Origin of the sequence: Litoreibacter arenae DSM 19593 (genome assembly GCF_000442275.2) — a bacterium.
Lineage (GTDB): Bacteria > Pseudomonadota > Alphaproteobacteria > Rhodobacterales > Rhodobacteraceae > Litoreibacter > Litoreibacter arenae.
Genome location: NZ_KE557311.1, coordinates 1 through 115,343, shown reverse-complemented (window position 1 = coordinate 115,343; position 115,343 = coordinate 1). Strand labels below are relative to the sequence as shown.

The 115,343-nt window shown below is 58.9% G+C and carries 104 protein-coding genes and 6 pseudogenes (1 of these 110 running past the window's edge); 59 read left to right on the top strand and 51 right to left on the bottom strand.

Annotated features, from left to right (window positions below):
* Positions 1-827: the 5' portion of a YcaO-like family protein gene (locus THALAR_RS10055; RefSeq protein WP_083483448.1), read on the bottom strand. It extends 394 nt beyond the left edge of the window; the window shows 827 of its 1,221 coding nt (coding positions 1-827); it begins with the start codon at positions 825-827; its stop codon lies off the left edge, out of view.
* A gap of 264 nt (positions 828-1,091) precedes the next feature.
* Here THALAR_RS10055 and THALAR_RS10045 point away from each other — a divergent pair.
* A protein-coding gene (locus THALAR_RS10045) for an IS3 family transposase (RefSeq protein ID WP_154666793.1) occupies positions 1,092-2,440 on the top strand; the annotation gives its coding sequence in 2 pieces (ribosomal slippage) (positions 1,092-1,425 and positions 1,425-2,440; 1,350 coding nt in all).
* A gap of 55 nt (positions 2,441-2,495) precedes the next feature.
* On the opposite strand, the gene THALAR_RS18575 is transcribed toward THALAR_RS10045, so the two are convergent.
* The 4 genes from THALAR_RS18575 to THALAR_RS10025 form a co-directional block, all read right to left on the bottom strand.
* Complete coding sequence (locus tag THALAR_RS18575) at positions 2,496-2,654, bottom strand: hypothetical protein (RefSeq protein ID WP_169788535.1); 159 nt, start codon at positions 2,652-2,654, stop codon at positions 2,496-2,498.
* Positions 2,655-2,813: 159 nt separating this feature from the next.
* Positions 2,814-3,464 carry a hypothetical protein gene (locus tag THALAR_RS10035; RefSeq protein ID WP_040818314.1) on the bottom strand — a complete coding sequence of 217 codons (651 nt, stop codon included), beginning with the start codon at positions 3,462-3,464 and terminating at the stop codon, positions 2,814-2,816.
* Between the two features lie 121 nt (positions 3,465-3,585).
* Positions 3,586-4,326 carry a tetratricopeptide repeat protein gene (locus tag THALAR_RS10030; protein WP_021101433.1) on the bottom strand — a complete coding sequence of 247 codons (741 nt, stop codon included), beginning with the start codon at positions 4,324-4,326 and terminating at the stop codon, positions 3,586-3,588.
* Positions 4,327-4,364: 38 nt separating this feature from the next.
* The gene (locus THALAR_RS10025) at positions 4,365-5,513 is read right to left on the bottom strand and encodes an AfsR/SARP family transcriptional regulator (protein ID WP_154666792.1); all 1,149 of its coding nucleotides are present in this window, start codon (positions 5,511-5,513) and stop codon (positions 4,365-4,367) included.
* 302 nt (positions 5,514-5,815) lie between these two features.
* On the opposite strand from THALAR_RS10025, the gene THALAR_RS10020 reads away from it, so the two are divergent.
* Entirely contained in the window at positions 5,816-6,265 is a 450-nt protein-coding gene (locus THALAR_RS10020; RefSeq protein ID WP_040818312.1) for a hypothetical protein, read from the top strand.
* A gap of 244 nt (positions 6,266-6,509) precedes the next feature.
* Positions 6,510-7,192, top strand: a pseudogene (locus THALAR_RS10015) (IS6 family transposase).
* 202 nt (positions 7,193-7,394) lie between these two features.
* On the opposite strand, the gene nagA reads toward THALAR_RS10015, so the two are convergent.
* The 8 genes from nagA to THALAR_RS09975 form a co-directional block, all read right to left on the bottom strand.
* Positions 7,395-8,594, bottom strand: coding sequence for an N-acetylglucosamine-6-phosphate deacetylase (gene nagA, locus THALAR_RS10010; RefSeq protein ID WP_021101430.1), 1,200 nt, complete (start codon positions 8,592-8,594; stop codon positions 7,395-7,397).
* A complete protein-coding gene (nagB, locus tag THALAR_RS10005) occupies positions 8,551-9,333 on the bottom strand; it encodes a glucosamine-6-phosphate deaminase (RefSeq protein WP_021101429.1) in 783 nt (260 codons plus the stop codon). Before nagB ends, nagA begins: the two co-directional genes overlap by 44 nt.
* Positions 9,330-10,238 carry an ROK family protein gene (locus tag THALAR_RS10000; RefSeq protein WP_021101428.1) on the bottom strand — a complete coding sequence of 303 codons (909 nt, stop codon included), beginning with the start codon at positions 10,236-10,238 and terminating at the stop codon, positions 9,330-9,332. Before THALAR_RS10000 ends, nagB begins: the two co-directional genes overlap by 4 nt.
* The gene (locus THALAR_RS09995; RefSeq protein ID WP_021101427.1) at positions 10,238-10,921 is read right to left on the bottom strand and encodes an N-acetylmannosamine-6-phosphate 2-epimerase; all 684 of its coding nucleotides are present in this window, start codon (positions 10,919-10,921) and stop codon (positions 10,238-10,240) included. The genes THALAR_RS10000 and THALAR_RS09995 overlap by 1 nt, the downstream gene beginning before the upstream one ends.
* A gap of 12 nt (positions 10,922-10,933) precedes the next feature.
* Entirely contained in the window at positions 10,934-12,208 is a 1,275-nt protein-coding gene (locus THALAR_RS09990) for a TRAP transporter large permease (RefSeq protein ID WP_021101426.1), read from the bottom strand.
* Positions 12,205-12,684 carry a TRAP transporter small permease gene (locus THALAR_RS09985; RefSeq protein ID WP_021101425.1) on the bottom strand — a complete coding sequence of 160 codons (480 nt, stop codon included), beginning with the start codon at positions 12,682-12,684 and terminating at the stop codon, positions 12,205-12,207. The genes THALAR_RS09990 and THALAR_RS09985 overlap by 4 nt, the downstream gene beginning before the upstream one ends.
* 61 nt (positions 12,685-12,745) lie before the next feature.
* Positions 12,746-13,708: a sialic acid TRAP transporter substrate-binding protein SiaP gene (locus THALAR_RS09980; RefSeq protein WP_021101424.1), complete on the bottom strand. Its 963-nt coding sequence runs from the start codon at positions 13,706-13,708 to the stop codon at positions 12,746-12,748.
* Between the two features lie 47 nt (positions 13,709-13,755).
* Positions 13,756-14,499 (bottom strand): FCD domain-containing protein, encoded by a 744-nt coding sequence (locus tag THALAR_RS09975; protein WP_021101423.1) that lies wholly within the window; start codon positions 14,497-14,499, stop codon positions 13,756-13,758.
* Positions 14,500-14,662: 163 nt separating this feature from the next.
* Between THALAR_RS09975 and THALAR_RS09970 the strand changes: the two genes are divergently transcribed.
* The 7 genes and pseudogenes from THALAR_RS09970 to THALAR_RS09935 all read left to right on the top strand — a co-directional run bounded on the left by THALAR_RS09970 (position 14,663) and on the right by THALAR_RS09935 (position 20,643).
* Positions 14,663-15,565, top strand: a complete 903-nt coding sequence (locus THALAR_RS09970) for a dihydrodipicolinate synthase family protein (RefSeq protein ID WP_021101422.1) — start codon at positions 14,663-14,665, stop codon at positions 15,563-15,565.
* Between the two features lie 68 nt (positions 15,566-15,633).
* Positions 15,634-16,794: an N-acetylneuraminate epimerase gene (locus THALAR_RS09965; protein WP_021101421.1), complete on the top strand. Its 1,161-nt coding sequence runs from the start codon at positions 15,634-15,636 to the stop codon at positions 16,792-16,794.
* 428 nt (positions 16,795-17,222) lie between these two features.
* Positions 17,223-17,932: pseudogene (locus THALAR_RS09960) on the top strand (IS6 family transposase).
* Positions 17,933-18,212: 280 nt separating this feature from the next.
* Positions 18,213-18,893, top strand: a pseudogene (locus THALAR_RS09950) (hydantoinase B/oxoprolinase family protein); the annotation flags it as partial.
* Positions 18,894-18,994: 101 nt separating this feature from the next.
* Positions 18,995-19,576 carry a hypothetical protein gene (locus THALAR_RS18430; protein ID WP_154666791.1) on the top strand — a complete coding sequence of 194 codons (582 nt, stop codon included), beginning with the start codon at positions 18,995-18,997 and terminating at the stop codon, positions 19,574-19,576.
* 8 nt (positions 19,577-19,584) lie between these two features.
* Positions 19,585-20,092, top strand: a pseudogene (locus THALAR_RS19060) (DDE-type integrase/transposase/recombinase).
* Between the two features lie 203 nt (positions 20,093-20,295).
* The gene (locus tag THALAR_RS09935; RefSeq protein WP_021101415.1) at positions 20,296-20,643 is read left to right on the top strand and encodes an MliC family protein; all 348 of its coding nucleotides are present in this window, start codon (positions 20,296-20,298) and stop codon (positions 20,641-20,643) included.
* 118 nt (positions 20,644-20,761) lie between these two features.
* Here the strand turns inward: THALAR_RS09935 and THALAR_RS09930 are convergent, their stop codons facing one another.
* Entirely contained in the window at positions 20,762-22,021 is a 1,260-nt protein-coding gene (locus THALAR_RS09930; RefSeq protein WP_021101414.1) for a D-amino acid dehydrogenase, read from the bottom strand.
* A gap of 663 nt (positions 22,022-22,684) precedes the next feature.
* Here THALAR_RS09930 and THALAR_RS09925 point away from each other — a divergent pair.
* The 3 genes from THALAR_RS09925 to THALAR_RS09915 all read left to right on the top strand — a co-directional run bounded on the left by THALAR_RS09925 (position 22,685) and on the right by THALAR_RS09915 (position 25,027).
* On the top strand, positions 22,685-23,002 hold the full coding sequence (locus THALAR_RS09925; protein ID WP_021101413.1) for a DUF1127 domain-containing protein: 318 nt from the start codon (positions 22,685-22,687) through the stop codon (positions 23,000-23,002).
* A gap of 173 nt (positions 23,003-23,175) precedes the next feature.
* On the top strand, positions 23,176-24,102 hold the full coding sequence (locus THALAR_RS09920) for a mechanosensitive ion channel family protein (protein WP_154666790.1): 927 nt from the start codon (positions 23,176-23,178) through the stop codon (positions 24,100-24,102).
* Between the two features lie 64 nt (positions 24,103-24,166).
* A complete protein-coding gene (locus THALAR_RS09915) occupies positions 24,167-25,027 on the top strand; it encodes a universal stress protein (RefSeq protein ID WP_021101411.1) in 861 nt (286 codons plus the stop codon).
* Positions 25,028-25,039: 12 nt separating this feature from the next.
* Here the strand turns inward: THALAR_RS09915 and THALAR_RS09910 are convergent, their stop codons facing one another.
* Positions 25,040-27,553 carry a cation:proton antiporter gene (locus THALAR_RS09910; protein WP_021101410.1) on the bottom strand — a complete coding sequence of 838 codons (2,514 nt, stop codon included), beginning with the start codon at positions 27,551-27,553 and terminating at the stop codon, positions 25,040-25,042.
* Positions 27,554-27,675: 122 nt separating this feature from the next.
* Between THALAR_RS09910 and THALAR_RS09905 the strand changes: the two genes are divergently transcribed.
* The 3 genes from THALAR_RS09905 to THALAR_RS09895 all read left to right on the top strand — a co-directional run bounded on the left by THALAR_RS09905 (position 27,676) and on the right by THALAR_RS09895 (position 31,225).
* Positions 27,676-29,334, top strand: coding sequence for an alpha/beta hydrolase (locus tag THALAR_RS09905; RefSeq protein WP_021101409.1), 1,659 nt, complete (start codon positions 27,676-27,678; stop codon positions 29,332-29,334).
* 73 nt (positions 29,335-29,407) lie between these two features.
* Positions 29,408-30,133, top strand: a complete 726-nt coding sequence (locus tag THALAR_RS09900; RefSeq protein WP_021101408.1) for a sulfite exporter TauE/SafE family protein — start codon at positions 29,408-29,410, stop codon at positions 30,131-30,133.
* A 48-nt stretch (positions 30,134-30,181) separates the two neighbouring features.
* Positions 30,182-31,225 (top strand): PLP-dependent cysteine synthase family protein, encoded by a 1,044-nt coding sequence (locus tag THALAR_RS09895; protein WP_021101407.1) that lies wholly within the window; start codon positions 30,182-30,184, stop codon positions 31,223-31,225.
* 172 nt (positions 31,226-31,397) lie between these two features.
* On the opposite strand, the gene THALAR_RS09890 is transcribed toward THALAR_RS09895, so the two are convergent.
* From THALAR_RS09890 to THALAR_RS09860, 7 genes are all read right to left on the bottom strand, one after another.
* Positions 31,398-31,652, bottom strand: a complete 255-nt coding sequence (locus THALAR_RS09890) for a hypothetical protein (RefSeq protein WP_021101406.1) — start codon at positions 31,650-31,652, stop codon at positions 31,398-31,400.
* A 62-nt stretch (positions 31,653-31,714) separates the two neighbouring features.
* Positions 31,715-32,164: a hypothetical protein gene (locus tag THALAR_RS09885; RefSeq protein ID WP_021101405.1), complete on the bottom strand. Its 450-nt coding sequence runs from the start codon at positions 32,162-32,164 to the stop codon at positions 31,715-31,717.
* Positions 32,148-32,444, bottom strand: a complete 297-nt coding sequence (locus THALAR_RS09880; RefSeq protein WP_154666789.1) for a hypothetical protein — start codon at positions 32,442-32,444, stop codon at positions 32,148-32,150. Before THALAR_RS09880 ends, THALAR_RS09885 begins: the two co-directional genes overlap by 17 nt.
* Before the next feature lie 291 nt (positions 32,445-32,735).
* Positions 32,736-33,671, bottom strand: a complete 936-nt coding sequence (locus tag THALAR_RS09875) for a S1 family peptidase (protein WP_083483447.1) — start codon at positions 33,669-33,671, stop codon at positions 32,736-32,738.
* 2 nt (positions 33,672-33,673) lie between these two features.
* Positions 33,674-35,539: a trypsin-like serine protease gene (locus THALAR_RS09870; protein ID WP_021101401.1), complete on the bottom strand. Its 1,866-nt coding sequence runs from the start codon at positions 35,537-35,539 to the stop codon at positions 33,674-33,676.
* 230 nt (positions 35,540-35,769) lie between these two features.
* Complete coding sequence (locus THALAR_RS09865) at positions 35,770-36,612, bottom strand: transporter substrate-binding domain-containing protein (protein WP_169788533.1); 843 nt, start codon at positions 36,610-36,612, stop codon at positions 35,770-35,772.
* Positions 36,613-36,769: 157 nt separating this feature from the next.
* Positions 36,770-39,004 (bottom strand): S1 family peptidase, encoded by a 2,235-nt coding sequence (locus tag THALAR_RS09860; RefSeq protein WP_211264797.1) that lies wholly within the window; start codon positions 39,002-39,004, stop codon positions 36,770-36,772.
* Between the two features lie 301 nt (positions 39,005-39,305).
* Here THALAR_RS09860 and THALAR_RS09855 point away from each other — a divergent pair, with 301 nt between their 5' ends.
* Positions 39,306-41,150 (top strand): PHA/PHB synthase family protein, encoded by a 1,845-nt coding sequence (locus THALAR_RS09855; protein WP_021101398.1) that lies wholly within the window; start codon positions 39,306-39,308, stop codon positions 41,148-41,150.
* A 123-nt stretch (positions 41,151-41,273) separates the two neighbouring features.
* Here the strand turns inward: THALAR_RS09855 and THALAR_RS09850 are convergent, their stop codons facing one another.
* Positions 41,274-41,561, bottom strand: a complete 288-nt coding sequence (locus THALAR_RS09850; RefSeq protein WP_021101397.1) for a sll1863 family stress response protein — start codon at positions 41,559-41,561, stop codon at positions 41,274-41,276.
* Positions 41,562-41,585: 24 nt separating this feature from the next.
* On the bottom strand, positions 41,586-42,017 hold the full coding sequence (locus THALAR_RS09845; RefSeq protein WP_021101396.1) for a hypothetical protein: 432 nt from the start codon (positions 42,015-42,017) through the stop codon (positions 41,586-41,588).
* Positions 42,018-42,219: 202 nt separating this feature from the next.
* Between THALAR_RS09845 and THALAR_RS09840 the strand changes: the two genes are divergently transcribed.
* The 16 genes from THALAR_RS09840 (at position 42,220) to THALAR_RS09765 (ending at position 55,248) form a co-directional block, all read left to right on the top strand.
* The gene (locus tag THALAR_RS09840; protein WP_021101395.1) at positions 42,220-43,662 is read left to right on the top strand and encodes a YfcC family protein; all 1,443 of its coding nucleotides are present in this window, start codon (positions 42,220-42,222) and stop codon (positions 43,660-43,662) included.
* Between the two features lie 16 nt (positions 43,663-43,678).
* Positions 43,679-44,908 (top strand): arginine deiminase, encoded by a 1,230-nt coding sequence (locus THALAR_RS09835; RefSeq protein WP_021101394.1) that lies wholly within the window; start codon positions 43,679-43,681, stop codon positions 44,906-44,908.
* A 14-nt stretch (positions 44,909-44,922) separates the two neighbouring features.
* A complete protein-coding gene (gene argF, locus THALAR_RS09830) occupies positions 44,923-45,924 on the top strand; it encodes an ornithine carbamoyltransferase (RefSeq protein WP_021101393.1) in 1,002 nt (333 codons plus the stop codon).
* Positions 45,925-45,927: 3 nt separating this feature from the next.
* Complete coding sequence (arcC, locus tag THALAR_RS09825) at positions 45,928-46,845, top strand: carbamate kinase (protein WP_021101392.1); 918 nt, start codon at positions 45,928-45,930, stop codon at positions 46,843-46,845.
* 14 nt (positions 46,846-46,859) lie between these two features.
* Positions 46,860-47,423, top strand: a complete 564-nt coding sequence (locus tag THALAR_RS09820; RefSeq protein WP_021101391.1) for an HdeD family acid-resistance protein — start codon at positions 46,860-46,862, stop codon at positions 47,421-47,423.
* A 21-nt stretch (positions 47,424-47,444) separates the two neighbouring features.
* Positions 47,445-48,215 (top strand): SDR family NAD(P)-dependent oxidoreductase, encoded by a 771-nt coding sequence (locus tag THALAR_RS09815; RefSeq protein ID WP_021101390.1) that lies wholly within the window; start codon positions 47,445-47,447, stop codon positions 48,213-48,215.
* A 19-nt stretch (positions 48,216-48,234) separates the two neighbouring features.
* Positions 48,235-49,617: a F0F1 ATP synthase subunit beta gene (atpD, locus tag THALAR_RS09810; RefSeq protein WP_021101389.1), complete on the top strand. Its 1,383-nt coding sequence runs from the start codon at positions 48,235-48,237 to the stop codon at positions 49,615-49,617.
* The gene (locus THALAR_RS09805; RefSeq protein WP_021101388.1) at positions 49,614-50,024 is read left to right on the top strand and encodes an ATP synthase epsilon chain; all 411 of its coding nucleotides are present in this window, start codon (positions 49,614-49,616) and stop codon (positions 50,022-50,024) included. Before atpD ends, THALAR_RS09805 begins: the two co-directional genes overlap by 4 nt.
* Positions 50,021-50,302 (top strand): AtpZ/AtpI family protein, encoded by a 282-nt coding sequence (locus THALAR_RS09800; RefSeq protein ID WP_021101387.1) that lies wholly within the window; start codon positions 50,021-50,023, stop codon positions 50,300-50,302. Before THALAR_RS09805 ends, THALAR_RS09800 begins: the two co-directional genes overlap by 4 nt.
* On the top strand, positions 50,299-50,601 hold the full coding sequence (locus THALAR_RS09795) for a F0F1 ATP synthase subunit A (protein ID WP_021101386.1): 303 nt from the start codon (positions 50,299-50,301) through the stop codon (positions 50,599-50,601). The genes THALAR_RS09800 and THALAR_RS09795 overlap by 4 nt, the downstream gene beginning before the upstream one ends.
* Complete coding sequence (locus tag THALAR_RS09790) at positions 50,592-51,296, top strand: F0F1 ATP synthase subunit A (protein ID WP_021101385.1); 705 nt, start codon at positions 50,592-50,594, stop codon at positions 51,294-51,296. Before THALAR_RS09795 ends, THALAR_RS09790 begins: the two co-directional genes overlap by 10 nt.
* A complete protein-coding gene (locus THALAR_RS09785) occupies positions 51,293-51,583 on the top strand; it encodes a F0F1 ATP synthase subunit C (protein WP_021101384.1) in 291 nt (96 codons plus the stop codon). Before THALAR_RS09790 ends, THALAR_RS09785 begins: the two co-directional genes overlap by 4 nt.
* 4 nt (positions 51,584-51,587) lie before the next feature.
* Positions 51,588-52,352 carry a F0F1 ATP synthase subunit B family protein gene (locus THALAR_RS09780; RefSeq protein WP_021101383.1) on the top strand — a complete coding sequence of 255 codons (765 nt, stop codon included), beginning with the start codon at positions 51,588-51,590 and terminating at the stop codon, positions 52,350-52,352.
* The gene (locus THALAR_RS09775; protein WP_021101382.1) at positions 52,342-53,871 is read left to right on the top strand and encodes a F0F1 ATP synthase subunit alpha; all 1,530 of its coding nucleotides are present in this window, start codon (positions 52,342-52,344) and stop codon (positions 53,869-53,871) included. Before THALAR_RS09780 ends, THALAR_RS09775 begins: the two co-directional genes overlap by 11 nt.
* Entirely contained in the window at positions 53,855-54,769 is a 915-nt protein-coding gene (locus tag THALAR_RS09770) for a F0F1 ATP synthase subunit gamma (RefSeq protein ID WP_021101381.1), read from the top strand. The genes THALAR_RS09775 and THALAR_RS09770 overlap by 17 nt, the downstream gene beginning before the upstream one ends.
* Before the next feature lie 68 nt (positions 54,770-54,837).
* On the top strand, positions 54,838-55,248 hold the full coding sequence (locus THALAR_RS09765; protein ID WP_021101380.1) for a CBS domain-containing protein: 411 nt from the start codon (positions 54,838-54,840) through the stop codon (positions 55,246-55,248).
* 2 nt (positions 55,249-55,250) lie between these two features.
* On the opposite strand, the gene THALAR_RS09760 is transcribed toward THALAR_RS09765, so the two are convergent.
* Positions 55,251-55,988 carry a Crp/Fnr family transcriptional regulator gene (locus THALAR_RS09760; RefSeq protein WP_021101379.1) on the bottom strand — a complete coding sequence of 246 codons (738 nt, stop codon included), beginning with the start codon at positions 55,986-55,988 and terminating at the stop codon, positions 55,251-55,253.
* 441 nt (positions 55,989-56,429) lie between these two features.
* On the opposite strand from THALAR_RS09760, the gene THALAR_RS18950 reads away from it, so the two are divergent.
* From THALAR_RS18950 to THALAR_RS18840, 3 genes and pseudogenes are all read left to right on the top strand, one after another.
* Positions 56,430-59,771, top strand: coding sequence for a M10 family metallopeptidase C-terminal domain-containing protein (locus tag THALAR_RS18950; RefSeq protein ID WP_021101378.1), 3,342 nt, complete (start codon positions 56,430-56,432; stop codon positions 59,769-59,771).
* A 91-nt stretch (positions 59,772-59,862) separates the two neighbouring features.
* Positions 59,863-60,249 carry a hypothetical protein gene (locus THALAR_RS09750; protein ID WP_021101377.1) on the top strand — a complete coding sequence of 129 codons (387 nt, stop codon included), beginning with the start codon at positions 59,863-59,865 and terminating at the stop codon, positions 60,247-60,249.
* Between the two features lie 75 nt (positions 60,250-60,324).
* Positions 60,325-60,471: pseudogene (locus THALAR_RS18840) on the top strand (helix-turn-helix domain-containing protein); the annotation flags it as partial.
* A gap of 288 nt (positions 60,472-60,759) precedes the next feature.
* On the opposite strand, the gene THALAR_RS18690 reads toward THALAR_RS18840, so the two are convergent.
* Positions 60,760-60,909, bottom strand: a complete 150-nt coding sequence (locus THALAR_RS18690; protein ID WP_021101375.1) for a hypothetical protein — start codon at positions 60,907-60,909, stop codon at positions 60,760-60,762.
* Positions 60,910-61,502: 593 nt separating this feature from the next.
* Between THALAR_RS18690 and THALAR_RS09745 the strand changes: the two genes are divergently transcribed.
* The gene (locus THALAR_RS09745) at positions 61,503-62,357 is read left to right on the top strand and encodes a DUF481 domain-containing protein (RefSeq protein ID WP_021101374.1); all 855 of its coding nucleotides are present in this window, start codon (positions 61,503-61,505) and stop codon (positions 62,355-62,357) included.
* Between the two features lie 43 nt (positions 62,358-62,400).
* Here the strand turns inward: THALAR_RS09745 and THALAR_RS18420 are convergent, their stop codons facing one another.
* The 6 genes from THALAR_RS18420 to THALAR_RS09720 all read right to left on the bottom strand — a co-directional run bounded on the left by THALAR_RS18420 (position 62,401) and on the right by THALAR_RS09720 (position 67,186).
* On the bottom strand, positions 62,401-62,547 hold the full coding sequence (locus tag THALAR_RS18420) for a hypothetical protein (protein ID WP_021101373.1): 147 nt from the start codon (positions 62,545-62,547) through the stop codon (positions 62,401-62,403).
* A 35-nt stretch (positions 62,548-62,582) separates the two neighbouring features.
* Positions 62,583-64,271 carry a cis-3-hydroxy-L-proline dehydratase gene (gene lhpI / locus THALAR_RS09740; protein WP_021101372.1) on the bottom strand — a complete coding sequence of 563 codons (1,689 nt, stop codon included), beginning with the start codon at positions 64,269-64,271 and terminating at the stop codon, positions 62,583-62,585.
* A 24-nt stretch (positions 64,272-64,295) separates the two neighbouring features.
* Positions 64,296-64,739 (bottom strand): hypothetical protein, encoded by a 444-nt coding sequence (locus THALAR_RS09735; RefSeq protein ID WP_040818300.1) that lies wholly within the window; start codon positions 64,737-64,739, stop codon positions 64,296-64,298.
* Positions 64,736-66,328, bottom strand: coding sequence for an ABC transporter substrate-binding protein (locus THALAR_RS09730; RefSeq protein ID WP_021101370.1), 1,593 nt, complete (start codon positions 66,326-66,328; stop codon positions 64,736-64,738). The genes THALAR_RS09735 and THALAR_RS09730 overlap by 4 nt, the downstream gene beginning before the upstream one ends.
* 189 nt (positions 66,329-66,517) lie before the next feature.
* On the bottom strand, positions 66,518-66,991 hold the full coding sequence (locus tag THALAR_RS09725; protein ID WP_021101368.1) for an SRPBCC domain-containing protein: 474 nt from the start codon (positions 66,989-66,991) through the stop codon (positions 66,518-66,520).
* Positions 66,992-67,000: 9 nt separating this feature from the next.
* Positions 67,001-67,186: a choline-sulfatase gene (locus tag THALAR_RS09720; protein ID WP_021101367.1), complete on the bottom strand. Its 186-nt coding sequence runs from the start codon at positions 67,184-67,186 to the stop codon at positions 67,001-67,003.
* 251 nt (positions 67,187-67,437) lie between these two features.
* Between THALAR_RS09720 and THALAR_RS09715 the strand changes: the two genes are divergently transcribed.
* Complete coding sequence (locus tag THALAR_RS09715; RefSeq protein ID WP_021101365.1) at positions 67,438-68,247, top strand: TRAP transporter large permease subunit; 810 nt, start codon at positions 67,438-67,440, stop codon at positions 68,245-68,247.
* A 224-nt stretch (positions 68,248-68,471) separates the two neighbouring features.
* Positions 68,472-70,094, top strand: coding sequence for a thiamine pyrophosphate-binding protein (locus THALAR_RS09710; protein WP_021101364.1), 1,623 nt, complete (start codon positions 68,472-68,474; stop codon positions 70,092-70,094).
* 50 nt (positions 70,095-70,144) lie between these two features.
* On the opposite strand, the gene fahA is transcribed toward THALAR_RS09710, so the two are convergent.
* The 10 genes from fahA to THALAR_RS09660 form a co-directional block, all read right to left on the bottom strand.
* Positions 70,145-71,395, bottom strand: a complete 1,251-nt coding sequence (gene fahA, locus THALAR_RS09705) for a fumarylacetoacetase (protein WP_021101363.1) — start codon at positions 71,393-71,395, stop codon at positions 70,145-70,147.
* 10 nt (positions 71,396-71,405) lie between these two features.
* Positions 71,406-72,041: a maleylacetoacetate isomerase gene (gene maiA / locus THALAR_RS09700; RefSeq protein ID WP_021101362.1), complete on the bottom strand. Its 636-nt coding sequence runs from the start codon at positions 72,039-72,041 to the stop codon at positions 71,406-71,408.
* 5 nt (positions 72,042-72,046) lie between these two features.
* Positions 72,047-73,402 carry a homogentisate 1,2-dioxygenase gene (gene hmgA, locus THALAR_RS09695; protein WP_021101361.1) on the bottom strand — a complete coding sequence of 452 codons (1,356 nt, stop codon included), beginning with the start codon at positions 73,400-73,402 and terminating at the stop codon, positions 72,047-72,049.
* Positions 73,403-73,465: 63 nt separating this feature from the next.
* Positions 73,466-74,011: a VOC family protein gene (locus THALAR_RS09690; protein ID WP_021101360.1), complete on the bottom strand. Its 546-nt coding sequence runs from the start codon at positions 74,009-74,011 to the stop codon at positions 73,466-73,468.
* A 66-nt stretch (positions 74,012-74,077) separates the two neighbouring features.
* Complete coding sequence (locus tag THALAR_RS09685; protein ID WP_021101359.1) at positions 74,078-75,394, bottom strand: TRAP transporter large permease; 1,317 nt, start codon at positions 75,392-75,394, stop codon at positions 74,078-74,080.
* The gene (locus tag THALAR_RS09680; protein WP_021101358.1) at positions 75,391-75,942 is read right to left on the bottom strand and encodes a TRAP transporter small permease; all 552 of its coding nucleotides are present in this window, start codon (positions 75,940-75,942) and stop codon (positions 75,391-75,393) included. The genes THALAR_RS09685 and THALAR_RS09680 overlap by 4 nt, the downstream gene beginning before the upstream one ends.
* Positions 75,943-75,945: 3 nt before the next feature.
* Entirely contained in the window at positions 75,946-76,977 is a 1,032-nt protein-coding gene (locus THALAR_RS09675) for a TRAP transporter substrate-binding protein (protein WP_021101357.1), read from the bottom strand.
* A gap of 26 nt (positions 76,978-77,003) precedes the next feature.
* A complete protein-coding gene (locus tag THALAR_RS09670; protein ID WP_021101356.1) occupies positions 77,004-77,192 on the bottom strand; it encodes a DUF2783 domain-containing protein in 189 nt (62 codons plus the stop codon).
* Between the two features lies 1 nt (position 77,193).
* Positions 77,194-78,822, bottom strand: coding sequence for an FAD-dependent oxidoreductase (locus tag THALAR_RS09665; protein ID WP_021101355.1), 1,629 nt, complete (start codon positions 78,820-78,822; stop codon positions 77,194-77,196).
* A gap of 26 nt (positions 78,823-78,848) precedes the next feature.
* Complete coding sequence (locus tag THALAR_RS09660; RefSeq protein WP_021101354.1) at positions 78,849-79,799, bottom strand: MBL fold metallo-hydrolase; 951 nt, start codon at positions 79,797-79,799, stop codon at positions 78,849-78,851.
* Positions 79,800-79,973: 174 nt separating this feature from the next.
* Here THALAR_RS09660 and THALAR_RS09655 point away from each other — a divergent pair, with 174 nt between their 5' ends.
* From THALAR_RS09655 to THALAR_RS18410, 3 genes and pseudogenes are all read left to right on the top strand, one after another.
* The gene (locus THALAR_RS09655; RefSeq protein WP_021101353.1) at positions 79,974-80,474 is read left to right on the top strand and encodes a MarR family winged helix-turn-helix transcriptional regulator; all 501 of its coding nucleotides are present in this window, start codon (positions 79,974-79,976) and stop codon (positions 80,472-80,474) included.
* Positions 80,475-80,540: 66 nt separating this feature from the next.
* Positions 80,541-80,648, top strand: a pseudogene (locus THALAR_RS18415) (3-hydroxybutyrate dehydrogenase); the annotation flags it as partial.
* Positions 80,649-80,665: 17 nt separating this feature from the next.
* Entirely contained in the window at positions 80,666-82,597 is a 1,932-nt protein-coding gene (locus THALAR_RS18410) for an acetyl-CoA--acetoacetyl-CoA transferase subunit alpha (RefSeq protein WP_021101351.1), read from the top strand.
* Positions 82,598-82,630: 33 nt separating this feature from the next.
* Here the strand turns inward: THALAR_RS18410 and THALAR_RS09645 are convergent, their stop codons facing one another.
* On the bottom strand, positions 82,631-83,434 hold the full coding sequence (locus tag THALAR_RS09645) for an IclR family transcriptional regulator (RefSeq protein WP_021101350.1): 804 nt from the start codon (positions 83,432-83,434) through the stop codon (positions 82,631-82,633).
* Between the two features lie 129 nt (positions 83,435-83,563).
* Between THALAR_RS09645 and THALAR_RS09640 the strand changes: the two genes are divergently transcribed.
* The 4 genes from THALAR_RS09640 to THALAR_RS09625 all read left to right on the top strand — a co-directional run bounded on the left by THALAR_RS09640 (position 83,564) and on the right by THALAR_RS09625 (position 90,014).
* Positions 83,564-85,423, top strand: coding sequence for a TRAP transporter permease (locus THALAR_RS09640; RefSeq protein ID WP_040818297.1), 1,860 nt, complete (start codon positions 83,564-83,566; stop codon positions 85,421-85,423).
* Between the two features lie 20 nt (positions 85,424-85,443).
* Complete coding sequence (locus THALAR_RS09635; RefSeq protein WP_040818296.1) at positions 85,444-86,475, top strand: TAXI family TRAP transporter solute-binding subunit; 1,032 nt, start codon at positions 85,444-85,446, stop codon at positions 86,473-86,475.
* Between the two features lie 87 nt (positions 86,476-86,562).
* Positions 86,563-88,167, top strand: a complete 1,605-nt coding sequence (locus THALAR_RS09630) for an alkaline phosphatase family protein (protein ID WP_245622409.1) — start codon at positions 86,563-86,565, stop codon at positions 88,165-88,167.
* A gap of 59 nt (positions 88,168-88,226) precedes the next feature.
* Positions 88,227-90,014, top strand: a complete 1,788-nt coding sequence (locus tag THALAR_RS09625; RefSeq protein WP_021101346.1) for a SulP family inorganic anion transporter — start codon at positions 88,227-88,229, stop codon at positions 90,012-90,014.
* A gap of 268 nt (positions 90,015-90,282) precedes the next feature.
* Here the strand turns inward: THALAR_RS09625 and THALAR_RS09620 are convergent, their stop codons facing one another.
* From THALAR_RS09620 to THALAR_RS09585, 8 genes are all read right to left on the bottom strand, one after another.
* Positions 90,283-91,248 (bottom strand): pirin family protein, encoded by a 966-nt coding sequence (locus THALAR_RS09620; protein ID WP_021101345.1) that lies wholly within the window; start codon positions 91,246-91,248, stop codon positions 90,283-90,285.
* Between the two features lie 48 nt (positions 91,249-91,296).
* Positions 91,297-92,889 carry an MFS transporter gene (locus THALAR_RS09615; RefSeq protein WP_021101344.1) on the bottom strand — a complete coding sequence of 531 codons (1,593 nt, stop codon included), beginning with the start codon at positions 92,887-92,889 and terminating at the stop codon, positions 91,297-91,299.
* Positions 92,873-93,172, bottom strand: coding sequence for a GNAT family N-acetyltransferase (locus THALAR_RS09610; RefSeq protein ID WP_021101343.1), 300 nt, complete (start codon positions 93,170-93,172; stop codon positions 92,873-92,875). Before THALAR_RS09610 ends, THALAR_RS09615 begins: the two co-directional genes overlap by 17 nt.
* Positions 93,173-93,189: 17 nt before the next feature.
* Positions 93,190-95,055 carry an amidohydrolase gene (locus THALAR_RS09605; protein ID WP_021101342.1) on the bottom strand — a complete coding sequence of 622 codons (1,866 nt, stop codon included), beginning with the start codon at positions 95,053-95,055 and terminating at the stop codon, positions 93,190-93,192.
* 74 nt (positions 95,056-95,129) lie between these two features.
* Entirely contained in the window at positions 95,130-95,819 is a 690-nt protein-coding gene (locus THALAR_RS09600; RefSeq protein ID WP_021101341.1) for a hydrolase, read from the bottom strand.
* 13 nt (positions 95,820-95,832) lie between these two features.
* Positions 95,833-96,534 carry a pirin family protein gene (locus THALAR_RS09595; RefSeq protein WP_021101340.1) on the bottom strand — a complete coding sequence of 234 codons (702 nt, stop codon included), beginning with the start codon at positions 96,532-96,534 and terminating at the stop codon, positions 95,833-95,835.
* Between the two features lie 27 nt (positions 96,535-96,561).
* On the bottom strand, positions 96,562-97,170 hold the full coding sequence (locus THALAR_RS09590) for an alpha/beta hydrolase (RefSeq protein WP_021101339.1): 609 nt from the start codon (positions 97,168-97,170) through the stop codon (positions 96,562-96,564).
* A 12-nt stretch (positions 97,171-97,182) separates the two neighbouring features.
* Positions 97,183-98,115 carry a VOC family protein gene (locus THALAR_RS09585; protein ID WP_021101338.1) on the bottom strand — a complete coding sequence of 311 codons (933 nt, stop codon included), beginning with the start codon at positions 98,113-98,115 and terminating at the stop codon, positions 97,183-97,185.
* Positions 98,116-98,229: 114 nt separating this feature from the next.
* On the opposite strand from THALAR_RS09585, the gene THALAR_RS09580 reads away from it, so the two are divergent.
* The 13 genes from THALAR_RS09580 to THALAR_RS09515 form a co-directional block, all read left to right on the top strand.
* The gene (locus THALAR_RS09580) at positions 98,230-99,129 is read left to right on the top strand and encodes a LysR family transcriptional regulator (protein WP_051153714.1); all 900 of its coding nucleotides are present in this window, start codon (positions 98,230-98,232) and stop codon (positions 99,127-99,129) included.
* A gap of 34 nt (positions 99,130-99,163) precedes the next feature.
* A complete protein-coding gene (locus tag THALAR_RS19020; RefSeq protein ID WP_051153712.1) occupies positions 99,164-99,367 on the top strand; it encodes a type 2 periplasmic-binding domain-containing protein in 204 nt (67 codons plus the stop codon).
* Positions 99,368-99,732: 365 nt separating this feature from the next.
* Positions 99,733-100,149 (top strand): DoxX family protein, encoded by a 417-nt coding sequence (locus tag THALAR_RS09570; protein WP_021101337.1) that lies wholly within the window; start codon positions 99,733-99,735, stop codon positions 100,147-100,149.
* Between the two features lie 93 nt (positions 100,150-100,242).
* Complete coding sequence (gene wrbA / locus THALAR_RS09565; RefSeq protein ID WP_021101336.1) at positions 100,243-100,833, top strand: NAD(P)H:quinone oxidoreductase type IV; 591 nt, start codon at positions 100,243-100,245, stop codon at positions 100,831-100,833.
* A 431-nt stretch (positions 100,834-101,264) separates the two neighbouring features.
* Positions 101,265-102,560, top strand: a complete 1,296-nt coding sequence (locus THALAR_RS09560) for a nucleotide sugar dehydrogenase (protein ID WP_040818295.1) — start codon at positions 101,265-101,267, stop codon at positions 102,558-102,560.
* Between the two features lie 78 nt (positions 102,561-102,638).
* Entirely contained in the window at positions 102,639-104,606 is a 1,968-nt protein-coding gene (locus tag THALAR_RS09555) for a hypothetical protein (protein WP_055688148.1), read from the top strand.
* 3 nt (positions 104,607-104,609) lie between these two features.
* The gene (locus tag THALAR_RS09550) at positions 104,610-106,562 is read left to right on the top strand and encodes a glycosyltransferase (protein WP_021101333.1); all 1,953 of its coding nucleotides are present in this window, start codon (positions 104,610-104,612) and stop codon (positions 106,560-106,562) included.
* Entirely contained in the window at positions 106,559-107,572 is a 1,014-nt protein-coding gene (locus THALAR_RS09545; RefSeq protein ID WP_021101332.1) for an SDR family NAD(P)-dependent oxidoreductase, read from the top strand. The genes THALAR_RS09550 and THALAR_RS09545 overlap by 4 nt, the downstream gene beginning before the upstream one ends.
* Before the next feature lie 3 nt (positions 107,573-107,575).
* A complete protein-coding gene (locus THALAR_RS09540; protein ID WP_021101331.1) occupies positions 107,576-108,370 on the top strand; it encodes an ABC transporter permease in 795 nt (264 codons plus the stop codon).
* Complete coding sequence (locus tag THALAR_RS09535; RefSeq protein WP_021101330.1) at positions 108,367-109,059, top strand: ATP-binding cassette domain-containing protein; 693 nt, start codon at positions 108,367-108,369, stop codon at positions 109,057-109,059. The genes THALAR_RS09540 and THALAR_RS09535 overlap by 4 nt, the downstream gene beginning before the upstream one ends.
* Positions 109,052-110,383, top strand: a complete 1,332-nt coding sequence (locus tag THALAR_RS09530) for a hypothetical protein (RefSeq protein ID WP_021101329.1) — start codon at positions 109,052-109,054, stop codon at positions 110,381-110,383. The genes THALAR_RS09535 and THALAR_RS09530 overlap by 8 nt, the downstream gene beginning before the upstream one ends.
* 307 nt (positions 110,384-110,690) lie before the next feature.
* Positions 110,691-112,694 (top strand): calcium-binding protein, encoded by a 2,004-nt coding sequence (locus tag THALAR_RS18945; protein ID WP_021101328.1) that lies wholly within the window; start codon positions 110,691-110,693, stop codon positions 112,692-112,694.
* Between the two features lie 1,460 nt (positions 112,695-114,154).
* Positions 114,155-115,343, top strand: a 1,189-nt coding sequence (locus tag THALAR_RS09515) for a hypothetical protein (RefSeq protein ID WP_211264795.1), incomplete at its 3' end; no start/stop codon positions are given.

The following is a 115,343-nucleotide window of genomic DNA, read 5'->3' as shown; positions in this document are numbered from 1 at the left end:
GGGCGGGTCTTGTCGGTTTCGTAAATCACCGCCCTGATGGTCGTGACCGCAAGTGCGTTCGTCAAATTGTGCAGGTCGAGTACCAGATCGGCATCGTGTATCATTTCAATCAGATCGCCCAGCACACTGCTATCCTTTGCCACCAGATCAGGGTCCAGCCGACACGCCGAGCGCGCCTGTTCATCAAGACGCTCGAACTCGGCGCGGCACGCGCGTTCGATGACTTCGGCCAATGCGGAAGACCGCGCCTCGCCCATCGTGTTGCCCCCGGCAAGCCCATTGGTATTGCGCAACAGCCATGGCGGATCGGCGGGACGGGTGAAATCAAGGTTGGCGCTGTCACGCGGCACCATAACCGAGGCCCCGGACACGAGATCCTTAGCCGGCGCCCAGTCGAGAGGTGCGTCGTCAGGATCAGCTTTGTGTTCAATATTACGCAAAAACTGCGGGTCGAGATAGGCTTCGGATTCAATTTCTGCCGATGTCGCGCGCGGACCCTCGAGCATCAGATTTTCGGCGTGCCAGATCTCCGTCGCCTCCATCATAGCCGACGCCTTGGCGGCCGCCAACGTGAGACCCTTGCCTTGACTGACCGTCAGGAGTTTTCCCATGGGCCGAACGGCTTGCGCTACGGGGATACCGATCCTGTCCAGTTCGGTCAGATCCGCAACGCGGGTGATGCCGGTGATATCCCTGATACGCTCCAGACGCTGTATCGTCTCTTCGGGCTCGACCGTCCGGTGCTGCCAGCGTTTTGATGCGCTGGCAGTTGTGTCCGGTTGTAAGGCTTTACCCAAAACCGTCGCCTCCTCCATCGGCGTTACCATCGGAATTGTCGCCAACTTCGTCTTTGGTTAACGTTACCGAAGAATAGACGGGTGTGAGGTCCGCGTCTCTGATCGTGCTATGGGGTATCATTGCTGCTTCCATCACACTTTTGGTAATCTCACCGGCGAGCCTTTTGCGGTATGCGTCAATCGCGTTTCGGTACTGGTCAAGCAGTTCGTGTCTGACTTCAGCGCTTATGGGCCAGTTTAGGGCTATTTGATAAGGGAGGGTTTCTGGCTCATCGTAACCACCAAGGAGTGGAGATGAGACAGACATCCGGACGAAAGAGCCACGGCGAGAAGATCGTTAAAGACATCCGCCGCGCTACCCGCAAACAGTATTCTGCCGAAGAGAAGATCAGGATCGTGCTGGACGGCTTGAAAGGCGAGGACAGTATTGCTGAACTGTGCCGTCGCGAAGGTATCGCCCAAAGCCTGTATTACAGTTGGTCCAAGGAGTTCCTTGAAGCTGGGAAGAAACGACTGGCCGGTGATACGGCCCGTGCCGCTTCGACGACTGAAGTGAAAGACCTTCGCCGTGAAGCCCAAGAGCTGAAGGAGGTCGTTGCCGAGCAAACCCTTGAAGTTCGCTTGCTCAAAAAAAGCATGCTCGGGGATGGGGGCGACCAAGAATGAGATATCCTGCATCTGAGAAGATCGAGATTATCCGGCTCGTTGAGCGGTCGCACCTGCCGGCCAAACGGACGCTGGACAAGCTGGGCATCCCCAAGACCACGTTCTATCGCTGGTGTGATCGGTATGAGTCCGGTGGCCCCGAGGCATTGGAAGACCGCAGCCCCAGGCCGTCGCGAGTTTGGAACCGCATTCCAGACAAAGTGCGCCAGCGGATCGTCGATCTGGCGCTGAACGAGAGCGAACTATCCCCGCGAGAACTGGCCGTGCGCTTTACGGACACGGAAAGGTATTTTGTGTCAGAGTCATCGGTGTATCGCCTTCTCAAGGAACACGATCTGATCACCAGCCCAGCGTATGTGGTTTTGAAAGCTGCCGACGAGTTCAAGGACAAGACGACAAAGCCCAACCAACTTTGGCAAACTGACTTCACCTATCTGAAGGTCATCGGCTGGGGTTGGTTCTATCTCAGCACGATATTGGATGATTACAGCCGCTACATCATCGCCTGGAAGCTCTGCACGACGATGAAAACGACCGACGTCACCGACACGCTGGACCTAGCCCTCGAAGCCTCAGGCTGCGATCAGGCAACCGTTCTGCACAAGCCACGCCTGCTCAGTGATAACGGTTCATCCTACATCTCCGGCGAGCTGGCTGATTGGCTGGAAGACCGTCAGATGGACCATGTGCGCGGTGCGCCGTATCACCCGCAGACCCAAGGCAAGATAGAGCGTTGGCATCAGACCTTAAAGAACCGCATCTTGCTGGAAAACTACTACCTGCCAGGTGACCTCACGCAGCAGATCGACGCCTTCGTCGACCACTACAACCATCAGCGCTATCACGAGAGCCTGCAGAACCTGACGCCTGCTGACGTCTACTTCGGACGCGGCCAAGCCATTCTGAAACAACGAGAAAGGATCAAACAAAAGACCATCGCAACGCGCCGCTTGCTTCACAATAAAACGGCCGCATAATCAAACAATCCAGATGAGCCAGATACTCTCTTAGATCAGGCCGCTCTGAAGACCATTATCTCTGAAGACGGACACGCAAAAGGTAGCTGTCGATAACGTTCTTCAGATAGACCACTGCGCCGAACCGTGCCCGTTGCAGGGGCGCCTTGCCATCAAGGCCAAGAGCCGAGCCAACCAGATCCGGCGTGCCGGGGTCCATGGTTGTGATCAACACCGCAAAACGATAGGGGTTTTCCGTCCATTGGTATGGTGCCAGTAACTCAAGTTCTGTCTCATCGGGGGCGTCCAGGTACTTTTCTGAGTATCCGTGGTCCCGATGTTCCCAGATAATTTTGACCCCGGTGCGCCAAAGCGCGCGACGCAAATGGCGACCTCAATGGCCCAACGCTCTACGGAGAATTGTCTCATATATATCTGCATTATCACCAACGATATGTATGAGGCTAAACAGAGACATTCGACGCAGCGACTCGTACTGCCGGTCGGCGGCATCAGATCGTGACCAATCGTCAAGTTTGACTGCGTTAGCGGCGTATTTGATAATTCGCAGTGCTGCTATCTGCGTGCCATCACTGCTCAGTCTGATCGCAAGGGCCATCTTGTTTTCGGGACCGTGGTCGCTGTAGAGATGCTGCGGCTTAAACACGTCGGCAATGGTGAGCAGGTCCCACCCCTCCCTTCGCCACTGGTTTTTGCTGAAACCGGGCGGATCCTTGCTAGTGAATATCGCTTCGCTAGCCCACGAAAAGGTCCAGTCTCGCCGCCGGATGTCTGCAAACATGTCGCCGGAAATCACTAAATTTTTTGGGTCAATTCTCAGACTTGCATAGATTCTGTTTTCGTGTGCCGTTTCGGCTTCAGGGTCGAAACCGGGGATCAATTCGGATGTCGGGTGCAGCCAGAATTCGTGACGACCTCCGACATCTTCGAACTTCTTAGAAATTTTTTTCTGCCTGAGGAGATGCTCGGTTGACCATTCGCGAGGCCCGAAAATCGCCCTGTCAGATATCAGCGCATGTTCCATGGGCGAGATCCTCAGATTTGAAAAACTCGATCAGGATGGGTGAAACCGGCTTCAAAGAACAAGCTGGACTTACGGAAAACTGCGCTCTGAACCGATGAAATTTGGCTTTTTCACGCAGCTTTCACGGAAAATTCTGTGCGGTGATCTTAACGCCGGCTTTATTGAACCCATCAACCAGAAGATCACGATGCGCTGTTCGGCGGTAGGGTTTCATATCGCACATCCATTGAATTCCGGCTTCCGCTTCGAAAGGTTTTGAGCCTTGCCAACGCTTACGCAAATCTTCGATCATGGTTTCGACATCCTGGCGGGCCTCCACCAGATAGCCCAATTGTGCAAGCGTCGGGGCACGCCAGAAGAGCGTGCGATAGGGTGTGCGGACTTCGGGCGTTTCAAGCCAGGATAACGCGCGTTCGAAGTCGTGTCTGAGATAGAACAGCTCGCCATAATCGGTTCTGACGAAATCCATATCGTGCAGCAGGCGTTCCTCGGCCATGCCGTAGTATTTCTCTGCTGCGTCCAGATCGCCCAAATAGACCAAGGCCGTGCCGAGTACGTTCAGGACGTAAGGGTCATATGACTTTAGCTCCATCGCCCGCTGTGCGGATCGCTCCGCAGAATGGAAGTTTCGTCTCCACAGCAGGCACGACGCCATCCGCACATGCGCGGTGGCGTATTGCGAATTCAGGAACAGCAGGCGTTGCGCAAGTTCATAGGCTTTCTCTCTTGGCTTGCGATGATCGGTGCCGGGACGGGACATGAAGCTGCCGGTGTTGTAGAATTTTACGAGCCGCTCGAGTGCGGGCAGAAAATCCGGGTCAAGTTCTATGGCGGTTTCAAGATGACCTAAAACTTTCTCCATGTATTCATCACCGGTGGGCGCGGTGAACAGGCGTTGTGCTACGACATAGTTTTCATAGGCGGTCTTTTCAGGTGACGGTAAATGTTCTCCTCTATGGCCGATATGATCTGTATGACGGATTTGTCGACTTGCGCTTCGATGTGTTCATCGGCAGGGTGGAGTGTGACCGGCGCGTGCGAGGCCCAGAAGGCCTCTCCATCGCCGGAGCTCAATCGCAAGACTATCCGAGTTTCGTCGTTTTTAACGCTCGGCAGCAGGCGCAAACTAAAGGCAGAATGTGAGAACGTGTCCGATGTGCCAAGCGCACGTACCCGCAGTTCAGGCATTTGAATCATACGCGAGACGAGCCTGTCGAAAAACTCCTCGGACAGGTCGAAGGTAGAGCTCTTGTTGTCATCGCCGACAGGCATCCCCACCTCGACCAGCGGCAGATCGGTCACTGTCTCCGGTTTGGGCTTCTTAGCCCGGAGCTCCGAGTGCGGTTTTACGTCGGTGGGGGCGGAAATAACGTTGTTATACAAGCTTTGCGTTTTCTCGGAGATATCAAGCCCGTCATCCTGAAGACGCTTTTGCAAGGCTTGAATAATTCTGTGCCCATGTCCAATCTCATCGCGCTTGGCATGGATTGAAATCGCCATCCGCGCCGCTGGCTCGTTGGTCGGGTCGAGTTTCAGAATGATCTTCGCGATATCAAGTGCTTCTTCTGGTGCCACATCCGGGTCACCGCCTGCTAAAAGTCTTTCTGCCCGGGATATTTGCCGGTTTCGCACGTCGCGTCGGGCATGCAGCAGCCAGTCGTCAAACACCGGTGAAATGAAGTCGAGATCTTCCAGCAATTCATCATGGACACTCTCGTGAATGCTACCATCCTCGCGCCATAGATCGTAGCTGATCTGATCGCGATCAAGCGCGATGTAGTTCCTGTCCGATATCAGGATTGTTGCGGATTGGTGGTGCAAAGCGTGGCGGATCACATAAATCGCCTGACGCAGACTGTCCTGTCCCTGCTTCTGGCCTCTATCAGACCAGAAGAGATCAACGAGCCGGTCTCGTGTGGTCTTCTTGCCCCGCCTATATGCAAGATAGGCTAGAAGGGCTGCGGGCTTTTTCCCCGGTGGGCGCAGGGATTTTCCCTCTGGTCCCTTGACCGCGAAAAAACCGCACATTCGTACCGTCAGCCTCGTCACGTCCGTCGTCCCTCCAACCCTGTGATTTAAATAATTACTAAAAAGTCCGAACGAGATTTTTGTCCCGAAAGTTCTCTAGCGTTTAATATCTTCTACCATTTCCTCTTAAGAAGCTTTGCGACAGCACCACGCGCCAAAACCAGTATGAGGCGGCTCGCAATTGTAACTATACGGTAAATTGCGTTTTCATGCGAGACTAGCGGGTCTTTGACGGAACTCTCACGGAGAAATAATGGCGACATGTTTTTGTCTCTCTACCGGCTGCACGCTCAAGTGCTCGGCGTATTTGAAAGGAAAGACACATGACACATGCTCTGATAAAGACCGCAAAAATTTGTGCGCTACTGACGTTGATCGGCACGGGCCAGACCATGGGCCAAGAGTCCGGCAAAAATGATTTGTATAATGACGGTGCAGCTGCCGCTCACGGAAGAGCTCTTCTTGAGCTTTGGCTCCGCAACCCTGCGACGCCCGGAAAGATCGCACGGGTTACACCGGGTAAGGAATATATGGCGAAGCGTCTCAAACTTGAACCGGGTGCGCATCCCCTTGCTGAGATGGCCCTTATAGCTGCGGCGGGGTCGGACAAATACGCTCGCAACGTAGTCATGATGCATCTTCGGGGTGAACGACCGATGCCACGTGAACACGCATCCCAAGGGGAGCGGAGCCTCGCCGCGGGTTTAGGGGTAGATGCCCGGGAATATTCCCTGAGCGAGCTTGCGAAAATGAAGTTCGATAAGGATTTCTGACACAAAAAGTCACGCAGTTTAACGAGTGATGGGCCGTTCTGTTCTGACCGCCCATGGTTAAAGAATACGCCAAGCTCCCACGGTGCTTGGCGTATTCTTTAACCATGGGGAGAGTTACTTTAAATGCCGGCGCTGGAAAACACTGTTGGGCCGCGGACCTTTCCATGGTTCTGTCGCAAACTTTGCTGGTTGACGCCCCAGGCCTGAAGGGCCGACGGTAGTTGTTTGGATCAACTTTGTTGGATTGAAGGCTACGATTTCGTTCAAGGGCGCTCAGTTTCCGAAGGAAGTAATCCTCTTCGCCGTCTTCTTCTATGTCCGCTACACCGTTTCGTATCGGGACTTGGAAGAGATCCTGGCCGAAAGGGACGTACGGGTAGATCATGCAACCTTGAACTGTTGGGTAGCCAAGTACTCGCCACTGATTGCCAGCAACGCTCGGCGGCGCAAGGCCTTGGTCAACCGTTCTTGGCGGATGGATGAGACCTACATCAACGTGAATGGACCCACCTCTAACGTGCCGTCGACAGGTTCGGGAAAACCCTTGATTTTATGCTCTCTAAGCGGCGCGATAAGGCAGCTGCGACGAAGTTCTTCGCCCGCGCATTAGAGGTAAACGGTCTGCCGCGCAGAATCGTGATCGACAAAAGCGGGGCCAACACGGCAGGCATCACCGCGATCAACCGCATGCTGAAGCGCCTCGGCTGCCCGATCGCGATAGAGATGGTGCGGATCAAGTATCCGAACAACATGGTCGAACAAGATCACCGTATCATCAAGAAGCGGATTCGAACGATGCTAGGGTTCAAGTCCTTCTTCTCCGCTTCGGCAACGCTCGAAGGGATTGAGGTCGCGAACATGATCCGTAAAGGCCAGATGACGCCTGGACTCTGCCCGTTTGCTCAGTTTGCCTCTCTCACGGCCTAACAGAAGAAGATCAGAGGCCTTTGCCAATCAATGCCGAAGTTTGCGACAGAACCGTCCCTGCTGTGCTCTTCCGAGCATGCCAGCTTCACGAGGCTGCAGATACCGGCCATATCTCGTTGAATGAAAGTCGAATGCAAAGCAGTCGTTGAGGGGGGCGACAGAAGGTTAGGCGCATCAATTTCATCAATGGTTTGAATTGGGATCAGCCGGGCGCGTGATACAGCAGCCCATCCGTGATGACGGCGGCCACATCGAAGCCTTGTGTAAGACAGGTGAATGACGCGCGGTATCCCGGGCGCACTGATCCGACCTCACCTTCCAGCCCAAGCGCGCGGGCGGGGTTTGCCGTTGCCAACCTCAGGGCATCGGGCAGGCCGAGGTATGCATAGTCCAGCATGTTCCGCACGCTTTCGATCATACTCACGTGAGCACCGGCCAGACGGCCGGTCTTGTTCGTCAACCGACTGCCGCGAAGCTCGATGGTTTCGCTGTGCAACTCAAACTCGGTCAGTTGGCCTGCGAGGGTCAGCATGGCATCGGTCACCAAGCACAAGCGATCCGGCAGTAGGCGCGCCGCCGTCGCCACGTTGCGCCAGTCGACATGGTGCCCGTCCGCGATGATCCCTGCAAAGAGGCCTTTTGAGGCCAGTGTTGCCCCGACCACCCCTGGTTCGCGCCCTGTCATCTGCGACATGGCATTGAAAAGATGAGTGACGCCGACAAGGCCATCAGCTTCCGCCTGTGCCATCTGGTCGGCAGTTGCCTCAGTATGGCCAGCGAAGACGCGGATACCCGCCGCTGTCAGGCGCTGTAATGCGCCCACAGGCAGGTTTTCAGGTGCCACGGTCAGCAGCAGCACACCGCCCCGCGCCGCCGTTAACCGGTCGAGATCCTCTGCATCCATGCTTCGGATCGCATCAGTATCGTGGATGCCGGGCCGCATGTGGGACAGAAACGGGCCTTCGAGATGCACCCCGAGAATGCCGGGCGCGCCTTGCGTGATCGCCGTTTGAACAGCCTCGAGTGCGCGGACATAGTCGCGCTGCGGCGCCGTAATGAATGTGGGCAGTATGTAGGCGGTGCCGCCTTCTCGCGCACCCGCAGCGATCCGACGGAGTGCCTCAGGAGTGGGGTCGAAGTTGAACTGAGTATCGGCCGCCCCGTTGATCTGGAGGTCAATGAATCCCGGCGTCACCAGATCAAACTCGGGCATAGCGTGGTCGCGGGCGTCATCCGCCGTCGCGGGACGGATGTCAGCAATCCGTCCGTCAGCAATGTCGATCACCTGATCGGCGCGCATGTGGGGGCTCATGCCATCGTAGAGTTGCCGTGCGAAGATGCGGTTCGGCTTCGCCGGTTCAGTCGAAGGCACTGTCACGTCCTCCCGGATGGACGGTCTCATAGTATTCCTTAAGGTGCAGCTCCCCGGCGGCAGCTTCGTCGAGTATGACCGTAACTCGCGCGTGAAGCTGCAATGCCGAGGCGGGGCAGGCCGCACTCACAGGCCCCTCAATCATGTCGACCACCGCGCGGGCTTTCGCCGTGCCGGTCGCAATCAGCAGACATTTGTGGGATGCCAGAATGGTGGCGACGCCGGTGGTTATGGCATAGCGCGGCGTCTCATCGAAGGAGTCGAAGTATTTCTGGTTGGCGCGTCGCGTGCTTTCGGTCAGCGTCTTGATGCGCGTGCGCGATCCAAGGCTGGCAGTTGGCTCGTTAAAGCCGATATGCCCGTTCTGCCCAATCCCAAGGAGTTGCAGGTCAATACCACCTGCCTTTTCGATCAGCGCCTCGTAGTCGTCCGAGGCGGCCTGCGGATCAGCGGCGTCGCCTTTGGGCAGATGGGTGCGTGCGGGGTCGATATCGACATGCCTGAAAAACGCCTCCTGCATATAGTGGTGGTAGGAGCAGGGGTGATCCGGCGTGAGGCCGATATATTCGTCCAAGTTGAAGCTTGTGACCTTGGCAAAGGACAACCCTTCATCCCGGTGACGCTGCGCAAGCGCATCATAGAGTGGCAGCATGGTGCCGCCTGTGGCGAGCCCGAGCACGCTGTCCGGGGTCGCGCTTACGGTGCGCGAAACGATGTCGGCGGCGCGGCGCGTGGCGGCCTGCGCGTCGGGAAGGATCAGAACCTTCATGGGGATTCCTTTCTCAGATGTGCGGCCAGCGCACCGACCAACGGCGCGTCATGGCCAAGTTCTGCGTGGATCAGGCGCGGGCGGAACAATTCCGGCTCCTCCTCAAGTGCGGTGCGGGTGCGTTCGATATAGCCGGGGGCAAGGCCGATGCTGCCCCCCATCGCCACCGTGTCGAGGCCCAGAATGGCCGTGAGGTCACCAATCAGTGCCGCCACTGCGGTGGCGGAGGTGGCGATGATCCTGTCGGCCCAGTCCTGACCATCTGCGGCGGCGGCAAACACCGCACGCGCGTCGGTGCCCTCGTGTTCGCCGGCGGTTGCGGCGGCGGCGATACCGCGCCCGCCAGCGATGCTTTCCACCGTTCCCATCCGTCCGCTGCCACAGGGGCCGTTGGCATGGCGGCTGGAAACAAAGCCGACATGACCAGCCAACCCGTTGGCGCTGGACAACAGACGGTTGCCGATCACCAGCCCGCCGCCCACGCCGGTGGACACGGTGAGATAGGCAAAGCTGTCGCTTTGGCTTCCCGCCCCAAACAGGCCTTCGGCAAAAGCGGCGGCGGCGGCATCGTTGAGGCAGGTCGCAGCGCCGAGGTCGCGCACCAGCGCGTGTTGCAGCGAAAACCCAAGGATTGCGGGCAGCGTGCCATGATTGACCGCGTGCCACGCACCCGCACTGTCAACCCGACCCGCGACGGCAACGCCAAGTGGAGCGCCGTTGCTGTGCCCAAGCCTGCCCAGCAGGGAACGAATGGCGGCGATTTGCGCCTCTGGATCGGCGGCGCAATCGGTCGGCGCCAGTAGCCGTTCGACGACCACGCCGCGCTCGATGCGGGCGACGGCGGTTTTGGTCCCGCCCAGATCGGCGGCAAACCCCGTCAGGGCGGTGCGTGGCAGTTTCTGCATTACCGGGCCTCGAACGCCCGTGCGACGGCGTCGTGAAACCAGCCGGTGACGTGTTCGAGCCGCGTCAGCGCCGTGCCAACTGTGACCGCATCCGCACCCGCAGCCATCGCAAGACCCGCAAGCTCGGGCGTGTTGACCCGACCCTCGGCCATGACGAAGCCACCCAAGTCGCGGAATGCGCCGATCAGAGCGGTATCGACGTCGTCGTTTTGACCTGCTGTTTCATCCGTGTAACCCGACAGGGTCGTGCCAAGGATCGCAGCCCCTTCGGCCAAAGCGCGCTGCCCGTCCGCAAGCTTCGAGCAGTCGGCCATCGCCAAGGCACCCCTCGCGTGGATCGCAGCAAGGATCGCCACCGTCGTTTCGGGCCGTGGCCTTTCGGTGGCGTCATAGGCGATGATGTCGGCACCCGCGTCGGCCAACGCCTGCACGTCGGCCAGATAGGGCGTGATACGCACGGGGCTGTCGGCAAGATCGCGTTTCAGGATGCCGATGATCGGAACGGACACCCGCGCCCTCACGGCGGCAAGGTTCGCGGCCCCTTCGATGCGCAGACCGGCGGCCCCGCCCGCCACGGCGGCGGCGGCCATGGCCGCGACGATTGCGGGGTCGTCCATAGGGCCATCATCGACCGGTTGGCAGGACACGACGAGACCGCCGCGCAGGGTATCGAGTAGGGTCATGGTGTCAGTCCATCAATCCATAAGGCTCGGGAGGCCGGTTGCAAGGATCGGAAAGGCGCAGACCAGAAACAGCACCACGAAGGGCGGGATCAACCAAGGCAGGATTGCCTTTGCAAGGTTCTGGTAAGGGATGCCACCGACCTGTGCCACGACGAACAGCGCCATGCCCATCGGCGGTGTCAGGATCGAGATCATCAGGTTCAGAACCGTGATGATGCCGAAATGCACCGGATCAATTCCGAAACCCATGGCGACGGGCACAAGAATGGGCACGACGACCAGCAAAATGACCAGCGCCTCGATGAAGCAGCCTAGAAAGAAGATCATCACGTTGACGGCGATCAGGAAGGTGATCGGGCTGTCGGCGATAGACAGGAAGAACGTCGCGATTTGCTGTGGTGCCTGCTCGCGCGCCATGATGAAGCTGAGCAAACCCACGCCCGCGACAATCGTGGCGATTGACGCCGACGTCGCAGTGGTTTCGTAGATTGCATCCCAGAGCCGCCGGAAGGTCAGCTCGCGGTAGAAGATCAGGTCGATCATGATCGCATAAAGCACGGTCACCGCTGCGGCCTCGGTGGGCGAGAAGAGGCCCGAGAAGATACCGCCGACGATGACCACGGGGGTCATGAGCGCTGGCAGGGACTTGACGAACAGCGTGCCTACCTCGCCCGCGCTGCGGCGCGGGTCGCGGGGATAGTTACGTTTGCGGGCGGTGAACCAGACCATGACCATCAGAGCGGCCGCGCAAAGGAACCCCGGGATAATGCCACCAAGGAACAGCTTGCCGATGGAGACGTTGGCGATAACGCCATAGAGCACCATGGTGATCGACGGAGGCACCAGCGGGCCGATCATCGAGGAGGCGGCGGTTACGGCACCTGCGAACTCGTCGTCATAGCCCGCCTTGCGCATTGCCTCGATTTCCATCTTGCCCAAGCCACCGGCGTCGGCCAGAGCCGACCCGGACATCCCGGAAAAGAACAGCGAGGCCAGCACATTGACGTGGCCCAGCCCGCCCGTGACGTGCCCGACCAGTGATCGCGCGAAACCGAAAAGGTGATTGGTGATCCCGGCAGAGTTCAGCACGCCCGCGGCGAGGATGAACAGCGGCACCGCCAGCAGCGGAAAGCTGTTGAGCCCGTCCGTCATACGCTGCATGGCGAAGCTGATGCCCATTCCTGTGTAATAGAAATAGCCCATCGACACGAAGATCATGGCGACCCCGATGGGGACGCCGATCAGCACGAAGATCAACCAGACGACACCGACAGTAGCGAGGATCATAGCGTGGGCTCCCGAGTGACGGTGACGTCGCGGCGGCCAATCAGGCGGCGGACGATCCGGTGAAGGATGAGAATCGCGGCAACAAAACCGGACGCATAAAGCACGGCATCAGTCGTTGGCAGGGTGACGGATACGTTGTCCCACGTGCGCAGGACGGTCTTGTATCCAATCCAGATAAGGTGGCACACGATGCCCAGATAGACGAGGTCGATGCCGGTGTAGAGGATGCGTCGGGCACCGTCAGGCAGAAGTTCGGCAATAAAGGCCATCTTGAGCTGGCCGTCCTGACGCTCGACCTCGGCGATACCGATGAAGGCCATCCAGACCCAGAGCCAGCGCGCGGCTTCCTCGGTCCAGACCGGACCGCGAAACAACGGCGTGCGGCCAAAGACCTGAATTAGCACGACTCCAATCAGAACGATGAAGATCACCGACGCGACGATGCCTTCGATGCTGTACTTGCGTGGATTGTCCATCGGCTTATCCCCTCGTTGCAGATGATCTCTGCGGGCACCCTGGCGCCCGCAGAGGGGTAGTTTACTCGCCGCGCACGCGGGCGATGGCACCTTCACCGAACTGCTCTTCGAGCGTGTCGTAGTAAGGTTTCATCGCTTCGCGGAAAGGTGCCAGATCGGGGCGGGTGATGGTCAGGCCGCGCTCTTCGAAAGTGGCAACCAGATCTTGTTCGGCTTGCTCGGTCAGGCTGTTGTTCAGCTCGCCACCTGCTTCGACGGCTTCGGCGATCCAGCCCTTTTCCTCGTCGCTGAAGCTGTCCCACAAGTCATTGGAGATTTGGACCGCAGCAGACGCGACGAAGTGGTTGGTCATCGCAACATGGCTTTGCACTTCGTAGAACTTCATTGCCTCGATGGTCGGCAGCGGGTTCTCTTCGGCGTCAACCTGATTGGTTTGAAGCGCCAGATAGACCTCTGCGAACGCAACCGGTGCGGGGGTGGCGCCGACGTTTTCGGCATAGGCAATCAGGAACGGCACGTTTGGCGTGCGCAGACGTAGACCGGCCATGTCGTCGATGGACTCAATCGCGCGGTTCGATGTGGTCTGACGGGTGCCATAATACCAAACATCAAGCAGATTGACGCCCTTTTCCTTGAATTTGGCTGACATCTCCTGACCCCATGGGCCAGCGATGATTTCCTTGAGGTGGGCGAAATCGTCCGCCACGTAAGGCGCTCCGATCAGGTTCAACTCGGGAATGATATAGCTCATGTCGGGATAGCCGGTGATGACCATGTCCAACTCGCCCGCCTGAAGCTGCGCGACCATCGCCTTGAAGTCGCCAAGGGTCGAGGACGGGAACAGGTTCACGGTCAGCTCACCACCCGAAAGCTCTTCCAGTTTGCTGGCGAACTCTTGTGCGCCCTTGTAGACGTTAGAGCTTTCGTTGTCTTGCAGACCGAAGGTCAGTTCGCGCTCGGCCAGGGCCGGGGCGGCCAGAGCAAGGGTCGCCGCACAGGCGAGTAGAGTGGTCTTAAGTTTCATCGTATCCTCCTTGATTTTCGATGAATGGCGGACAAGCCCGCCGGTTGTCAGTGTGTAATGCGTCCGCCATCTTTCGGCGTTTTTCGCGGTGCCTTGAGGCGCGCGCGGTAGGATCGGGTCAGGTGGCGGTCCATCACATCGGTCGCCGCTACGACATCGCCATCCAGCACCGCCTGATAGATCTCGCAATGTTCTTCATAGGCCATCATATCATAACGCAGCGCGTCGTCTGTTGGGGGGCGATGGGCGATCATCGTGCTGACGAACATGTCGTGCAGCGTCAGGATGACCGGGTTGCCGACCACCGAGACCAAAGCGCGGTGAAAGGCGATGTCGGTTTGCGCGAAATCGACGGTGCCGACAGTTTCAAAATTTTGCTCAAGCGCGGCGTGCAGCTTGGCCAGCTGCATATTATCGGCACGTTTCGCGGCTTCGCGTGCGGCACCTGTTTCGATGAACTGACGCATCTGTTCAAGATGTGCGCCGCTTTCGGCGTCTCCCAGAACCTCGCGGATCAGGTCACCGGTATCTTTGAGAACGCTTGTAATTGAGGGCATTGTCGCACGGGGGCGTTTGCCCGCGCCCGCGGTCACATAACCGCGCATCTGCATTTGGGCCAACGCCTCTCGCACCGTAGGTCGGGACGCGGAGAACCTCTCACAAAGGTCGCGCTCGGTCGGCAGCGGCGATTCAGGCTGGAAGGTGCCATCCCTGATCTCGGCGATCAGCGTGTCGGCGATCAGGTCCGGCGTGCGCCGTTGTTCGTGGATTTTATCAGTATGAGTGGTCACTGGCATCTCCTCTTGTCTCTTTTGGTATTACCAGAAAATTATCTTGTCAAACTAAAATCCGTTCGTATATTGCGAAAATGAATATTGAGCCGTGGTTTTGTTGGGCTGCCGGTTATCCGGTTTGTCGCGATTGCACGGCAGGGCAAAAAGGTAGAAACCACCGATGACCGAACGATTGACTGGAATGTACGCCGCGCTAATGACCGGCCTCGACGACGGTGGCGAGTTCGATGAAGCCCGCCAGCGCAACCTGACCGACTATGTGTTGAAGCAGGGACTGACAGGGCTTTATGTCGGCGGTAGCAGCGGTGAATCCGGTCTTTTGGGTGTCGGTGAACTGGCAGAGCAACAAGGCATCGTCGCCGATTGCGCCAAGGATAGCGGCGCGAAGCTGATCGCCCATGTCGGCATGCCGAACCTGCGCGACTCGATCCGCCTCGCGCAGCGCGCGTCGGATCTGGGCTATCACGGGCTGTCGGCCCTGCCGCCGCATTCCTACCCGTTCAGCGATGCTGAGATCGAAGGCTATTACCGCGATCTGGCAGCCGCCACCGACCTTCCGCTGATCGTCTACGAGGTGCCGATCCGTACCGGCCGCCCGATTCCACTGGAGTCGCTGGAGCGCATTCTGGACTTGCCGAACGTGACGGGGATCAAGTTCACGTCGACCGACCTGTTCAAGTTTTCGATGCTGCGTCGACGTCGCCCTGACAGCAGCTATTTCTTCGGCTTCGACGAAATCTATCTGACTGGTGGCGTATTGGGCGCGGATGGCGGCATCGGCACGACCTACAACATCCTTGGCAAGCTTTATGTCGCGCTTGATGCCGCGCTCCGCGCTGGTGATCTGGCCCGCGCACAGGAATTGCAGGATGTCTCACAAATCTTCGTCGAGGCGCTTCTGGATACCGGCGTGTTGCCCGGCATGAAGGCAGCGTTCCGCGTGCTTGGCATTGATTGCGGCCGGACGCGCCCCCCGATGATCCTGCGCATGTCCGACGACAAGGCCGAAGCGCATATGCGCGCCGTCCTTGAACGGCCCGAGGTCAAGACCTGGCTCGTCTGAGCCGCGCCTTGCCCGATCAAACTCCGGCTCCGGGCGTCGGAAACATCACTTCAGGAGGAGAATACGTAATGTCACTACGCACCCATATACTCGGTGGGGTGGGCGCACTTGCCCTCATCGCCGCGGCGACGACCGCCATGGCGGACGAATGGCCCGACCTGCCCGTCGGGGTGAAGAACGGTGTAGCCGAGCGCATTGGCGACAAGCTAATCGTCGGTCTGGGCAGTGCTGGCGCACAAGTCTTTGCACTGGATCTGAACGACACGGCTGCAGGTTGGCAGGCGTTGGCAGACTTCAACGGACCGGCCCCGTCACAGCCCGCGACCGCAGTCTCTGACGGCGCGCTTTATGTGTTCAGCGGCTCCGGCAAGGCAACGGAAGACGCGGCCTCGCCGATTATCTTCGACACTGTCAGCCGTTACGACCTTGAGGCAAACGCTTGGGAAACATTGGACACCACAACACCGGTCGGCCTGCTGGGGGCCAGCGCTGTAACTCTCGCCGATGGCCGCATTGCCATTCTGGGAGGATATAACAAAGAGCTTTTCGACACGTATCTTTCAGAGGTTCTGGCGATCGACAAAGACACCGATCCCGACGGCTGGAACGCTGTCGTGGACGCCTATATGGGCATGGAGCCAAAAGACTATCGCTGGAACGATCAGGTGCTGGTCTATGACGCCGCAGGAAATGCGTGGGGCGACCTTGGTTCGGTCCCGACACTTCCGAATACCGGCTCCGCCGTTGTCCAGACCGAACCCGGAACATTTCTGGTGATCAACGGCGAAATCAAACCCGGCCTGCGCACCGATGAAGTCAAGTCCGTCACCATTGGCGCGGAATCCGCTGAATGGTCCGAAGCCGCTCCGGTGCCAGCGCCTGAAGGCAGCGACGTGCAGGAGGGGCTCGCAGGGGCCTATGCCGGAATGTCAAATGGTGACGTCATAGTTGCGGGCGGTGCGAATTTCCAAGGCGCGCGCGCAGCGGCAGACGCTGGCAACTGGTACGCTCATAACGGTCTTTCCAAGCATTGGGCCTTGGAGATCTTTGCGATGCAGGACGGTCAGTGGGCACAAATAGGGCAACTGCCTGACGGGCTGGCCTATGGCGGTTCGTTCACGGTCGATGACGGGCTTCTCGTCGTAGGCGGTGAGGACAAGGAAAAAGCTGCACGCACCGACGTCTTTTTGGTGAAGTGGGACGGCGAGACAGTTTCCATCGTTGACTAACCCTAAACGGCAATCGGCGCATCACCGCGCCGATTGCCCTTGAATTCCATCCACATATTCAGACCCAGACTTGCTTCGGACTATTGGCGGCACCGCGGGATGATTTCAGTTGCAGTCAAAGAAAGAGCGAGCGAATTTCTAGGCTTGGGGCAGCTAACCGTATCTGACATCAGCACTTATGAGCCCAAATAGGGCGGTTTGATAAGTAAAGTGTTGTTGGCTCAGCATAACCACTGAGGAGTGGGAGGTGAGGCAGACTACTGGAACACGCAAAGCCTCGGCGACAAGATCGTTAAGGACATAAACGGGCCATCCGCAAACATTGTTCATCAGACGAGAAGAACTTCATCGTCCTGCTGGCCTTCGCGATTAAGGCAGCATGGTACTGCCAATTTGCTACCGCACCTTGGCACGGCTCGCGATTTGTCATGAGGATACCAGCTGAGATGCCGCGCCTGAAGCGCTATCGTTTCCCCCGTAAAGTCGTGGCTTATGCCGTATGGGCCTATCATCGCTTCGCGCTCAGTACGGCGGACAGTAGAGGATCTGCTCGCTGAACGCGGTGTAACCGTTAGTCGGGAAACCGTGCGCAAATGGTGAACCTATGTGGCTGGCATTTCGCCAATCGCATCAAGCGTGACCGTCCCACTGCTGCAGACAAATGGCATCTAGACGAAGTCGTCGTTCCGATCAACGGCGTGAAATATGGTCGCGGCGAGCAGTGGATGCGAACGGGGACGTGCTGGATGTCCTTGTGCAGCCGCGCCGAAACGCCAAAGCTGCCAAGCGTTTCCTTACGCGACCGATCGCCCGCTTTGGCAAACCGCGTGTCGTCGTGACGGACGAATTGCGCAGTTACATCAAACCGATCCGGACCGTTGCACCAGAAGCTGATCATCGGCCACACAAAGGGCTCAAAAACCGCATCAAGGGGTCGCATCGGCCGACCCGCAAACGAGAGAAAGACATGGGCCGGCTCAAATCAATCCGACAGACGCAGAGGTTCCTCGCGGCTCACGATCAAATCAACGCTATGTTCAGACCCCGCCGCTATCGCCTCTCCACCGTCTCATACCGCCACGCAAGGTCCGATGCCTTCGACTTGTGGCACGGTTATGCGCTCGAAATGACCGCCTGAGAAAATCACCCCTGGGGACCATTACAGGTCATTGCCGTTAAGTGGGCAATGCCGTCGTGCTGTACGTGTTTCGCAAAATGGTCGTCTCCAACATCCCGATNGCGGCTCACGATCAAATCAACGCTATGTTCAGACCCCGCCGCTATCGCCTCTCCACCGTCTCATACCGCCACGCAAGGTCCGATGCCTTCGACTTGTGGCACGGTTATGCGCTCGAAATGACCGCCTGAGAAAATCACCCCTGGGGACCATTACAGGTCATTGCCGTTAAGTGGGCAATGCCGTCGTGCTGTACGTGTTTCGCAAAATGGTCGTCTCCAACATCCCGATGAATGAAGGGTGTCTTAAGTCGTTGAACCTGATTGTCCCCCAAAAATCCATGATAAACCCGGCCCATCCCGCAGCCGTGATTTCGGGCAATACCGAAGTATCTCAGGCCATCGCCGACCCGCTCTACAGCGCACTTGGTGTAATCGCGGGCAGTCAGGGCACGATGAACGATTTCGTCTACGGCAGTGACACTTTCCAGAATTACGAGACCATCTGCAGTGGCACCGGCGCGGGCGATCAATTCGACGGCACCGGTGCCGTGCACAGCCACATGACCAACACGCGCATGACTGATCCGGAAGCCCTGGAGACGCGGATCCCGGTGCGGGTTGACGAGTTTTCTATTCGGCAGGGGTCCGGCGGTCAGGGCAGGTTCAAGGGCGGCAACGGCATCGTCCGAAAGCTACGCTTCCTTGAGCCGATGACTGTTACCGTTCTGACGTCGCATCGAAAAACTCCGCCGCATGGGGCAGCAGGTGGTGAGCGGGGCAAAACAGGCGAAAATTCCGTCATTCGCAGCACTGGTGAGACCGAAGCCCTCGAAGGCAACGATATAGCCGAAATGAACCTCGGTGACGTCTTTGTCATGAAGATACCGGGCGGCGGCGGATACGGAAGCAGACAAAGCTGAACCGTCTAACAGGAAAGCTAATCTATTCCAGGCCCCAAGGGAGGTCTTTTCGAGGCTGCATCAAATTCCAGGTTAAGCCCCATTAATCACCGGAGGAACTAATGAAGACCGATATTCCACAAGGCGCGCCCGCTCCGCGTTTCTGGGAGGCGATAATATCGTTCTTTTTCAATCATCGCAGGTATCGGCCTGTTGATTGTCGTCTATGGACTGGACGCTCACGTACCATGCTATTGGGCGTCATGGCGGCTACCATTGTCGCGCTGCGCTTCTTCTTGGTAGAACGTTTAGGGCGGCATGGTTCGGGGCATCACCAATGCAGCAATGCCCGCCACGATCATTCTGATAGTTATCGACATTTTGATCGGCGTCTGGGTTTTGGCGGGTGCAGTCGCGACATTGGTTTACTATGGACTTTCGATTCTTTCGCCGTCGATCTTCTTGCCTGCGACCGTGATCATTCGCGCGGTAACTTTCTTGGCAACGGGAAGCAGTTGGGTGCGATGGGCACAGTTGCTGTGGCGTTGATGGGTGTCGAGGCCGGGCTTGAATTCCCCTATCGCTTGTCGCTGGCGCGCGTCTCTGAGGGGTCTATTTCGGGGGCAAGATGTCACTGTTGTCTGATGCGACCAATATCGGACTGTTGGATTAACTGGGCCGTTTGGCCACGATCATGCTCTTGACGTCGAGCATGCCGTGGATATCCCTGTTCATGCGCCACCGCTTTCCACGTGACATCATCAATTGTGCGGTGCGGTGGTATCTGCGCCACCCGCTGTCCTATCAGGACGTGGTGGATCTGCCTGCAGAGCACGGGATCAAGGGCAGCAAAAGCCTTTATGAACAAGGCCATCGAACGCGTGAGGGTGCATCGCCCGGTCACCATCGTCACAGACAAAGCCTCCTGCTATCGGCGTGTCATCCACGAAATTAATCACTGCTGTGACACTCATTTCGACAGCATTCGGCACATCGGCAAGAAGTGACGCGAAAACCTCATCAAGGGCGATCACGCTGCCTTGAAACGCCTCTTTGACTCCCGTAAGAGCTTTCGCCCGCTACGATCAGCTAAAGCAACCCTAAGCGGAAGAGAGACAATTCGAACGATCAAGCGAGGCCATATCCATTACAAACAACCAAACGTCAGAGGCGAAATCCAGGTCATCGGTCAGCTTTTGCAGCCGCATGATCTAGCGTAGTAGAACCGCACAAACGCGGCATCAGCCGATTAGTGCAACAGTCCCATGCGAAAACGTGGACCAATTCGGTGAGGCCTTCCAGTGGCACCATGACAACAGGCGCTTGTGCGCAGATTCGAATTGTATGAAGTTGATGAGGTTGCCGCTGCAGGGTGAGGCCGCATCTTTCCATCCTCAATTCCTATCACCAAACAGGAGAAGCAATGAGACATCTAACGATCACCACGGTGGCCCTTCTTGTTGCTGCCACTACGGCGTTTGCCGATGCCCGTCTGTCGGTTACGCTCGACATCGACGAGGACAGCTCGCTTTCGTCAATCGGCTATACGTGTGAGGGCCGGGATGACATCACAGTTCAATACGTGAACTCGGGCGTCAATGCGCTGGCCATGATGGAAATCGACGACGACGACCGTATTTTTGTGAACGTGGTTTCGGCTTCGGGCGCCCGGTATGTGTCCGGCGAGTATGTCTGGTGGTCAAAGGGAGACATGGCGACCCTGGAGAACTCCCTGGAAAACGGGGCGATCATTCAGTGCAGCGAAAGGTGATTGCCGCAGGCAGCGTCGGGGCGGGAGGCTCTGCTCCGCACATTTCCTGAAGGCACACGCTTGAGAACCGGAAAGCCACCGGCTTCGGGCAGGTCCTCGGCCTGCCCACCCTGGGTGATTACCGCGCGTATCTGGCGGCCGTCAGCCCATCCATAGAAATCTCCGGCGTCTTGCCAAGCACCACATCGGCAACCGCACGCCCAGACCCGCAGGCCATGGTCCAGCCCAGAGTGCCGTGGCCCGTGTTGAGGAACAGATTGTCGTATTGGGTCGGCCCCAGAACCGGTGTTCCATCCGGGGTCATGGGCCGCAGTCCCGTCCAGCCCTCGGCGCGCGCAATATCCCCGCCCTTGGGGAACAGATCGCCGATCACATGCTTGACGGTATCGGTTGCGTGGGGGCCAAGGCGGTTGGAATAGCCCGCGATCTCCGCCTGCCCGGCCACACGGATGCGGTCGCCAAGCCGGGTGATTGCAACCTTGTGGGTCTCGTCCATGATGGTCGATTGCGGTGCCATCGCGTCGTCCGTGACCGGCAGCGTGACGGAATAGCCTTTGACCGGATAGACCGGCAGCCTGATCCCGATTGGGTTCAACACGCCGGTCGCGTAGCTGCCCATGGCGCAGACATAGGCGTCCCCGGTGATCCGCCCTGCGATTTCGGTGTCGACGCCCGCGATCCTGCCATTCTCCATGGCGATGGATTTGATCGACTGGCCGTATTGAAACTCGACCCCCATCTCGACGCATTTCTCGGTCAGCGCGATGGTGAACAACCGGCAGTCGCCGGTGCGGTCTGCCGTCAGGCGCAGCCCACCGACGAATTTGTCCCGTACGGCACCGAGCGCCGGTTCGACAGCGATACATCCGTCGCGGTCCAGCACCTCGTACGGAGAGTCGTATTCGGCCAGAATATCCTGATCCGCCTTGGAGGCCTTCACCTGCTTGTCCGTGCGGAACAGCTGCAAGGTGCCCTGCTGGCGACCATCGTATTTAATGCCCGTCTCCGCGATCAGTTCCGGCATGACGTCGCGCGAATAGCTCGATACGCGCACCATGCGCCCCTTGTTGATGCGATAGCTGTCCTCGTTGCAGTTGCGCAGCATCTGGGCGCACCATTTCCACATCGTCGGGCTGATCAGGGGCCAGATGAACAGCGGACGGCGCTTCATGAACATCCACTTGACCGCCTTGAGCGGAATGCCGGGAGCCGCCCAAGGCGACGTCATGCCATAGCTCAGCTGGCCCGCGTTGGCATAGCTGGTCTCCAGCCCGGGACCGATCTGACGGTCGATCACCACGACCTCGGCCCCCTGTTTGGCAAGGTAATAGGCTGTCGTGACCCCGATGACCCCTGCACCCATGACGATGATTTTCATAATGAATATCCTTTGATTGCGCGGCGGAACTTTATCCGCATCACGCCTGAACAGTAGCCGTTGTCAACATCTTCGGGCCAGGCCGGACACCTGCAAGATTGTGCTACCTTACGCTTTCCCCGTGCGATTGACATATCGTTCATGGCTCTATCGCGAACCTTCGTTTTGCTGGGGCGAAACGACGCGTCTGACTTCAGGATAACGGGGATGCGGGCGGTTCAGCAGGGGAATTCGAAACTGATCTACGTATTCCATCATACCGGCGTATTTGTGCACCCAGACCAGGTTCGCCAATCACCGCACCAAACCGGTCAATGACGCGTTTTCGTGGCTTAAATGGCCCATAAACGCCCTTTTCTGATAAAAAACATCAGACAAAACCGTGCCCTGTTGAAAGACGCGGCGCGATATCCCAGATGAGGGCCATGATGATGTTTAGTCTCCATAAGAGAACCTTGCTTTTTGCGGGTCAGACCCTGAACCGGCGGTAGCCCCGGGCGGGGCTGGCACTTGTGCCGCTCACGCCACGGGGTTTCGAATGGTCACCCGACCAGACCAAAGGGACGTCGACATCTTCGCCTGAAAATCTGATTTGCGTTCAGTAAAAACCATCAGCGCGAAAAGGCGGCGTCAGGACTTTTTCTCTTAACGATGGAGGATGACATGCATCCGATCTTGTTTCACTGTGAACTTCTGGCACTTCGCCCCATGGCCATCGCGGCAAATAGCAGTTCAACACCCAGACGTGGTGGGCCTGCAAAACGCTGGATGCGTTCCGCTTTCGAAAGCTGGCAACGGCGCAAAACCATCGCAGCACTACGTGCGCTGAACGATCATACCCTCCGGGACATTGGTGTTCATCGCAGCAATATTGAACGCTTCGTTGACGGGCTATGCGGGCGAGACTCCCGCATTGAAACCATGCCGGGAGAGATCGTTGAGCGGCACCACGGCCAAAGCAGATTGTTGCTTGCCGCATAGACCAAAATGACAACAATTCGGTTGCGCCATTGGAAGCAATTGGCGCAACCTTTAGACATTAGTCAGCCGGGAACCGATCTGGCGATTAGAATCTAGCGTTTTTTTTGCGTATGCTTTTCAAGAAACAATCCGGCTACCAAAATGTATCAGCTTCGGGCGCGTAAGGGAATTTCATGAGTATGTTGCAGCATCTGCGCCGACTTGTTTTACCGTTTGTCGCGTTAGCTGTTACGATTGGCTTCGTTCTGCACCAGTCGAAATTTCCCGAACCGTTAGCGGACGACGAAACCTTGACCTTTGTTGCCACCGCTGCGGCCTACTTTGCGGTAGCTTGGACTGCCAGCCGCATCATTGCAGTGCTACTTGACAAGATCGGTGGCCGACGTCCGCATCCTCGGCTACTCAAAGACCTGATATCAGCCTTCCTGTTCATGATGGCCTTCATCGCGACCACCGCGCTTTATCTGGGTCAGGGGGCGGTTGGTGCCCTTGCCGGATCCGGCATCATTCTTGCCCTGCTCGGGTTCGCAATCCGCAACGTCGTTGCCGATACCCTGTCAGGCGTCGCACTTGCTATCGAGGCGCCATTCCGCATCGGGGACTGGATTGATATCGAAAGCCTTGCGCGAGGTAAGGTAATCGAGATCGGATGGCGGACCACGCGCCTGCAAACGCTGGACGCCACCTATGTCATTCTGCCCAACAGCCAGATTTCGCGTCAACGCATCACCAACTACTCCGCCCCGAAACGCGAATTCAGAGCGCAGATCCAGATCACGCTCGATCATGTGCTGCCCATAGAAAAAGCGCGCGAAATCATCCTGCAAGCTCTGAGCGAGGCCAAGATGATCCAGCAGGAGCCCGCCGCCGATGTTCGGGTGCGATCTTATGAAGAGAGCGGCATCTGCTATACCGTGCGTTACTGGGTGCCAAGGTTCGAGCGCGCCATAGACTGCCGGGACGAGATTTTCAGCCTGATCGACGATGGGCTTCGCCGCGCTGGCAGCATCGCGCCCTACAGGCGGATACAACTGGTCAGTCCAATTGGAGATGGCAGTGTCCCGGAAGAGATAGCGACGAATTCGGCAGAGGAGCGCTGATGCGGCTGACGCCTGTCTGATACTGCTACTGCGCTCGTCAAACACACTTAACGGAGGTCTTTCCATGCCCAAATCAGTAATCCTCGCGGCAGTCGGTCGCCTTCCGCAAGACATGGCGGTCCTGAGACGCGCGATCGAGCTTGTGAAAAACCACGACGCCGATTTTTGGGTCGCGCATGTTCTCGATCTTCCGGGCGATCCGTCGGAGCTTGACGACGCCTCGACCTTTCTTGGCCAGGCGGCATTTGCTGCGCGCGACCGGATCGAGGCGGCGCTGCTCGAGTTGGGGGTGGAGAAATCCCAAGTGAGCATCCGCATCGAAGCAGGGGCACATGCCCTTACCTTGATCGACCTCTGCCGACAGGTGGATCCAGCCCTTGTCGTTATGCGCGCGCACCAGAAAAGAAAGATATCCGAAAGGCTTCTTGGATCAACGACAGAACGTGTGATTGCGGCTGCGTCGACCCCCGTCCTTGTTGTGAAAACGAAGGCCGAGGCCCCCTACGCGCGCGCAGTCGTGGCAACCAACGGGACGGATGAAGCGCTGGACCTGATGCGGTTTGTCTCGCAGCAACTGCCCGGCGTTAAATTGCGCTTGTTACAGGTCGTCCATATCCCCCGGCAACTGAAGGAAGCCATGCTGCGTACCGGCGCTGGCAAGGTGGCGTTTGCGGACCATCGGGAACAACTGATCCTTAAGGCGGAAGAACACCTCAGGCTTTTGGTGAGCAAAAGTGACGTGAGCATTCAGCCCGCCGTGGCCAAAGGCGACCCTGCCAAGACGCTGGTGGCGTATTGTCAGGATCAGAACATGGATTTGATCGCCATGGGTCAGGCACGCAAAAATCTGGTCAGCCGCGCGTTCATCGGCAGCGTCTCCCGCCGTGTCTTGCGGGATGCAGATTGTGACGTGCTGATATCGTGATCTGGATGGCGTTCAGGCGGTTTTCTGAACGTCGCCCAGCAAAATCTCCGGATCAATCCCGCGCTTCTCGCCACTTTCCCGCACGGCGTTCTGCAACCCCACACTTTTCTCCAGCAGCGCTCGAAAGCGCACAATATCCAGAACAAGCAGGGTCGTCGGCGTAATCGCACGCACTTCGGCACGACGCGCGTTTTTCGTCAGGATCGCGACCTGCCCAAACATCTCCCCGCGCCCTAAACGCCATGTCTGGCCTGCGCTCTCCAGCTCGACCGCACCCGACGCGATGAAATACACATTCCGGACCGGGGCTTCCTTGCGCACGATGATATCGTCAGGGCTGACATAGCGGAACTTCAGCGCGCGGTTGAGCCGACGGATTGCCGCTTCATCAAGCCCTTCGAACAGCGGAAACTGCTTGACCAACTCCAGCCGCTTGAGGCTGATGTCCAACGACGGCCGGTCTTCCAGCGCGCCCCTGCGCCGGGCGAGGTCCTGCATCAACGTTGTAAAGACTTCGGCACCGATCAAGCCGTCCTCCCGCATGGCGGCATATTCCCGTTCTTCCAGACGCAAGGCCGTGCGGCGGATAAAGCGGCGTTCCAGTTCTTCGGCATAGCCCGGATACTGCAGGCGCAGGCCATCGAGGCCGGTCTCCACCATCTCGATGCGGCGCGACAGCAATTCCTGCAACAGCTCGGCAACCCGCCTCCCGTGAATGCGGCGGATTCGCCCGTCGATGAAGGTGCCCAGATCGCGCAGGATGAGGCGCTGCGCCAGCAAGCGTTCAAACCGGTCCGCCGTCATCCGCACCAGCGGACCCGACAGCCCGAAGCGCGAATGAATTGCCACGGCCAGACGCAGTGTGCGGTGATAGGCGGCGGAGCGACGTGCTGCCCGCTGATAGCCACTGCGCCCGCCAACGCGCGCGCCTTCAATCAGCCGATCCGCATCCAGCAAGGTCTGCTCCGCCATCCGCGCGGAAATCGTGCGCTCGCGCACTTTTTGAAGGATCGTATCCCGCTCGAACCCGGCCAGCGCAATAAGTCCAAGGGTAATGCGATCCCTGTCGAGGATGTCCTCGCTTTCCTCTGCGGCTTTCACCGCGTCATCCAGCCTCTCACCGAATCTCAACGCCTCCGAGCGCACGACATCATGGGTCAGGGCGTAATCCTCATTTGTGCGGGCCACATCCTCGCGAACGGTTTGCAGGGCCACGGCAACGACCTGCCGCGACATAGCCTCGTCAATCGGGGATAACCGGTCGAGCTTGAGCCAGCCGATGACGGCGCGCAGCGTCGACCCCTGCACAAGCAGGGTGAAAAGCGTGAACCCGGTGGCCAGAATGCCGACGAGACGCTTCACCTCCAACGGGACGCGCGTGCTTTCCGTCACGGCCATCGCCAGTGCCAGCGTCACGGCACCGCGCAACCCGCCCCATAGAATTGCCGTGCGGTAGGGGCGCTCGATCAAGGGCGACAGTTTCAGCATCGTCAAAAGCGGCAAGAGCCCGAACAGCATAACCGCCCGCGCCGCAACCGCCGCGATGATGACGACACCGATCAAGATGAAATCACTTGCCCGCACGTCCTCCAGCAGCCGCGGGATCAGCAGGGCTGCGAGGATGAAGATCAGCGCACCCGCCCAATGCGCCAGCAGGTCCCAGATCTCGCGCAGGTTGACCCAGGACTCGGGTGGCAACCGCCCGGGTCCGGCAAGGTTCAGCGTCAGGCCCGCCGCAACGACGGCGATGACGCCGGACGCCCCCACCATCTGCTCCGCCCCGATATAGGCAAGGTAGGGTAGGGCGACAGAAACCGAAATCATCGCCAGTTCATGGGCGCTGAACAGGGCCATGATCCACAGACCGACACGCGCCGCCAACCATCCGGTCAGCGCCCCACCCCCGATTAGAACCGGGAATTGCGCCAACGCGCTGCCCAATTCGGGGTCGGGAACCCCGATCATCACATACCCCATGAAAAGCCCGAACAGCGCGATGGCCGCCGCGTCGTTCAGAAGGCTCTCCCCTTCGATGATCCGTGACAGGCGACGGGGTGCGGAAATCGAGCGGAAGATCGACACGACCGCCGACGGGTCCGTGGTCGAGATGATGGACCCGATCAGCAAACAGGCTGCAAGAGGCAGCGCACTGGCCCAGGACAGAGCATAACCGACACTGAGGGTGGCAACGATCACGGCGACGACGGCCAGAACGATGATCGGCACCCAGTCATCGAGCATCCGGCGCAGGTTCATGCCCAATGTAGCCTGAAACAGCAGTGTCGGCAGAAAGACATATAGAAACACGTTCGAGCGGATCGGCAGCGCCAGGATGGCTTCTGCGACCGGGTTGAGCGCATCGGTGATGTTGGTCCGCAGGAAGAATATCGCCGCTGACCCGATCAGCATTCCAAGTGCCGCGAGGATCACGGTAAACGGCAGCCGCAACCTGGCAGACAAGGGCTCAGCCGCGCCGATCACGAGGAACAGCGATGCAATAATCGTGGTTATGAGAATTATGTCCATTTGAAACGATTACCCTAGTTCTGGCGAAGCGTGAACGGCTGTGTGAGAGTGACAGGCTCGGGTGGCCCATCTGCGGGCATTGTATTATCCAAGATGGAACCCTTTTGAACTGGATAGGTCTCATGCGCATTCTGGCTCGAACAGGTCTCTACTTCCTTCCGCTCTGTCTGGGGCTGGTGTTTCTGGCCACCTCGCTCACACCGTCGCTGATCCCGCGGAGCTGGATCGTTCAGGGCGTTCTGGGCGGCACGGTGATGTCGCTGGGATACCTGATCGGGCGGGCCTGCATTGCAATCTGGCGGCTTCTGGACCTGCCTGAACCGCAGGGCCGGACCGGTCAGGTTGCGCGGGTCGTCGCGACTGTCCCGACGGCAATCATCCTTGTGCTGTGTCTGATGAACGCGCGGCAGTGGCAGAACGGCATCCGTGAACTTATGGGGATGGAGTTGTTGGAATCTGCCAACACAGTCCGCACGACGGCGCTGGCCCTTTTCGTGTTCGCGGTGGCGGTGCTGATCGGATACGTCTTGCAATGGCTGTTCGACCGGGTGCGGTTTCGCCTCTATCGCATCATGCCCGCGCGCACGGCGAACGTAGCCGGGTTCCTGATCGTCGCATTCGCTTTGATCCTCCTTGCCAGAGACGGCGTGCTGAACCGCGTCATCATCGGTCTCGACAACTCCGTGACGGTCGCGCAACGGCTCTTTGCCGATGCCCCGCCGCCACCGGCAGCACAGGGTCTGACCGGTGGACGGGACTCCCTGATCAACTGGGGTGCCTTGGGGCAGCCGGGCCGCGACTATGTCCTGACAGGGCCAACCGCCCGCGATATCGCCGCGTTCACCGGACGCGTCGCCCTGAACCCGATCCGCGTCTATGTCGGGCGCGCGCAGGCGGATACGCCACAGGAGCGGGCTGACGTGGCCTTGGCAGAACTGATCCGGCAGGGCGGCTTTGACCGCGAAATCCTGATTGTTGCGATGCCAACAGGCACCGGCTGGATGGATCCGGGCGCATTCGATACCGTCGAATACATGCATGGCGGCGACATCGCGACGGTGGCGGTGCAGTATTCCTACCTGCAATCGCCACTGGCCCTGATTCTGGAGACCCGCACCGGGCTGGATCAGGCGGAAGCCTTGATCAGCACCATTCACACTTATTGGCGTGACCTGCCCGAGGATGCACGCCCGCGCCTTTATGTCCACGGCCTCAGCCTTGGTGCCTGGTCGTTGATGCACGGCACGGACATGTTTACGCTGCTGGACAATCCGATCAACGGGGCGCTGTGGGTCGGCCCGCCCTTCCCGTCACTGCGCTGGCAGAACATCGTCGCGTCGCGCAACAAGGAGAGCCCCTACATTCTGCCGGAACTGGGCGAGAACCGGCTTGTCCGCTTTGCCTCGCACTATACCGACCCGGGCGGGCCGGACGGCTGGGGCAATATGCGGATCGTCTTTTTGCAATACTCCAGTGACCCCATCGTGTTCTTCACCTCCAGTTCGCTGTTTCGCAAACCGGAATGGATGCGCGAACCGCCCGGGCCTGACGTTTCACCTGCGATGCGATTCCTGCCGGTCGTCACACAGTTTCAACTCGCTGTGGACATGGCACTGGCCTCCACCGCGCCGGATGGCCACGGACATGCCTATTACGCCGCCGATTACATCCGTCCTTGGGTCGCGGTGACCAATCCGCGTGACTGGTCGGATGAGGACACCACGCGGCTGATTGCCCATTGCAGTGCCGGTTTCAAGAACGGCTGCGATCATGTAACGTGAACATCGCGCGACGGATCGGATTGTAAGCGGCATTGATCCCTTGTTCCTGTTCAACAAAAAGGCAAGGTGCCGGATGGAGCTCACACAAACGATCTCTTCACTCGTCGTCGCGAATGCCATTGTGATCTTCGGCTCTCTTGTTCAGACGTCTACCGGGATGGGGTTCGGCATGATTGCGGCGCCGCTTCTGGCGCTGATCAGTCTGGAGTATGTCCCCGGTCCGATGCTGTTCGTGAACCTGTTTTTGTCCTTGCTCATGCTGGGAGACAGCAGGACATATGTTGTTCACAAGGAAGTCGCACTGTTAATGCCCGCGATTGTAATCGGGACGGCTATCGCTGCTGTGGTTGTCACGATGATGCCCGCAAGAATGCTTGGAATCGTGTTTCCGTCGCTGATCCTGTGCGCTGTTGCGGTGACGATATTTGCCAGAGCATTGGTCCTGACCACCCGTAACCTGGTGATCTGCGGCGTAGCCGTGGGGCTGATGGGAACCGCAACCGGCATTCCCGGCGGGCCATTGGTGGTTCTTTATCAGAATGAGCCGCTGGAAAAGACCAGACCGACGATGGCGCTGGTGTTTACGTTCTCCTACATCACCTCGCTGGTCGCGCTCGCCCTTGCGGGTGTGTTTGATATGGGTCAGGCGCTGCTGGGGCTATTGATGCTGCCCGGTTTGATCCTGGGTTATGTCATCGGAAAGCGGGTGCGCGGCCATATGAGCAGGGCATTGGGCCGGTTTCTGATGCTCTCCATCGCGGCAAGCGGCGCTTTGTTATTGCTGATCAAATCCCTATGAAGGGGGTCACTACGCAAGATATCCACCACAGGAAGCCGGGGTAGAGCAATGAACAACTGGGTCGCAGAAGCAATTGGCAAGATCAACGCGGATGCGCACCGGTCGGCGGACACCCATCTGTTCAAATTGCCCCTGCCGCGGCTCGAAGGCGTCGACATCTATCTCAAGGATGAAAGCACCCACCCGACAGGCAGCCTCAAACACCGGTTAGCGCGATCATTGTTCCTCTATGCCCTGTGCAACGGTCAAATTGATGAGCATACCACCATTGTCGAAGCATCTTCTGGCAGCACCGCCGTCTCCGAGGCCTATTTCGCCCGCATGATCGGTGTGCCCTTCATCGCGGTGATGCCCAAAAGCACCGCGCGCAGCAAGATACGGCTCATCGAATTCTATTGCGGGCAGATCCACTTCGTCGACAGCGCGCCACAGATGCACGACGCCTCGGTCAAGCTTGCCCGCGACATCGGTGGCTATTTCATGGATCAATTCACCTATGCCGAGCGGGCAACGGACTGGCGCGGCAACAACAATATCGCCGAGAGTCTCTTCACTCAGATGGCGCATGAACCGCACCCGATCCCGGCGCATCTGGTGATGAGCGCAGGCACAGGCGGCACCTCCGCCACGCTGGGCCGCTATATCCGGTACAAGGGCTATGACACCGCGCTCACCGTGGTCGATCCGGAAAACTCGGTTTTCTATGACAGCTACATGTCGGGCGATCGCAGCCTGACGTCGGACGCCTCCAGCCGTATTGAGGGCATTGGTCGCCCCAAGGTCGAGAAGTCATTTCAGCCCGGCGTCATCGACCATATGATCCAGGTGCCGGACGCCGCCAGCATCGCCACGATGCTGTGGCTGGAAAAGCTGATCGGGCGCAAGACAGGCCCTTCAACGGGGACAAACCTTTGGGGAGCCTTGCAGATCGCGAAATCCATGAACGAGGCCGGGCGTAGGGGACCGCTCGTCACCCTGCTGTGCGATAGCGGGGACCGGTATCTGGATACCTATCACAACCCCGATTGGGTTAGGGAATGTATCGGTAATCACCAGACTTTTGGTGATGAGTTAGAGACAGATTTCAGCTGAATTGCGACATAGCCCGCTGACCATATGCTGAGACCAACGCCAGTGTCTATCGCCAGCCGATGACCAAGGGCCGGTGCAGTCCAGGACTGCGACGTTGAGAGAGCCCGAATTGACCTATGTATATCCGGCTTGGACACACGGTCAGTTGATTGACAACTTGCCCCTTCCGCAGTCAGCCGGAGCAAAGTTGCATCGCGGCCTTCGCGGCCAGATCATAGCGCCTTTCAAGATGCATGGACTCCCATGGCTCGTCATTGAACTTGGGGCGTACGGGTTCTATGAGAGGGCTGCTCCAGCTGTCATCCCCGACAGACGATTTTGCGAACACCGATCGCGGGAACAGGTATGTCTTGGGGACCGAGATGTCGATTTCCAGCATTGGCCGCGTGCGTTCGGCCGGCGCGTAATAGGCGGCTGACAGGCTCACTAAATGCCCGTCCCGGCCGCTCCCACCGCGACAGGATGATACGTGCTACAGTGCCGCCTTTTTCATCCGGAAGGGCCTCGAAGGCATCGGCCACAGTGCGGCCCCATGGGTCGGTCGGGATGGAGATTGTCTTGGGTGAAGTCCTTAACGTGCGCAAAGCCCGCGTCCAGCAGTCGCGCCTCGACGTCGGCATGGTTGGTCTGGTCCGTTGGGCAGAACAAATCCGCACGCACCAGAAGGCCATCCGAGAGGGCTATCCTGTACGCGCCGTCAGGGCAGGTGAGCAGCAGATTATCGTTGTTAAATGTAATATCAACACCGACCGCTGCGCCGCCGAAGCCGGGATGGACCTCGTCCGGAAGGAAGCCCAGATCAAGGCTGCTGCCTTGCTGCACCGCATGCATGTTGGCGTAGGGTGTAAGCTCCAGCGTCGGCTGTAGGGTCTGCGCCCCTGCCAGCCCGCCAAAAGCCAGCGCCACAGTGCCCGCTACAAATCTAAAACCCACGTGCATCCGCTGCCATCCTGCTGTGCTCTGCGCCCAAATAGCGCCTGTCGCCGCCTTCGAAATACAACTCGTCAAACCGCGAGACGACCTGCACCGTGTAGGGGTAGCCATCACCCGCCTCCGTCAGCCAGCCGGAGCTGACATAGGTCAGAATAATGCGGCCGGCAAGCTGCACGGAAACTCTGGCGACAGAGATCGGAGCCAACCATTTTGAGCGCATGCGACGGATCGACATAAGGTTGTACGGCTTGAGAATGCTTGGCTCAGCCTGGCTCGCGTCGCTCACATCGCGGGGCCAGTTTGAGACTTTCGCGCCTGCGGCAATTGATACCTCCACCAACTGTCGATTGTTGGGAACTCCCATTTTGTTGTGCGAAATTGACCGGGCTCTTCGAGAGCTTCCCAGTGACGTTCCCCAACATAGAAAGGTGATGGAGAGGACCCGTGAGATGTCGTAGGTCCTCGGTAGGAGACTTCTGAAAAAACGTTGCACCAGTACTGCCATTGTCGATGGATCCGACAGGGCAACGCCGCCCACAAGGGTGGCAGTGACGGTCGCGCGCTGGTAAGCGCGGCGCTAGTGGCTGTAGCGCACGCATTTGGCATAGGCACCGTGGCTTCCGCCATTGAAATTCTCGCCGTTCAGGACAAAGAAGCCTTCCTTGAGCAGAATCTCCACGGAGTCGCTGGGATCGTTGAATTCACCGAAAATACCCGCGAGAAAACAGAAACCTTCTGTCTCGTTGACCTTCAACTCCAGCGGCGCCTCCCCTGTCTCCCACCAGAGGTCCTCAACATCAATGTCTCCTGTGCCGAAAAGATCAATAAGGCGGTACTGGGAGTAGCAGGGTTTGGGGCTTGGCGTCAGATTGAACGTCGCCGCAAAGCTTGCCACTGGAAGAATGCCGTAATAGCTCACCGCGCCGTCGGCTGCGAATTGGGCGCCGCTGACGATACCGACAAGACCATTGAGGTTTTCCGAGAACACCGGCCCGCCGCTCATGCCGCCGACACTTTGACCATCCGTCTCGATGACGCCGGTGGAATTTAGCTCGGTCGTGGACAAAATACCCTCGCGATAGGATGGCGCGCCGGTTTCCGTCTTGCCGGGGAAGCCCGCGACAAAGATTTTTTTGCGTGCTGCTAGTTGCTCCATGGGGCAGAACTGCGCGAACTCATACTCATCCGAGCGCGCAAATTTCAATAGCTTGGCATCAAACCCGACCGCGTCCTGCGGCTGGATGTTGAGCCGTTGCAGATCGAACTCGTCCGCCACGCCGATTGAGCCCGCACAAATGCTGCCATCGGGCACGACATGACGCGCTGTCAAAACATGGCCTTGTGCGCTGACGACGACACCGCTGCCGTGGGAGGTCTTCCCATCTTTGGTGCACTGAATGTAGACGACCTTGTCCGTAAAGACGTCGGCATTTGCGGGCTGTCCGAGATGAGTGAAGCCAAGGGCAAAAGCCAATGCCGCTGCCCTTGAAAAGAGGTTTGAGGCATGTGGCATCTCTACCTCCCAGCCCAATTGATAATTTCGCTCATCCTGGTGGGCGTGATCCGCGTAAAGGCGTTGTTGCTGGCCCAGGGTTCTTCGCCATGCAAGCCATTGGTGTGGACGCCGACGATGTAATCCCCTGCGTCGCTCATCATCACAGGCGAGCCGCTGGTGCCGCCGAAAGTATCGTTTTGGTAGAACCCTTTCAGATCCCATAAAATTCTGAGCTTGTCGGTGCTGACCCATTGCCGTCCGGGGGGCGCTTTGTCTGCCGCATAGCCGTGGACGATGGTCGGTTTCTCGATCTGGTCGTCGTTCATAGTGGTCACACCCATCCATCCCGTTGTCAGCCCGATGTCGCAATCAAGTTTGATGGCACCGAGGTCGTAATACCGCGCCTCCAGTGAGGTCACGGAATTCACCCATCCGCTGAGCGTGTAGGCCGCAATCGCGCCGCAGCGGCCGAATGGGGCCGCACCCACGTTGCGACCGGGCACCAGCCTGTAGTTTGAATAGGGCCGCCCCGCCTGTGTGCCGCTGTGTATGCAATGACCTGCCGTGAGGACCGTGTCTTTCGAGATCATAGTCCCGGTACACAAGCTATCGGAGCGTCCGTTGTTGAAGAGGGTCTGCACTATCGCGCGCTCGGGGAATCCTCTTGTGTCGGTGATTGCGACCCGATCATCCTCGCCAATCACCGAGAAAGGCACGAAGGTTTCGGGTTCCACCGATGCAGCCCCCATTTCGTATTCGGCGTAGATACTGCGTGCGTCGATCAACGCTGCGCTCTCGTCGGCGGTGAGCTGGACGTTTTCTTCAACCTCGCCAGTGCCCATATCTGGCTCGATCGACATGAGTGCGCCGGATTCTGTAGCTGTCTCGGGGCGAAGGTTGAACTCCACGCCCTCTTCGGGATTGCGAGTTTCCGTCGGCGTCACGACCACCTCGGCGTCGCGGTATCTCCACTCAATCGGGTCAAGGAGCGCTTCTTGAGTTGCTTCGTCCAACTCGCCCGTTTCCGTCAAACCGCGCTCTGCCTGAAACTCGCGAAGTGCTTCGGCACGTTCGTCCTCAGAGCCGCTTTCGGTGGACGAAAAATCGTCGGGCACGAGACCGCTTTCGCGCATGATGTCGTCGAACAGCGCGACCTCATCTTCAACGATCCCCCCGGCCATTTCAAACGCGCCGGTTTCAAACCCTGCGCCTTCCTTGGCCTGAAAAACATTGGACCAAGCCTTGTTGAACCAGACCTTGGCCTGAGCGTAGCCATGGGCGGCTGGCCCGTTGACCAAAACCCGCACGCGATGCCGATCGTGGTCGTCGGCGGCGGCATTGATGTTGCGCGCGCTCCAATAAGCTAGTGCTGCGCGTAGGCCTGCGTCCGGTTGGCGTGCAAGTTCGGGATCATCAGCAATAGGCAGGTTGATTTCTACGCCGCGTTTACGGAAGTTGGACAGCCCCGTGAGCTGGATGTAGCCGGACCCGCGATAGTTCCAACCATCGTCTGTGTCACGCCCCCGATTGCCAAGCCGCGCGCCATACACCCAATTCGCAACCTCTCGTGGCTTTCGTGCGACCTCTGCGGCCTTTGCGCGGGAAATAGTCCTGCGACTGAACACCCGAATGAGGGTCGCCTCAGAGTAGTTCATATTCTCGTCAAGGCGCTTCAATCCGCCCGTTTCCGTCATCACCTGCGATAGAAAATGCGCCATTCTAAGCCGGGTCGTGATGCCATGCTCGGCGAACTGATCTTCGGCATCGGCAATAGCACGGGCGAGGGCGTCATCAGCTCTGGGTGAAATTTTTTTGATGTCGTCAAACGTCACCAGTTGTTCTGCCCGTGCGATACCCGGCGAAATTGCGACGCCGATTACAACCACGAACGATCCGAGCTTGGAAGCAAAATTCCTAGTCCAACATTTTTGCATCTTATTCTTCCTAGATAAAACCAGAGAAGACACTGTGCCAGTTGCGCACAAGGAGCTTAAATAGACGCCATGATTGACCTTAGGTCAAGTTCCTTGAAGTTGAGGCGTTGGCGTCCTCACAAAGCGCCTAGCGAAATTTTGTTACGACCCTTTGATTTCTTACAATTTTTTGATGTGTTCGATTATTTCGGGATCGACTGGATATCAAAAAGTGTTTCCAGAATTTCGTCCTGACTGCGGCTTGGGATATGTTCTTTCACTAAAGCGAGGGCGGTGCCGTTTCGAAAAAGTTCGGCGAGGGCACGGTCAACGTCAAACCTGAATTGGTCGTCACCCTTGCGGGCCATGGCCAAGGCATAGGGCTCGTACGATAATCCCACGCGGCTGATCCGATGGGTGTCATTCATCGCGGGGTTGTTGGCCATCATAGTCGTGAGAATGTCGCGATCTGCGACATAGCCTGCAAGCTCGCCGCCTAAAATGGCTTTGGCAGCCACTTGGTGGCTTTCAACAGATTTGAACTCGAAGGCCATCGTTTCCCCGCCTGTGACGCGACCTGTGTCGATATTGTCTTTGGTGGTTGTGTTGTCGAGATATCCGATCTGTAGCGTTTCCGCGTCTGAGGTGGTCTTGGGGAACATGAGTGCGGTGTCGGTGACAAAAGAGATCAAACTGAAGTTAAAGTCCTCGCGCCGCTTGATCGTCACTGTTGTGGCGCCGCACAAGAGGCTGCACTGCCCCTCTTTCAACGCCTCAAAGCGGTTCTCGACAGTTACTGGCACCAGTTCAGGTGGTGGATAGTTCAGAATGCGCGCCACATGGCGACATAAATCGACGGAGTACCCTGCCGGTTCGTTCGTTTCGTTAAGATATGAAAACGGCGGCGCATCCACGCGAAAGCAGATTGCCAATTCCTCCGCGTGCGCTTGTGACATTGCGAATAGCGCGGTGGTGAGAGCAGCGAACTTGCCTAGCACGTTGTGCATCCCGGGATCGCCTTGCAGCTTACGGCCCAGCCACAGCACGCGCCGCAACAACACCATTTCTCCTGCGCCTCATTTGCGGCAATCGTCAAAGCGCGTCGGTTCGCATCGCAAAGGAGTGTATCTCCGCCAACTGATGACACCCCCAGCAGGCCAAATATCAACATCATTGCCGCTGGTAAGCGCGTAAACATGCTTATCATCTCGGGCATCCTCCGTGATTATCCTCCGTTTGCATCTCAACCTCGGTGAAAAATAACGTCGCCAAAATAAGATGTGCGAAATGATTGGCGACGATTTCCTTATCCAGGCCCAAGCGCGTCATGCTAAACGAAAGGGCGGTCTCTTTCTTGAGCGCCGCTTTCAGGGTGTCGAGCCAGCCTTGGTATTCAAGATAATTGCAAATGCGTTCGATATAGCCATCTTTGACATAAATCCGCCCCTCGTGATCTATGCTGTTAAAGTTCTCGATAAACGCGTTTTCGACGGCCTTCATGTCAAGTCGGAGCGGGCTGTCGAAAACAGGGCTGAAATAGATATTGACCGCTTGGGCACGGAGAGGTTCCCGGTCATCGCCACAGAAAATCTCGAGGTCGATGTCTTGGAATAGCGGCACTTTTGACAAGGTTTGACTGCGCGACTCGCCGGCCGATGGCTGATACAAGCGGAAGCGATACCCAAGGTTCTGGTCGGGCTGGATGCGATCTGATGCAAGCTCTGCCGTTACGAGATCGCCAATGGCCACCGGGTCCTGTTGGTTCGCCGTATCAAAAGGCGACCGGGCAGGGCGAAGGTTCTGCCCACATCTTATGATATCGGTATAAAGGGGGTTAACGTCAGGCAGAAGACCCGAGAGTTTCTTGACGAGTTCTGTGGGGCTGGTGCGCACCTGAACCGTCCACAGCTTGTCAAACATCTGCTCGGCAATGCTTTCGGTAATGACCTTGATCTGTCGATAGCCCGCAGTTCGGACAGACGCCTCGGGCGGCGGCAGATAACAAAAACTGTAATCTACGGGGGCGCCATAAGCGGAGTTCTGGTGCAGGGCGTCTTGATCAAAGCGTTTATGGAATTCATATAGATAGGCCTTTTGAATGGCGCAGGCCGGATCGTCGTTCAAGGCTTGAGGCGCGCGATGTTTGAAGCGTCGGTGATAAATGCGAGGATCGTCGGCGAGCACCAAATCCTGATTTTCACGGAATGCGAGATACTCGGTGTAAGCCGCACTCAAAGCATCCGGGTCGGTGGTACGCAAATAGGAATCCCAGCCGGAAATGTAGGGCCATTTTCCGAAATTGCCTTTCGCTTTCAAATTCTCGCCGGGATCACAGCTCTTGTCGTCCCCCGGGCCACACACCTTGTACACCCCGTTGCCAAGAGCGAAGACATAGCCAATATCCGCTGTGATCGGGGCGACAGCCTGCCGGTCGATCAATACCATCAGGCCATATTCTGTTTTGAACATCGTCCACTCCACCTGATTGCCTGCATCATCGGCGATCGCGATGTCTTTGACGGGACGCAAAACCAGACCGACCGGAAAATAGAGAGAGTTGCGCAGGTTGCCTTCCTTGCAATCAAACCACTGCGCGGGGCCAGTCGTGATGGTGACCCAGAATTCCGCCTCTTGTGACAGAATGCTCATGCTTGGCTTGTTCTTGTCGCTGACAAGGCTCGGGATGAAATTCGGATACCGCGACGACAAGGCGCCGCGTAGCAACTCGTTGCATGTCCCTTCGCCAAGAAGATCAATCTCGATCTCGGCAAGGTCATCCTCGCGCCGATTGGCCCTGACGTCGTCCCGGACCCGGCGTACCTCGGTTTTGAAGGCTTCTGCGGCCAATAACGCATAGTTGGAAACCTGGCCGATTGCGTTGAACTGGGCACCGGCAACCAGACCCACCAAATGTCCGTTGGACAGGACCGGGCCACCACTCATGCCGGCGCTTGTGATTGTCAGTGATTGCATCATGCCATCACCGTCGCGCTCGGAATTTAGTACGGTGCCGGTCTGTACGGATGGTGACGCAGCTCCGCCCTCGGGATAGCCCCAAATATTGATGGCACGACCCTTCATATTGGTGGTGTTTGCAACTAACGGGACCGGTTCGAAAGTCTCCTCCCCAAGCCGTGAAAACTTCACGATTGCGAAGTCGTGCCCATTCGACGCGACCCCGACAGGGGTGAGGTCGCGAACCGGTGCAGGGTTCTGGCTGGCCCGTGCTCCTTTGCAGGTCAAATTTTCCTTGGCAACATGTGCGGCGGTCAAAACATGGCCTTCGGAACTGACAATAACACCGGTTCCGGCAGTTACCTTCTCCGCGCCGTCAAAACACTCCAGATACACAATTGACGTCGGCTCTATCTGCGCTGCAAATAGTTTTCCGACGCACAGAACAATCGCCATCCAGAAATAAAAAATAGAGCGCGTCATAAAGATGCCCCCAAACACAGTATAAACCATTTAGTTAATTGACCTGATTTTAGCGCAAATTCACGATTGAGTCCATCACTGCGAAATCGCGCTCTGGAGGGAACAGAAATTTCGCTCCTGATCTTTTGTTCGATGCAAATATTTTCAGCCCAGCTTTACGTTGTTTAACGCAGATCAAGTTGTCGAAAGGGTTATCTTGATATTATCGCGCAAGAGACTCGAGCAGCCCGCCAACGACTGCGCGGGGATTTGAGTTGGACGATCCGCCATGATGTTTAGCGGGCGGGCGATAGGATGAGAGATGAAGAAGTCAGCAACGGTCACCAAGATTACCAAACCCGACACACGCCGGACGACGACACCCGCCAATAAAACCGACCAGATTTCACATCAAATGGATCCGGTGCCGCCCGAGCTTGGCCCGCTCTGCGCGACCAATGCGCCCGACCGGTTTGCGGTCGAAAGCATGGACCGCGCGGTAAAAGCGCAGCTCGCGCGGCTGACACAGGGGATATCGCCTTTCGGGCTGGCCTCGACATTCTTCAACTGGGGGCTGCATCTGGCCTCCTCGCCCGGAAAACAGGTGCAACTGGCGGAGAAGGCCATGCGCAAGACGGCGCATCTGGGCATGACCGCGGGGCGGCTGATGTCGGGGCAGGGGACCGCGCCCTGTATCGACCCGCTGGGCCATGACGACCGGTTCGACGCGGCGGAATGGCAGCGCTGGCCTTACAACATGGTCTACCAGAATTTTTTGATGACCCAGCAATGGTGGTATAATGCCACCAACGACATTGACGGCATGTCGCGGCGCGATGAACAGGTGGCGTCTTTCGTGGTGCGGCAGATTCTGGACATGATGTCGCCCTCCAACAGTTTGTGGACCAACCCCGAAGTGATCGCCGAGACGACGCGAACCTTTGGCGCCAATCTGGTGCAGGGAACGCAGAACCTCATTGAGGATATCGACCGCACGATGGCCGGAAAGCCGCCTGTCGGTGCGGAGGACTACCTGCCGGGCCGCGAAGTGGCGGTGACGCCGGGCAAGGTGGTTTACCGCACGCACCTGTTCGAGCTGATCCAGTACGCGCCGCAGACCAAGACCGTCGCGCAGGAGCCGCTGCTGATCGTTCCGGCGTGGATTATGAAGTATTATATCCTCGATCTGTCACCACATAACTCTTTGGTGAAATATCTGGTGGAGCAGGGCTTCACCGTCTTCATGGTGTCGTGGCGCAACCCTGATGCCCAAGATCGTGATATCGGGATGGATAACTATCTGGACGCGGTGGGCGAGGCCTTGGACGAGATTGGCCAAATCATCCCCGACGCGCAGGTACATGGCGTCGGCTACTGCCTTGGCGGCACGTTGATGTCGGCGAAAGCCTCGCAGATGGCGCGTGACGGGGACAAGCGGTTGAAAACGCTGAGCCTGTTCGCCACTCAGGTCGATTTTGAGGACCCCGGCGAATTGCAGCTGTTCATCAGCGAAAGCCAGGTGTCTTTCCTTGAGCATATGATGTGGGACCAAGGTTATCTGGACACCAAGCAGATGGCGGGCGCGTTCCAGTTGCTGCGTTCGACCGACCTTATCTGGTCGCGCTATGTGCATGAATACCTGATGGGGCGGCGTCAGCCGATGTTCGACCTGATGGCGTGGAACTCGGACGCGACGCGGATGCCATACCGGATGCACAGTGAATATCTACGTCATATGTTTCTCAACAACGAGTTGGCTCAGGGGCAATACCGCATTGACGGCAAGCCGGTCGCGATCAGCGATATCACTGCGCCTATGTTCTGCGTCTCGACCACCGGCGACCATGTGGCGCCGTGGAAGTCAGTCTACAAGCTGCATCTGCTGACGGATACCGACGTCACCTTTGTGCTGACTTCTGGCGGACATAACGCGGGGATCGTCAGCAGACCCGGACACAAGGGGCGGACCTACCAGATAGATACCGCCACGGCGTCGGCGAAATACATAGCCCCCGACGACTGGCGCGCGGCGGTTCCGGTTCAAGACGGGTCATGGTGGCCGGAATTTACAAGCTGGCTGGACAAGCAGTCCTCGGCCAAGGGGCCGCCGCCGCCGATGGGAGCCGCCCTTGGCGACGCGCCCGGCACGTTTGTCTTGCAGCGCTAGGAAAGAAACAGGTTTGGCGGTGAAGGCTGGCTTGTCCAGCCGTGACCCCGCGCTTGTTCCAAGCGTAGGTGGCGCGAGGAAAGCGGCACCCTGACGGCACCGCTTCTCGTCATGTTCAAACTGTCAGGAAAACCGTTTACGTGCGCGTTTCATGGCTTCGCCCAGCTCGTCCCATGCGGATTCGACGCCAGCGGTCATATCTTTCCACGCCTCGCCTTGCGCGTCACGGAGCTTGTGCATCTGCGCCTCGGCCTGCTTTTGCTTGGCCTTAAGCTCCTCGACCTCTTCCATGTATTTCAACTGTGCGTCGGCTTGCGCCTTCTCTGCCTTGGCGCGCAGCTGGCTGATCTGGGCTTTCCATTCGTCCATCTGCGCGTAAAACTTGTCTTGATAAGCTTGTTTCTTATCCATCTTTAGGTCTCCTGAAGTTTCAACTCAGACCGGCGTGCCGGTATGGGATGTTGCCTTTTTGACTGCTTTGCGGGTCTCTTCCACCGCGTCCGTCTCGTTGCTTACCATACATTCCGCACAGGCGCTCAGCATTTCGGTGCAGTCTTTGGCGTCATCCGCGATACGTTCCATGGACTTGCGCTGCCAGTCGGACAGAGCCTCTATTGCAACGGCGGGATCGAATATGCCCCCGGTAAAGACGTGCTTGCTTAGCTCGATCGCCGAGCGGGTGGCATCATGGCGGCGCTTGAACCACGCGGCTGAGAATTTTTCGACCTCCTCCAGCATCCGGTCCTGCGCTTGCCAGAAATGAGTGGACTGAGGGCCGAAAGCAGGATTGGCAGTGAACAGAACCTGCGCCCTGTTGATGGCGTCCTCGGCAGCGTCTTCAAGAGGGAATCTGTGTAGTTTGGCCATTTGATCGTCCTTTCCGTGGGATAGGGCGGTTTGCCCACGTCACAGTCGTTCGAAAGACCGGGGCACACATTAATCTAGGTCAAGTTCTGATCAATAAACGCAGTGCGGTCCCTGATTGCCGCAGTTGACGGGGGTTAATGCGTGCTGCCGCAATCGGACGCATTCCATTGGTCCTGACGCTACCATTGGAAGGAGACGATCCATGACCGATGAGACGCAAGCCGCGCGTGACCCCGAGGACGACCTCGCCTCACGCTTCCCTACGGCCTACACCATTCTATTCCTGCTGATCATCCTCGTCGCGGTGCTGACCTGGATCATTCCGGCAGGTCAATACGACCGCATCATGAGCGAGGAGGTCGGGCGCGAAATCGCCGTGGCCGGCACCTACAAGCAGGTCGACGCCAACCCGCAGGGCTTCGTTGCGGTGATGCTGGCCCCGATTGCGGGGTTCTATGACCCGGACAGCTACGCGGCCAACGCCATCGACGTGGCGCTGTTCGTGCTGTTTCTGGGCGGGTTTCTGGGCGTGGTGAACGCCACCGGCTCGATCGACACCGGCATCCGCACCGCGATGACCCGCATGAAGGGACGCGAGATCTGGATGATCCCGATCATGATGTCGCTGTTTGCTTTGGGCGGCACGACCTACGGCATGGCCGAGGAAACGCTGGCCTTCTATGCCATCCTGATCCCCGTGATGATTGCCGCAGGCTATGACGCGGTGACGGGGGTGGCGATCATTCTGATCGGGGCGGGCATCGGCACGCTGGGCTCGACCATCAACCCGTTTGCGACTGTTATCGCCTCCGACGCGGCGGGTATTCCGTTCACCGACGGCATCATGTTGCGGGTGCTGATCCTGCTGGGCGGGCTGGCGATCTGTGCCGCGTACGTCATGCGCTACGCGCAGAAGGTGAAGAATGATCCCGCCCGCTCGGTCGTCTCCAAACAGGCCGACGCGCACCGCAAGCTGTTCCTTGCAGACGCAGATGACGACGAGGCGACCCTGACCCGCACGCAGCAGATTATTCTGGTGCTGTTCGCCGCGACCTTCGCCGTGATGATCTGGGGCGTGTCCACGCAGGACTGGTGGATGGCCCGCATGAGCGCGCTGTTCCTCGGGGCGGCAATCGTGGTCGGCGTGGTCGCCCGCATGGGCGAGAAGAAGCTGACCGGCGCCTTCGTGGACGGCGCACGCGACCTGCTGGGCGTGGCCCTTGTGGTCGGGCTGGCGCGGGGCATCGTGGTCATCATGGAGCAGGGGTTGATTGCCGATACGATCCTGTTCAGCGCCGAGCAGACGCTGGGCGGCCTGGGCGATCTGGCCTTCATCAACCTGATGTTCTGGATCGAGATCGGGATGAGCTTTTTCGTGCCGTCCTCCTCCGGTCTGGCGGTTCTGTCGATGCCAATTCTGGCCCCGCTGGCAGACTTCGCCGGCGTCGGGCGCGATCTTGTCGTGACGGCGTATCAATCCGCAAACGGGCTGGTGAACCTGATTAACCCGACCTTTGCCGTGGTGATCGGCGGGCTGGCCATCGGGCGCGTGTCCTATGACCGCTGGATCGTATTCATCTGGCCGCTGATGCTGATCTTGCTGGTGTTTATCTCCGCTGCACTCAGCGTTGGCGCGCTGCTCTGACCTGAAAGGAAACGACATGACTGACCACAACCTCGGGGTGTATTCCGAAACCGGCAAACTGCGGCAGGTGATCATCTGCCGCCCCGGTCTGGCCCATCGCCGCCTGACACCCGACAATTGCGAAGACCTGCTGTTCGACGATGTGTTCTGGGTCAAGCAGGCGCAGAAAGACCATGATGAATTTGGTGCTGCCATGACCAAAGAGGGCGTCGAGGTGCTGGAAACCGGCGCGCTGCTGGCCGAGACGCTGGACATCACAGAGGCCCGCAAATGGGTGCTGGACCACCGCATTGCGGCAATCCATGTCGGTGTCGGCATGGAGCGCGAGTTGCGCGCATGGATGAACGAGCTGCCCGGTGCGGACCTGTCCAGATTCCTGATCGGGGGGCTGACCGTCTCGGATGTGCCGTTTGACACGGAAAGCATGCTGGGCGCCTATCTCGGCCATCACGGCTTCATCCTGCCGCCCCTGCCGAACTTCCTGTTCACTCGCGACAACTCTGCGTGGGTTTACGGCGGCGTCACGCTGAACCCGATGTATTGGCAGGCCCGCCGCCCCGAGACGCTGCTGACGGCGGCGATCTACAAGTTCCACCCGAAATTCGCGGGCAAGGTCGAGGTGATCTGGGGCGACCCGCTGAAGGATTACGGCCTGGCCACGCTGGAGGGCGGCGACATGATGCCTGTGGGCAATGGCGTCGTGCTGGTCGGCATGGGGGAGCGGACCTCGCCGCAGGCCGTGGGACTTCTGGCCGAGGCACTGTTCGACGACGGACGCGCGACCCGTGTGGTCGCCTGCCAGATGCCAAAATCCCGCGCCGCGATGCACCTTGATACGGTGTTCACCTTCTGCGGCGGCGACGTGGTTACCAGCTTCAAGGAGGTCGCGGACGAGATGACCTGCTACGACCTGCATCCCGGCGAGGGCAGCAAGCCGCTGGACATGCGCCATGACCCCCGCCCGATGTTCGACGTCGTGGCTGATGTGATGGGGTTCAAAAAACTCAACGTCGTGCCCACCGGCGGCACTGACCCGTTCGAGCAGGCCCGCGAGCAGTGGAACGACGGCAACAACGTGCTGGCCCTGCGCCCCGGTCTGGTCATGGGCTACGACCGCAACGACGACACCAACGCGGCCCTGCGTGCGATGGGCATCGAGGTGATCGAGATGCCCGGTGCCGAGCTTGGACGCGGACGCGGTGGCAGCCGCTGCATGTCCTGCCCCACCATCCGCGACGCGGTGTAGAAGGAGACAATACCATGGCTTTCAACCTGAAAAACCGCCATTTCCTGACCTTGCGCGACTTCAGCCCGCAAGAAATCGGCTTCCTGCTGAAGCTGTCCGCCGACCTCAAGGCCGCGAAATACGCTGGCACCGAGGTGCCTTTGTTGAAGGGCCGCGAAATTGCGCTGATCTTCGAGAAGGACAGCACCCGCACCCGCGTGGGCTTCGAGGTGGCGGCCCATGATCAGGGCGCGACCGTCACCTATCTTGGGCCGTCGGGCAACCACATGGGGCACAAGGAAACCGTCAAGGACACCGCCCGCGTGCTGGGCCGCGTCTATGACGCGATCGAGTATCGCGGTTTCGGACAGGAGATTGTGCAGACGCTCGCCGACTGGTCCGGCGTGCCGGTCTATAACGGGCTGACGGACGAGTTCCACCCGACCCAGATCCTCGCTGATTTCCTGACGATGCAGGAGCACGCCGAGAAGCCGCTACGCGAGCTTTCCTTTTGTTTCATGGGCGACGCGGCAAACAACATGGGCTGTAGCCTGTTGCTGGGCGGTGCCAAGATGGGCATGGATGTGCGCTTGTGCGCGCCAAAAAGCCTGTGGCCCGACCAAGCCATCCGCGACGAGGCGCGGGCGATCGCGAGGGAAACCGGCGCACGGATCACCGTGACCGATGACGTGGACAGCGCGGTGGTGGACGTTGATTTCATCTATACCGACGTCTGGGTCTCTATGGGCGAAAGCAAGGACAAATGGGCCGAGCGGATCGAGCTGTTGAAACCCTACCAGGTCAACTCCGGCATGATGATCAGAAGCGGCAACCCGCGGGTGAAGTTCATGCATTGCCTGCCTGCTTTCCACAACACCGACACCACGGTGGGTCAGGAGATGAAGGACGAGTTCGGCCTCGACGCGATGGAGGTAACGGAAGAGGTGTTCGAGTCCCCCGCGTCCATCGTGTTCGATCAGGCAGAAAACCGGATGCACACGATCAAGGCGGTTCTGGTCGCCACGTTGGGGGCGTAGGCCATGCTTGTCGTTGCAGCCCTTGGGGGCAACGCGCTGTTGAAGCGCGGGGAGCCCCTGACCGCCGAAAACCAGCGGGCCAATGTCCGCACCGCGGCTGCCGCTTTGGCGCGGATCGTGCGGGCGGGGCACCGTCTGGTGGTCACCCATGGCAACGGCCCGCAGGTGGGTCTGCTGGCGCTGCAAGGCGCGGCCTACCGACCGGACGAGGCCTACCCGCTGGATGTGCTGGGGGCGGAGACCGGCGGCATGATCGGCTATATGATCGAGCAGGAGCTGGAGAACGCGCTGGACCATGAATACGCCGTGGCGACCTTGCTGACGCAGGTTCTGGTCGACGGCAGAGACCCCACCTTCCAGAAGCCCACCAAGTTCATCGGCCCCGTCTACGAGCGCGAGGAGGCCGAGGCCCGCGCCAAGGCCGCAGGCTGGACCATCGCGCAGGACGGCGAGAAATGGCGCCGCGTGGTGGCCTCTCCGGTGCCGCAGGAAATACCTGACATGCGGGTGCTGCAACTGCTGCTGGATCGGGGCGTGATCGTGATCTGCACCGGCGGCGGCGGCATTCCCGTATTGCGCCAGCGCGATGGCAGCCTGAGCGGTATCGAGGCGGTGATCGACAAGGACGCGGCCAGCGCCCTGCTGGCGCGGGAGTTGAAGGCAGATGCGCTGCTTTTGTTGACCGACGTTAATGCGGTCTACCGCAACTTCGGTAGTGATGATCAAGAGCGGATCGACACGCTGACGCCGGACGAGGCGCGCGCGCTCGAGCTGCCCGCAGGCTCCATGGGCCCGAAGATGGAAGCCGCCGCAGCCTTTGCTTCGCAAGGCGGGCTGGCGGGCATCGGGCGGTTGGATCAGGCGGTCGAGATACTGGAAAGACGGGCGGGCACCTGCGTGGTCCCGAATATACCCGATTGAGAAGGATGAAAGACATGAACGAGATGATTGATTATTTGCAACGCAGCTGGTGGATTTTCCTGCTGCGCGGCGTCGCCGCCATCGTACTGGGGATCATGGCCTTTGCGTGGCCCGCGCTGACGCTGGCCGTGCTGGTCACCCTGTTCGGTGCCTATGTGTTCGCCGACGGCATTTTCGGGCTGATCGACGCTATCCGCTACCGCGACAGGCTGAAACGGATCTGGCCGCTGGTGCTTGAATCGACCCTCGGGATCGTCGTCGGTGTGCTGACGCTGTTCTGGCCCGGCGTCACGGCGCTGGTTCTTCTGATGTTCATTGCGGCATGGGCCGTCGTGGGTGGGCTTCTGCGGATCGTGCTGGCCTTCCAGATCCGCAAGGAGATCACCGGCGAGTGGATTCTGATCCTGGGCGGCGTCATGTCGATCCTGTTCGGCGGCTTGCTTGTTGCAGTGCCGCAGGTCGGGCTGATCACGCTGGTCTGGATCATCGGCATCTACGCCATTCTGTTCGGCGTCCTGTTCATGGTGTTGGGCTTCCGCCTGCGCACGCTGGACGCGCAAGCCGGCACTTTTGCTTGAACTAACGAGAGGAAAATCGCCATGAAACGTTTGCAAGACAAAATCGCCCTGATCACCGGCGGCGCGGCGGGGATCGGTCTGGAGACCGCCCGCCTGTTCCTGAACGAAGGGGCCAAGGTCGCTTTGGTGGACCTGAAAGAGGACGATCTGGCTCAGGCCGCCAAGACGCTGGGGGGCCTTGGCGAGGTGTTGACCATCGCCGCCGATGTGTCCTCGGCCGACGATACGGCACGTTACGTGCGTGAGACCGTCGACAAGTTCGGCCGTATCGACGTGTTTTTCAACAACGCAGGCATCGAGGGCAAGGTCGCGCCGCTCGTGGACCAGAAGATCGAGGATTTCGATCGCGTGATCGCCGTCAACGTGCGCGGCGCGTTTCTGGGGCTTCAGCATGTCTTGCCCGTCATGACCAAGCAGAAATCCGGCAGCGTCATCAATATGTCGTCTATTGCGGGGCTGAAAGGCAGTCCCAACGTCGCGCCCTACATCACCTCCAAGCACGCGGTTGTCGGGCTGACCCGTGCGGCTGCGATCGAGGTCGGCTCAACCGGCGTGCGCGTCAACTCGGTCCACCCCTCGCCGGTGAACACGCGCATGATGCGCTCGCTGGAAGAGGGGTTCAATCCCGGCCACGGCGACGCGGTGAAGGATCAGCTGACAGCCGACATCCCGCTGGGCCGTTACGGCGAGTCCGCCGACATTGCGGCGCTGGTTCTGTTCCTCGCCTCGGATGAAGCGGCGTTCATTACGGGCGCCCAGTATCCGGTCGACGGCGGCATGGCGGCGGGATAGGCGCGAGGGGACCGGACCGATGACCGAAACCACCACCCAAGAGGGCACCGTCACCGCCATTCGTGGCGGCGTCGTAGACGTGGCGTTTGAGGGCAAAAGCCCGCGTATCCAGTCAAGCCTGGACGTGGGCGGCATCGCCATGGAAGTGGCATCTTTGGTGGGCGGCGGCGTGGTGCGGTGCATCGCGCTCGGCTCGGTGCGTGGTTTGGGGCTTGGGGCCAAAGTGACCGCCACCGGTGCGGGCATCGAGGTGCCGGTGGGCGAAAGCGTGCTGGGCCGGATGCTCAACGTCTTTGGCGAGCCGCTTGACGGATTGCCCGCCCCCGCCGCGTCAGAGCGGCGCGCGATCCACCAACCGCCGCCACCGCTGGCCGACCGCGTGCTGCGCGCCGAAGTACTGGAGACCGGCATCAAGGCCATCGACCTTCTGTCCCCCATCGAGCGCGGCGGCAAAACCGGCCTGTTCGGCGGCGCGGGCGTTGGCAAGACGGTGCTTTTGAGCGAACTGATCCACAACACGGTCGAACACCACCACGGCGTCAGCCTGTTTTGCGGCATCGGAGAGCGGTCCCGCGAGGCCGAGGAGTTGTGGCGCGAAATGGGCGAGGCGGGCGTGCGCGACCAGATGGTGATGCTGTTCGGCCAGATGAACGAAGCCCCCGGCGTGCGCTTTCTGGTCGGCGCATCGGCGCTGACCATGGCGGAGTATTTCCGCGACGACCGCGAGCAGGACGTGCTGCTGCTGATCGACAACATTTTCCGCTTCGTGCAGGCGGGCTCCGAGGTGTCCGGCCTTCTGGGCCGGATGCCGTCAAGGGTGGGCTACCAGCCGACCCTGGCCACGGAACTGGCCAGCCTTGAGGAGCGTATCGCGTCGACCCGCAAAGGCTCGATCACGTCCATTCAGGCGGTCTATGTGCCTGCCGACGACTTCACCGACCCCGCCGCCGCGCATATCTTTTCGCACCTGTCGGCCTCGGTCGTCCTGTCGCGCAAACGCGCCAGCGAAGGGTTGTATCCGGCTGTCGATCCGCTGGCGTCGACCTCTGTGATGCTGACGCCCGCGGTGGTCGGGCAGCGCCATTACGACATCGCCCGCGCGGTGCGTCGCACTTTGGCGGAATACGAAGACCTGCGCGACATCATCGCCATGCTGGGCATTGAAGAGCTGTCCGCCCATGACCGCGCCGTGGTCGCCCGCGCGCGCAGGCTGGAGCGGTTCCTGACCCAGCCGTTCTTTACGGTCGGCGCGGCGGCGGGGACTACTGGCAAGCTGGTGCCAATCGCCGAGACGCTCGACGGCTGCGAAGCGATCCTGTCGCAAACCACATTCGATCTGCCCGAAAGCGCCTATTACATGATCGGCAGCCTGCCCGATCTGAAGCAGGAGGACGCAGCATGAGCACCGCGTCCGAGATGCAGGTCTCGCTGCGATTGCCGTCCGAGGTGTTGTTCGACGGTCCCGCGACCCGCCTGACGGGCGAGGCGGCGGATGGTGGCTTCGGCATCCTGCCCAACCACGTTGATTTTGTCACCGCGCTGGTGCCCTCCGTCCTGCTGGTCACGCAACCCGACGGGCGGGAGAGAATTTTTGGCATCGACGAGGGGCTGCTCGTCAAGAAGGGCCACAGGGTCGAGTTGGCCGTGCGGCGCGGCGTCGAGGGTGATGACCTGGACAGCCTCAGCGACACTGTCGGCGACAGCTTCGCCGGTCTCGAAGACGAAGAGAAAAGCGCCCGCGCCGCCCTGTCCCGCCTTGAGGCGGACATGGTGCGCCGCTTCGCCAGCCTGAGAAAGCCGCATATATGACCCGCGACGACGACAAAACCACCAAGGAGATCGGCCAACGCGCCCGCCGCAAGAAGGACGCGCGTGACGATCCCGGCCCAAGCCCGCTGCGCGGTATCGGCACCTTCGGGATGATCGGCTGGTCAATCGCCGTGCCGACTTTGATCGGCATCTTTCTGGGACTTTGGCTGGACGGGCTGGCCCCGCAGAACTTCTCCTGGACCATCGCGCTGCTTCTGGGTGGCGTGGTTCTGGGGGCGTTCATCGCGTGGGGTTGGATCGGGAAGGAAGGGGAATGAGCATGATTGCGATTGACTGGACCCTGTTCGGGTTTGGCGCTTTGGCGGGCACATTTGCCGCCGCGCTGTTCTTTGCGGGCCTTGCGTTCGGGATGCGGCTGGCGCTGCGCACCGCCCGCCCCACATCCGTGTTGCTACTGAGCGCGGCGCTGCGGATCGCGGCACTTCTGGGGCTTGTGTGGTGGATGACCACGCAGGGTCTGGCGGCGCTTGCAGGCTTCGCGCTGGCCTTTCTGGTTACCCGTTTCGTCGTGCTGGCCTTCGCCCGCCCCCCGAAGGAGGCCGCGCCGTGGAGCTGACCCCCGACACCACGACCGTTTTCTCGTTGGGCGGCATCGCCATCAACGCCACCATCTTCAACACATGGCTGATCATGCTGGTGCTGACCGGCGTGTCCGCGCTGATCACCTGGAACCTGCGCCCTGACGTCCCGCCCAACAGGTGGCGCACGACGCTGGAGGTCATCGTGGGCCTGATCGTCGGCCAGATCGCCGAGATCACCGGACGCCGCGACCGCCGCCTGCTGTATTTCACCGGCACGCTGTTCCTGTTCATCGTCACCGCCAACCTGCTGACCGTGGTGCCCGGGTTCGACACGCCCACCGCGTCGCTTTCGACGACAGCCGCGCTGGCGCTGTCGGTGCTGATCGCGGTGCCGATGTTCGGCGTCAGCAGTCGCGGGATCGGCGGCTACCTCAAGACCTATATCGAGCCGTCGGTCATCATGCTGCCCTTCAACATCATCAGCGAAATCTCCCGTAGCCTGTCGCTGGCGATCCGCCTGTATGGCAACATCATGAGCGGGGCGGTCATTGCCGCCATCCTGCTTGGCGTCGCGCCGTTCTTCTTTCCGGTGCTGATGGACATGCTGGGTCTGCTGACCGGCGTGATCCAGGCCTATATCTTCGCCATTCTGGCCACCGTTTATATCTCGTCGGCGACCGCAGACGCGCCATCGCCCGACACGACCGAAGCTGCAAAGGACATCCCATGACCGACCTCTCCATCATCGCCGCCATCTCTATCTTTACGGCGGGCCTGACCGTGTCGTTCGGCGCACTTGGCCCTGCACTGGGCGAGGGACGCGCGGCGTCGACTGCCCTTAGCGCCATTGCGCAACAACCCGATGCGGCCTCGACCCTGTCGCGGACCCTGTTCGTCAGCCTCGCCATGATCGAATCCACCGCCATCTATTGCTTCGTGGTCGCCATGATCCTGCTGTTCGCCAACCCGTTCTGGAACGTCGCCCTTGAGGCTGCGCAGCAAGGTGCGGGGGGCTGAACCCATGTCGATTGACTGGATTACGGTCGGGGCCCAGATCGTCAACTTTCTGGTTCTGATCTGGCTGCTGAAACGGTTTCTCTACCGGCCTATTCTGGACGGCATCGACGCGCGGGAGGAAGAGATCTCCACCCGCATGGGCGAAGCGCAGGCAATCCGCACCGAGGCGCAGCAGACCGAGGCGAAATACAAGGCCGAGATTGCCGACCTGCGGGCCAGCAAGTCCGAGATGCTGGAAAAAGTGCGCCACACCGCCGAGGCGGAACGCGACGCGCTGCTGGCCGAGGCCCGCGCGCGTCTGGCTGACGAGCAGGCGGAGCGCGAAAAGCACCGCGCGGAGGAGGCGCGCGCCTACTCCGCCCAGCTGCATCAAACTGGCGCATCCGCGCTTGTGGCGTTGACGGGCAAGGCGTTGTCCGATCTGGCCGACACGACGCTGGAGCAGCAAATCGTGGCCCATGCCGCAGCCCGCCTGAAGGATCAGGCCGGAAGTCTGCGCGATGCGGCGGGCGATGCGCGCGAGGCCGTGGCGCTGACCCGCGATCCGTTGCCTGATGCGGAGCAAGCCCGCCTGCGCGACGCGCTTGCGGCGATCCTGCCGGAGGTCACCTTGCGGTTTGACACCGACGACACCCTGTCGCCCGGCCTGAGCCTGCGACTGGGTGGCGCGCAGGTGGCGTGGACCATCGACAGCTATCTCGACGGGTTGGACGAGATGCTGGAAGACCGCGGTGGGCAGGCGATGAAAGGTCTCAGCGATGCCGCATGACGTCATGGCCGCCCCTACGACAGCTGATCTGGTTCAGGCTTTGCTCGACAGCCCGCCGCCCGCGCCTCAGGTCAGTGAAATTGGCCGCGTGACCGAGGTGGGTGACGGCATTGCCATCGTCTCGGGCCTTGCCCGTGCCTTGGCGGACGAGCTGTTGGAATTCGCCTCCGGCGTGCGCGGCATCGTGTTCGATCTGGAGCCGGGGCGGCTTGGCGTGGTGCTGCTTGGCCCGTCCGAGCAGGTCTCGCCGGGCGAGGATGTGCGCCGCACGGGGCGGGTGGTCAGTGTGCCTGTGGGCCCTGCGCTTCTGGGCCGCGTGGTCGACGCAATGGGCCACCCGCTTGACGAACAGGGGCCCGTGGACACTGCGACCCTTGCCCCGATCGAGGCCGAGGCCCCCGACATCCTGCACCGCACCGCCGTGGCGCGACCCCTTGCGACGGGGCTGAAGGCGGTGGACGCGGCTGTGCCTGTGGGGTTGGGCCAGCGGGAGCTGATCATCGGCGACCGCCAGACCGGCAAGACCTCCATTGCGGTCGACACGATCCTGAACCAGAAAGACACTGGCGTGATCTGCATATACTGCGCCATAGGCCAGCGCGGGGACGCGGTCGCCAAGGTCATCGGCGCGCTCCGCGACGGGGATATGATGGGGCAATCAGTGATCATTTCCGCAGGCGACGAGGACGCGCCGGGGCTGGCCTACATTGCCCCTTACGCCGCCATGTCCGTGGCGGAGAGTTTCGCCGCCAGAGGCCGCGATGTGCTGGTGATCATGGACGATCTGACCCACCACGCCCATGCCTACCGCGAATTGTCGCTGCTGTTGCGCCGCCCGCCGGGCCGCGAGGCGTTCCCCGGTGACATTTTCTACGTCCACGCCCGCCTGCTGGAGCGGGCGGGGCAGTTCACCGAAGGCCACGGCTCGATCACCGCGCTGCCGGTGGTGGAGACGCAGGCCGAGAACCTGTCGGCCTACATTCCCACCAACCTGATTTCGATCACCGACGGGCAGATTTACCTGTCGCCGCGCTTGGTGCGCACGAACCAGTTTCCCGCCGTCGATCTGGGCGTCTCGGTTAGCCGTGTGGGTGGCAAGGCGCAAAGCCGGGCCTTCCGCGAGGTCGCGGGCAACCTGCGCGTGACCCTGTCGCAATTCGAGGAGCTGGAGGAGTTCGCCCGTTTTGGTACGCGGCTGGATGACGACACACGTGCAAGGCTCGCCCGTGGCGCGGCAGTGCGCACCGCCCTGCGCCAGCCGGAGCGTGACCCGATGCCTGCCAATGAACAACTGGCGGTGCTGGTGGCGGCAATGGAAGGGTTGCTCGACGGTATGAATGAGGGGCAAGCGGTGGCCGCCATGACCGCAATCCGCGCAGGAGTGCGTGCGGATGATCGCGGCATTGCGGCGCTGATTGCCGAGGATGAAAAGCTGACGGATGAGGGCCGCGCGGACATCGTGACCGCCGCGCGTGAGGCCATTTCGCAGATGGAAAAAGCCGATGGCCCAGACGCTTGAGCTGCTGACACACCGCACGGACACGATGAAAAGCATTCGCGGCATCGTGCGGACGATGAAGACTATGTCGGCCATCAACTCGCTGCCCTATGAGCAGGCGGCCCAAGCCATGGAGGCCTACCGCGACACGGTGCTGGACGGCTTCCACGCATTTGTCCAAAGTCATGGCCCGCTGCCGATTGAGACGGATACTGACGCGGTGCGGATCGTGATCGTCTTCGGGTCCGACCACGGGTTATGCGGCAACTATAACGAGATCGTGGCGGAGGAAGCGCTGCGCCTTCACGGTGCCGATGCGCGGGTAATTTGTGTGGGTGCGCAGATGGAAGACGCGCTGGCGGGGCAGGGGCTGACGCCCGAAACCACCCTTTTGCCACCCGCAACCGCCGACGGGCTGGCGCGGCTGGCGGGGCGTCTGATCACCCTGTTGGACGGGGTGCGCCAAAGCGGGGCGGACGACATTGCCGTCTCGCTCGTCTTCATGCAACGCGCCGAGCATGGCCAGCAACGCCCCGTGTCGCAGCGCCTGTTGCCGCTGGACCCCGACATGACGCGCGGTTTTGCGGATCGGCCTTGGGCCTCCCGCAGCCTGCCGCAGTTCCGGCTTGCCCCCGACCGCCTGCTGGCCGCCCTGATTCGCAGCTACCTGTTCGCCGAGATGTTCCGCGCCGCCGCCGAGGCGCTGGTCACCGAGAACGCCGCCCGTTTGGCGCGGATGCAGCAGGCAGAGCATTCGGTAGATGAACAACTGGAGGCGTTGACCGGAGAGATGCGCGCGGTCCGCCAAAGCGACATCACCACGGAGCTTCTGGACGTCATTATCGGCTTCGAGGCGCTGAAGGATCGCGACAAAAGAAAAGCCCGCGAAGCCACGGAGCAGAAACTTGCCCAAAGTTAATTCGGGCACTCCTGATACGGGGTAGCTTCGGGGAAGAGAGTGTCTTGATGCGATCCGGAGGTCCCGAAATGTTGGTAAGCCGTATCATGCGCCAGCCTGTGATGACTGTCTCTATGGACACATCCATCCGGGCAGCTGCGGCCTTGATGAAGGGGTTTGATATCGGTGTGTTGCCCGTGTGCGATGATGAGAACCTTGTCGGCATCATAACGGATCGTGATATCGTGCTGCGTTGGGTGCCTCATTTGACCGACGACAATCCGGTCAAGACGATCATGACGCGCCATGTCGTAACCTGCCGCACCGCCCATACGATTGAACAGGCTGCGCGCTTCATGGCGGATATGCAAATTCGCCAACTCGTGGTTAAGGATGAAGCGGGCCGTATCGCGGGAATCGTGACGTTGGGCGACATCGCAAACGACGCGAGCGAGGAAATCGCGGGTCAGATTTTGGGCGAAATCGTCGAAAAACGATGACTCTATTTACGCCGCCTGATAATGATTTCTTCCCGGAAGCTCTCCAGATCAATCTCGGCTATGTCGCAAAGCGCGTCCATATCCGTCAACTCGATCCTCGTCGGGGTCGGGTGCGAGATGATCCCGTCGCGCTCTAGGCGTCGCAGGGTCCGGCATACGTGAACATTGCTCAAGCCGGTAAACTCCCCGAATTTTTGTTGCGTTATCGGAAAGACGTAAGATCTGTCCTGCGTGCGCCCGACATCCTCAAGGCGGACGAAGAATTCCAGCAGCGCATATGCGATGCGGTTGGCGGCGTTACCCTTGCCTATCCGTAGCATTAGCTCGGCCGTTCGGGCTTGTGTGGTGACGATCTCTGCGGCCATCATCTCGCGCACATGCTGCATCACCTTGCTTGGTCCATTGGCGTGGTGCGGTCGAATATTGATGAAGCGCACATCGCTCAGAGCTTCGATCGAGCAGGCGGCCTTGTTCGCATAATGCGCGCCGACCAGCGCGAAATCCCCGGGGAGAAGTATGTCGATAATTTGCGTCTCGCCGTCCGGCAGCATCTTGGATAGGCCGATCCAGCCTTCCAGCAACAACATGGAATGGTCGACAAAGTCCCCCTCCTGAACGATCATCTTGCCTTTGGACTCGGCAATGATTGCGGCGGGCGGTTGGAGGTTCAAGTATTCCTCAACAAGCGCATGGTCAATAAAGCCAAAGCTCATGGGTACGACGGCGCTGGATGTTGACATGCTGTACCCCTTGAATGGAATTCTATAATGAACCTTTAATCGGTTAGGAGTGGAAGTGGAAATTAATACACACTCCGGGTAGGCGGTTCATTGCATCTACGGCAGTCGCTGGAAGGGGACCGTTGTATGAAACGAGCTATTGGCCGAGCGTGGGGCAGGGTTGATCGACGACTGCGTGTCGCCGGGTTCAGAAGTCCGGCCCGGAATTGACCAAGACAGAACCAGCGCAAAACTGAAATTTTCGGGGGTGAGTCCGCATAGCAGCATTGACCCAATTTCGCAAGTACTCGTCGGCTTAATAGACGCGACAGGGACATTATTAAATGATCGGGAAAGGGGAAGAATCCTAACAGATTTTGCGTGCCGTTCGTGCCGGGAATTGGCAGCAGCGAAACCACACAGCCGTTCTTGACCACGGGTGTGAGACCGGGAGCCTCTGAAATGCCAGATTCAAATCAAAACAGCGATCAATGGTGGGTGAACGACCAAACGCCGGATAACCCCTATGGAAAAAGCGAAGATTATGAAGCCTATCTCGACTATCTCGGCGCGCTGAATCGCAGCCTGACGCCCGAGATCGCGGCGGAGCCGCTGCGGATCAACGTCGAAGAACTCAGCAACCACCCCGAATATCAGGCGGCGGCAGTCGGTGCCTTGCAGATGTGGGCCTCTGTCACGCCGCTTGAGTTTGAAATCGTCGACGACACGCCCTGGGACAGCACGACCGACTGGATGCGGGTTGTCAGCCCCGAGCTGGGCGAGCCAAATGATGGCAGCGCCTTCTCCGCCAACCGCTATGTCAGCGTGGGTCAACGGTTCCATGACACCGAGCCCAACCTGACGGATATCGGCGGCTATGTGTTCGATTCCTTCATTCATGAATTCGGGCATGAGTTCGGCCTGAACCACCCCGGCCTTTACAACTACAGTGGCCCCGGTGGCATACAGATCAACTACCTCAACAATGCGACATGGACCTATGACCGCCAGCAATACAGCGTCATGTCCTATTTCGACGGGATAGATGTCGGCGAGGACACCCGTTGGTCGGCGTCAACGCCGCTTATGGCTGACATCGAAGCTGTGATCCGCCGCTTTTTCTCGACAGTCGACGAGGACGGCGTGCGGACCTACGAGACCATTGACCTGATGACGGGCGACAACGTCTACGGCTTTGGCAGCACCGAATATGGCTACGAGCTGACCTCGTCAGGCATGACGCGCGATATCGGCTTCGTCATCCATGACACCGGCGGCACGGACACGATCAACTTCTCCGGCTCGACCGCAGGCACCATCCTAGACCTGCGCGCAGGGCAGTTTTCCAGCGTCAACGGACACAACAACAACGTGTCGATTTTTGCGGGGCACAATGCTGACGGGACCGAGTATTACATCGAGAACGGCATCGGCAGCGCCCATGACGACATCCTGATCGGCAATGACGGCAATAACGTTCTGGACGGTCGTGGCGGCGCGGACCGCATGGCGGGCTATGATGGCGACGATACCTACTTTGTCGACTCCCTCGACGACATCGTGCGCGAAGAGGAAGACGGCGGCAACGACACCGTTATCGTGCTGTCGACCGATCTGGATATCGGAAGCATCGATAACGTCGAAACCATCATCTACGTCGACCAATCGACCGCGCCGCCAGTTGTCGGTGGCAGCGGAACCCCGCCCAGCGTTGGCGACAACACGCTGACCAGCATCATATTCGGCGACGCCGGAAATAATGTGCTCGATGGTGGTGCGGGAAGCGACACGATCTTTGGGCTGGGGGGCGATGATCTCATCATCGGCGGTCGTGATACGCTTGCCAGCCGCGATATCAACAACACGATCCCCGTCGCGCAGCTTGACGACCAGACGGAGAGCGACGACGGCGACGACTCGCTCTATGGCGGCGATGGCAACGACACGATCCTTGGGGGTGCCGGCAACGATATCCTCGATGGCGGTGACGGCGACGACATACTGAGCGGTCAGGCCGGGATTGATATCTTCAGGGGCGGCGCGGGTGTCGACACGGTCGACTACAGCAGGGAGAGCCCCTTCCAACTGCTCGTCAATCTGGAACAGAACATTGCCAGCGGTGGCACCGCGTCGGGCGACACGTTCTACGACATCGAGAACCTGATCGGCTCCGATGACCGCATCGACCGGTTTATCGGCACCTCGGATGCCAACCACTTCTGGGGCCGCGGCGGCGGCGACGTCTTCAATGGCCGTGATGGCGATGACATTTTGGACGGCGGTGCTGACGGCGATATCCTTTACGGCGAAGGAGGCAACGACACGATTATCGGCGGCGGCGGTCAGGACTACATGAACGGCGGCGAGGGCATTGACACGGTGGTCTACGCGGGCAGCTCCGACGGGGTGACGGTTGATCTCGCGGCTGGCACGGCCCGTGGTGGCGACGCGGATGGCCCGGTGCAGATCGTGGGACGTGGCACGGTTATCCGGCATGATTTCGTGGTGGATTTCGAAAACGCTGTCGGCTCGTTCCATGATGACCACCTGATAGGCACCGACGGGGCGAACGAACTCTCCGGCGGGTCAGGCGACGATATTCTGACAGGTGGTGACGGCGCGGACATTCTGAATGGCGGCGCAGGTAGCGACACGGCGGACTACGCCGACGCGACAGGCAGGGTCAGGCTTGACCTGCGCAGGGACGGATCGGAGGGGGACACCTATAATTCGATCGAAAACCTCTCCGGCTCCGGCTTCAACGACCGGATCAGGGGCGACAACGGTGCCAATGTGCTGACCGGCCAAGGCGGTGACGACAACATTCGCGGCGGCGCGGGCGACGACATCCTGCTCGGCGACTACGCCTATCAGGGCGAGCCGTTACCCGAACCGGGCTTGGGCACGGGCTATGCCACGCTCGGGCCGGATGCGACGAACAACTCCATCGCGACCGCCTTCGATATCTCGGACAACTTCTCTTTGGAGGAAGACCCGAACATCTTCGACTCGACGACCGTCCTTCATACGACCGTCAACGCGACCGGAAACGGGCTGGCGGGATACTACAGCATCGAGCTGGCCGCTGGCACGTCCATCTCCATCGACATCGACGGGATTGCCGACCCCAACGTCCATGACAGTTGGGTCCGGCTGCTGGACAGCAATGGCAATATCGTCGCCGAGAATGACGATGGCGGCGGCGATCCCGGCTCCACAAGCAACCGCGATTCCAGCGTTGCCTTCGTGGTCGAGGAAACCGGCACCTACTACATTGTCGAAGGAAGCTGGACCCCGACCAGCACGCAAGGCGGCTGGACGGAGGCGGTGCCGGACGGCTCGACATATACGCTGAACGTGTCGGTCGATTTCCCGCCCGAGCCGGTTCAACCGGGCGTTGCAGGGTCCGATACGCTTCGCGGCAACCGTGGCAGCGACCTGCTGGATGGCGGACTTGCCGCGGATATCCTGATCGGCGGCGCGGGGGAGGATTCCTTCCGCTTCTCCACCGCGCTTGGGGACGGCAATGTCGACTGGATCAGGGATTTCGATGCAGACGACGACCTGATCCTGCTGGACAACCTGATCTTCGAGACCGTGGGCGGCGATGGCGCATTGTCCTTCGATGCCTTCTATCAAAGCTCGTCAGGTGTGGCTTTCGACGCCAGCGACCGCATCATCTACGACACCGATGACGGGGTGCTGTCCTACGACGCGGATGGTTCCGGAGACATTGAGTCCATTCAGTTTGCCCGGATCAGCACAAACCTGAACCTTTCGGCAGATGACTTCGTTATCATCTAGATCGACATCGGGAGGGGCGCCTTCGGGTGCCCCTCCCGGCAAAAGCCCTGTGTGTTGGCACGGGCATCTCACCAATAAGGGAAAATTGGCAATGAAAGGTTTCACCACCCGTCGCGCGGTTTTGATGGCGGCAGCGGCGATTGCTACGTCCTTCAGGAGTGCCGCGGCGCAGTCGCACGATATCCGCGGCGAAGTCGGGTTCGAGGGCGGCGCAGTTATTCCGGAAGGTGAAATCGAGATATCTGTTGAAGATTCTGCGAAGAACACTGCGCGACACAACGCCGAGAAAACCCGCGTCAAAAGTGATGGAAAGTCAAAGATGATTGCCTTCTCCATGCCCTCAAATTCGCAAGCCTCCTCAACATTGGAAATCGTGGCGCGTCTAGAAAAAGCGGATGGCTGGTTGCTCGCCCGGGGCAGCGCACCGCTCAAAACAGGCTCACGCGTTCACATAATGCTTAATAAGGCTGTGTATTGAGGGAATAGGGCTTTGTCGCAAACTGTAGATATGTACGGACTCTCGGGACACTTCCTGTAAATACCCTGATTTGGGATGGAGGAAGTATTCATGACAAACGAAGAACGCGACATTCAACGCAAACTTAGAGTGCTTCAGCACGCCGAGACGATCGGCAATACTCGCAAGGCCTGCCGGTATTTTGGGGTCGGAAGGTCCAGTTTTTATAGATGGCGCGATGCCATCAAACCGTGACAGGTCCACAGCTACTGCTCCGTTTGTTTGGTCAATTCCGGGCCAAACTTCTGAACCCAGCGAAGAACGTTCGACCGTTCAACGGTGTCTCCACGCTATTACAGAAGATCGACCGCGTCTTGATAGGATAGGGGACAGCGCAAATATTAACCCGCGGCGCAGGGAGCGGTGTCTTGCGGAAAACGGTGGTGCTTGAATGGGGACTTGCGCGGTCTGACCAACCTCAAAAGTACGAAAACTCGCCAATCTACCCGCTAATGCAAAAGCTCCTGTCATCTACTTCTTGCCGAGCGTTCCATGTAGCAAAGGGCGAACATAAATGTGGAAATTGCCCTTCTGCTCCAGCCGGACTTCAAGGGCGGACTTGGGCAGTTGCTCGAGTTTGCCTGCATAGTCTGCCGCTGCCCACTCATCTTTCAGATGCATGGCGATCAAAAGCGGATCGACTAAAAACGCATGGGATAGTTCCGCACCAAACGGAATGACGCGCGCTGATATTCAGTACTCCATTAATCAGACAGTCTTCTGGTTAAACTGCTTTCGCTTCCAAAAGCTCTGATGATCACACATAGTCCCGAATGAAATTTTTTTATTGAAACTCCCCGGCAGCACGCTTTTGATTGGTCGTATGCAAACCCATCGAGCACTTTTCGAAAAACGAAAAACCCCCGTCATTCATCGAAGGCTTAGGTTTTTTCTCGAACCTCAATTAAATGCAGATTTCACGGCACTGAGCGATAACTTGCCACTGTGTGAAATAAATCACTTGGACCGCGCGATAACGATGTGATTGGCGCTGTTTGAGATGTTCGAAAACATCAAGAAAAGCAAAAGTTTACAGTGGCAGGGCCTACTTACCGGATCGCAAAAAGTTCCATAACAATCGAAAAAATATAAACCAGTTATTTGGCGTTTGTATTACGCAATTTTCCCCCCACATCTTGGCCTAGCATCTTTGCTTTTCGAGCTCCGGCGTTCGTGTCGGAAAGCCGTCACATTAATTGGGAAAGGATCAACCCATGAGACTTGTTTCTAAACTTGCGACCGCATCCGCGGTCGCGTTGCTAGTTGCGTCGCCTGTTATGGCGCAAGAACGCGTTTTGGGCACCAAAGCTTTGGACGACCGCATTGACGATATCCGCGACGATGTGACGGACGATCTGGAGCGTGGCGATGACGACGAACGCTTCGGTCCCAATGGCGTGCGGCAGGGCTTTAGCGGCTCTCTGGCGGTGACGGCATCCGGCACCTCGGGCAACACCGACAATGGCGAGTTGTCCGGCGCTGGACGTCTGTCCTACGGCATCGGCGCGTGGAACCACTCTGCCGGTTTCGCGATCGAGTATGGCGAAGCGAACAACCAGAAGAACGAAGAGAAGTTCTTCGCGACCTATGAAGCACAGCGTTACTTCAACGAGAAGTTCTACCTGTTCGGCATCGGTCGCTACGAATGGGACGGCTTCTCGGTCGATACCGCTGGCAACGTCGTTGAAGGCAACTCCACAGACGCGTTTCTGGGCTTCGGTCCCGGCTATCGTGTGATCAACACGCCAACGCAAGCCTGGCGTCTGCAGGCCGGTATCGGTGTGCGGTATACAAAAGACTTCGCCGGCGTGTCTGAAACGGAAGAAGCCGTCATCGGTTCTTCGCGCTACTACCTCAGGCTGACGGACACGATGTCGCTTACCAATGATACCGACATACTGTCGTCGTCCGCGAACACCGTCGTGTCGAACGATCTGGGCGTAAACTTCAAGATGTCCGACAATCTGGCGACCCGCGTGTCGTACAAAACCGACTACAACAGCGACCCGACCGCAGGCCGCAAGTCGACTGACAACACCGTAGGGGTGTCCTTGGTTCTGGGCTTCTAAAAATCTGCCGGTGTGGCCGGACAGAACGATTTCCCTCGAGAGGTCAGGTCACATTGAACGGGAGAGGGGCGGAGTAATCCGCCCCTTTTTTTCGTGCTTTGGCCAGCCAAGTTGCGGGCAGCGAGCCTGTTTCGGGTGCCAGGCCGTCGATGATTTGCACGATAATCGGCACTTCGGTCAGCAAAAGCACCTCGCTTGGCCCAAAATAATGCAAAACCTCTTGATCTATAGAACCCACCCGGGCGGATCAGTCGGCGCATTCCCAGTCACGGCGGCTTTGGCGCAATCGGAAAGGCTACCGAACCGGACCTCTCTTCCGCTCAAGCCGGGTGCATAGTGGGCGTATTTGCCGGAGTTCGTCATCAGGGTTTTGGCCTTCGTCGGGAACATCGGTTCAACAATCGAGCACCAACACAGATCAGAGTAAAACTGAACGCCTGCCGATTGTAGCTGATCGACCAATCCTTCGGACTGCGCCCGCGCCATGACATCACGGCCCAGAGTTATGATGACGGAAATGTCCGGATGCTTCTGCTTGCCCGCCATCAAATTGGCGAAGCTGCGTGTTTCTTCAAACGAAAAGTGCGGGCTTCCCAGAGCAATCAGATCAACGCTGCTGGAGCCGGAATTGAGTTCTCGCCATGCGGCTGCCAAGTCAGTTCGGGTTATTCTTGCGGTGGCTGCATCGCTGACCGGATCTAGATCGCCTTCCGGTGTCACCCCTGCCACATGCAGCAGGGCAGCAGCCGAGGTCGTTCCGAAAGCAGCACAGAGGGCGCGCAGGTCATCACGGCTTGGTGCGGCCTTTTCCAACCCCCTCAACACAGGAACCCGATCAGGGGCCAGATGACCGGATATCCAACCAAGCAGCGGCCAGAGGGCATCGTCATATCCCGCGGGCGGATCAACGTCGATCACCATCCGCGGGCGCCGGTTCCCGGACAGATAGACCCCGGTTTCCGGTGCGCGGCCAGTCAGAGCAATGAACAGATCAACGTAGTCGGGATGTTTGGCCGTCCGCGCCCCCAGCACGCTGTTGGCGAAAATAACGGCATTCGATTCCGACCAGCCGATGCTTTCGCCCAGTTGCGGCACGTCGTCGGCCAGATAAGGCGCACACGTAAATGTCGGTCGTGCCCCCATCCGGACATAGGCGTCCGCCAATCGGCTGGCGGCCTGCCCGAACTTGGGCGATACGCCGTGGTCGGTCCAGTTTTCGCGATCGACGGAGATTGCATTGATCGTTGTCGGTATGGCGACCTTTGCCTCCATCCTGGCCATGGTCTCGGCGAAAATGAGGTTTGCATCATGGGCGTAAATGCATCCGTCAATATGGCCTCGCGTAACGTCAATCAGCCGCTCTGCGCCTTGCGAAGCTGCCATGGCGCAGATGACCTCCATCGCCAGGGCGACGGACCGCCCCTGGTCCCCTGCCAGCATGGCCTTGTCAGCTGGCGTCAGTTCCAAATCGGTTTGCGTTACACGGTGCAGGTCGATCGAAAACTGTTCTGCCGCCAGCATGTTGCCCTGAAGCCGTGCGGATTTTCTGGAGCGCAGATTGTCATAGTTGGAGGCCGCCAACCGCGCCACACCGACGGTTCTGTCGAACATATGTGAGGCAATCACGGCACCCAGCGTCAGGACCTCCTCATCCTCGCGAAAGATCAACGCCGCCGGTGCGCGACCGTTCAGGGCCAGTTGCAGCAGAACGCCGCTGCCCGAACAGGAACCCCGGCTGGTCGGCATGAGGACGATTTTGCCTGCGAGGGATTGGCCGTGAAGGTCATGATGCGCGTCGATCACGGTGCCGGTGTCCGGGTCTACGCCGCCCCAGAAACTCAGACCTTCTTCGCAGGCGATAACTTCAGCGTTAACCTCCGCCGGAACGATCAGAAGGGATTTTTGTTGCTGCATCTGGCTGTCATCTGGAAAGCTGCCTCAAACGGCGCATTGCTTCACCGCCGAAATCAAATCGTCGCGATGTTGCTCAATGGCCGCGAGGCAGTGGTCCACGGTCTGCGGCGAGAAGTAGTGTTCTTTGTCCAGAATGTTGACCGTCCCTATGACCTCTTTCAAGCTAATCGGCACGTTTAGTGCAGCGCCACATCCAAGGCTTTCAATCAAGGCATGATCCGGAAAATAGATCGCGAATTCGGCAACGGTGTTGGCGACGAAAACCTCGCCGCGTTCGACCACCTGTTCGGTCCATTCCCCTTGGGACATCGATTTGGTCCCTGACACCGGATAAGCGTCAGGGTGAGACGTATAGACCCGCCGCGCAAGACCAGCGGCGCGGTCCAGCACCGTCACGGTGAACAACCGCCCCCCGGTTTGCGTGTGCAAGGCACGATAGATCGCCTCGGGGGACGGTTGATGGGTCATTCCTTTTCGACCAGACGGTAGAAGACGTAGTCAGAGGTGGCGCCGTTGACGTACCCTTTGATGTTGTCCCGCATCGCAACCTGCTTGATCGCCTGGAACATGATGACGTACGGCGCTTCGGCCTGGGTTTCTTTCTGAAGCTCCAGATACATGCCAAGCCGCTTGTCTGCATCCTGCTCGCCCAGGGCTGCCATGGTTTTGGCGTTCATCTCGGCCGGTGGCATCCATGCGTTGCGCCACGTCGTGGTCGAGGCGTATTTGTCATCAGAGTTATCCTTGTTGTACGCAAATGCCTTGGCGTTGGAATGCGGGTCCATGAAGTCAGGCCCCCAGTACAGCAACATCGCCTCATGGGTGCGCGCGCGGTATTTGGTGATGACCTGCGCGCCTGTGCCTGCGATGATCTCGAGGTTGATCCCGCCCTCGGCAAAAGAGGCCTGCAACGCCTGTGCCATTTCCACGAAAGTGGGAGCAGATATGACATCCATCGTGACGTTGATCGGTGTCTCCACCCCGGCGTCCTTCAGGATTTGTTTGGCCTTTTCGGGGTCGTAGCTAAACGGTGTGTCGGTCAACGCGCCGGGAAAACCATCCGGCCAAAATGCCTGATGCACCTTCATCTGACCCTTGAGCATGCCATTGGCCATGCCTTGATAATCCACCAGATACCGTGCGGCTTCCCATACCGCGGGATCGGTCAGACTGTCCGTTTTCTGGTTGAACGACACCCAATGCACCGCGGCTTGCGGATAGGTCTCTATACGCACGCCATCAACGCCCTCAAGACCGGCGATCTGATCGGGTTCGAGGTCCTTGGCCATGTCGATATCGCCCGCTTCGAGCTGCAGTCGTTGGGTTGCGCCTTCGGGGTTGTGCTGAATGATGACGCGGTCCATTGACGGGCGGCCCTGATAGTAATCGGGGTTGGCATCAAGCGAGAGGATATCGGCAGGGCGATAGGTCGCCAAGCTGAATGGCCCGGTCCCCGCAGAGTTCTTGTTCATCCACGCATGGCCCATATCGCCGTCGACCTCGTTGGCCATGACGGTTTGCATGTCCACGACGGATGCCGGCCGCGCCGCCAATACGTTCAAAACGAAAGAGGGCGCGAAGTCGCCCTCGTAACGCACGGTGACGGTGTTGCCTTCAGCGGTGACCATCTCGGCGATGTTGTCAGCGGTCCAACCCAACTGGGTCAGAATGAAGGATGGGGCCTTATCAAGGGCGACGACGCGGGTCCATGATCCGACCACATCCTCGGCGCGCAATGGGTTTCCGGAATGGAATTTAACCCCCTCGCGCAAGGTGAATGTGACGGTTTTGGTGTCGGCATCGATTGTCCACTCGGTGGCTAACGCGGGGGCCAGCACGGTTGTGTCGGTCGCGTCGTAACGCACCAACGTGTCATAAGTGTTGGCAACATACTCGCCCGAGCTGAATTCGTAAGCCGAGGCTGGATCAATCGTCACGATGTCGTCGATGTTTTGCGCCACCACAAGTATGTTGTCTGGCGTTGCAGCTGTCACCGGCGAGAGCGCCAAGGCGCTTGCCAGAAGCCCGGCGATGAGCGTTGTCTTAACGTTTAGCATGTCGTCCCCCTTAGTGGTTGGTGACCTCGAACAGAGGTTTGCAGCGGCTGCTGCGAACAAGGTTGTTTGGCCTGAAGACCACGCTAGGCCTCAACATCTTTGATTTCAACAAGATCGCCGCCCTTCATGACAGTAAGCCTGTCGAATATCTGACCCACGCGGACATTCGCGGTGGATGTCACGCCCAAATCAGTCTGGTGATTTGAAGCTCGCAGCATAAAGCCCCAGCCATTCCTGCCAGCGGTCCAGACCGATCATAACGTCCTTCATGGCCTGCGCACCGTCACCGTGGCGATCAAAATCGTAGTGTTCTACGGTCACGCGGGTGCCGGTTGCCATTGGCGCAAAGGTCACGTCGATCAGGCTGGCCCGGTCGGGATCGACCTCTGCAATCCACGGTTTGTGCAACGGGTCCATCTGCCATGCCAGCGACAGCTTGCGCTCTGGCTTGACTTCTATGGCGAAGCCCCAGGAAACAACTTCGCCGGTTTTTGTTATTTCGCCCCATTGTCCTTGGGCAGGATCAATGAAAACCCGTTCGAGGTTTTCTTCGCTGCAATGGCAGTGCTCTGTATCCCACCACAGATGCAGTCCGTCGACAAAGCGCTCCCACGCTTGCGCGGGGGATGCGGGAACGGTGATGGAGCGGGTAATCGAGTTCATGGCATTTCCTCAGGCCCGGGCAGTGGGGCAGAGCGACAGATCGCGTAATGCGATTTGGCGGCGGGCAAAGGCCTCCAGCAGCCGCAATTTTTGCGCTGCGGAGTCGGGGTCGTCCCACAGGTTGCGGGTCTCATTCGGGTCGGCGCGAAGATCGTATAGCTCGCCCCAATCGGGCGCTGCCTCAAGCAACGACATCCGCCAGCCCTGATCGACGAGCGACACGATAGAGCTGCGCGCATCGGGGTCTGCGCCGTGTCGCGCCGCAGGAAAGGAGCGCGGATCACGCTTTGGTAATGCAGCCCCATCTTCAATAGGCGCGGCCTCACTACCACGGTGATGGCGCCGCCAAGATACTGGATCACTCTGGCTTTGCCGATCGGCATGTTTCTGATGGCGGTTCAATTTCTGTTTCAGGCAGTCGGCGCGATCAGGCGGGACGGATTCTGATGCTTGAGTGGTATAATGTGATCGCCCTCGTGGTTGGCCCGCTGCTATTGTTAATGGTGGCTGGACTGCCGGTGGCGATTTCGTTCCTCGCAGTGAACATTGTCGGTGCATACATCCTTCTGGGGGGTGTGCCCGGGGTGCGGCAGGTGGTGATGAATACCATCGATTCCCTGTCGAGCTTCACCCTCGTTCCGGTAGCGTTGTTCATGATTATGGGCGAGGGGATGTTCCAGTCCCGCATCGCAATTGACCTGATGGGCACGCTGGATAAATGGTTCGGGAACTTGCGCGGTCGGCTGACCTGGAATGTGTTCTCCAAGTCCATCCTTGGCAGTGCCAATATTTCGGTCATGGTTCTGTTGATCGTATCAGGCGCGGTAACTTTCACGCAACTTCTGGCCTTTACCGGGGCGACCTATGGCATGGTCGACGCGATCGTCTCGCTCGATGTCAGCCCGAACGCCATTGTGCTGACAATGATTGGCGCAGTGATCTTTCTGGGCATGTTTATGGGGCCGCTGCCCATTATGCTGATCACGCTGCCAATCTTCATTCCCGTCATCCTGCAGTTTGGCTTCGATCCGATCTGGTTCGCCGCGATGTATCTGGTGGCGATTGAAACCGGATCCACGTCACCACCGCTTGGTGGCGCGCTCTTCGTGATGAAGGCCGTGGCTCCTTTGGGGACCACGATGAATGAAATCTACCGGGCCGCGACGCCGTTTATCATTTGCGATCTGGCGGCGATCCTGATCCTGTTCTATGTGCCGCAACTAGTGACCTGGCCCGTGGAATATATGTTCCGCTGATCAGCCGCCAGCTCGAGGAGTTTGGAGACAGGGTGTTTACCGAATGGGTCGTCCAGTTAATTGCCTGATGGTCCACGATTACGGCAGCGCTTCTATTGCGGCTAAAAGTAGTGTCGCACCGCTGATCCATCGTGCATTCTGTCCTGCAACAACTCGCGGATTGTACACCTTACGCCTGAGTTTTAGGCTATCAGGGATGAAGCCGCGCCAGGAGTGAATCCCACATGACCGGAAAAATGCACGTCTACCAAGCGATTGCCCGGAGCACCCGCGACCACGGGGTTGATACGATGTTCGGCCTGATGGGCGACGCCAACCTGTTCATGGTGGACAGCTTCGTGCGGGATTGTGAGGGGCGGTTCGTCCCGTCGGCGCATGAGGGCAGTTCGGTGCTGATGGCGCTGGCTTATGCGCATGTTACGGGGAAGACTGGCGTCGCGACGGTGACCCATGGCCCGGCGCTGACCAACTGTATGACCGCGCTGACAGAAGGCGTGCGGGGGCATATCCCCATTGTCCTTCTTGCAGGCGATACGCCGGTGGCCAATCCGCGCCATCTGCAAGGCATCGACCAGCGTGAAGTGGTCAAGGCAACCGGCGCGGGGTTCGAGCAGTTGCGCGCGCCCGACACCGTTGGCATGGACGTCGCGCGCGCCTTCTATCGCGCACAGGTCGAGCGCCGCCCCATCGTGCTGAACATGCCTGCCGACTTCATGTGGCAGGAGATGGAACACACCGCGCATGTGCTTGACGTTTTCACCGCACCTGGTGGCGTGGCCGAGGGCGACATTCTGGACGAGGCCATCGGCATGATCGCTTCGGCGCGGCGACCGCTGATTTTGGCGGGTGGTGGCGCGATCACGGCGCGTGATCAGCTGATCCGGCTGGCCGACCGGCTGGAAGCGCCGTTGGCTACGACGTTGAAGGCAAAAGGGTTGTTCAACGACCACCCCTATAACATCGACATTTTCGGAACGCTGTCCACGCCGGCCGCTTATGACCTGATTGCCCAGTCGGATTGTATCGTGTGTTTCGGAACCGGATTGCACGATTTCACGACTGATCGCGGCAAGCTGATGAAGGACAAGCGCGTCGTGCAGGTGGACGTGAACCCGACCGCCATCGGCGGCGGGCTGCATCCCGACGCGGCACTTGTGGCCGATGCGGGCCTGACGGCCGAGACCATTCTTTATTGGCTGGATCAGGCAGAAATCCCCGCAAGCGGCTTTACCCGCGAATTGGACATCGAGGTGCTGACGGCGCATCCTGCGGGGGCGAACAAGACAGCCGACGGCTTTGTGAACTTTGTCCACGCGCTGGAACGGCTTGAAAAGGCGCTGCCCGATGACCGTGTTCTGGTCACCGATGGCGGGCGGTTCATGACCGAAGTGTGGTGCCGCATTTCCGCCCCCGATCCGCATAGCTTCGTGGTCACGGCAAACTTCGGCTCCATCGGGCTTGGATTGGCGGAAGCCATCGGCGCGGGCGTCGGTGCGCCCGACAGGCCCGTGGTGGTGTTTAGCGGCGATGGTGGCTTCATGATGGGCGGGATCAACGAGTTCAACACCGCCGTGCGTCTTGGGCTTGATCTGGTGGTGATCGTCGCAAACGACTCTGCCTATGGCGCAGAGCATATCCAGTTTCTTGACCGGAAAATGGACCCGAGCCTGACGGAATTCCACTGGCCGTCCTTCGCGGAGATCGCCAGCTCGTTGGGCGGAGAAGGGGTCGAGGTGCATTCGAACGCTGACCTCGAAGCCGCGCTGACGGCGCTTGAGGGCCGCAAAGGTCCATTTCTGATCGAACTCCGGCTGGACCCGCATGACGTGCCGCGTATGCGGATTTGAAAAGCCGTGGATGATCGCCGCAGGAATGAACCCTGCGGCGATCTTTTCGTTTAATCCAGAGCGGGCGCTGGCCGCAACGTGCCTGCGCAGTCTCCGAACCCGATCCGGTATCCGTCGCCTTTGGCCACTCCGCGCAGGGTCAAGGTGTCGCCGTCTTCCAGGAATGTGCGCGTCTCGCCGGTGTCCAGCGTCAGGGGTTCCTTGCCGCCCCAGCTGAGTTCCAGCAAACTGCCGCGATTTTCCTTTTCCGGCCCCGAAATTGTGCCGGACCCCAACAAATCGCCCACCCGCATCGGGCAGCCGCTGGTGGTGTGGTGGGTCAACTGCTGCGCGGCAGAGTAATACATCACGTTGTAGTTCGTGCGCGACAGGATCGTCTCGGCCTTGCCTTCGGGGGCGAGACCCACTTCCAGATCGATGTCATAGAGCATCGGGCCGGGTTCTTTGAGATAGGGCAGCAGCTCTTTTTCGCGCGGCGGGGTCGAGGCGCGGAAAGGCTCTAGCGCCGGTTTCGTCACGATCCACGGGCTGATTGTGGTGGCGGTCGCCTTGGCCTGAAACGGGCCGAGCGGCACGTATTCCCACGCCTGAATATCGCGCGCGGACCAGTCGTTCAGCAACACATAGCCGAAGATCATGTCGTCGGCTTCTTGCACGCTGACGCGGCCTTTTGACGGCTTGCCGACGATGGCGCCCATCTCAAGCTCCAGATCGAAGCGTTTGGAGGCCTCGAAGACCGGCATGTCCATATCGGGGGATTTCAGCTGGCCGTTGGGACGGGTGACATCCGTGCCACTGACCACGACGGAGGACGCGCGACCGTTATAACCAATCGGGATATGCAGCCAGTTTGGCGGCAGGGCATTGGCTGGATCGCGGAAGAGCGAGCCCACGTTGAAGGCGTGATGGCGACCTGCGTAGAAGTCGGTGAATTCGGTGACGGTGAACGGCATTTCCAGCGTCGCCTTGCCCATCGCCACCAGATGGCCTTCAAGGTCGGACTTCTGTGCAGCACCTTCGCTCAGGGCTTCTGTCAGAAATTTGCGGAAGCTGGCCCAGACATCTGGTCCCAAGGCCATGAAGTCATTCCATGTGCCACGGGCAAACACGCCGCTTTCGGGCAGGTCCAACAGACCGGCCTTTTCCAGAGCTGTTACGTCAAGGATTTGATCGCCGATGGCCACGCCTGCGTGCAGATCCCCGCCGCCGACGCGAAAAGCCCCGTAAGGCAGGTTGTTGAGCGGGAAGTCGGTATCTGCCGAATTGGCGGTCTCGACCCAAGAGCGGAGTAGCTGTGTCATATGAATTCCTTCAGGTAGCGTCTGGCTGATTTTCGGGGCGTGCAGCCTCGAAAGCCGGCAGTTTCATGGCGTGTTCTTCGATTTCGAGCAGTCGGGCGAAGGGCGTCATGTCGACCCCCCAACGGTGTGCGTTGTAAAGCTGGGCGACTAGGCAGATGTCGCACAGCAGCGGGGTGTCCGAAAAGCTGAACCCGCTGCGATCAGGCAATAGCGCCTGATAGGCATGGAAACCTTCGGTCATCCAGTGGCGCATCCACTCGGTGCCTTGATCCGCCGTCAGCCCGTATTCGGACTTCAGGTGGCCAACGACCTTGAGGTTGTTCACTGGATGAATTTCCATTGCAATGGTGTGCGCTGCTGCCTGAACCCTGGCCCGTAACAACGGGTCATTTGGCAACAGGGCAGGGTCCGGGGCGAGGTGGTCCAGATAGTCCAGTATCGCCAGCGATTGGGTCAATACCGTGCCGTCCTCAAGGACCAGCGTCGGAACCCCTTTTACGGGGTTCTTCGCCACATAGTCTAGCTCGCGCTGTTCGCCTGCCACAAGGTTCACAGGGACCGTGTCATAGGCCAGACCCTTGAGGTTCAGCGCCACCCGCACCCGGTAGGATGTGGTGGAGCGCCAGTAAGAATAGAGCGTCAACATCGCCACTACTTCTTGCCCGGCGTGCCGTCGAACTTCTTCTCAAGATCCGCCCAGCAGTCGATATAGTTATCCTGCAAGGGGGCCTCTTTTCCGGCAAATTCGGTCAGGTGCTGCGGGAAGCGGGTCTCGAACATGAAGGACATGGTGTTGTCCAGCTTCTCCGGCTTCAGATCTGCGTTGGACGCCCCTTCAAACGCATTGCGGTCCGGCCCGTGCGGCAGCATCATGTTGTGCAGGCTTATGCTGCCCGGCGCAAAGCCGTCGGGCTTGGCATCGTATTGGCCATAAATGTTGCCCATCATCTCCGACATGACGTTCTTGTGGTACCATGGCGGGCGGAACGTGTCCTCCATGGTCATCCAGCGTTCGCGGAACAGGACGAAGTCGATATTTGCGGTGCCGGGAACGCCGGAAGGGGCGGTCAACACGGTGAAGATCGACGGATCGGGGTGGTCGAACAGGATCGCGCCGATAGGGCAGTAGTCGCTGAGGTCATATTTGACCGGGGCGTAGTTGCCGTGCCATGCGACCACGTCCAGCGGTGAGTGGCCGATCTTGGTCTCGTGGAACTGACCGCACCATTTGATCGTCAGGGTCGACGGCACCTCGCGGTCCTCGAACGCTGCAACCGGCGCTTTGAAGTCGCGGCGGTTGGCCATGCAGTTGGCCCCGATGGGGCCACGGCCGGGCAGTTCGTATTTCTGGCCGTAGTTTTCGCAGACAAAGCCGCGGGCTGGACCTTCAAGAACCTCGACGCGGTAGACAAGGCCCCGGGGCAGGATTGCGATTTCCTTGGGCTCAATGTCGATCACACCCAACTCGGTGCAGAACCGCAAACGGCCTTCCTGCGGCACGACCAGCAATTCGCTGTCGGCGGAATAGAAATAGCTGTCGACCATGCTCTCGGTCACCAGATAGATGTGGCTGGCCATGCCGACTTGGGTATTCACATCCCCCGCCGTGGTCATGGTGCGCATGCCCGTCAGCCATGTCAGCGGCTCGTCGGTATGGGGGACCGGATCCCAGCGGTATTGGCCAAGGCTGGTCACGTCCTCCACAACATTGGGTGCGGTTTTCCAGTAGGGTACGTCGATCTTTTCATAGCGGTGCGAATGCTTGACCGATGGCCGGATGCGGTAGCACCATGTGCGTTCGTTCTGGTGGCTGGGCGCGGTAAAGGCGGTGCCGGACAACTGCTCGCCATACAACCCGTAGTTGCATTTCTGCGGGCTGTTCATACCCTGAGGCAACGCGCCGGGCAGGGCTTCGGTCTCGTAGTCATTGCCGAAACCGGGCATATAACCGGGCGTGGTCGTTTTGCCGTCCGCCTGTACCAGCGGGCTGATATCCATGTCTTTCATCGCGCGTCTCCGTCTGTCTGAGGTAGCCCGCGCAAGGCGATCCTTGGCGCGGGCGGGTTTGGTTCAGGTGTTTTTCTCAAGCTCTTTGGCGTGCAGCCAGTCGGCGTGCTTGGGGGCTTTCTTGGTTTGCGACCATTCTTCGAGCATATCCCATTTCACTTCGTCCATACGCGCCAGCATGGCCTCCTCTTCGGGATCGGGGCAGGCCAGTTCGATGCGGTGACCGCTGGGATCGAAGAAGTAGATCGAGTGGAACAGCGAGTGGTCGGTGATGCCCAGAACCTCGACGCCATTGGCCTCAAGATGCTCTTTGAATTCGATCAGGGTATCGCGGTCTTTCACCTTGAAAGCGATGTGCTGTACCCATACCGGCGTGTTGGGATCGCGGCCCATTTTCGGCTTTGTCGGCAACTCAAAAAAGGCCAGCACGTTGCCGTTTCCTGCATCCAGAAACAGGTGCATATAGGGGTCCGGCTCATGGGTGGATGGCACCTTGTCCTCGGCAATCGCCAGAATAAAGTCCATGTTCAGCATCTTGCCGTACCATTCGACGGTTTCTTTGGCATCGTTACAACGGTAGGCAACGTGATGAATTTGTTCGATTTTCATTTGCTTTTCCTTTCCGAGCAGACAGATAGGTTGAGATTTAGGGCGCGACCACTTGGCCGCGCAGATCTACATCGCCCCGACCAACCACAAAGACAGAGAGGGGACGAGGATCAACAGGGTCAAACGCAAAATGTCAGCGACCCAAAACGGAAACACACCTTTAAAGATTGTGCCAAGCGAGACGTCTTTCAGAACCCCCTTCAGCACAAAAACATTCATGCCGACAGGTGGCGTGATCAAACTGATCTCGGTGGCGACAACCACGACAATGGCAAACCAGATCAGCGCGTTTTCAGGGTCCAGCAGCAGCTCGTTGGCGAATTGCAGCTCAAACATCAGCGGATAGAACACCGGCACCGTTAGCAGGATCATCGACAGGCTTTCCAGCACGCAGCCAAGGAGCATGTAGACCACGATGATAAAGGCGATAACCGCCCAGACGGGAAGTTCGTTGTCGACGACGAACCCGGCCAACGCATCGGGCAGCCCTGCAAAGTTGATGAAGTTCGTAAACAGCTCGGCCCCGATGATGATGGCAAAGATCATTGCCGTGGCCCTGACGCTGTCCATCGTGGCGTCGAAAAATTCGCGCCACGACATGGTGCGCAAAACGGCCGCGATCACGACGGATGCACCGGCACCCATGCCCGCTGCCTCGGTCGGGGTGAAGAACCCGCCGTAGATGCCGACCATGATAAACAGGAACAGGCCCAGAACGCTGAACAGGCCGATCATGTCGCTCCGGCTCAGAGGCTCGGGGTCGGCTTGCTTGGGGGCCAGCGCGGGGTTCAGCCGCACGGCGACCATCACCGCACCCAGATAGAGCGCAACCCCGATGATGCCGGGGATGATGCCCGCAATGAACAGTTTGGCGATGTTGGTTTCGGTCAGCAGGCCGTAGATGATGAGGATGACGCTGGGCGGGATCAGGATGCCCAGCGTGCCGCCAGCCGCAATCGACCCGGTGGCAAGTTTGTCGTCATACCCGAACCGCCGCATGGAGGGCATGGCGACCTTGGACATGGTTGCAGCAGTGGCGAGCGACGATCCGCAGACCGCAGAAAAGCCGCCGCAGGAAAATACCGACGCCATTGCCAGCCCGCCGCGCATCCGGCCAAACAGGCGGTTAGCCCCTGCAAAAAGGCCCTGTGCCACACCTGATCCGGCTAGAATGTTGCCCATGAAGATGAACAACGGAATAACCGACAGGCTGTAGGACAGCGCGGTATCAAAGGCCACTTGGCCCGTCATTGCCCAGGCGGGCTCCCAGCCGCGCATCAAGGCAAATCCGATGCCGCCAACTGCCGACATGGCGAAGGCAATCGGCACGCGCAGCAAGATGAGCGCAAGCAGAATGGCAAAACCGATCAGTGATTCAGTCATGGTGCGCCCTCTAAATGATCCTCGTCACCGGGATGTTCGAAAGGCGGCTGGACCCCGCGCAGGAAGGCGATAAACGCCGATAGCAGGCAGGCTGCGCCGGCCAAGTAGCCAAAGGGCGCAAGGGGAATTTGCAGTGCGTTGGTCACCGCGCCATCTACCGCAGACTGGTAGGCGTGGGTGAATAGCCGCCATGAGAATGTCGCCAGCAAAGCCGCCGAGAACAGTCCGGCAAAGGCCGACAACCACCGCTGGGACCGCGGGCGGAGCGCCATGTTGAGCAGATCAACCTCGACATGCTCGTTGCGTTCCGTGGTCAGGGGCAGCGCCATGAAGACGAGGGCCGCAAGCAGCAGCTCCGTCATCTCGAAAGCGCCTGACAGCGGTGCGTCAAGGAAGTAACGCCCGATCACGTCGATGCAGGTGATAAGGGCGAGCACAAGCAGAATAACCGCGGCACCGACCCCAAGGGTCCGGTCCAGCAAGAGGCCGATATCCAGCCCCCCGTCCCGAGGGGGCTGGTTTGGAAACCGGTGTCGCAGCTTTTCCATTGCTTAGTAGTCCACGCCGGATTGCTTGCGCAATTCTTCGAGAGCCGCGACGCCGTCATATCCGTCACCGCTGATCGCTTCGGCCCATGCCGCTTCATGCTTGGCAGCCAGCGTCTTGATGTCGGCCAAGACGCCATCGGGCGCGTCATAGATTTCGATGCCTGCTGCATCGATCGCTTCCAGTGCTTTCGTATCGGCATCATTCCACGCGGTGCCCACAAGTTCGGCAAACGCTTCGCCGGAGATGGCGTCAATCGCGGCGCGGTCCTCTTCGGAAATCTCGTTCCACTTGCCTTCGTTCATCACCATGAACCATGTGGTGTTATAGATCCCGCCGGGAACCCGCATGGAGTATTTGATGTCGTCGGTCAGTTTGAACGCGGTCAACGCCTCGTAGGTAAAGGTGACGCCGTCAATCACGCCGCGCGACAGCTTCTCGTAGACCTCGGTAGAGGACATGAACAGCGTCGTGGCACCCAGATCGGTCAGCAGTTCCGACACATAGCCGCCGGGCACACGAACTTTCAGTCCGGCAAAGTCTTCGGTTTTTTCGATCTTGCGCGCGTTATTGTGAAAAATGCCCGGCCCATGCACGAACAGGCCCAACAGCTTGACGCCTTCGTGCTCTTTCTGGGCTTCAAGTGGTCCCGAGTAGACGTTCCAGAACGCCTTGGAGCCCGACACCGCATCATCCCCGATGAACGAAAACTGGCCGATGCGGGAGCGGCTGAACCGGTCGTCGGTAGTGAAAGAGTGCAGGCCATAGGTTATGTCTGCAATCCCGTCGGCGGCCATATCGTAATGGGCGGGCGGTGGCCCCATTGGCTTGGCCAGAACCCGCACGGTGACGCGGCCTTCGGTGACTTCCTCGACCTGTTTGGCCCAAGGCTTGATCGCGCCGACGACAATTGGATGCCGCGGAGGCAGCCAGCTCGAAAGGGCCAGTTGGGTTTCGGCAGAGGCGAGTGTTGCAAAGCTGGTGGCCGTGAAAGCTGCCCCGGCAAGCAGCGCGAGCATTTTGGTCTTGATTTTCATTGGTGTAGTTCTCCCTTGAAGTGTTTTTATTCTGCGGCTTTTGCGAGGGCTTCGTTGAGCACCTCGCGGTCGCCGATATGATTGGCCAGTATCAATATGAGCCGCGCATTGAAGGCATCACTTTGGGCTTTGGACATCCCGTCATGCGCGTTCAGTAGCGCCTCATAAAAATCATCTGGCCGGTCGATATTCGCTTTGAGGTTCAGAGTGCCCATATCAGTTGTCCTTTCCGATCGCGCGGCGCAGGGCCTGCCGGACTGATGTCTCGTCGAAGCTGGGCCAGCGCGCGGCGACATGCTGATCGGGACGGATCAGATAAACGGCAGAGCCCGCGTCACCCAGATAGCGTGTCGCCAGTTGACCGGACGCATCGTCTTTGGCGGATACCGCAACGCGGCGGATGGTGATGCCGTCTTCTTCCAGAGTGTCAGGCGCGTCTGCGTCAATCGTCAACAGGGTGAAATCATTGCCCAAATGGCGCAACAGGAACCCGTCACCCAGCGGGGCATCGGGGCAGGGGGATCCGGGGCGTGTGCGGGCGGGTCCATCCAGTGCATCGGGCGAATTCAGCGCCGAGCCATCGTAGGTGCAAGGCACGCTCAGTCGGCCGGAGTTGACCAGGGGCCGGGCGAATTCATGATGTTCGCTGAGGGTCAGAACAGCGTCACGGAAGATGTGGCTGATCTCGGATTTCGGCGTGATGAAATCGGTGGAGCGCGTGGAGTTCAGGATGTTCTCGTCCGCGCCGTAGACCCGCTCTGTGTCATAGCTGTCCAGCAGCGTTTCAGGTGCCTTGCCCTTGATGACCAATCCCAGTTTCCAACCCAGATTGTCGGCATCCTGCATGCCCGAATTTGCGCCGCGTGCCCCGAAAGGTGACACCTGATGCGCCGCGTCTCCGGCGAACAGGACGGGGCCGGACCGGAAATGCTCCATCCGCTTGCACTGGAAGGTGTAGATCGACGACCAGACCATTTCATATTCGACATCCGGCCCCAGCATCGCATCCAGACGCGCGCGGATGTTTTCTTCTTTCATCTCCTCGGCACGATCGACGTCCCAGCCGATCTGGAAATCAATGCGCCAGACGTCATCGGGCTGCTTGTGCAGCAAGGTAGAGGCGCCCGACTTGAAGGGCGGGTCGAACCAGAACCAACGCTCGGTCGGGAACTTGGTGTTGCCCTTCATCTTGATGTCGGCAATCAGGAAGCTGTCCTGAAACACCCGTCCGGTGAAATCCAGACCCATCATGCGGCGTAGCGGAGAGGCGGCACCGTCGCAGCCGATCAGCCAGTCGGCCTCAAGCGTGTAGGGGCCGTCGGGCGTCATGACAGTCAGGACGACGTGATCGTCCTTGACCTGCACCGTATCAACCCGGTTCTTGCCGCGGATCTGGATCGGCGCGCCCTCGGCCTGCAAGGCGCGGGCCCGTTCGATCATGAACTGCTCGAAATAGGGCTGCTGCATGTTGATGAAGGCGGGGAACTTGTGGCCTTCTTCCGGCAGCAGGTTGAACTCGAACACCTGTCGGTCCTGATGAAACACCTTGCCGACATTCCACACGACGCCCTTTTCCAGCATCGCGTCCCCGCATCCATAGCGGTCGGCAATTTCGAGGCTGCGCTTGGCAAAACAAATCGCACGGCTGCCCATGCCGACGCCTTCGTGGTCGTCCAGAACCAGCACGGGAATGCCCTGCCGCCCCAGATCAAGGGCTGTGGCGATGCCCACCGGACCGCCCCCCATAATCACGACGGGGTGACGTACTGGGGCCTCCTGATCCTGATCGGACGAGCGCTCATAAGGGTAGGCCTTGAAGGCCAGAGTATACCTGTCGTCGAACATAATTGTGCATCCTCCCTTGGGGCGTTTTAGCCCTGCAATGCATCCCACATCTCCAGATCGCGCTGCGCCGTCCAGATGCGTGGCGTGTCGATGCCGCGCGCTTCGTCATAGGCGCGGGCCACGTTGAAGGGCAGGCAATGCTCGTAGATCGCATAGTCCTTGAATTTCGGATCGCAGACTTCGCGCACCGCGTCCCATGCGTCTTTCAGGCTGCCGCCTTTGGCGGCGACACGCGCGGCCGGAAAATAGGTGCTTTCGACGAAATCCCGTGTGTTTTCCAGCGCCGCGTTGACCATGTCTTTGCCGACCAGCGCGTCACCGCGCCCCGGCGCAATCGCGTCCACATCGAAGGATGCGATGTTGTCGAGCGTATGGCCCCAGTCGCCGAAATGGCCATCGCCGCAATAGCAGGCGGAATGGTATTCCACGATATCGCCGGTAAACATGACGTTCTCGTCGGGGACGTGAATGACAATGTCACCTGCGGTATGTGCGCGGCCCAGATGCATCAGATCGACGCGGCGGTTGCCCAGATAGACGGTCATGCTGTCGCTGAATGTGGTGGTCGGCCATGTCAGGCCGGGGATGCTTTCGTGGCCTTCGAACAGGCGCGGGAAGCGTTGAAACTCGCTGTCCCAGTCTTCCTGACCACGCTCCACGACCATGGCGCGGGCGGTGTCGCCCATGATGATCTGGTCCGCATCGAAAGCCGACGCGCCCAGCACACGCACGGCGTGGTAGTGGGTCAAAACCACGTGGCTGATCGGCTTGTCGGTGATCTCGCGCACCTTTTCGATCACCTTGTTTGCAAGCCGTGGGGTGGCCTGCGCTTCTACGATCATCACGGAATCGTCGCCAATGATTACACCGCTGTTGGGATCACCTTCGGCGGTAAAGGCCCAAAGTCCTTCGCCGACCTCTGTAAAGCTGATGTTCTTCTCACCCATGTCTCCTTGAGATGCGAATGCTTTGGCCATGGATGATTCTCCTGCTTTGGATCGACCCGGACCATATGTTGCGGGCCAATTGCTGTGTGCTGTCGCCTGCCGTAAGGTAAGCGAAATCGTTTCATTGGGAACGTTTCTCCTTGCACGAAGCGATAATGTCAATATCATTTCTTGTGAAACGAAAAATTCGGAGCTTGTGCCGCCATGAAATCCGACGATTTCAACTTATCATATTTTCTGCCTTATCAGCTTGCCATTCTGTCGTCCCGTATCAGTAAGCTGCTTTCGAAAGTTTACGGTGACCGCTACGGTCTTTCGATCCCCGAATGGAGGGTGCTTGTGCATGTGGCGCGACGCGAAAAGATGTCGGTACGCGAAATCCACAAATGCGTGAATTTTGAAAAGCCTACGGTCAGTCGGGCCGTGTCCAAGCTGGAGGACACCGGACTGGTCGCCAAAACAGCAAGCGTGCAAGATCAGCGCTTGGTTGAAATCGAATTGACCGAGGCGGGGTTTGACGTGCTGAAGGGCATCACCCGAGAGGCCCGCTCGTTTGAGGAAAACATCTTGGGCGGGTTTTCAGAGGTCGACAGGCACCAGCTATACGTCTTGATGGAGCGTCTGCACGATGAATTGGACAAGCACCCTGAAGCTGCGAATCGTCCGCCCATGGATATCGAGGCCCGTGATGATCTGCTTGGGTGAAGCGACATCAACACGACCCCGCGCGCAGCAGCACGTGGAATGTTCACAACTTGAGGAAACGGATTCATGACTGACCCGACTGGTAAAACGGCAGTGATCACCGGTTCGACCTCTGGCATTGGGCTGGGGCAGTCGCGCGGGTTTGCGCAAGCAGGCGCAAACGTAGTCCTGAACATCAGCGGGACCGCAGCATGAGGGCTGGCAAGGTCGTTTCCGCCGCCGAAGCTGCCGCCTTGGTCAAGGATGGCGATACGGTTACGACGTCCGGTTTTGTCGGGATCGGTGTGCCGGATGAGCTGTTGGCCGCCATTGAGACCCGATTTCTGGAAACGGATCATCCGCGCGACCTGTCACTGGTGTTTGCCGCAGGGCAAGGCGACGGCAAAGATCGAGGCTTGAACCGGCTGGGGCATGAGGGGTTGCTGAAGCGCGTGGTTGGCGGCCATTGGGGTCTGATCCCTAAAGTCGCGAAGCTGGCCACCGAGGGTAAGATCGAGGGCTGGAACCTGCCCCAAGGTGTGATCAGCCAACTGTACCGCGATATCGCAGCGGGCAAGCCGGGGATGCTGTCGAAGGTGGGTCTGGAGACCTTTGTTGACCCGCGACAGGGCGGGGGGGCGGTCAACTCCATCTCTACGGACCCTCAGGTCGAGCTGATGGAGATCGGCGGCGAAGAAATCCTGTTCTATCCCTCGCATAACCTGACCGTGGCGCTGCTGCGCGGCACCACCGCAGACGAGACGGGCAATGTCACGATGGAGCGGGAGGCCCTGACCATCGACAACCTTGCGCAGGCCATGGCCGTCCATAATGCGGGCGGCGTGGTCATCGTTCAGGTCGAACGCGTGGCGCGGGCGGGGTCCTTGCCCGCGCGGGACGTCCATATTCCGGGTATCCTTGTGGATGCCATCGTCGTCTCGAAACCTGAAAACCACCTGCAAACCTACAGCACGGCCTTTAGCCAAGCCTTCACCAACCGCATCCGCCCGCCGTCGGGCGAAATCCCTGCCTTGCCGCTGGATGCCCGCAAGGTGATCGCCCGTCGCTGTGCGTTCGAGTTGCCGGTCAACGGCGTGGTCAATCTGGGCATCGGGATGCCCGAAGGGGTCGCCTCGGTCGCGGCTGAAGAAGGCCTGTTGGAGCACCTGACCCTGACGGCGGAGCCGGGTGTGATTGGCGGGCAACCTGCCTCTGGGCTGGATTTTGGCGCGGCGGTCAATACAGACGCGGTGATCCCGCAGAACAACCAGTTTGATTTCTATGATGGCGGTGGCCTTGATATGGCCTGCCTTGGCCTCGCGCAGGCGGATGCGGTGGGCAACGTGAACGTGTCGCGGTTCGGGACCCGGCTTGCGGGGGCGGGCGGATTTATCAACATCAGCCAGAACGCCCGCGCGGTGGTGTTCGCAGGCACCTTCACGGCGCAGGGTCTGGATGTGCATATTGGCGACGACGGGGTCGAGATCCGCCAAGAGGGGCGGGCGCGCAAGTTCCTTGACCATGTGGAGCAGATCTCGTTCTCGGGGGCGCGCGCCGCACGGCTGGGGCAACCGGTTCTTTATGTGACCGAGCGGTGCGTGTTCGAGCTCACAACGAACGGCTTGGAGTTGAAAGAAATCGCCCCCGGGATCGACCTTGATCGTGATATTCTGGGCCTCATGGATGTGCGCCCGATTGTGAATGAGGTCACCCTCATGGACGCCCGCATCTTCCGCAATGGAGAGATGGACTTGCGCATTGATCTTTTGCATCTTGATCTGCCGGACCGCATCGCGATTGACCCCAATCTGGGCCAGTTGTTCCTCAACTTCGAAAAGATGCGCATCCGCACGCTCGACGAGGTCAAACTTGTTGAACGTCTGGTGGCAGAAGCCTGTGTCGCATATGGCAAACCGGTCAATGTCGTCGTCAATTACGATGGTTTTCGCATTGACGAGGCGCTTGTCAGCGACTGGGCCAAGATGGTGGACGGCCTGACAGAACGCTTTTACCGAAACGTCTCGCGCTACTCCGGCTCGGCTTTCATGCGGATGAAATTGGGCGAGGTATTCCCCGACGCACGCACCCACATCTACGAGAGCAGGGAAAAGGCGAGGTCCTTCCCTGGGTCTAACGGGGCATAGTTGCTGAACAGCCCGTCGGTGCGCGGCTGTTCATTACGTTGGTGAGGTAAGGCCTTCGCCGCCCGCCGCCAGGTTGTCCCCGATTGTCTTGGCGGCAAGGCTGAGCCGTTCAAGATGCGCGTCAGCTACGGCTTCCACGCTAGACCGTTCGGCAAGCCACACCAGATTTATGGCACCGACGACCCGACTATCTGCCCGAATAGCAACGCCGATCGCGCGGGGAATCCCGCCATAGTCGACCGCACGCCCCCAATACCCCGCCTCCCGTGCGGCATAGCCATTTATTCGCATATCCCTAAGTTTCTGCGGGAAGCTCAATGCCGCCTCCCGATCCTTCCCGCTGGTATGCCGGGATAAATCGGCTGAAAATCTGGCGATGTCTTTCGCCTCCAGCGCACCGAGAAAGGCGCTTCCCAAGGCGGATCGAAACGGGGAGGGGCGATACCCGATACAGTCGGGAAAAATACCGTGTTGGGAGAATTGCCGCGTTGTGTCGACGATTTCCACGCGCCCGTTGCCGATTGAGGCTGCCAGATCCACTCCAAGGCCGGTGCGTTCCGACAGGTCCACGATCTCTAGCTTGGCGGCTTCAATCAGGGCACCGACCGAATCTGGCTCGCCGCCTAGGCGCGGGAAGCCGGGGCCGATCCGGTATCTGCCATCGCTACGGCTCTGGGACAGCCATCTTTGGCTGACCAGCGTTGCACAAATCCGCGAGATGGTGGCTTTGGGCAGGCCTGTGCGCTCTGCCAAAAAGGCTAATGAACCCAGACCATTACCCGAAATGGCCTCCAAAATTTTTATGCTGCGCTCGACTGAGCGATTTAACTTGGCCATCTTTGTTCCACCTGGTGAAATAAAAAATCGACCAGAAACCGATCAATGTCTAGCATAAAAAAAAAGATGCGATGTGGCGGAATGTACCGATTCTAGAGCCACTAAAAAGCGTTGAAATGGGAGAACACCATGCCGAATAGGCTTTCCTCATCCGTTAGCGGGTTGATCCTAGCGTTGGCTAGTTTGATCATCGTCGTGGTTTTTTACGTCTCTGTTTTTGGTGTGTTCAGTGAATCCTACCTTCGTGTCGGGATGCTGTTGGTCAGTGGTTTGCTGATCCTGCTGACGCAAATAGAACGAGACGAAGGCCTGATAGGACGGCTTCTTGCTTTGGTCACCGCGGCCTGCCTGAGCGTCGCGGTTTACCAGTATTTCCGGGCGGCGTCCGAGATCGAGACAGGGCTCTATTTCCTGACTTCCGCGGATATCTGGCTGGGTCTGCTCGGGTTGATCGCGGTGATCGAGTTGACGCGCCGGTCGGTCGGGATGGTCATGGCAGTGGTCGCGGCCGTCGTTCTGATTTATGGCGCATTCGGGCATCTTGCGCCCGGGTTTATGCGTCATGCCGGAATGACCTCGGAAGAATTGGTTCAAGTCCTGTGGTTTTCCTTCGATGGTGTGTTCGGTCGACCCATGGCAACGGTTGTGTCGACCATTCTCATCTTCATCATCTTCGGCGCTGTTCTGGAGCTTCTGACAATTGACCTGGTGCTGGTCAAACTCGCGCTGGCTGCCACCGGTCGCGTGCGGTCCGGCCCTGCCGCCGCGGCCACGGTCGCAAGCGGATTGTTCGGCACGATCTCAGGAAGCGCGGTTGCCAACGTGGTCGGAACGGGTGTTATCACGATCCCGCTGATCAAGAAGCGGGGGTTCAAGTCGCATTTCGCAGGAGCGGTAGAAGCCGCCGCGTCTAGCGGGGGACAGATCACGCCGCCGATCATGGGGGCGGTGGCCTTCATCATGGCAGACGTCACGGGCCAGCCCTATCTGACGATCTGCGCTGCCGCGACAATTCCCGCAATTCTTTATTATGCCGGGTTGTTCATGTCGATTTCCAGCGCCGCACGGGACATGGACCTTGACACATCCGAGCAGCCAAAGCTGAGTTTCGCGTGGCGCGAGGTCGCGCAGATTATCGTGTTCATGCTTTCGTTGACGGCAATCGTCGTCGCAATGGTTGGGGGGTCCTCACCTGCTTATTCCGGCTTCATCGGCGTCGCCTTTGCCGCGGTTCTAGGCTTTGCGTTGAGGCCAGATTTGTTGAGCAGCATACCCTCGTGGTTAAAATTCGTCCGCTCAGCCGGAATGATTTCGGCTCAACTGGTGGTGATTGTTGGCTCTGTGGGCATCATCATCGGCATCCTGAACCTGACCGGCGTTGGATTGCGGTTCGCGTCGCTTGTTGCCAGCTATGCCGAGGGGCAGTTGGTGGTGTCGTTGCTGCTTATGGCCCTTGCCTGCCTGTTGTTGGGCATGGGTATGCCGACGGTGCCAGCCTATCTTATCATCGTTCTCGTGATGGGACCGGCGTTGCAGAAACTGGGCGTGCCGATCATTCACACCCATATGTTCGTTCTGTATTTCGGCGTTCTGTCAGCGGTCACGCCGCCGGTCGCGCTCGCGGCTTTTGCGGCGGCGCCTATCGCGGGGGCTGGCGCGATGCGAACCGCGGTCGAGGCCTCCCGTCTGGCCTTGCCGGGTTTTGTGATCCCGTTCGCGTTCATCTACCAACCCGCAATGCTTTTGGGCACGGGCTATGACCTGTTGGATTCGGCGCAGTCCATCGTGTTTGTAACCCTTGCAGTGCTGCTGATCTCGCGGGCCTGCTACCCCGCTAAAGGAAAAGCGCGCTATGCCCCGATTGGGCTTGCCCTTGCGATGGCCCTTTTGTTCTTCGGACCGTGGGTTTCGTGGATCGCTGTCGCCGGCACCATCGCGCTTTTCTCAATGGTCAGGTTTGGAAATTTCCTGATCCCAGAAAATTCATGATCCAGAGGAGGATTTTTTTCATGACTGACACGAACCTAACACGCCGTGGGCTTCTCGCGACCACGGTCGGGGCTGCTGCCCTTACCGCGCTGCCGAGAATGGCATTCGCCAAAGAGCTGCTGCGTATGTCGACGCTTGGCCCGGGCACCAGCCCGAATCTTGTAATGACGACCTTCGCAAATATCATCAACCGGACGTTGCCGGACTACGAGATCCAGCTGAACGCGACGGGTGCTGCAACGCGCCACGTTCTTGAGGTGGCGATGGGGAAAAGCGATTTCTGCATGTCGTCACCTGCCATTCACGCGTTGATGCGCGATCAGGCGGCCATGTACGAAAAGATCAAGCAGGCACCAGAGCTGGTTACGAAACTTCGGACCGTGCTGAACTTCCCGATGGGCGTCTACCACATCGCAGTCTACGGATCGTCCGGCATCACATCAATGGATGAGATCAAGGGCAAACGCGTCTTCCTCGGCCCCCCCGGCGGCGCGGCTTATGCGACGATGCAGCGGCTGTTCAAAGCTGTGGCCGGTCTTGAGGAGGGCACCGACTACGAAGCTGTCGGTCTGGGTTGGGACGCCGCAGCGGCGGCTTTCCAGGACGGCAATCTGGACGTTTATTGCAATCCCACGAACGCCCCAAGCCCGGCACTGACGCAAATTGCGGTGACGAACCAGATCCGTTTCTTGGGAATTCCGGCAGACAAGCTTGAAACAGAAGCTGTGCAAAAACTGGTGGGACGTCCGGGCTTCAGTGCTGCCACCTTGCCCGCGGGCGTTTACGGCGACAATCAGCTCAACGAGAGCGACGTTACCACATTGGGCGTTACCGTCGGCATCGTGTGCAACGAGGCTGCCGACGAAGACATGATCTACCAGATGACAAAGGCGTTCTATGCGGGCGTTGAAGAGGCTGGCGAAAGCTCGCCTTGGTTGCGGGCGATCTCTCCTGAAACGGCGGTCAAGGATATCGACATGCCGCTGCACCCGGGTTCCCTGCGCGCCCTGACCGAGCTTGGTGTCGACATACCCGACGTTGCCAAAGGCTAAAGGGTTTGGTCGGGGCTCATCAGGCCCCGACCGCCGGTCACGAACATAATATCAGGGACCACGATGTCGAAGAATGTGCTTTTCATAATGTGCGATCAACTCCGTTGGGACTATCTGTCCTGCGCGGGTCATCCTGATTTGCACACCCCCAACATAGATGCACTTGCAAAACGCGGCGTTCGTTTTGACCGCGCATATGTTCAGTCAACGATCTGCGGCCCGTCGCGGATGTCGTTTTATACCGGGCGCTATGTCAGTTCGCACGGCTCGACCTGGAACAATGTTCCCCTGAAAGTTGGCGAAATGACGCTGGGCGATCACTTGCGCCCGCTGGGGGTTCGCACGGCACTTTGCGGCAAAACCCATATGGCGGCTGACGTGGAGGGCATGAAACGCCTCGGGCTGGCGCCAGACAGCCAGATCGGCGCGCTGGTGTCGGAATGCGGCTTTGAGCCCTATGAGCGTGATGACGGGCTGCATCCGAATTCCAACTACGGCAAGCGCAACAAGAATTACGACGACTATATGAAGGAGCGCGGCTGGGAGGATGAAAACCCTTGGGACAGTGTGGCCAATAGCGGCGAGGACGACGACGGAAACATCCTCAGCGGGTGGTTTCTGGACAACTCCGACATCGCCGCGCGCGCACCGGACGAGGACAGCGAAACGCCCTATATCACGCGCCGGGCGATGGATTTTATCCGGGAATCCGGTGACAGCCCTTGGTGTCTTCATCTGAGTTATATCAAGCCGCACTGGCCCTACATTGTGCCCGCGCCCTACCACGATATGTACCCCCCTGAGACGCATCTGCCTGTCGTGCGCAGTGAAGCGGAGCGCGAAGATCCCCATCCGGTATTCGGCGCGTTCATGGAGGAACGTGTGTCGAAGGCCTTCACGAACGAAACGACCCGCACGAAAGTTATCGGCGCCTATATGGGTCTGATCAAGCAGATCGACGACCAGATGGGCGAGTTGATGAAATTCCTTGATGCCCAAGGTCTGACCGACAGCACAATGATCGTGTTCACCTCGGACCACGGCGACTATCTGGGGGATCACTGGCTGGGAGAAAAGGAGCTTTTCCATGACCCGTCGTCCCGTATTCCGCTGATCGTCGTCGACCCGAGCAAAGAGGCCGACCCCACGCGCGGAACAGTATCGACATCTCTGGTCGAGGCGATTGATGTGGTGCCGACAATTCTGGATTACTTCGACGGCGCCCAAGTCGGTCACATCATTGAGGGACGCTCACTTTTGCCGCTACTGCATGGCGAGCGCGAGACCATTAAGGATTTCGTCATCTCGGAATATGACTACTCATTCCGGCAGGCGCGTCGCCGTTTGGGTGTCGACGTTGCAGATGCAAAGCTGACAATGCTGTTTGATGGGCGCTGGAAATATATCTTTTCCGAAGGGTTCCGCCCGATGCTGTTCGACCTTGACGCCGACCCCGATGAACTCAACGATCTGGGGGGCAATCCCGACTACGCAAGCGAGTGTCGTCGGCTGGAAGACCTGCTGTTCCAATGGAGCCGCCGCACCAGCCAGCGCACGACAATGTCAGATGCCCAGATTGAAGCCCGCGGGGTTGATCTAAGTGAGGCGAAAGCCGGTGTGGTGATCGGATTCGCCACCGAGGAGGAGTTTCGGACAGCGCTTGCAGCGTCCGGGTCAGAGCAAAAAGAGTAACCCTGTCAGGGATACGCCGCCAGACACCTAAACCAACCGCGAGCGCTCAGGATTTTCGAATGCACCATCGACTGATCGCACTGCTGTCCTCGCTAAACCCGGTCCGCCCGTGGTTTCGACAGGTCACCACAGGCACCCTGAAGGCTGACGCAATCGCGGGCTTGACCAACGCGGCTATCGTTTTGCCGCAAGGGGTGGCGTTTGCCATCATCGCCGGGCTGCCACCGGAATTCGGGCTGTTTACCGCCGTGTTCGTGGCGTTGATCGCGGGGATCTGGGGCTCGTCCATGATAATGGTGTCCGGCCCCACCACTGCGATTTCGGCGGTCATTTTTGCCTCCATGTCGCAATTCGCAGCCCCCGGCAGCCAGACATACATTGCCATGGTGTTGACCCTGACATTCATGGTCGGGACGATCCAGATCATTGCCGGTATTTTCAAAATGGGCGGCCTGATCTCGTTCATTTCCCATTCCGTGCTGATCGGCTTTACGGCGGCCGCGGCCCTTTTGATTGCGGCCAGCCAGATCGGGGGCGCATTGGGGATTGAACGCGGGGACGGCGGTGGTGTTTTCGAGCGGTTGATCCATGTCGCGGAGAAATTCGGTCAGGTCAACATAACGGCGCTGATCATTTCAGGCGTCACGATCCTCTCTCTTGTGGCGCTGTCACAGGTCAGCAAGAAGGTTCCATCTTATATCATCGCTCTCGTGATTGGGTCCGGCGTGGCCTATCTTTTGGGTGCATCTGATAAAGGCGTGGCGATGTTTGCCCCGCTTCAGTCGATTGTCCCGACCATTGGCGCACCCAACCTGTCTTTCGGCCTGATCGCAGAGCTTCTGCCCGCCGCCGCAACAGTGGCCTTTGTCGGCCTGCTTGAGGCAATCTCTATCGGTCGATCTTTTGCGCTGCGCCGAGATGAACCCTACGACTCCAGCCAGGAGATGGTCGGGCAGGGCTTGTCCAATGCCGTTGGCTCCTTTTTCCAATGCTATGCAGGCTCCGGCTCGTTCACGCGCTCCGGCTTGAACGCGGATGCGGGCGCGCAGACGCCGATCTCGACAATCTTTGCGGCAGGGTTTCTGGTGATCCTGCTTTGGGTCTTGGCACCATACCTCGAGTTCGTTCCGGTCCCTGCCATGGCCGGGGTTATCCTGTTCGTATCCTACCGCCTGATCAATTTCGCAGAGATCCGCCACGTCCTGACATCCAACAAAAGCGAAACCGCGATCCTGGCGGCGACCTTTCTAACCGGCATCTTTACCGAGTTGGATTTGGCAATCGTTGTTGGTGTGATCACGTCGCTTTGCGTGTTTCTGTATGACAGCGCGCATCCGATCGTCGCGGTTGGGGCACCGACGGACGTGAATGGCAGGCGGGTGTTCAAAAATGCGGCAAGGTATAACCTGCCCGAATGCCCGCAAATCTCCGTCATACGGGTGGACGGCCCCTTGTTCTTCGCATCAGTCGAAAATGTGGAGCAACAGTTCCGCAGGGTCGAGGGTGGAAACCGGGTCCCCAAGACCAAGCTCATGGGGCTGAAGGGTCTGTGGAAAATCGACCTGTCCGGAGCAGGGCTTTTGCTGAAAGAAATCAGGCGGGCCCGAAAGGCGGGGGCTGATTTTCATATCTTCACAACGAATGCCCCCAGTTTAACCATCCTGAGGCGATTGCATGTCTTCGACGAGCTTGGAGCCAGTAATCTTCACAACAACAAAGCCGAGGCTATTGCGGCCGCCGTCGCAGCCGCTGACGATGACATTTGCAAAGATTGCAAGCTGAGAATTTTCCTTGAATGCGCCCTAAAGCCCGGCAGCGAATCACTGGCGCCAAACCAAGAGCCGTAAGCGCAGATATGAGGATTTTAACTTGCCGACTGATCTGCTCGTGTGAACGCCACAATCCATAATCTACCGGAATATTCAGAGCCTAGAAGCGAGGCCTGAAAGTCGTGAAATTTGCTAAGAGCGTAAATAGAAGATCAGCCGTGGAATGCGACGTATGCGGGCAGAAATATCGGTTTCATTAGGGGGATACGCCCCATCGCATATGGAGTTGAGAGTTCCGTCCCGGCCAAACGGCCGGGACTCTTGCATCAGATCAGACCAGACGTAGTTACGTCCATTCCTTGGGTTTCGTTCTATTCATAGCAGGGTCGATCTCGATGAATTCGGCATCATCGCCGGGGGGCAGTTTGAACGGCCCATTTGCCCAGTCGGCCGCGTTCCAGTCTTCTTTTGCCTGCTCGATCCGGTCCTTGGACGACGACACGAAGTTCCACCAGATATAGCGTTTTTCGTTCAGCGTCGCCCCGCCTAGCGCCATCAGACGTGCGCCCTGTGGCCCTGCCTTGAGGGTCATCTTGTCGCCGGGGCGGAAGACCATCATGCGGCCTGCCTCAAAGACGTCGCCAGCAACTTCGATGCTGCCTTCGGTCACGTAGACGCCGCGATCCTCGTGGTTGTCGGGCAGGGGGAAGGACGCGCCGGCCTCCAGCACGACATCCAGATAGAACGTCTCGGATTGCATGGTGACGGGGCTGGTCTCGCCATAAGCATTGCCGAGGATCAGCCGGGCCGTCATGCCAGTGTCTGTAATGACGGGCAGGGCGGCTTCCTTGTGGTGCTCGAACTCGGGCTCCATCTCTTCGCGGTCTTCGGGCAGGGCAATCCATGTCTGAATGCCGAACAGCTTGCTGCGCCCCGCGCGGGTCTCCTCGCTGGTCCGCTCCGAATGGGTGACGCCGCGACCGGCCGTCATCCAGTTCACCTCGCCGGGATAGATCATCTGATGTGTGCCAAGGCTGTCGCGGTGCTCGAACTCGCCGTCATACAAATAGGTGACGGTGCCGAGGCCAATATGGGGGTGTGGCCGCACGTCGATCCCGCCCTCGTTGATGAATTCGGCGGGGCCCATCTGGTCGAAGAAAATGAACGGCCCGACCATCTGCCGCTTGGGCGAAGGCAGGGCGCGGCGCACCTCGAACCCGCCCAGATCGCGGGCGCGGGGGATAATCAGCGTTTCAATGCTGTTGGTGTCCGATTCAGGGCATTCGGGGTTTTGGGTCGGGTTCCAGCTCAATTGATATCTCCTAGAGGTAAGTATGGGCCGCAGGTAAGAGCAATGCGGTTACTCGGGCTTGAGGTAGTGTCGCACCACGGGTCCTTCACCATGACGGTCGAGTTCTTTGATCTTCTGTTGCAGGTCGATGTCGGATTTCGTCGCACGCTCATGCTGCTCCAGATGCTCCGCCCAGCTTGGCAGGTGGAACACTTCGATCCAAGTATCAGGTGCCTCGACACTTTGCGTGATATCCCACCGCGTGGCACCATCGCGCATCCGTTCCTTTGAAAATTCTCTCACAAGACCTGTGAAAGTGTCGGCATCGGCTGGGTCGATATTGTATTCGACAGTCACCATCGCCGCGTGGTCGTCGCTTTGCCCGTCATTGAGGGAGGGGGCCACGGGCCAGGCAGAGGCAGGGTCCAGATCCATCTTTTCGCCTTGGCCCACCGCAAATTTGCGGGTGACCAGCATGCCGAACAACAATCCAGCGGCGGCGATTACCAATGCGGCCCTGATCGACAAGATCGTGGCAATTTGCCCCCAGACGACAGAGCCAAGCGACATGGACCCGAAAAACACCATCAAGAACACCGCAAGGCCTCGGGCGCGTACCCAGTTTGGCAATGCGGTCTGGGCCGAGACGTTGAACGAGGTCAAAACAGCTATCCATGACAGACCACCGACAAAGGCGGCGGCCATCAGGGCGACGGGTGCGCTCGACAAGGCCATCGCCAGCAGCGCAGCCATTGTCCCAGCGGTGCCAATGCGCACGGTCATATCCGCGTCAAACCGTTTGGACAGACGCGGCAGCAGCAAGGCCCCGACGACGGCTCCGGTGCCGATGAGGGCCATCAAGATGCCGTATAGCTCCGACCCGCCGCCTTCGGCGTTGCGCGCAATCAATGGCAGAAGGGACCAATAGGCGGAGGCAAACAAAAAGAACGCCAAGGCGCGAACGGCGGTGGCCAACATCGCAGGGTTATGGCGCACATGGCGCAGGCCCGTGCCCATTTCCGACAGAAGGCTGCCGTGGCTCTTCTTTGCGGGTAGGTCCGTTGGTCGCCACAGGAACAGCGCCGCAAGAATGACAAGGTGGCTCGCTGCATTCAGCGCGAAAGGGGCCGCGAGCCCGATGCTGGCGATCAGCACACCTGCTACGGCGGGGCCGATGGCGCGGCTGATATTGATACCCATCGAGTTCAGGGCAATCGCGGGTTTGAGTTTCTCGCGCGGCACAAGGCTGGGCACAATCGCTTGCCAGGCCGGCGCCATGAAGGCCGCTCCCGTGCCGATCGCCAGCGTGAACAGGATCAGCAGAACGGGCGTCATAAGCTCTTGCCACACAAGAAGGGCCAGCACGAAAACCACGACCGTGAGACAGAGGTTGATGACAATCAACATGCGCCGCTTGTCGAACCTGTCCGCAAGCGTGCCAGCCAGCAGTGCGAACAGAAAGACCGGCAATGTGGTCGAGGCTTGAACCAGCGTCACCACGGCGGGGGTCGGATCAAGCGTGGTCATCAGCCAGCCCGCGCCGACATCATGCATCCACGTCCCGATGTTCGAGATCAGCGTCGCGGTCCACAAAAGCGCGAAAGCGGTGTGCGCGAACGGAGAGAACGCGCCGACCGCCTCGGTTTTACCACTGGATGACATCGGCCACATCCTCCGGATGTTTCTTCGCGAACGCGCGGACATAGGGGCAGAATGGCACGATGCGCTGACCCTTTTCGCGGGCATCCGCAATCAAACGATCGACAAGCGCGCGGGCCACGCCGCGTCCGCCCATAGTTTCAGGAACTTCGGTGTGATCGGCGATGATCAGCGTCGGCGATACTTTCTTGATGATCAGCTCTCCGGCCCCATCAATTCCGTCCAAAGTGGCGCGGTAGCGGCCCTTCAGTTCGGTTTCGGCAAATGTGATTTTCAGGTCAGACATTAAATTTTCCTCCTTGGTTAAACGGCAAAACACGAACAGCCCAGGGCACCCCAGAACGCACTCTTGTCGCGCACGGGAATCGGGTTCGCCCAAGCGATGCCATGGTCGTGGCCGTGCATCCCGCAGCCAGACGCGCAGCCGTCATGGCAGGCGCGCATGTCTGTCGATGCTGGCGACAGCGGTGCGGCGCGCATGCCGGGGCTGGCGAAGGTCGCGTTGACCGACCAGTCGGGGCTGGCTGGGGGCAAGGACGGGCTGTGATCGGCAAACTCCGCTTCCGCGTAGACCACGCGCCCGTCAACCACCGTCATCACCGAGGTGATGGAGCGGATGCGGTTGTCAGGCACAGACATCAAATCGTCTGACAGAACGGCCAGATCGGCGTACATGCCGGGCTTGAGCATGCCTTTCACATCCTGCTCGCCCGAAAACCACGCGGACCCGGTCGTCCAGATCGCCAGTGCTTCTTCGCGGGTCAGGTGGTTATCTTCGCCGTAAAGGGTCAGGCCACCCACGGTTTTGCCCGTCGTCAGCCAGTGCAGCGCAACCCAAGGGTCATAGCTCGCCACACGGGTGGCGTCGGTGCCGCCACCAACAGGCAGGCCGTTCTTCAACATCTCCCGCATAGGCGGGGTGGCCTCGGCGGCTTGCGCGCCGTAGCGGTCGACGAAATACTCGCCTTGAAACGCCATCCGGTGCTGGGTCGCGATGCCGCCACCAAGGGCTTTGATCCGCTCGATGTTGCGCGGGCTGATCGTTTCGGCATGGTCGATTATGAACCGTGTCTTGAACGGCGTCTTGCCGTTCACCCGCTCGAACACAGTCAGGAAGCGGTCGATGGTCTCGTCATAGGTCGCGTGGATGCGGAAAGGCCATTCATTCGTGGCCAGCAATTCGACGATCTTCTCAAGCTCCTCTTCCATCACAGGCGCGGGCTCGGGCCGCGGCTCAAGGAAATTCTCGAAATCCGCCGCAGACCAGGCGAGGTTCTCGCCTGCGCCGTTCATGCGCAGCATTGCGTCACCGGCACCCGGTTCGGTCATGCCGATCCAACGTTCGTAGTCTGACAGTTCCGATCCGGCATTTTGCGCAAACAGGTTATAGGCAATGCGCAGCGTCAGCTTGCCCTCGTCGTTGAGTTTTTGCACGACATCGTAGTCTTCGGGGTAATTCTGCCCGCCGCCGCCCGCATCAATGACGGAGGTGACGCCAAGGCGGTTCAATTCGCGCATGAAGTGACGGGTGGAATTGATCTGGTCCTCGATGGGCAGCTTCGGCCCCTGCGCCAATGTGGAATACAGGATCAGCGCAGACGGTTTCGCGATCAACATACCAGTCGGGTTGCCCTTCGCGTCGCGCTCGATCTCGCCGCCGGGGGGATTGGGGGTGTCCCTGTCGATGCCCAGCACTTTTAGCGCAGCACGGTTCAGCATGGCACGCGCGTAAAGGTGCAGGATGAAAACAGGCGTGTCGGGGGCGGCGTCGTTGATTTCGTCCAGCGTCGGCATGCGGCGCTCGGCAAACTGGAACTCGGACCAGCCGCCCACCACACGGACCCATTGCGGCGAAGGGGTGTTGGCCGCTTGCCTGCGCAGCATGGCCAGCGCATCGGCCACGGAGGGCACGTTTTCCCACCGCAACTCCATGTTGTAGCTCAGGCCGCCACGGATCACATGGGTGTGGCTGTCGTTGAGGCCGGGGATCACCCGGCGCCTGTTAAGGTCGATGACCTTTTTCGCGTCGCCGTATCTGCGCATGATGTCGGCGTCTGACCCGGTGGCAAGGATTTTGCCGTCCGCCATCGCGATAGCTGTGGCTTCAGGGTGATCAGGATCAAGCGTGGTGATCCTGGCGTTGGTCAAAACGAGGTCGGCGACGGTCATGGAGGTATCTCCCGGTAGTGGTGACTGGCAAAGCAAAAGGGCCTGCCGGGCAATGGGCCCGGCAGGTATCGTGTTTAAAGTGCGGGAATAGGTGCCTGCACCAGACCCTTGTGCTTGCCACGGCGGGCTGCCTTGTGAACCATCGTATAGGCGTAATCGACGCCCATACCGTAGGCACCGGAGTGTTCGCGGACGAGGTCCATCACCGCGTCATAGGTGTCCCGCTTGGCCCAGTCGCGCTGCCATTCCAGCAAGACCTGCTGCCACGTGACGGGGACGACGCCCGCCTGCACCATGCGGTCCATCGCGTATTTATGCGCTTCGACAGAGGTGCCGCCGGAGGCATCGGCAACCATGTAAATCTCGTAGTCGGTGTCACGCATGCATGACAGCGCGAAGGTCAGGTTGCACACCTCGGTCCACAGGCCGGAGACCACGATCTTCTTGCGCCCGTCCTTGGCCCCCTCGGCCAGCGCATCGCGCACTTTCTGGTCGTCCCAGGAATTCATCGAGGTCCGCTCCAGCAGGGGCGCGTCGTCGAAGACGTCCAGCAGTTCGGGGAAGGTATGACCCGAGAAACTTTCCGTCTCGACCGTGGTAATCACCGTCGGGATGTTGAAAATCCTGCCTGCTTTGGCCAGACCCACGGTGTTATTTTTTAGCACCTGACGGTCTATGGATTGCACGCCAAAGGCCATCTGCGGCTGCTGGTCGATAAAGATCAGTTGGCTGTTTTCGGGCGTCAGGACGTCAAGTTTAGACATAGGATTTTCCTTTCTAGCGGTTTCGTTTTTGGGTTGGCATCGTGAACAGCAGCGCCTCGCCATCGGTTGCCCAGTCCAGCGCGGTCGTCTCGCCTGCCGGAATTTGAAGCCCGTCTCCGGCGCTCAGGCGTTCACCTTCGGCAAAGGCCAGACCGTCGACCAAATGGACAAAGCGCAAGGTATTCGGATCATCGAGAGGCGTTGAACTGCCTTCGCCTGCGCGTATCAGCTGGACGGTCGTGTCAGACTTGAGCTGCAAGAGTGCGTCCGTGCCCGCTGGACCAGCCAGAAGAACATCACCGTCTTGAGGGACAGCCTTTTGTGCATAGGTAGGTGTCCCGCCGGCTTCATCGGGGATCAACCAGATTTGCAATAACTGCGCGGTGTCCTTATCCGACGCATTGCGCTCGGAATGGGTGACGCCTTCACCTGCCGACATCAACTGTGCCTGACCCGCCGAGATAAGCGAGACATTGCCCTGATCGTCTTCGTGGCGCAGCTGGCCTTTGGTGACATAAGTCAGAATGTCCATGCTTTCATGGCCATGCGCCGCAAAGCCTGATCCGGGGATGATCGTGTCGTCGTTCAACACGCGCAGGTTTCCGAATCCCATCCGGTTGGGGTCCTGAAACGTGCCGAACGAAAACGTATGATAGCTGTTAAGCCAGCCCGCTTGGGTATGCCCTCGGACGGCTTTTTGATGGATCGTAATCATTGTTCGCCTCCTTCGGCTAGAGTTCGGCTAAGTGGCTGTCAGAAAACTATGCAGTGCAGACACTTCTTGCTGCTGCAGCTCGTGGCCACCCTCGTGGACCTCGGTTGCGACGTCGGCACCTTGCGCCCCAAACCAATCAATGAGCCGCTGGCTTTCGGGCCACGGGCAGATCGGGTCGCGCCGACCAGCGGTGATCAGCACGCGCTTGCCCGTCAGGGCAGGGGCCGCCTTCGGCTCCCAAGGGATCAACGGGTGCAGCAGGCCGACGCGGTCGAACAGGTCCGGGTGTTTCATCACGACAGACGCGAGAATGTTCGCGCCGTTTGAATAGCCGAAGCCGTAGACCGGCGACGAAGGGGCCGATGCGGCATGGGCCTTGATGAAGTCCGCCATCGCTTCGGTCCGCTTGGCAAGGTCGTCCATGTCATAGACGCCCTCGCCGGTGCGGCGGAAAAACCGTGCGGCCCCGTGCTCGGACACGTCACCGCGCGGCGAGACCACGCCCGCGTCCGGCAACATTTGCTGCGCAAGGTCGAAGAACTGGTGCTCGTTGCCGCCCGTGCCGTGAAAGGCAAAGATGACCGGCGCGCCCTTGACGGGCGCTTTGATCAATGCGTGATAGGTATCCGTCGACATCTGACGTCTCCTTTACGAATTCAGCGGGGGCAGCAGCCCCTCGATTTGGGCGCGGTGGGGCTCGTAGCGGTCAGGCAGTTTCAAGGCCTCGCCAAGGTGTTTGGTATCTTCGTCGCGGTCAAAGCCCGGCTCGTTGGTGGCCACCTCGAACAGGATGCCGCCGGGGGTGCGGAAATAGATCGCCCAGAAGTAGTCACGGTCGATCACCGGCGTGACCTGATAGCCAGTATCCATCAGCGCCTTGCGGACTTCCAACTGCTTGGCACGGTTCTCTACCGCGAATGCGATGTGGTGAACCGAACCAGCGCCCTGACCAGCGGTTTTTGCACCGGACAGTTCTTCGAGGTCGATTGTGTCGGCGGCGTTGCCACCTTCAATGCGGTAGCGGGTGACGTCACCAGCGGTTTCGTCTTTTTGGTAGCCCATGAAGCTCAGCAATTCGCCGGTGGCCGCTGCATCACGCAAGGTGAAACGTGCGCCGTGGAAACCCAGAATGCCCGCATCTTGTGGTACATCTGTTCCGGTCCAAGGGCTGCGGTCGCGGGCTTCGCTTTCAACAAGCGCAAAGCCGTCGCCATCGGGGCCGTCAAATTGCAGGCGGTTCTCGCCCAGAAAGCTGTTCTCTTTCAGGCCGGTCACGCCGTAATTGCCAAGCCGCTCTTTCCAGAACGGCAGCGCGCCTTTGGGAACGGCAAACTCGGTGGTGCCAACCTCGCCCGTGCCACGACGCCCCTTGGGCATGTTGCCAAACGGGAAATAAGTCATGACGGAGCCGGGCGTGCCGATTTCGTCGCCGTAATAGAGGTGGTAGACTTCGGGAGCGTCGAAATTCACGGTTTTCTTGACCCGGCGCAGGCCGAGTGTGTCGGTGAAGAATGCGTTGTTTTCTGCGGCATCGCCCGCCATGGAGGTGACGTGGTGCAGACCTTTGATGTCTTTGATCATGGTATTGCCTTTCAGATCTTCAATCTTTCGTTGAATTGAAGATAGGGCAACACCTCATTGCGCAGAATAGAAAGGTGATTGCATTTACTATTGCTAATAAAGCAATAATGGCAAATGCACGATATCAAACCCGTTCGCGTCTTTCTGAAGGTTGCGGAGCTTAGCAGCTTTGCGGCGGCGGCGCGCAGCCTTCACATGACCCCCGCTTCTGTGACGCGGATTGTTGCAAAACTCGAAGAAGAACTGGGTCAGCAGCTTTTGGTACGCACAACGCGGCAGGTGGCGCTGACCAGCGCTGGTGCCATCGTTGCGGCGCGGTTTAGGCCGGTCGTTGAAGAGTTTGAACGCGTCACGGACGAAATCACGCGCGCTGCACGCCCGGACCGTGGGCGGCTTTCCATCAACGCGCCGATGTCATTGGGCCTGCGTTTGTTGCCCGCGCTGATTGACCGGTTTCATCTTGCCTATCCGAATATCTCGCTTGATGTTACATTGACGGATGCGTTTGTGGATATCGTCGAGGAGAATTGCGATCTGGCCATCCGGGTATCGGGTCCGCCGTCAGACAAATCGACGATCTGGCGAAAAGTATGCGAGGTTCCGCGCCAGATCGTTGCGGCCCCCAGTCTATTCGAGCGCACGCCGGCACCTGAAGGTCCCGACGACCTCGACCCGGCCTTTTGCATGTCATATTCTGCGACGGGACAGCCAGAGGTTTGGGCGCTTCGCAAGGACGGTGCAAAACGTCAAATCACGGCAGGGTCTGCCATCCTGTCGAACAACGGTGATTTTCTGTATTCTCTGGCCAAATCAGGCAATGGCATGACTTTGCTGCCGGATTTCATCATCAAGGATGGCATCGCGGCAGGGGAGGTCAAGACCGTTCTAAATGACTNACCCGGCCTTTTGCATGTCATATTCTGCGACGGGACAGCCAGAGGTTTGGGCGCTTCGCAAGGACGGTGCAAAACGTCAAATCACGGCAGGGTCTGCCATCCTGTCGAACAACGGTGATTTTCTGTATTCTCTGGCCAAATCAGGCAATGGCATGACTTTGCTGCCGGATTTCATCATCAAGGATGGCATCGCGGCAGGGGAGGTCAAGACCGTTCTAAATGACTGGTCCGTCGCTCCGCTGTGGCTCACACTTTTTTATCCGCCATATGAGGTTTTGCCACCTTTGGTGGCGACGTTCACAGATTTCTTCGAGGCGCATTTGCGCGAAGTGCCTGAACTGAGTTTCGACGATTGAGACTCATTCAGCCATGAATGGTCGAGCGTGAACACTCCACTGCTCCTTGGTTGGAAAGCTACGACCAGGCTCCCTGTCACTTGCGGTAAAACTATTGCAAAATGCACAATAGTGAATGCAAGATTATATCCGTTTTTCTTAATGGTCGCATAGTCTATAACTAAAGCGAACCGAGATCATTCAGGAAGGAGTACGGTATGCTTACAGAAAATCGGAAAGTATGCGCCCTGTCGCTTCCATGGCGCCAAACGCGCAAGAAAGTAGCGATCTCTATGTCAAGTCAATCGGTCCAAGTCTGAGCGAGCCGACCATCACGTCGATGCGTCCGAAGCCTACAAGACCCTGATGAAGGAAAGAAATTCAAAATGAATACCCGCGAACTCGAAACTGTCTGGACCCCACGCATGCTCAGCGTATTGCGGATTGTGGCCGCCCTGATCCTGTTCTCGCACGGAACCGACAAGATCCTTGGTTTTCCGGACAACCGTTCGCCCGACCCGTTCACTTTGTCGTGGACTGCTGGCGTTTTGGAACTGGTCGGTGGTGCCTTTTTGGTCGCCGGTCTGTTCACCCGGCCTGTGGCCTTTGTACTGTCGGGACTAATGGCAGCGGCCTATTTCATCGGGCATGCACCGGATAGCTTCTTCCCCTCGGTCAATGGGGGCGATGCGGCGATACTCTATTGCTTCATATGTTTGTACCTTGTCTTTGCGGGCCCCGGACCGTGGAGTATCGACGCCATAAGAAATCAATGGCTGAAGCAAAGGACGCAAGTATCTTAAACCGAAACAAGCTGACCGCCGCACGGGCGGGGGTCCGGACAACGCCTCTGCACACAACACTTACTCACCAACCTAACTGACAGGAGAAAAATCATGACCGTCAAACTCGCTATCGTTTATTATTCCAGCTACGGGACCAATCACCAGATGGCCACTATCGCAGCAGAAGCCGCAAAGGCAGCAGGCGCTGAAGTCCGCTTGCTTAAGGCGCGCGAAACTGCGCCCGACGCTGCGGTCAACAGCCAGGATGCATGGAAAGCCCACGCAGAAGCCACCGCCGATGTTCCCGAGGCAACCGCCGAAGATATGGAATGGGCCAACGCCTATCTCATCTCCGCGGGCACCCGTTTCGGCGTGATGGCCAGCCAGATGCGTGCGTTCATCGACACGCTCGGTGGTGTCTGGGCCAAGGGTGGCCTTGCCAACAAGCCGATCTCGGCAATGACCTCTGCCCAAAACGCCCATGGCGGGCAGGAGACAACGCTGAGCTCGTTCTACGCTACGGCCATGCACTGGGGCGGTATCGTAGTCGCACCTGGCTACACCGATCAGGTTATCTTCAAAACTGGCGGCAACCCCTACGGCTACAGCCACACCCAAGGCGAAGAATTCACTGACGAGGTGAAATCCGCCATCGGTCATCAGGCGCGCCGCCTCGTTGAGGTCGCAGCCAAGCTGGCCTGACGGGATCAGGATCAGGAATTTGGCTTTTCCTGAATAGAAACCAAAAGATTGGCACGGCTGAATTCTCGGTCGTGCCAACATCTTCACGACAGGTTAATGCAGCCGTGCCCTCGAAACGGCGCGCGCCTTGGTGCAGCTTGGCGGTGACGCCTGCGTTTTCGTGCGCTTCGCGGCTGGCCGCGCTGATCCGGAATGCGCCGCAAAAGGAGCATGCCGGTCTCTATGCTTGGGGCTTGCGTGGCGAGGTCCATATGGCACTGATGTGTCCGCTCTTCTCACATCTACCTAATTTGGCGCAAATTTGAGCCATAATTGAAATGTAGTTTCGATCCAAGGACGTGCTGGAAGGGGCCTGGATTGTGAACGTGATGCTTAATACTGCGCTGAATGTAAAAAGAACTGAAAGGGTTAAGACCCCGATTCGGTTCGTATTGGACAACGTTAAGGAAAAGGCGACTTTTGAGAATGTCGCGGTTGTCGGACTTGGCTACGTGGGGTTGCCCCTTGCTGTCTGCCTTGCTGAACAGTTTCGAAACGTTGCAGGTTTCGACATTTCCAAACAACGCGTCGCTGAGATCAACAACGGCTATGACGCAACCAATGAGCTGAGCAAGGATGTCGTACAAGGCTCCGGCCTCGTCGCGAGCACCGACGCATCTAGCCTTGCCGCCGCATCTTTCTACATTGTGACAGTTCCAACGCCGATCAATGACGCGCACCAGCCTGATTTGTCGCCGCTACAATCGGCATGTGACATGATCGGACCCAATCTGACAGCGGGTGATGTGGTCGTTTTCGAATCCACGGTTTATCCCGGCGTTACGGAAGACTTCTGCGCGCCAATTCTGGAAAAGCTGTCGGGCCTGAAGGCTGGCGAGGACTTTGGTCTGGGCTATAGCCCGGAGCGGATCAACCCCGGCGACAAGATCAACACCGTCGAAAACACAATCAAGGTTGTGTCAGGCGACAGCCCGGCAACTCTTGAGCGTGTCAAAGCGGTCTACGGCACCGTCATCAAGGCTGGCTTGCATGTCGCGCCAACGATCAAGGTGGCCGAGGCGTCCAAAGTTCTGGAGAACACGCAGCGCGACATCAACATCGCGTTGATGAACGAAATGTCCCAGATTTGCGACAAGGTCGGCATCAGCACCAATGAGGTTATCGAGGCCGCCGGCACCAAGTGGAACTTCCTGAAGTTCACACCCGGTCTGGTTGGCGGACACTGCATCGGTGTTGATCCGTATTATCTTGCCACACTGGCCGAGAAGGTTGGCCATCACCCGCAGGTCATTCTGGCCGGACGTCGCACCAATGACGGGATGGTCCGCCACGTGGCAGATACCACGTTGCGGATGCTGATCAAAAAGGGCGGTGACATTCGCCAAATGCGCGTCGGCGTTTGCGGCATCACTTTCAAAGAGAACGTGCCGGACATCCGGAACTCCAAGTCTTTGGAAGTTGTCGATGCGTTGCGCGGGTTCGGCATCACGCCGATGGTGCATGATCCGCATTGCACGCCGGATGCTGCGGTTGCCGCCGGTTTCGAGCTTTGTACTGCCGACGAGATGTCGGATCTGGACGCGATGGTGCTGGCGACACCGCATGCCGATTATCTGATCGACCCGGCGTTCCTGCAAAAGATCAAGACGGACGGAATTCTGGTCGACGTTAAAGGTGTCTACCGCAACTCTAACGAGGCAAAGGCGCTGCGTTACTGGTCGCTGTAACACTTAACAAACTCGCGAAAGGGGCTCGCGCAAATGTTTACAATTACACCAATAGGATCGTGCCGTATCACGACGCCATTGCGTAACGGTCAATCCGTCCACGGGTTCAACCTGAATATGAACCGGTGCTACGGCTATTGCCATTCGCCAGCCGAAGCGGTGCAGATGGCACGCTTCATGCAGGGCGAGGTAACTATTCCGCAAGAGGTATGGCCGCTCGTTTCGCGTGCGCACGACCTGAACGCCATGACCGCGAATACCCATGCCGTATCCGATCTCTATGTCGTCGAGCTTGCTTCTGCCAAGGAAGTGACCATCGACGGTGTGTCCATCCAGCTGAACTACTTGAATGCAACTTTCACCGAGTTCTTTGCGGACACGGCTCGGGCGCAGTCCTTCTGGGCGCTTGCCGAAGCAGGTGACACAGCCCAGCAACTCGCGTTTTTGGATCAACACTGGGCGGCGACGTCACAGCAACAGGCGGAGGCCCGGATGCTGGGCAAGATGCGCCTGCAATTCGTGACGCGTGAGAGCCTGCAACGCGATGTCAGGGCCTTGACTGAACTGCTGCCTGACGTGCTGTTCGTGTCGCATGTCGACGCATGCAAAGAAGACGGGCGCACCATCGGGTCGCGGTCGCGCTTTATCGAAATGGTCTCGGAAGAGGTCTCTGAGGCCGGGTGCAGGTTCTACAATCCGACCGACCTGATGGCCGAATTCGGACAGTCCGCCGCCATCGAAGACGAAAGCGCCGGCCTTGCGCATTTCACCGACGCGTTCGCACGCGGGATCATGGACCAGTGGATGGGCAACGTCATCGCCCCCAAAACGGATAGGTCCGTTCGGGACGGTGCAGCCAGAGCACTGGATTTGCATCTGCCCGCCCAGATTGCCGCCGCATGTGACAATGGCCGATATGCTCAAGCGATCACGCGCCTGCGGGATTTGCAGAGCAATGGCGCAAATGTCGACGCGTTACTGGGTGACGTATTGCAAGCACAAGAGCAGGCTGCCGAGGATTTCAGGGCCAGGATTGTAGGCATTGCCAGCGACGCTTTGAATGACGAAGACCGCGACGCTCTGGTTTTGGAGGCGTGCGAGATCGGGCTGTTCAAGGAGGCTCTGAAGCTGGCAGCGCCCCTGAAGATGCCTGTCCGCCTGCTTATGCGGGTGGGCGAAATGGCGGCGGCGTCCGGTGACACGGAGACGGGCTTTGCCTTCTATCTTGCTGCGACGCGCTTAGGTCATAGCCGCGCCTGCGCGGCTCTCGCGGAGCTGGCTGTCTCTGAGAAAATGGACGTTTTGGCGGAGTTGGAGCCGCATCAACGTTTGCCGTTCTTGTCGGGCCTCGCGCCTGTCATTCGTGTTCAGCTTCTTGAACTGAACAATTCTGTCTTCACTGACGCCGTTTCCCCCGAAACGACGCCTGAAGAGGCCGAGGAGATTGTAAGCTACCTTACCGACACACGTGGCATCGGATACGCAGCCGAGGTTCTTGCCGCTTGGCGCGAGCATCAGGGCACGGACCGCATCACCGATCCGGCTTTGGTGTCTGTCCTCGATCGCTGGGCCACAACTGTGCTGGAGTTTGAGGAGCGTCTGGACCGCATCCACGGACTGCATGCCGTTTTGTATGCCGCCCCGCGTCACCAACGTTCGCGTGTAGCGATGCAGGATATTCGCAAGGCGCTAGTGCTTCTCATTCGTGCTGCGGGCAAGGATGGCGACATCGACCAATTGGACGCGCTTGCCATTGAAGCATCCGCACTTTCCCAAGAACTGCCGGAGCTTGATCTGTGGCGCGCACGGCTGCGGTTTGCGCGCGGTGAATATGGCGCGGCGTTGCAACTTGGAAAGTCGGCCGCTGCCTATCTGCCAGAGAAGATCAACGTCTGGGTCCTGTTGATGCGCGCGGCCGCCAAAGCGCAACACCAGTCGGAAGCTGCTGAGTTTGCGCGAACCGTCATCGGCCTCGCCTGTCCGAAAACGGAAGCCTTGAAATCCGAGGCTCAGGCCGTTCTGCAATCGAACTTGGCCGGGGCGTAAGCGATGCAACCCCTGTCAGAGGTCCTGAATTTTGCCGCCGATGCGCCAGCCCTTCCGAAAGAGTTCTCGGGAGAGGTCTTCGAGGTGAGTCGTGCCATTACCTGTCCGGAAAAGGCGAAGCAGGTCTATGAAAAGCTGGAACCGATCCTGAAAGGGTACCGCGCCGACCACGACATCGCGATTGCTTGCGGGCTGCTGCTTGAAAAGCAGCGCAGCGAAAAAGGCATGCGCGGCATCTGGAGCGACCTGTGCAACCTGTACCCCGACGACCTGACCTCGTTGCGGATGCTGATGCGGTGGTATCGCCGCGAACAGAATGTCGCGGCTGGCATTGAATTGATTGCCCAGATGTTCCCGGAATGCTGGCACAGCCTGACGCAGGCGAACAAGGCAATTCCCGCACTGGCCGAGTTGAAGGCGTGGGACGAAATCGACGAAATCATGTCGTGCCTTCTGGTGCTTCACTCCGATGATCGCCCGATCCGGATGATGTATATCAAGCTGCTCAAAGAGCAGTCCCGCTTCATCGAGGCCGCAAAACTCGCCGCAAATGTCCATGGCCAAGACAGCATGGGCAAGGCCTCGCAGGAACTGCTGGGGTCGGTCAGCCGTCACGCAAGGACCCTGAGCAAGAACAACCTTGCCAATTCCAACGACGGAATTGCCAAGATCATCGCGAAGGCCGACGCGCCTCGTGCACTCACCAAATGCGAGAACGTCGTCTTCTTTACCGGACAGCTTGGCACCGGCGGGGCAGAGCGGCAAATGACCCGCATGGCGTGCGCCTTTCAGACCCGCCACGACGCAGGCCAGCCGCTTGGCCTGGCGCCTAAAGTATGGGTGAAGCACGCGACCGCATCCAGCGGCGCAGACTTTTACCGCCCGCTGTTGAACGAGACCGGCGTAGAAACCCGCGTTCTGTCTGAAATGCCCGAGGTGCCGGTCGCGGCATTGGAGGGACTTTCCGACGACGTGAAAGAGCTTCTCGAACTGCTGGCCCCCGATGTGTTGCGCCACACCTGTCAGCTCTATTCCATGTTCCGCGAGGACCAAACCGACGTCGCCTATCTGTGGCAGGACGGCGGCATCGTTCAATCCGCAATTGCCGCCGTTCTGGCTGGCGTCCCGCGGATCGTCACATCCTTCCGTGGACTTCCACCGAACCTGAGGCCAAACCTGTTCCGCGACGAGTTGCCCGTGCTTTACGCAGCCCTTGCGCAGCTGCCTCATGTCACCTTCACTGCCAACAGCCAAAAGGCCGCGACGGCATATGAAGAGTGGCTGTCACTGGACGCGGGCGCAGTGATCGTCGTTCCAAATGCTACACCGGCGGTGCTGCCAGATGGCGACGACACGGATCACGCATATTGGTCGGAAGTTCTGGACGCATCAGAGGGGTGCACAAAGACGGTGTTGGGCGTGTTCCGGTTTGACCAAAACAAGCGACCGATTGACTGGATCAAGGCCGCTGCCCGTTCGATTGCGCAGCGTGACGACACGCGCTTTGTGATGCTCGGGGGTGGTGCCCTTCATGGGGAATGTGCCGCACTGATCGAAGAGTTGGGGCTTTCGAACCGGATCTTCCTTGCGGGCATTCGTAGCAATGTCGGCTTCTATATGCATCGCGCCGACCTGCTGGTTCATCTGGCCGAGATGGAGGGTCTTCCTAACGTCCTGATCGAGGCTCAACTGGCCGGAACACCCGTGTTGGCGACCCCGGCTGGTGGTACCCACGAAGTGGTTTTCGATGGCGTTACAGGTCATATTCTGTCAACAGCAACAACTCTGCCGGAAGCCGAACTTGATGAAACGCTTGAACGGCTGCTGGCCGATGAAGACGAGCTTGCGAAACTTGGTGCTGCGGCGATGACGCAATCCGGCGACCGCTTTTCTGTCGAAACAATTCTCGGGCGCACGATCGAGCTTTTCAATACACCAAGACTGGACACCGAATGAGAACCGTTTTCGTAACCGGCACCGCCGGCTTTATTGGCTTTCACCTTGCCCGACACCTGTTGGACGAGGGCTTTGCCGTGGTCGGCTTTGACGGATTGACCGACTATTACGACGTGGAGCTGAAGAAATCGCGCCACAAGATGCTGGAGAAAAACCCGAACTTCCGCGCCCATATCGGCATGTTGGAGGACCACGCGTTTTTGTCGAAGGTGGTGGCAGAGGCCAAGCCGGACGTCATCGTGCATCTCGCGGCGCAAGCAGGCGTTCGGTATAGCCTTGAGAACCCCCGCGCCTATATCGACACCAACCTGACGGGCACGTTCAACCTGATGGAAGCCGCACGCGAGACCGGCGTGGACCATTTGCTGATGGCCTCGACGTCCTCGGTTTACGGCGGCAACACGCAGATGCCGTTTGAGGAAACCCAGAAGACGGAGTTGCCGCTCACGCTTTATGCCGCGACCAAGAAAGCGAATGAGGGCATGGCGCATTCGTATTCTCACCTGTGGCACATCCCCACGACCATGTTCCGGTTTTTCACCGTCTATGGACCCTATGGTCGCCCCGATCTGGCGCTGTTCAAGTTCGTCCGTGCGGCGCTCGCTGACGAAGCGATTGACGTCTACAACCACGGCGAAATGGCACGGGATTTCACCTTTGTGGACGATCTGGTGCACTCCATCCGGTTGCTGATTAATGCGGTGCCCCCGATGCCGAACTCTGGTGCCGAAGCTGTAGCAGGCGACAGCCTGAGCCCGGTCGCGCCGTTCCGAACCATGAATATCGGCAACGGCACCTGTGTGCCGCTGATGGAGTTTATCTCCGAGATCGAAGACGCGCTTGGCCAGCCTATCAAGAAGAACATGATGGAAATGCAGAAAGGCGATGTCCCGGGCACTTGGGCCAACACCGACCTTCTGGAGCGCCTGACGGGCTACCGCCCCAACACCACGACGAAGGACGGCATTCGCCAGTTCGTTGCGTGGTACCGCGACTATTATCAAGTGTAGGTCATGATCGCAGCCCAACATATCCCCCCTCCAAACGCGCTCACCCGGATCGCGGTTTTGGTGGAACGTGAGCGCAAAACGCGCTTTTCCGGCGGCAAGCTGGGGTACCTGTGGGCCTATATCACGCCGGTGGTATGGATTGGGCTGATCGTGGCGCTTTTCTGGTTTCTGCAACGCACGCCGCCAATTCACGTTCGGGCCGAGATATTCATCGCGACGGGCATTCTGCCCTATCTGATCTTCCGGCAAACCGTGACCGCGCTAAGCCGGACGCTGACGGCAAACCGCTACATGCGGTATCTGCGCCCTGTATCGAACAGTGACATCATGTCGGCAACTATGCTGCTGGAAGCGTTCAACATGCTCACCACGGCGGTGCTGATTTTCGGCGCTATAACTGTGCTGTTTGGCAGTGCTCTGCCAACGTCAATGCCCGGCGTCCTTTTCGGCCTGACCTTGGCATGGGGCATCGGGTGCGGTGTCGGTCGGTTCGTTGCCGCCGCCGGTCTGTTGAGCGACGCGTTTGCACGGGCGGTGCCTTTGATCCTGCGGCCGCTTTTCTGGTTGTCCGGCATTTTCTACACGGCAACCGACCTTTCGCAAGAACTGCAAAACCTGCTTTGGTATAGCCCGTTTCTTCACATCACCGAACTGGTGCGCCAGTCCTACTTCCTTGGCTACACCTCGCCGATTGCGTCGGTATGGTACCCGATTGCAGTTGGCGCGTTCTTTTTCTTGGCGTCGGTTCCGCTGGAGATCTTTGCAACACGGAGGCGCATCATGCGTGGCCGGCTATGATCAAACTGGAAAATGTCAGCCTGCTGAAACCGGGATTTCGCAACCGTGAACCTATTGTTCAGGATGTGAATGCGGTCTTTGGCTCTGGTGAGCGGGTTGGCATTCTTGCGGCCCCCGGCTCGGGGAAGTCGTCCTTGGCACGGTTGCTTGCGGGCATTGACCAGCCTGATCGCGGAAAGGTCATGCATGCAGGTCGCGTAAGCTGGCCCATCGGGTTTGCAGGCTTTCTGCACCCGAACCTTACCGTGTTGGAAAACATCAACAATTTCGCGCGTCTGGTTGGCACTTCGCCTGCCGCTGTCACGGCATTTTGTCGCGACGTCTTCGGGATCGACCATGGCCCCCGCAAGGTGATGCAGGACCTGTCCCCGACCCAACGCAGCCTGCTGGCTTACGCGTGCTCCCTGTCCATCGAAGGCCCGGCAACATGGATCGCGGACGAGACCATAACCGTTGGCGAACCTGCGGATCGCATCGCATGCGATACGATTTTGGCCGAACGGCTTGAGACTGGCGGGTTGGTGTTTTTGTCACGCAACGCACGCCAACTGAACGCCTATTGCGACAGATTCCTTGTTTTGATCAACAAGCGACTGGTAGATTGCGACAATCTTGGCGTGGCGCAAGAGGCGCTTGAATTGTCAAAACTGACGTCCCTCGAGTTGGAAGAAAGGTGTCAGCATGTCTAATTCCAAACCGACCGACGCCTCCGAGGACGAGCGGATCAAAGCATGGCGCGCGGAGCGTGCCCGCATTGCCGAGGCCGACAAAGCCAAGCGCATCCAGCAAAAGCAGGCCGATATGAAGCAGGCAGCAAAAACTGTGAAACAGGATCAGACCTCGGCTGCTGTTACTCTGCTTTCGTCGGTCACGCCTCAGCCTCAACCTGAGGCGGTGGTGGAGCCTGTCAGGACATCGAAACCGCCAATTAACTTAGGGAACTGGCCGTTGTTTTGCGCAATCGTAATCGCGCCGATTATGGTCACCCTGTTCTATCTTCTGGTCGTGGCGACCCCGCTTTACGAAGCGCGTTCTGTTATTGCGATCACCAAATCCACGGAATCGGGAAATGCATCGCGGTCCGGACTGCTTGGCGGGGTTCAAGGTCCCTCCAATCTGTCGGAAGTTTTTCGCGCTCATTCCTACGTTCAAAGTCAGGCCTTGATGGACGCTTTGGAAGCCGAATTGGGTGTGATCACTGAATTCAGCGGGCCTGCCATCGACCCTGTGAAACGCTTGAGAACGGTTCCTGTCCTGTCGCTCAGCAAAAGCTCGCAGTTCAGCCGCTATGTTGAATCGTCGGTCGATATCCAAAGCGGATTGCTGACCTTGTATGTCCGCGCACCGGATGATGCGCAGGCTATCGTCATTTCCGACGCGGTTTTGCGCAATACTGAACAGCAGGTTATTGCCTTGGGACAGCAGGTTTTCGACCAGCGGCTGGAGCATGCCACCAACATGCGCATCGCCGCTGAGAAGCAGGTGGCGGATGCGCAGGCGGCTCTGATTGCCTTGCAGATCGAGTATCAGGAAGTCGACCCCAGAAACCGCGTCGAGAGCATCTACACGACGATCAAAGATCTCGAAGCCGAAGCGATGAAGCTGAACAGCGAAGTGCAGAAAGCCCAGATCGCCGGTATCGGGGACAGCCAGCAAACCCGGCAAACCGCAGCGCTTGAAGCGCGTGTCCGGCAACAGATTGCGGACCAGCGGGCGCGCCTTGTTGCGCCTGACGGAACGTCGGCCGGATCACTGAATTCACTGCTGATGGAATATGAACTGGCCACTCTGGAGCTTGGACTGGCGCGCGAGGCCGCACAGACCGCTTTGAAATCGCAAGCGGCCGCCGTGCAGGAAGCGGCGTTGAACCGCAGCCTGTTTCAGGTTGTCGTACCCCCAAGAACCGCTCAAGTCGCGGTTTACCCAAGGATACCCGGCACGCTTGCCTTGGTCCTTGTAATTTGTCTGGCAATCTTCTCGGGGTTGACCATGTTCCGGGCCGCGCGAACATAGCGTGGGACTCTCCTTTCCATTGAAATAAATTATTATTTTCAATGAGTTATACATATTTCTGATCATCTGGAGATGATCATGTCAGTCCCAATATCTTCGGCCATAGTTCGATCACATTTCGGTCGCTTTGATACCCAGATCAAGCCCTCGATTGACCGCATTAATGGTTAAAAAGACTCTTAATAATTGAATCACTCAAAGGCTGCTGCTGGCCCACGAGTGTGCATGACAAAGACTGGGGGGTCTTCTGGCATTCGCACTCACTAGGATTGGCGACGTCTCTACAACTTGATCCAGGTGGAACACCATGAAGAAATCTAAATCGAGCAACGCGAGACTCTCGGTGCAAAATGCTCCAACCCACGTAACCGTTGATGATGAGTTGGGGGCGTTTGTTGATTTCTCCGCGATGAAGCTGAAATTCAAAGGCTCGAAAAAAGAAATCATCACCATTACTTTGGCGACTGACTCTGGAACTTTTGCCGCCAAGGCTGGCCAGAATGTAGACGTTGACGGGTTCGGCACGAACACGATCACGTTCACGGGCACGGTTAAGGATCTTGGCAAGTTTTTGAAGAGTAGCGCTGCGATCAGTTTCGACCCGGATCTGGATACGCCGAACGCAGGCACAGCCGCATTCAGCATGACCGCACAGTATGGAAATGAAACTGTGACTCTTGCCACGATTGAGGCTGACATCCCAGACGTTGCAGAGCCAGATGCTGGCAGTGAAGTGGTCGGGACAGAAGGCGACGACACGCTGGAAGGTGGTGCCGGAGACGACACAATTTCGGGCCTTGCCGGTGACGATAACCTTGACGGCCTTGCTGGCGACGACACCGTCGAGGGTGGAGCGGGCAATGATGTTGTGCGTGGTGGCGAAGGGGCCGACACTTTGACCGGTGGCGAAGGCGAGGACACGCTTCAATATGTCGGGTCCACAGCGGGTGTGACTGTTGACCTGAACGCGGCTGGCGCAGGTATGCAAGCGGCTTCCGGCGGGCACGCAGATGGCGACACGGTGTCAGGGTTTGAGAACGTCTACGGCTCCGACTTTGCTGATGTTCTGATCGGCAATGCCGAAGACAACGTCCTGTTCGGTTATGGCGGCGACGACGTCATTGATGGCGGCGCAGGCGACGATGTGATCCGCGGCGGCGAGGGTGCCGACACCGTGACAGGCGGGGTCGGAGAAGACTGGCTGCGCTATCTGGGCTCCACGTCCGGCGTCACCGTTGATCTGACCTTGGACGCGGCGGGCTTCCACCAAACCTCTGGCGGCGACGCAGAGGGGGACATCGCTTCAGGGTTCGAGAACATCTATGGCTCAGACTTCGGCGACACGCTGACGGGCGATGACAATGCGAATTACCTCATCGGCTTTGCTGGCGATGACGTCATCAACGGCGGTGCTGGAAACGACGTCGTGCGTGGTGGCGCCGGGGCAGACATACTGATCGGCGGTGCCGGGGTCGATGATTTGCAATATGAAGGCTCTGAGACGGGCGTAACCGTGGACCTGTCCCTTGACGGCATCGCGCAGGTATCTTCTGGCGACGCGTCCGGCGACATTATCACTGGCTTCGAGAACGTCACGGGCACCGAGTTCAACGACACGCTGACCGGTAACGACGAGCGTAACTTCTTGTATGGCCTTGACGGTGACGACACCATCAGCGGCGGCGGCGGAAACGACGTTATCCGTGGCGGCACGGGTGCGGACACTCTTGCCGGCGGTGCGGGCGCGGACCTGCTGCAGTATGCGGGGTCAAATGCGGGCGTGTCGATCAACCTGAACGCAGACGCAGCAGGTTTTCAGCAGGCCTCAGGCGGTGACGCCGAAGGGGACATCATCTCCGAGTTCGAGAATGTCTACGCCACTAACTTTGACGATGTGCTTATTGGCAACGACGCGCGCAACATCCTGTATAGCTACGATGGCAACGACATATTGGACGGCGGTGCCGGTAATGACGTGCTGCGTGGCGGTGCTGGCGAAGACACATTCGTTTTCAGCACGACACTTGGCGCTGGCAACGTGGACCGTATTACCGATTTTGTCGCGGCCGACGACACGATCCAGCTTGATAGCAGCGTATTCGCCGGCCTGGTGGCCGGAGATCTGGATGCAATCGAATTCCTGTCAAACGAAACCGGCCTCGCAGAAACTGCCGATCAACGTGTCATCTACGACAGCGCGACCGGCAATCTGCACTTCGACAGCGATGGAACCGGTACCGCCGAGGGTGTTGTCTTTGCGACGCTGTCGACAGGTCTCAGCCTCAACGAGAACGATTTCATTATCGCCTAGTTGTCAACGAAGTACGCCTTCGTCCATTGCCAACCGGGCAGTGCGACCAACTCGGCATCCGGGCCGTGTATCGGGTGCCGCAGATCCATTTGAGAGGCCTCAATGCATGGCTTAAGGAGCCGTAAGTCGCCTTTCGCAGGAGGATGGGCGTGGCGTGGGTCCCGCTCGTATTGCGTATCCGCCAAACGGTTGCACTCCGCCGCCACCTCAGCCGAATACACCGCAGAAAAACCTGCGCTGTCGCCTTCAGATCGCAGCTTGTCTGCCCGTCACGGGTGTGCTGCACTTGCGTATTCTCGACCCGATTGTAGCAACAGAGCCCTCCGCCCCAAATCGAAAGCAAGTTGGATGCCCACCGGAATACCTTCCACTGGCGGGCCGACAGGCATAGCGAGCGCGGTGGTGGCGCTTATCCAGCCGGCATAAATTGCGTGGCCCCGCGGGCAAACGCTTTGTACAACAATACGGTCGGGAAACGGGAGCGACGTGAACCACGGGAGCACTACGGCACAGGGCATCGTGATGACATCAAATGTTGCGAACGGCTCACCAAGCTTGGCACGCCGCTACCGGACGATGTCCAGAACCTCCAGCCTTTGAGGCGCGGTGATTTTCTGCCCTTACAAGCCCTGTCGCGATAGGCGGCTGACGCCTTCTCCTACAGATGTGGTTCTGCATCAAACATGCGGGCCAGTCCGACGCATCCGGTCCACGGCCGGACATGATCGCGCGCAGTGAAGTCCAATGGAATCTCCGATGGTCTGGCTTCATGGCGCCCGTCGGACATTATCAATATCAATGCCGCCTGTTCTCTTGCGGCGCGGATATGGCCTTGGCGTACTCAGGACAGTCCTGTCGGGAATTACCAGCTTGGCCAGCTTTGCTTGCGCTCTGGCGGTTTTACTTGAGCGGTTGGGTCCAACCAACGCCTTCGCTGCGGCGAGTTTGTCTTGTAAGATGGCAAATTGGATACAATTGGTCAGTAGGGTCACCTTTTCGTGAGTCCGGGTGTAGACAGCCAGGCTGGAAATGACGTACCGACATGTTCAAAAGTTAAAGAAGTCTTAAACTTCGGTTAGTTCAAAGTTCATTTTCAAGAGTGCCTCTGAGGCAAGCAGACTTCCCAATAAAAATACTTGCGATCAAACTGGCTGAGCGGGCCGAGTGCGTCGTGGATAATACGGGAGAATATGATGTCGGGCAAAATGCATGACGCAGTGCAGTCGATTATCTGGCTAATTGTCCTTTTCGGGTTTTTGGCAACGCATTGCGGCATATCTCTTGTCCAAACTCTGGGAAAATTTCTTCGCCGATCCTGTTCAGAGGTCTTGCGCACATTGCTCCGGGACCTAAAAAATCTATGGCGTGTCGTGGCCGTAGTCGTTGCTCTGCTCACACCACTTATGGCTTCTGCGGGTCAGGAAACTTTCACAGTTCAGTCGGTTCCCAATTCTTACACGATGATCCTCGGCGATGGGAACGGAAACACAATTACAGTCTCCGGCGAACCGACGAACTCCAACTGCTTCTCTATAACCTCTGCTGGCCGGGTCACGATGTTCGCATCCATCCGTCAAGCTGCGGTGAACTTTACGACGGCCTGCGACCGCTCAATCGTCATGACGTTCACAACGAACGGGTTTGAAATGGGCGATGTCCTGTTCGCGGATATTGATGACATGGACGGATTCACGTCGCGTGACAGTTTTGCGGCGAATGTTCCGGGGACATGGAGTTCAACCACGGGTCTGAGCCAATACAGCCTCACATCACCACCCGGCTTCGCCGATGAAGTCGGCCGCCTTATTGCCTCCGGTGGCGTTGGCAACTTTCTGGCGAGAGATTCGGTAAATAATCCGTCCGACGATCAGGCGAGGTTTGTTCTCGATACTCCCGCGACGACGTTTCAAATTATTCAAGACGATGTCCAAGGGACGCGATCCGCGCGTATGTTTTTCACATTGTCGCCGCTTCCGGTTTTCATCATCGACCTGATAGCTGCAATAGACGATACATCCCCCCCGATAATCGGTTCTGTCGGCGGGACGACAAGCTCGGTGCTCGATAATGATACACTCGCCGGTAGCCCGGCAACACAGACCAATGTAACCCTGACCCCGGGCACCGCTCCCGCACCGACTGCGGGTTCGCTTACCATGAACCCGGATGGCACCATCACGGTTGCACCGGGTACGACCGCTGGCACCTACACCTATAACTACGAAATTTGCGAGACGGCATTTTCGACAAATTGCGCAACCGCAACCGCCACCGTGGTAGTCGCGACCGCAGAAATCCTCGCCACCGACGATTCCTTCGGTCCGACCAACGGGCTGACCGGCGATCCGGATGTGGGCAACGCCTTCGACAATGACACGCTGAACGGGGTCGCGGTCGATTCCGCCGAGATCACCGCCGCGGTGCTCACCCCCGCCACGCCGCTGACGCCGGGCGCGCCGGTGCCTGCGCTGGATCCGGTGACCGGGACGGTCTCGGTGCCAGCGAACACGCCCGCAGGCAGCTACACGATCAGCTACGAGATCTGCGAAGACCTGAACCCGGCCAACTGCAGCGACGCCGAGATCACCGTCGAGGTCGCGACCGCAGAGATCCTCGCCACCGACGATTCCTTCGGCCCGGCCAACGGTC

What these genes read in the sequence shown, in the direction of transcription:
- THALAR_RS10035 (WP_040818314.1), bottom strand. Translation starts at nt 3,464, where the DNA reads ATGGAACATGCGCTGATATCTGACAGGGCGATTTTCGGGCCTCGCGAA.
- THALAR_RS10030 (WP_021101433.1), bottom strand. Translation starts at nt 4,326, where the DNA reads ATGGAGAAAGTTTTAGGTCATCTTGAAACCGCCATAGAACTTGACCCG.
- THALAR_RS10020 (WP_040818312.1), top strand. Translation starts at nt 5,816, where the DNA reads ATGACACATGCTCTGATAAAGACCGCAAAAATTTGTGCGCTACTGACG.
- nagA (WP_021101430.1), bottom strand. Translation starts at nt 8,594, where the DNA reads ATGAGACCGTCCATCCGGGAGGACGTGACAGTGCCTTCGACTGAACCG.
- nagB (WP_021101429.1), bottom strand. Translation starts at nt 9,333, where the DNA reads ATGAAGGTTCTGATCCTTCCCGACGCGCAGGCCGCCACGCGCCGCGCC.
- THALAR_RS10000 (WP_021101428.1), bottom strand. Translation starts at nt 10,238, where the DNA reads ATGCAGAAACTGCCACGCACCGCCCTGACGGGGTTTGCCGCCGATCTG.
- THALAR_RS09995 (WP_021101427.1), bottom strand. Translation starts at nt 10,921, where the DNA reads ATGACCCTACTCGATACCCTGCGCGGCGGTCTCGTCGTGTCCTGCCAA.
- THALAR_RS09990 (WP_021101426.1), bottom strand. Translation starts at nt 12,208, where the DNA reads ATGATCCTCGCTACTGTCGGTGTCGTCTGGTTGATCTTCGTGCTGATC.
- THALAR_RS09985 (WP_021101425.1), bottom strand. Translation starts at nt 12,684, where the DNA reads ATGGACAATCCACGCAAGTACAGCATCGAAGGCATCGTCGCGTCGGTG.
- THALAR_RS09980 (WP_021101424.1), bottom strand. Translation starts at nt 13,708, where the DNA reads ATGAAACTTAAGACCACTCTACTCGCCTGTGCGGCGACCCTTGCTCTG.
- THALAR_RS09970 (WP_021101422.1), top strand. Translation starts at nt 14,663, where the DNA reads ATGACCGAACGATTGACTGGAATGTACGCCGCGCTAATGACCGGCCTC.
- THALAR_RS09965 (WP_021101421.1), top strand. Translation starts at nt 15,634, where the DNA reads ATGTCACTACGCACCCATATACTCGGTGGGGTGGGCGCACTTGCCCTC.
- THALAR_RS18430 (WP_154666791.1), top strand. Translation starts at nt 18,995, where the DNA reads ATGAAGACCGATATTCCACAAGGCGCGCCCGCTCCGCGTTTCTGGGAG.
- THALAR_RS09935 (WP_021101415.1), top strand. Translation starts at nt 20,296, where the DNA reads ATGAGACATCTAACGATCACCACGGTGGCCCTTCTTGTTGCTGCCACT.
- THALAR_RS09930 (WP_021101414.1), bottom strand. Translation starts at nt 22,021, where the DNA reads ATGAAAATCATCGTCATGGGTGCAGGGGTCATCGGGGTCACGACAGCC.
- THALAR_RS09925 (WP_021101413.1), top strand. Translation starts at nt 22,685, where the DNA reads ATGCATCCGATCTTGTTTCACTGTGAACTTCTGGCACTTCGCCCCATG.
- THALAR_RS09920 (WP_154666790.1), top strand. Translation starts at nt 23,176, where the DNA reads ATGAGTATGTTGCAGCATCTGCGCCGACTTGTTTTACCGTTTGTCGCG.
- THALAR_RS09915 (WP_021101411.1), top strand. Translation starts at nt 24,167, where the DNA reads ATGCCCAAATCAGTAATCCTCGCGGCAGTCGGTCGCCTTCCGCAAGAC.
- THALAR_RS09910 (WP_021101410.1), bottom strand. Translation starts at nt 27,553, where the DNA reads ATGGACATAATTCTCATAACCACGATTATTGCATCGCTGTTCCTCGTG.
- THALAR_RS09905 (WP_021101409.1), top strand. Translation starts at nt 27,676, where the DNA reads ATGCGCATTCTGGCTCGAACAGGTCTCTACTTCCTTCCGCTCTGTCTG.
- THALAR_RS09900 (WP_021101408.1), top strand. Translation starts at nt 29,408, where the DNA reads ATGGAGCTCACACAAACGATCTCTTCACTCGTCGTCGCGAATGCCATT.
- THALAR_RS09895 (WP_021101407.1), top strand. Translation starts at nt 30,182, where the DNA reads ATGAACAACTGGGTCGCAGAAGCAATTGGCAAGATCAACGCGGATGCG.
- THALAR_RS09885 (WP_021101405.1), bottom strand. Translation starts at nt 32,164, where the DNA reads ATGCACGTGGGTTTTAGATTTGTAGCGGGCACTGTGGCGCTGGCTTTT.
- THALAR_RS09875 (WP_083483447.1), bottom strand. Translation starts at nt 33,671, where the DNA reads ATGCCACATGCCTCAAACCTCTTTTCAAGGGCAGCGGCATTGGCTTTT.
- THALAR_RS09860 (WP_211264797.1), bottom strand. Translation starts at nt 39,004, where the DNA reads ATGACGCGCTCTATTTTTTATTTCTGGATGGCGATTGTTCTGTGCGTC.
- THALAR_RS09855 (WP_021101398.1), top strand. Translation starts at nt 39,306, where the DNA reads ATGAAGAAGTCAGCAACGGTCACCAAGATTACCAAACCCGACACACGC.
- THALAR_RS09850 (WP_021101397.1), bottom strand. Translation starts at nt 41,561, where the DNA reads ATGGATAAGAAACAAGCTTATCAAGACAAGTTTTACGCGCAGATGGAC.
- THALAR_RS09845 (WP_021101396.1), bottom strand. Translation starts at nt 42,017, where the DNA reads ATGGCCAAACTACACAGATTCCCTCTTGAAGACGCTGCCGAGGACGCC.
- THALAR_RS09840 (WP_021101395.1), top strand. Translation starts at nt 42,220, where the DNA reads ATGACCGATGAGACGCAAGCCGCGCGTGACCCCGAGGACGACCTCGCC.
- THALAR_RS09835 (WP_021101394.1), top strand. Translation starts at nt 43,679, where the DNA reads ATGACTGACCACAACCTCGGGGTGTATTCCGAAACCGGCAAACTGCGG.
- argF (WP_021101393.1), top strand. Translation starts at nt 44,923, where the DNA reads ATGGCTTTCAACCTGAAAAACCGCCATTTCCTGACCTTGCGCGACTTC.
- arcC (WP_021101392.1), top strand. Translation starts at nt 45,928, where the DNA reads ATGCTTGTCGTTGCAGCCCTTGGGGGCAACGCGCTGTTGAAGCGCGGG.
- THALAR_RS09820 (WP_021101391.1), top strand. Translation starts at nt 46,860, where the DNA reads ATGAACGAGATGATTGATTATTTGCAACGCAGCTGGTGGATTTTCCTG.
- THALAR_RS09815 (WP_021101390.1), top strand. Translation starts at nt 47,445, where the DNA reads ATGAAACGTTTGCAAGACAAAATCGCCCTGATCACCGGCGGCGCGGCG.
- atpD (WP_021101389.1), top strand. Translation starts at nt 48,235, where the DNA reads ATGACCGAAACCACCACCCAAGAGGGCACCGTCACCGCCATTCGTGGC.
- THALAR_RS09805 (WP_021101388.1), top strand. Translation starts at nt 49,614, where the DNA reads ATGAGCACCGCGTCCGAGATGCAGGTCTCGCTGCGATTGCCGTCCGAG.
- THALAR_RS09800 (WP_021101387.1), top strand. Translation starts at nt 50,021, where the DNA reads ATGACCCGCGACGACGACAAAACCACCAAGGAGATCGGCCAACGCGCC.
- THALAR_RS09795 (WP_021101386.1), top strand. Translation starts at nt 50,299, where the DNA reads ATGAGCATGATTGCGATTGACTGGACCCTGTTCGGGTTTGGCGCTTTG.
- THALAR_RS09785 (WP_021101384.1), top strand. Translation starts at nt 51,293, where the DNA reads ATGACCGACCTCTCCATCATCGCCGCCATCTCTATCTTTACGGCGGGC.
- THALAR_RS09780 (WP_021101383.1), top strand. Translation starts at nt 51,588, where the DNA reads ATGTCGATTGACTGGATTACGGTCGGGGCCCAGATCGTCAACTTTCTG.
- THALAR_RS09775 (WP_021101382.1), top strand. Translation starts at nt 52,342, where the DNA reads ATGCCGCATGACGTCATGGCCGCCCCTACGACAGCTGATCTGGTTCAG.
- THALAR_RS09770 (WP_021101381.1), top strand. Translation starts at nt 53,855, where the DNA reads ATGGCCCAGACGCTTGAGCTGCTGACACACCGCACGGACACGATGAAA.
- THALAR_RS09765 (WP_021101380.1), top strand. Translation starts at nt 54,838, where the DNA reads ATGTTGGTAAGCCGTATCATGCGCCAGCCTGTGATGACTGTCTCTATG.
- THALAR_RS09760 (WP_021101379.1), bottom strand. Translation starts at nt 55,988, where the DNA reads ATGTCAACATCCAGCGCCGTCGTACCCATGAGCTTTGGCTTTATTGAC.
- THALAR_RS18950 (WP_021101378.1), top strand. Translation starts at nt 56,430, where the DNA reads ATGCCAGATTCAAATCAAAACAGCGATCAATGGTGGGTGAACGACCAA.
- THALAR_RS09750 (WP_021101377.1), top strand. Translation starts at nt 59,863, where the DNA reads ATGAAAGGTTTCACCACCCGTCGCGCGGTTTTGATGGCGGCAGCGGCG.
- THALAR_RS18690 (WP_021101375.1), bottom strand. Translation starts at nt 60,909, where the DNA reads ATGCATCTGAAAGATGAGTGGGCAGCGGCAGACTATGCAGGCAAACTC.
- THALAR_RS09745 (WP_021101374.1), top strand. Translation starts at nt 61,503, where the DNA reads ATGAGACTTGTTTCTAAACTTGCGACCGCATCCGCGGTCGCGTTGCTA.
- lhpI (WP_021101372.1), bottom strand. Translation starts at nt 64,271, where the DNA reads ATGCAGCAACAAAAATCCCTTCTGATCGTTCCGGCGGAGGTTAACGCT.
- THALAR_RS09735 (WP_040818300.1), bottom strand. Translation starts at nt 64,739, where the DNA reads ATGACCCATCAACCGTCCCCCGAGGCGATCTATCGTGCCTTGCACACG.
- THALAR_RS09730 (WP_021101370.1), bottom strand. Translation starts at nt 66,328, where the DNA reads ATGCTAAACGTTAAGACAACGCTCATCGCCGGGCTTCTGGCAAGCGCC.
- THALAR_RS09725 (WP_021101368.1), bottom strand. Translation starts at nt 66,991, where the DNA reads ATGAACTCGATTACCCGCTCCATCACCGTTCCCGCATCCCCCGCGCAA.
- THALAR_RS09720 (WP_021101367.1), bottom strand. Translation starts at nt 67,186, where the DNA reads ATGTCGTTGCTTGAGGCAGCGCCCGATTGGGGCGAGCTATACGATCTT.
- THALAR_RS09715 (WP_021101365.1), top strand. Translation starts at nt 67,438, where the DNA reads ATGCTTGAGTGGTATAATGTGATCGCCCTCGTGGTTGGCCCGCTGCTA.
- THALAR_RS09710 (WP_021101364.1), top strand. Translation starts at nt 68,472, where the DNA reads ATGACCGGAAAAATGCACGTCTACCAAGCGATTGCCCGGAGCACCCGC.
- fahA (WP_021101363.1), bottom strand. Translation starts at nt 71,395, where the DNA reads ATGACACAGCTACTCCGCTCTTGGGTCGAGACCGCCAATTCGGCAGAT.
- maiA (WP_021101362.1), bottom strand. Translation starts at nt 72,041, where the DNA reads ATGTTGACGCTCTATTCTTACTGGCGCTCCACCACATCCTACCGGGTG.
- hmgA (WP_021101361.1), bottom strand. Translation starts at nt 73,402, where the DNA reads ATGAAAGACATGGATATCAGCCCGCTGGTACAGGCGGACGGCAAAACG.
- THALAR_RS09690 (WP_021101360.1), bottom strand. Translation starts at nt 74,011, where the DNA reads ATGAAAATCGAACAAATTCATCACGTTGCCTACCGTTGTAACGATGCC.
- THALAR_RS09685 (WP_021101359.1), bottom strand. Translation starts at nt 75,394, where the DNA reads ATGACTGAATCACTGATCGGTTTTGCCATTCTGCTTGCGCTCATCTTG.
- THALAR_RS09680 (WP_021101358.1), bottom strand. Translation starts at nt 75,942, where the DNA reads ATGGAAAAGCTGCGACACCGGTTTCCAAACCAGCCCCCTCGGGACGGG.
- THALAR_RS09675 (WP_021101357.1), bottom strand. Translation starts at nt 76,977, where the DNA reads ATGAAAATCAAGACCAAAATGCTCGCGCTGCTTGCCGGGGCAGCTTTC.
- THALAR_RS09670 (WP_021101356.1), bottom strand. Translation starts at nt 77,192, where the DNA reads ATGGGCACTCTGAACCTCAAAGCGAATATCGACCGGCCAGATGATTTT.
- THALAR_RS09665 (WP_021101355.1), bottom strand. Translation starts at nt 78,822, where the DNA reads ATGTTCGACGACAGGTATACTCTGGCCTTCAAGGCCTACCCTTATGAG.
- THALAR_RS09660 (WP_021101354.1), bottom strand. Translation starts at nt 79,799, where the DNA reads ATGGCCAAAGCATTCGCATCTCAAGGAGACATGGGTGAGAAGAACATC.
- THALAR_RS09655 (WP_021101353.1), top strand. Translation starts at nt 79,974, where the DNA reads ATGAAATCCGACGATTTCAACTTATCATATTTTCTGCCTTATCAGCTT.
- THALAR_RS18410 (WP_021101351.1), top strand. Translation starts at nt 80,666, where the DNA reads ATGAGGGCTGGCAAGGTCGTTTCCGCCGCCGAAGCTGCCGCCTTGGTC.
- THALAR_RS09645 (WP_021101350.1), bottom strand. Translation starts at nt 83,434, where the DNA reads ATGGCCAAGTTAAATCGCTCAGTCGAGCGCAGCATAAAAATTTTGGAG.
- THALAR_RS09640 (WP_040818297.1), top strand. Translation starts at nt 83,564, where the DNA reads ATGCCGAATAGGCTTTCCTCATCCGTTAGCGGGTTGATCCTAGCGTTG.
- THALAR_RS09635 (WP_040818296.1), top strand. Translation starts at nt 85,444, where the DNA reads ATGACTGACACGAACCTAACACGCCGTGGGCTTCTCGCGACCACGGTC.
- THALAR_RS09630 (WP_245622409.1), top strand. Translation starts at nt 86,563, where the DNA reads ATGTGCGATCAACTCCGTTGGGACTATCTGTCCTGCGCGGGTCATCCT.
- THALAR_RS09625 (WP_021101346.1), top strand. Translation starts at nt 88,227, where the DNA reads ATGCACCATCGACTGATCGCACTGCTGTCCTCGCTAAACCCGGTCCGC.
- THALAR_RS09615 (WP_021101344.1), bottom strand. Translation starts at nt 92,889, where the DNA reads ATGTCATCCAGTGGTAAAACCGAGGCGGTCGGCGCGTTCTCTCCGTTC.
- THALAR_RS09610 (WP_021101343.1), bottom strand. Translation starts at nt 93,172, where the DNA reads ATGTCTGACCTGAAAATCACATTTGCCGAAACCGAACTGAAGGGCCGC.
- THALAR_RS09605 (WP_021101342.1), bottom strand. Translation starts at nt 95,055, where the DNA reads ATGACCGTCGCCGACCTCGTTTTGACCAACGCCAGGATCACCACGCTT.
- THALAR_RS09600 (WP_021101341.1), bottom strand. Translation starts at nt 95,819, where the DNA reads ATGTCTAAACTTGACGTCCTGACGCCCGAAAACAGCCAACTGATCTTT.
- THALAR_RS09595 (WP_021101340.1), bottom strand. Translation starts at nt 96,534, where the DNA reads ATGATTACGATCCATCAAAAAGCCGTCCGAGGGCATACCCAAGCGGGC.
- THALAR_RS09590 (WP_021101339.1), bottom strand. Translation starts at nt 97,170, where the DNA reads ATGTCGACGGATACCTATCACGCATTGATCAAAGCGCCCGTCAAGGGC.
- THALAR_RS09585 (WP_021101338.1), bottom strand. Translation starts at nt 98,115, where the DNA reads ATGATCAAAGACATCAAAGGTCTGCACCACGTCACCTCCATGGCGGGC.
- THALAR_RS19020 (WP_051153712.1), top strand. Translation starts at nt 99,164, where the DNA reads ATGACTTTGCTGCCGGATTTCATCATCAAGGATGGCATCGCGGCAGGG.
- THALAR_RS09570 (WP_021101337.1), top strand. Translation starts at nt 99,733, where the DNA reads ATGAATACCCGCGAACTCGAAACTGTCTGGACCCCACGCATGCTCAGC.
- wrbA (WP_021101336.1), top strand. Translation starts at nt 100,243, where the DNA reads ATGACCGTCAAACTCGCTATCGTTTATTATTCCAGCTACGGGACCAAT.
- THALAR_RS09550 (WP_021101333.1), top strand. Translation starts at nt 104,610, where the DNA reads ATGCAACCCCTGTCAGAGGTCCTGAATTTTGCCGCCGATGCGCCAGCC.
- THALAR_RS09545 (WP_021101332.1), top strand. Translation starts at nt 106,559, where the DNA reads ATGAGAACCGTTTTCGTAACCGGCACCGCCGGCTTTATTGGCTTTCAC.
- THALAR_RS09540 (WP_021101331.1), top strand. Translation starts at nt 107,576, where the DNA reads ATGATCGCAGCCCAACATATCCCCCCTCCAAACGCGCTCACCCGGATC.
- THALAR_RS09535 (WP_021101330.1), top strand. Translation starts at nt 108,367, where the DNA reads ATGATCAAACTGGAAAATGTCAGCCTGCTGAAACCGGGATTTCGCAAC.
- THALAR_RS09530 (WP_021101329.1), top strand. Translation starts at nt 109,052, where the DNA reads ATGTCTAATTCCAAACCGACCGACGCCTCCGAGGACGAGCGGATCAAA.
- THALAR_RS18945 (WP_021101328.1), top strand. Translation starts at nt 110,691, where the DNA reads ATGAAGAAATCTAAATCGAGCAACGCGAGACTCTCGGTGCAAAATGCT.